The following is a 104,492-nucleotide window of genomic DNA, read 5'->3' as shown; positions in this document are numbered from 1 at the left end:
GCAAAGAGGATACACCTGTTCCCATTCCGAACACAGAAGTTAAGCTCTTTAGCGCCGATGGTACTTGGGGGGCAACCTCCTGGGAGAGTAGGACGTAGCCACGTAATCTTTTTTTATGATATGAAATATTTTAATGATAAAATCTATTTTAAAAATAATGAAATAAGACGCAAATAGAATAATTAAAATTAAAAGATAAAAATTTTAATCTGATTTTAATCTTTATCTAAGTTTATATTAAGGATAGATTCCTATAATAGAAGTATAAAATATTATTAGGAGGAATTGAAAATGAGTAAAATAACTATAGAACAAATAGACACTGTAAAAACAAGAGCTAATGTAGGGTATAAAGAAGCAAAGGAAATACTAGAGAAGTTTGATGGGGATGTAGTTCAATCTATATTATATTTAGAGGAAGAAAACAAGATTAAATCAGAAATTAAGATAGCGAATACAAGTTATTTTAAAAAGGCTAAAAACTTAGTATATAAGTTAAATAGAATAACTATCGAAATTTATAAAAAAGATAAGACTGTACTTAGAATACCGATGTCTTTAGCAATAGTGTTTTCCATAATAGGATTACCGGCTGTAATTGTAGGATTATTAATAGCTATATTTACAGGATATAAAATAAAAATAGAAAATAGCAACGGGGAAGGCTATGAAATAAATGAGAAATTAGATAAAGTATCTGACAAAGCAGTAGATTTAGCAAAGAAAGCTACAGATGAAATAAATAAATTATAAAAAATTAGGATAAGTAATATAAGTTTGAGTATCATGCATGGGTATTTGCATTAAATGACTATAAACTTATAACTTATCCTTTTTTACTTTTTGAGTAATTATTTGCTATAAATTAGTTAACAATTAGATATTATTATAGTTATAAAACAAATATGTTATAATTTAACTTATTAGGAATTAAAAAGAAATAAGCTTGCTGGTATCGTAAATTAAGGGAGGTATTATGGATAAGGTAAATATACTTGTTATAGAAGATGAAATAAAAATAGCTAGATTTATTCAATTAGAGCTTAAATATGAAGGATATAATGTAGATGTAAGCCATGATGGAAGAGAAGGCTTAAATTTGGCAGTACAAGGGGATTATGACCTTATAATACTAGATGTAATGTTACCTTCTTTAAATGGTATGGAAGTCTTAAGAAGGATAAGGCAAGTAAGTGATGTAACTGTAATAATGTTAACAGCTAAAGGTGATGTAATGGACAAGGTAATGGGGCTAGATATTGGAGCGGATGATTATATGACAAAGCCTTTTGCAATAGAAGAGTTATTAGCACGTATAAGAGTATCTCTAAAAAGAAGAAGAGTTAGTATATCAGCATCACAAAATAGTGAATTGACACAAGTTGGGAAGTTAGTAATAGATGATAAAAAGCATACAGTTATATATGATAGTGAAAGTATTGAATTAACAAAAAAAGAATATGATTTGCTTAAATACCTTATAGATAATAAAGGAATCGTAGTCACAAGAGATAACATTCTTCAAAATATTTGGGGATATGATTATATAGGCGATACAAATGTTGTTGATGTATATATTAGATACTTAAGAAGTAAAATAGATAACAGATTTGATATAAAGCTTATACATACTATAAGAGGAGTTGGATACCAAGTAAAAGATGAAAAAAACTAATTTTCTTAAAGAAAAAATAAAATACATTATAAATGAAAAAATAAGATTTTCAATGAAGAGCAGAATAACATTAAGCTATTCTTTTACTTATATATTTATATCTATATTAACTACTATGGCAGTTTTATTTTTACTAAATGAAAATGTTAAAAATTTGGATCCTAATATTTATATATCATTATTTACAATATTAGTATCAGTTAAAGTCTTTGAGGTTATTTTTGTTATCATATTTAGTTATAGAACTTCAAAAAAATCTCTTAAACCTGTAGATATAATGATTAATAATGTAAAAAAAATATCTATTAATGATTTGGATAAAAGATTAGATGTATCTGGTATTAAAAATGAATACAAAGACTTAGCTAAAACTTTTAATAAAATGTTAGATGAGATACAGTACTCTGTTGAAAAACAAAATCAATTTGTATCAGATGCATCCCATGAGCTTAGAACACCTATATCAGTAGTTCAAGGATATGCTAATTTATTAGACAGATGGGGCAAAGATGATAGAGAAGTATTAGAGGAGTCTATTATAGCGATAAAAGATGAATCAGAAAGTATGAAAAAGCTAATCGAAAGTTTATTATTTTTAGCTAGAGGAGACAGAAATAAGCAGTTAATAGAAAAGGAATATTTTGACTTAAAAGATTTAATAAATGAACTTGTTAAAGAGAGCATAATGATAGATGAAAAACATAATATTAAAAATGTGAATAATGAAGATGTAGTTATATATGGAGATAGAAATCTAATAAAAGAAGCAATGCGTATATTTATAGATAACAGTATGAAATATACTCAGGATGAAGGAACTATAAAAATAAATACTTTTCCAAGTAATAAAGGTGTATATATAGTTATTGAAGATAATGGTATTGGTATGAGTAAAGAAGACTTACCTAACATATTTAATAGATTTTATAGAAGTGATAAATCTAGAAATAAGGAAAGTGGAGGAACAGGGCTTGGTCTTTCCATTGCTAAGTTTATAATAGATAGTCATAATGGAGATATAAAAGTATATAGTAAACTAGACGAAGGAACTATAACATCAATATTAATCCCTATAGAAGGCAAAGAGTAGGACTCTAGTGATTTTACACAATCATTAGAGTCTTATTTTATATAGAAGGAAATTAAAATTTATCCGGTTTATGGATAAGTTATAGTTTCCCACCGCTAGGTATCAAAGCTATTAGTTATATAAATCATAAAATTTAATTATTAAAATTATAATGAAATAAAAAAATTATAACTTTTTATATACTTTACAAGTCTAATATATGAAAGGAGGTATAATTAATGGATATTAAGATAGTAAATAAAGCTATAAAGGGCAATTTTAACGCTTATAGTATGTTAGTTAATGAACTTAAGACTGATGGATATAAAATAGCATACACAATACTTAGAAACGAAGAAGATAGTATAGATGCATATCTACAAGCAGTAGAAAAAGGATTAAATAACATTACAACATTAAAAGAGGCAAAATATTTTAAAACTTGGTTCTTAAGAATAGTAATAAATGAAGCAAAAAATATTATTAATAAAAATAATAAAGTAGTAAGTATAGAAGATTACTCTACAAAGGAAGATATAGAAAATATAGATAAAGACACTAAACTAGACTTAGAAAAAGCACTAGAAAATATAAACCAAGAAGTTAGAGAGATGATAAGACTTAAGTACTATATGGGATATAGTCTTCAAGAAATAAGTGATATATTACAGATTCCAGTTGGTACGGTCAAAGGTAAGATGTATACCGCACTAAAAAGTATGAGAAAAGATTTGGAGGTGAGAGATTATGAAGAAAGATCAAAGTAATAGTAATAATTTAGAAATAGATAAAACAAAAAATATAGATTCTGATACTAATACTGAAAATATAATTTCTGATGCTAATATAGATTATGAATTTGATGAAATAGAGATAAACAAAATGTTAGATGATTTTGATAGCGAAGAAATAGATATACCAGAAAAGTTATCTGAAGAACTAGAAAATAAACTAAATAATATTAAACCAAAGAAAAATAAATATATACTAAAGGGATTAGTGGCTTGCTCCATTTTAATAGTAATCTCTTATACAGTATTACCTTCATTTAGAAGTTTTGCATCAGATATATTGAAACTATTATTTCCAGATGTAGGAGTTCAAAATGCTGTAGATAATGGGTATATAGAAATAGAAGGTACGACTTTAAAGGTGGATGATTTTACTCTAGAAGTTGATAATATTGTTTTAGATGAATTAAGGCTAACTTTTGATGTTACTATGACAAATACTAAACTGGATTTAAGTTCTGATACAAATCCACAGTATAGAGTAGAATGTAAAACAAAAGATAACTTAGGGGTAACTACTTTTTATTCAGATGGAGAGAAAAAAAATTCAACTAAATCTAGTATTACAATAATGGATGAAAGAATCGGAGATATATTTAAGGAGAAAAAAGAAAGTATAGAACTTGAGCTTGAAATACTCAAAGAATACTATAAAGAAGGGGAAACTATAGAAGGTGGAAATAAAATTGAAAACAGTATGTTAGTAGGAAAAGGTGAATTTAAAACAGAAGTAGTTGGAAGTGCTAAGCTTACTATAAACATACCGAAAGAAATATATAAAAATAAAAAAAATTATGAAATAAATAAGACTATAAAACATGATAAGGCAGAAATAATATTTGAAAATCTGGAAGTATCACCTACCATGATGTACTTAGATACCAAAATAAATTTTGAGGATGTAATGGGAACTTATGGCCTTTACAATATTTCTATGTTATCTGATAGTGGATACTCATATAGTGATAATTTAATTTTATCTGGTATGGGTAAGGGCGAAAGTTCATCATACAGGCAAACAATAGTGCCTTCTATTTATTATGACAAAGGTAAAGAAGTTACGTTAAAGGCAGATGGGATTATAGTTCAGCCTGAGGATTTAGAGATAGAGTTAAAGCTAGATGATAAGTATCCTAAAAAGGTAGAGTACTTTGGATCAGAAATGACTATAGAAAATATAGTTTATAAAGATGGTGAAATAGATGTATATGTAAAAGGAAATAAACAGATTTCTCATGCTGGATTTAGTAAGTTAGATGGAGAGGACTATATTGCAAGTGGCACGCATAGTGGTGAATCTGATGAAGATAGAGAATATATCTTTGCATTTAAAGGAGAGAAAAAAGATAGTTATATGTTTTCATTAAATATGATGATGAAATATGAAGCTCCTATAGAAGTAAAAATACCTATAAAATAATAAATTATAAAAAAGTCGGTTTAATAAATATATACTCAAGCATAAATCTTTTTAAGATTAATTGTAGAGATATATCTTTAGACCGACTTTTTATGTGCTAATATATAAATATATCATAATAACTACAAGGGGAGATAGCTATGGATATAATAGAGAATTTAAGAAATCAGGGGATACAAGAATCATTAATACAAGATATATATTACTTTAGGAATTATTATAAATTAAATGAGGATATAGAGCACAGAGTTAGTAAATCTAAAGTATTTTTTTATGGCAAAGATATTTTATCAATGTGTATATCAGCAATATTAGAAGATGAAAATATATTATTATCAGGACCAAAAGCAACAGGAAAAAACTTATTAGCAGACAACTTATCAGAAATATTCAATAGACCTCAATGGAACACATCTTTTCATATCAATACAGATAGTCAATCATTAATAGGAACAGATACATTTATAGATAATGAAGTAAAATTAAGAAGAGGATCGGTATATGAATGCGCCATAAATGGTGGATTTGGTGTATTTGATGAAATAAATATGGCAAAAAATGATGCTATAGTAGTGCTACATTCAGCACTAGATTATAGAAAAATAATTGACGTACCAGGCTATGAAAGAGTTAATTTACATCCAGCTACAAGATTTATTGGGACTATGAACTATGAATATGCAGGAACAAAAGAGTTAAATGAAGCGCTAGTATCTAGATTCATGGTTATAGATATACCCCAAGTAGAAGAGGACAAGCTTATGCTTATATTAAAAAATGAATTTAATGATGCAGACGAAGAAAAGTTAAAACAGTTTGTTGGTATATTTTTAGATTTACAATTAAAATCACAAAATGGTGAAATATCTAGTAAATCTGTAGACTTGAGAGGTCTAATAGCATCTTTAAAAACAATAAGAAGAGGTCTTAAGCCTGACTTAGCAATAAATATGGGGATGGTAGGGAAGACCTTTGATATATATGAAAAGGAAATAGTTGGAGATATTATCAAAACTAGAATACCTAACAAATGGGAAAGCAAAGATGTATTTCCTAGTGTTTGCTATTCTAAGTAGGTGAGAATATGAAATGGATATACAATGATTATGAATTCGATAACAGAGTAAATAATTTATCTTGGACAGTTTCTGGTACATATGATGAAGATATTGATACAACAGAAAAAGAATATTCATCTAAGGATGTTGCATTATATTTTGCTATAATTTCAGGAGCTAGAAGAAAGTATGTTAATTGGTATATAGTAAAAAAATACTTAATTAACCGAATGAAAAATGGATATGATAAAAACACTATCATGGGAATTACTCAGATTGTATTAAATAGAATTGTTGAAGCTAAAGTTATAGAGGAAAGACCAGGAGTAGAAGATATAAGACAAAAGGCTTATGGAGACATATTATCTGGATTTACAACAATATATAAAGAGGATGTACTACAGAAGCTAAAATATGCAGTAGTCCTTGAAAGTATGGGGAAACATCCGAACATGGATGGATTTAGCCGAAGAATAATGAATGATGTAAAAAATATTGATATAGATAAAGAAATTATAGAAGTATTAAAAAACATAGATGAAATATATCTTAAATATTTTGAGAGCATAATAAGTAATACACCAGAAGTGAATAAAGAAAATAATCATGAAAGACATTCAGAGATAGACTTTGATACATTTGCAGATTTTATGAATGAGGAGCTATATTCTGATGGAGAAAATATATTAGAAAATGAGATAGATATTATGACATCATCTATGTTAGTTGAAAATGTAGGAGAATCTATTAAAAATAATGATGCCAATAGTAGTAATAGAGTTATTTATATTGATGAAGAAACAAGTAATAAAATATATGAAAAAATAGAGTATTACTATGGTAAATCATATTTGAGTAAAAATGAAATCATAAAAATGGAAACTAAAAACTGTAGAAATATTCATGAAGGATGTAGAGTCCATTTTACAGATGGTGTATTAAGAAGTGAGTGTAAAAATGTATTTCAAATAAAATATGTTACAAGACAAAAAGAAAATAACCTGAGTAAATTTAGGGATAACATAAAAATTCATAAAAGGAATATAAATAAATTAAGAGAAAACATATCAAGAATTTTAATAGAAGAAAGTGAAACAACTAGAGTATATTCTGATTGTGGAATAGTGAATGCTAGTAGATGTTGGAGAGTAGGGAGAAGCAACAACAATAAAATATTCTATAAAGACATAAATAATGAAAAAGGAAAGTATGTAATAGATATTTTATTGGATGCAAGTGGATCTCAAAGCAGAAACCAAGGAAATGTAGCTACACAAGCCTACATATTATCTAAAGCATTAACTTCAGTTGGCATACCTAATAGGGTGCTGGGATTTTGTAGCTTTTTAGATTATACAATCTTAAGAAGATATAAAGACTATGATGACAAGGTAGAAAGTTGTGAAAATATATTTGAATATTTTTCAGCTGGGAATAATCGAGATGGATTAGCAATAAAGTGTGTATCTGAGGAGTTATTAAATAGGCATGAGGAAAATAAAATCTTAATTATTCTTAGTGATGGAAAGCCTAATGATATAAAAATAGGTAGTGATAGGCAGAGGACAATTAGAGGTGAGATGTCTTATAAGGGAATTGTAGCAGTAAAGGATGCTGCCAATGAAGTAAGGAAAGCTCGTCAAAAGGGAATACTAGTCCTTGGAGTATTTACAGGAAAAGAAAGTGAACTAGAAGCTGAAAAGTTAATATACGGTAAAGACTTTATCTATACAAAAGATATTTTACGCTTTTCAGATATAGTAACTATGTATCTTAAAAAAGTAATAAGAAACTAAAAAATAATAACTTTAGAAGGTATATTGATATATTTTATCGAATTAATAAGAGTTAGATTTGTTATAAAAGTAATAATGTTTTATAATTGTATAGTATCTAACTAAAAATTAAAAACTAAATATATATTATAGGTTCTTGAAAAAAGATTAATAGGGAAAGAGGTGTAATTCCTCTACAGCCCCCGCTACTGTAAGGCTGACGAAACTTAAATAACCACTATGATTATTTTATTATGGGAAGGTAAAGGAGTAGGATGAAGCTAAGTCAGGAGACCTGCCTAAAATATTAAATTAATTTCTTCGGGGTGGGAGAAAGTTTTTGAAAATAGTTATGTTTATAAATATTATTGAAAAATACCTAGCCCTTGTGGCTAGGATTTTTTTGTGTGAATAATTGAAAAAGGAGGCTTGGATACTATCTAGGATAGTAGAGAGAATATGATATTAATTGATAAATATGCGTACACCAACAACTTAAGACATATAAATCCTAAACTAAAAGCCATAATCGGGACATTATTTTTAATTTTATCAATGTTAATTAATTCTAAAGTTGTACTAGCGGGAATTATGGTTTTTATGAGTTTATTAATAGTTTGTGTAGCAAAAATAGATTTGAAAAATTATTTGAAATTATTGAAAATACCAGTTTATTTTTTGGTTATAGGTGTAGGACTAAATCTGATAAATATAGGATTTACATCTGAAAATATGGCTTATAGCTTTAATATATACAATTTATATATAGGCACATCTACAGAATCTATAAACACCTCGTTATATATTTTGATTAGATCAATGTCTTGTTTAAGCTGTGTATACTTTATAGTATTAACAACACCTTTTAATGATTTATTATTTTTATTAAAGAAAATGAGATTACCAGACACAGTAATAGAATTATCGATGCTAATATACAGGTTTATATTTATTTTTTTAGAAGAAGTAATTGATATAAGAAAATCTCAAGAATTAAGATTTGGTTATATAAACTTGAAAACATCATATAAGTCATTAGGTATGCTAGCAAGTATATTATTTAAAAGAATGATGATAAGATATGAAGAGTTATCCATATCATTAGATATAAAATTATACAATGGTGAATTTCATATAGTAGGAGAAGAACATGTTTAAAATAAATAATTTAACATATCAGTATGAGAAGAAAGAAAAAGCATTATCTAATATTAACATGGATTTTACAAATGGGGATATTATTGGGATAATAGGGTCAAATGGCTCAGGTAAGTCTACATTATTTATGAATTTAATGGGAATATTGAAGCCTACATATGGAGAAATTTTATTTGATGATAAGCCTCTTAAACATGATAAAAAAAGCTTATATAATCTTAGGAAAGATGTTGGGATAGTATTTCAAGACCCTGACAAACAAATTTTTTATTCTAGAGTATATGATGATATTGCATTTTCTCTTAGAAATATTGGCATTGATGAAAAAACCATTAATGCTAAGGTAAATAAGGCTTTAGAAGATGTTAATGGATTAGAATTTATTGATAAACCAGTTCATTTTTTAAGCTATGGACAAAAAAAGAGGGTGGCCATTGCATCTGTAATAGCTATGGAAAATAAGATTGTATTATTAGATGAGCCGACTGCTGGCTTAGATCCAGTAAGCACTAGAGCCATTGTAGATATAATAAAAAACTTAAGAGCAAATAATATTAAAGTAGTAATTTCTAGTCATGATATGAACTTAATATATGAACTTTGTGATTATGTTTATGTTTTAGATAGAGGTGAAATTACTGAAAAAGGAACTTGCGAAGATGTTTTCATTAATGAAGAAAGCATAGTTAAAGCAGGATTAGAATTACCATGGTTAGTAAAGTTATATAAAAATATGGGGTTACCTCTATTTAGAAGGGAAAAAGAACTTTATAACTACTGGCAAAAAGAACAGGAAAAAAATCTAAATCCAACTGTGTGATTGTAAAGTAAAAATTAAGGGTATATTTATAATATAATATTAAATTAATAACAATAAATAATAACAATGCATATAAATTGGAGGATAAAAAAATGGGAAATTGTAATTCATGTCCATCAAAAAATAATTGTAATAAACAAGCTACTTGTACAATAGAGAACAACCCTAATAATAAAATAAAAAATATAATCGGAGTAATGAGTGGCAAAGGTGGAGTTGGTAAATCTACCGTAACATCATTACTTGCGAAAAAATTAAATAAAATGGGATATAAGGTTGGAATATTAGATGCAGATATAACAGGACCAAGTATACCAAGACTTATGGGCTTACAAGAGGAGAGAGCAATGTCTCCAAATGGAAAAGATATATACCCTGTTATAACTAAAGATAATATAAAAACTATGTCTGTAAACTTTTTAGTTGATGATGAAAGTCAACCAGTAGTATGGAAAGGACCTATAATAAGTAATACTGTTAAGCAGTTCTACAAAGATGTAATGTGGGAAGAATTAGATTATTTATTAATAGATATGCCTCCAGGCACTGGCGATGTAGCATTAACTGTTATGCAATCTATACCTCTAAATGGTGTAGTTATGGTGTCTGTGCCACAAGATATGATATCTATGATAGTAGCAAAAGCAGTAAAAATGGCTAAAATGTTAAATGTTAAGGTATTAGGAGTAGTTGAAAATATGAGCTATATCCAATGCCCAGATTGTGACAAGAAAATAAAACTATTTGATGGTGACGAAACAGAGAAGTTTTTAAGTGAAATGGACTTACAGCTTTTAGGAGAGTTACCTATGACAAGGGAAGTAGTAGAAATAACTCATAAGGGTGTAGATGATATAAGTACAGAGCTAGACAGTATATTAAGTGGAATAGTAGACAAGATTAAATAATATTGATTAAAAGAAGAGAAGAGTATTATAAATACACTTCTCTTTTTTTACGTATAAGGAAATTATAATGGCTAATAATCTGTGTCTAACTTATGCAACCAAGTGATACCAACACACAAATAGTAAGTAAAAAAGCTTTTGAGCAACGGGCGAAGACGTTGGCGACATGAGCAAAGCGAATTTTTACGTATCAGGAAATTATGAATTGTTGGATTTGAAGTAGAATTAATATTGTACTATAGATCTTAGTCTAGTTAAGATGTTGAGAGCTTACACTTATGATACAATTAATTTATATGGGAATATAAGCAAGTATGGTGTTCTAGGTAATTTATGGGGGGATAAGATGGATAAAGAAAAAAGTGAGTATTCTTGGATTAAGAAATTTATATTATTATCGATATGTATTTTGGGTATATCAGGGGCTATGTTTTTAATGTTTAAAGGAAAAGACGTTGATAACGAATTTATTTCAGGGAGTAATATAAAAGTAGAAAAGTTAAATCAAAATCAAACTGAAAATCTAAAGAAATTATGCAAAGTTTGGGGGCTAGTAAAATATTACCATCCAGTAGTAGTTTCTGGTGATATAAACTGGGATTATGAACTTTTTAGAGTAATGCCAGACATACTAGAGGCAGAGAGCTCAAGTGATACGGATAAAATATTATATGATTGGATTGATAAACTAGGTGAAGTAGAAGAGAACCAGAAAACTGATAAAGATAAAAAGGTTATGCTAGAAAGAGATATAGATTGGATAAATGATGAGGAGTATATAGGAAGGGAATTAAGTGATTTATTAATAAAAATATCAAATACTAAAATATCAAATCGAGATAAAGCTTATGTTAATTATGCTAAAGACTCTCCTTTCTCAGAGTTTAAAAATGAAAGTGAGTATTGGAATATAAAGTATGATGATAGTGGTTATAAACTACTTAGTTTATTTAGGTATTGGAATATAATCCAGTATTATTATCCATATACAGATATTATAGAAGAAAATTGGGATAGTGTTTTAACTGAGTTTATACCTAAATTTATAGAAGCTAAAAATGCTTTAGAGTATCAATTAACAATATTAGAACTAACAACTAAAATACATGACCCACATGCAGGAGTTTACGACTATAATGGTACTTTAAATAAATATTGGGGAGATAAAATTGCGCCAGTAGAATTTGGATTAGTAGAAAATCAGATTGTTATAAAAAAAATATTACCTAAGTATAAAGATGAATGTAATCTTCAAGAGGGTGATATTGTTTTAAAAATAGATGATAGAGATGTTTTTGATGTAGTAGAAGAAAAGTCTAAATATATATCACTTTCAAAGAAAAGTGCAATAGTAAATGGATTAAAGCATTATTTATTTAGAACTCAAAATGATGATATGAATATAGCTATTAAAAGAGGCGATCAAGACCTAACAGAAGTTGTTAAATGTTATGCTGACATAGATATGTTTAACATAAAGGAAGGGTCACATAAACTATTAGATGGAAATATAGGTTATATTAATCCCGGTCAATTAAAAAAAGATGAAATCAATAAAATAATGAGAAAGTTTATGGATACAAAAGGTCTTATTGTAGACTTAAGATATTATCCTTCTGACTTTATCGTATACACTTTAGGTGAATACCTTATGAATAAAGAGGTTATTTTCTCAAAAGTATCAGTAGCTAATCAATCAGTTCCAGGAGAATTTATACTAGATGAAGATCTTAAGGTTGGATGTGATAACAAAGATTATTACAAAGGAAAAGTAATTATACTTATGGATGAGCGTACACAAAGTAATGGTGAGTTTACAGTTATGTCTTTAAGAAATGCACCTAATGCTACCGTTATAGGTAGCGACTCTATTGGTACAGATGGAAATATAACCGAATTTAGTCTTCCTGGTGGTGTAAGGACTATTATAACTGGAATTGGAATTTATAATCCTGATAATTCACAAACTCAAAGAGTAGGAATTAAACCAGATATTTATATAGAACCTACAATTCAAGGTATAAAAGAAGGTAGAGATGAACTTATTGAAAAGGCAATTGAGATTATCAATAATTAGTTAAAAAAATTTGAATTTAGATGCTATCTCATGAACAACTTTAAACTGCTATGAGATAGCATCTGTTTTATTTTTGAATAAAATATCAAGAACTATATAAATTTTATAAAGGATTTATTAAATATTTGGAGAGCTGTATATGGCTCGTTATTTAAAATAGCATTTATATTTTAAGACAAGTGATATAATTTAAATATATCAAAAATAGAAATGAGGAGAAACGTAATGAAATACAAAGTGATAAAAAAACAAAATAGTAGTAAATCATGTATAGTATGTGGAGTTGAAAACAACCTAGGATTAAAAACTTCTTTCTACGAGCTAGAAAATGGCGAGCTAGTAGCTATTTGTGATACTAAAGATTGGCATCAAAGTTACCCAGGAAGAGTTCATGGAGGTATATCAGCAGCTTTATTAGATGAAACAATAGGAAGAGCTGTAAGTATTAATGATGATACTATATGGGGTGTTACTGTAACGCTAGAAACTAAATATAGAAAGCCTGTACCAACTGATGCTCAGATAAAAATAGTTGGAAGAATTACTAAAGAAAATAGGAGAATGTTTGAAGGTACTGGAGAAATAATACTGCCAAATGGTGAAATAGCAGTAAGTGCTACAGGTAAATATATGAAGATGGGTGTTGAAGCTATTACTGATGGTGGTATGGATGAAGGTGAATGGTTCTTCGAAGATGATGAAGAAAAAATAGAGTACATAGAATTACCATATTAAATAATGTGTTTACAAGTGTAAAGACACCTGTTAAAATGATGATGTAGAATTTATTACACAATTATTAAACGAGGGGGATTTACCATGAAATTACTAAAAAAATCATTAGTGATATTATCTATGGCATTAATGGCGACTGTCGCAATGGTAGGATGTAGTTCTAGTGATGAAAAAGCAGAAGAAAAAATTTATAATGTAGGGATTGTATTAGGAGAAGGTGGAGCAAATGACCAATCTTTTAACCAATCTTCTATAGAGGGATTAGAAAAAGCAAAATCAGAGTTAGGTATAAATGGAACATATCTAGAAGCGACACAAGATGCTGATTATGTGCCAAATATAGATGTTTTTATAGATCAGAATGTGGATTTAATAATAGGGGTAGGATATACAACTGCAGATGCAATGTTAGATGCAGCTAAATCATATCCAGAAAGAAACTTTGTAATAATAGATCATAACTATGAAGAAGATGGGGTAGAAATACCTTCTAATATGATTTGTGTTACTTTTGATGAAAGAGAAGCTGCTTACTTAGTAGGTCTTATAGCTGCTCAGATGAGTGAAACTAATAAGGTAGGATTTATTGGTGGAATGGAAATACCTAATATAACTAGATTTGAAGAAGGGTTTGTAGCTGGTATTAAAGCAGGAAATCCAGATACTCAATATGTTTCTCAATATGCAAACTCGTTTGATGATGCAGGGTTAGGTAAATCTATAGCAAATCAAATGTATTCAAAAGGTGCAGATGTAATATTCTCTGCAGCTGGAGGTGTTGGAACTGGAGCTATAGAATCTGCTAAGGAAAATAATAAGTATGCTATAGGTGTTGATATGGACCAAAATAACTTGGCTCCAGATAATGTAATAACATCAGCTATGAAAAGAGTAGATATAGGAGTACTTGATATAATAGATAAAGCTAAGTCTGGAAGTTTTGAAGGTGGAAAAGCGGTAGTTTATGGATTAAAGGAAGAAGCTGTTGGAATTGCTCCAAGTAGTGATAAAAATGTACCTAAGGAAATATTAGACTTAGTAGAACAACAAAAACAACTTATAATAGATGGAAAACTTAATATAAAATAAAAATATATGCTATCTCATTATAGAATTTTGAGTGCAATCGCCGCTCGGTGATGATATATAATTTCCCTTCCATGCAGGCTAAGTTCGTGCCTGCAAATGTCAGTGGAACTTATATATCATCCCCTTCGCTGGATTAGCGTCAAAATTCTATAATACTTGAGATAGCTATTTTTATTTTTGTTAAGTTTAATAGGGGAGCGTAAAATGGAAAAATAAAATGATAAAAGATAAGGAATATAGAGATATAATTTGTTTTATATAAGTGAAAATATGTCAAAGATTATATTATGCGTGTTTAAAATATTACTAATGAGTTTGAACTATTAGATGATTTAGATTAAAATATATTTATATGACTGTAAATTAGGAGGATGAAGATGAATTTAGATACATTAAATCCTGCCCAGAGAGAAGCTGTTGTGAAGACGGAAGGACCTGTCCTTATACTTGCTGGTGCGGGGTCTGGTAAAACAAGAGTTTTAACAACTAGAATTGCTCATCTAATGGAAGATAAGGGCGTTCAAGCTGCTAATATATTAGCTATAACATTTACTAATAAAGCTGCTACTGAAATGCGTGAGAGGGTAGAAGAGACTATTCTTGGTTTAGATACAAAGGAAATGTGGATAAGTACTTTCCACTCTTGTTGTGTTCGTATACTTAGAAAAGACATAAATAAAATTGGTTATAATAGAAGTTTCGTTATATATGATAGTGCTGACCAGGTAACTTTAGTTAAGGACTGTTTAAAGGAGTTAAACTTAAGTGATAAGGTATTTGAGCCAAAGGTAATAATAAGTGCTATATCTGGTGCAAAGGACAAGCTACATAGTCCTAAAGAGTTTAAGGCTATGCACCAATCTGATAATAGAATGAGTAAGATAGCTGATGTTTATGCACTATATCAAGACCGTTTAAAGAGAAATAGTGCCCTAGACTTTGATGATTTAATATATAAGACTGTTGAATTATTTAAATCGGAACCAGAAGTACTAGATTATTATAGAAGTAGATTTAGATATATAATGGTTGATGAGTATCAAGATACAAGTAAGGCACAATATGAGTTTGTAAAACTATTAGCAAGACAACATCAAAATATATGCGTTGTTGGTGATGATGACCAAAGTATATATGGATGGAGAGGTGCTGATATAAGAAATATACTTGAGTTTGAAAGAGATTATGATGATGTTCATGTAGTAAAGCTAGAACAAAACTATAGATCAACTCAGGTAATACTTGATGCTGCAAATACTGTAATTTCTAATAATATAGAAAGAAAAAGAAAGAAGCTATGGAGTGAGAAAAAAGAAGGAGAGCTAATAAAGATACAAGTTTCGGATAATGAAGTAGATGAAGCTGATTTTATAGCTGACAAAATAGCTCAAATAGCAAGAAAAGAAAAAAGATCATATAAAGACTTTGCTGTTCTTTATAGAGCAAATGCACAAGCACGTTCTGTAGAAGATGCTTTAAATAGAAGTCAAATACCATATAACATATATGGAGGAACTAAGTTCTATGAAAGAAAAGAAATAAAGGACTTAGTAGCGTATTTAAGAGTTATTCAAAATCCACAGGATGATATATCTTTAAAGAGAATAATAAACGTTCCTAAAAGAGGGATCGGTCTTAGAACTATAGAAAAAATAGAAGATAGAGCTAGTTTAAAACAAGAAAGTATATACTCTGTATTAATAGATATAGAATCTAACTCAGACATATCAACAAAAGCAAGAGCAAGTATTAGTGGATTTGTGGATATAGTAGGTACTCTTAGAACTATAAAAGAAGTTTATCCTGTTAGTAAGTTAATAGAAAAAGTATTAGATGGAACAGGATACTTAGATGAATTAGAAAAAGACAAGAGTGAAGAGACTCAAGATAGAATAGATAACTTAAAAGAGTTTATATCTATAGCTATAGAGTTTGAGCAAAGTAGTGAAGAAAAGGACTTAGAAACATTCTTAACAAATGTGGCTCTTACTTCAGAGACTAATAATGACGAAGAAAATGATAGAGTATCTCTTATGACTATTCATACATCAAAGGGGCTAGAGTTCCCCGTAGTATTCTTAACAGGTATGGAAGAAGGATTATTCCCTATATCAAGAGCTGTAAGATCTATGAATGATTCAGATATAGAAGAAGAAAGAAGACTTTGTTATGTTGGTATAACAAGAGCAAAGGAAGAATTATTCATGACTCTAACTCAAAAAAGGACTTTATATGGAAAAACAAATCCTTCGGTAGAATCTAGATTTATGGAAGAATTACCAAAGGAATGTATAGAGAAGCTTAATAGCGTTGAAAACAAATTAACTTACTCAAAAGCAAACTACAATATTTTAGATAAGTATTCTAAGAAATATATGAATACTATTAAGAAATCTACAGTAGCATCTCAAGTAAATGCTACTATAAAAGATTCTTCTAAAGAAACTAACATAGATGATATAAAATTAGGAACTAAAATACATCATCCAAAGTTTGGTGTTGGAACTGTAGTTGCGATGGTAGGTTCAGACCTTACAATAGCATTTGACCAACAAGGTATAAAGAAAATAAATAAAGAATATACAACAATAGACATATTATAAGAAGTCATACAACTAAAGATTAAATAGCTATCTTAAGTGATAGTTTTATTACAAAATTTATAGGCTAAAGATTACCATATCTTTAGCCTTAGATATTATAAATTTACATATAAATAATAATTGGTATAAGGAGAGAGTAAAATGAAAACTAAAGAATTTGCACAAGACCTTATAGATTATATCTACAGCAGTCCAACTGCTTTTCATGCAGTAGATACATCTAAAAAGCTTTTAGAAAACAATGGATTTAAGAGATTAGAATTAAATAAGAAATGGTCACTAGAAGTAGGTGGAAAGTACTATATTACTAAAAATTCATCTGCTATAGTAGCTTTTGTTGTTAATTCAAATAATGTAGAAAGTGAAGGGTTTAGAATAATAGGTTCACATTCAGACTCTCCTACTTTTAGAGTAAAGCCAAATGCCGAAATGTCAGTAGAAGGTACATACTTAAAATTAAACACAGAGTGTTATGGTGGGCCAATATTAAGTACTTGGTTAGATAGACCGCTAGGTATAGCTGGTAGAGTAGTATTAAAAGGGGAAAATATACTAAGACCAGTAGAAAAAACTGTAAATTTAGAAAAGCCAATTTGTATAATACCTAATGTTGCAATACATCTAAATAGAAGTGTTAATGATGGATACGCTTTTAATAAGCAAAAAGACATGTTACCTCTAGTAGGATTATTAAATGATAGTCTTGAAAAAGAAAACTTCTTATTAAAAGAATTAGCTAAGAGTTTAAATGTGAACATGGAAGAAATAATAGACTTTGATTTATTCTTATATGAATTCGAAAAAGGAAGCTTAATAGGACCTAATGAGGAATTTATATCAACAGGAAGATTAGATAACTTATCTATGGCTCATGCAAGTTTACATGGATTAATAGATGCTAAAGGTATATCAGGAGTAAATGTAGTAGCGGTGTTTGATAATGAAGAAGTGGGAAGCTCAACTAAGCAAGGTGCAGATTCGAATATGTTATTAAATATTTTAGAAAGAATATGCTTATCATTAGGTAAAGATAGAGAGGAATTCTTCAATGCTCTTTACTCATCATTCATGATATCAGCTGACTTAGCTCATGCAATACATCCTAATATGGCTGAAAAACACGACCCAACAAATAAACCAGTGATGGGTAAAGGTCCAGTAATAAAAATAAATGCAAATCAATCTTATACAAGTGACTCATATTCAATCTCAATATATAAAAATATTTGTAAAGAAGCTAATGTAGAATATCAAGAATTTGTAAATAGATCAGATGAAAGAGGCGGAAGTACTATAGGACCAATATCATCAACTCATATTGATATACCATCTGTGGATATCGGAAGCCCTATACTTGCTATGCACTCAATAAGAGAATTAGGAAGTGTTATAGATCATTATAGCATCTACAAGACGTTTAATAAGTTTTATGAAATATAGAAAGGTGGTTTAAACCATGAAGATAGGATTATGTCTTTCTGGTGGAGGAGCAAAGGGTTCATATCAAGCTGGAGTAATAAAAGCACTATACGATAATGGTGTAAAAGAAATAACTTCTCTGTCAGGAACATCAATTGGTGCCATTAACGGTTACTACATATTCACAGAAAATGTTGAAAACTTAGAAAAAGTGTGGATAAATATTCAGAAAACTTCTGAAAACGATGTCAAAATAGTGGATAACACTGTGGACAACTCTCAAGTAATAGATGCATTAAAAGAACTTAATAACAACTCAGGCAGTAAAATGAACTTTTATGTGAACTATATAGATATAGAAGAACAACGTGTTTCTGAGAAGGTAGTGAACCTATCGTATATGGATAAGGATGAGGGCTTAGATAGTGTAAAATACAGCTCTTTATTACCATATAATCCCAACGGAAAACTTCCTTTAAGAGAACAATTTGTAAAGGATGTTCAAGAAGGATTATATGATGGAACTAAATTAGATGGTGGTTTAGTGAGGAATACTTTAATAAATCCCTTAATAGAGGATAATGTGGATAAGATTATAATAATATCCACAAGACATGACTATACTATACCTGAAGAAATAAAAAATGTGTATAAAGAAGAAGATATTATTGTAGTAAGACCTAAAACTATATTTGAAGCAAATGATACTCTTAGATTTGAAAATGAATTTTGCACAAAAATGTTCCAAGAAGGATACGAGGTAGGAAAAAGCTTAATATTATAAAATCTTATATTTAAAACATGAACAATTCCTTGTAAATAAATAGAATTGTCTTAAAAAGATTGAAGAAACTGCTAAATGTTAGTATAATATAAAAGTTCCTTTAAAATTAGAAAATAATATATGGAGTTGATTATAAATATGGCAACTAAAAGAATAGCAGTTTTAGGTGGCCCAAGATGTGGGAAAACTACACTAATACAACATTTATATGTTGAGATGAAAATAGCAGGATTAAATGCTGGATATGCTTTAGAATATTCTACTGAATATTTAAAGGATAAAGGTATGATAGAAACTATATCTGAACAATATGGAATCTATTTAGGTCAAAAGAAATTAGAAGACGAGTTATCTACGTTTGACTATGCTCTTACAGACTATGCTACTTTCGTACCTTACATATATGGAAGATTTATGTTAGGGTCAAGAGAAAGAAGTAAAAAAGAAATACAAATATTAAAAGACTTATATTGTTTAGCAATAGAAGACATCCAAAACTATGACATGATAGTATATGTTCCAAGAGAATTTGGATATGTACAAGATGGAGTAAGATGGCAAGCAGAAGATATAGCTCTTCAAATAGATGAGGCTATATTAAGTTTCTTAAAAGCAGAAAACGTAAACTTTATAGAAGTTAAAGGTTCTACAAAAGAAAGAGCTAAGCAAATATTAGACTTATTAGAAGTTGATTATACAGAAACTGTACAATTAAACGAAGAAAGTAAGTAATTGATATAGAAAAGGTATGAAAATTAAAATTAATTTTCATACCTTTTTTTACTATTTCCAAATTTACTATTTGCTAAAAATAAAATACTTCATGTGATACAATTCAATTAGGGGTGTTAATGATAGGGGGATTGTATGGAGTATTTGTATAGTTTTATAGAGTATGTCAACGAGTCAATTTTGTTTTCTATGGTGACTTTAGGCATAGTAGTATGTTTTTTAGTTATGTTCTATGTTAAAAAAGAAGAGGATGAAAGTTATCTAGGATTAAAAATACTTGGATATTATTTTTTAGGTAGTTTTAATTTTAACTTGAAGATTAACTGGATTGTAATAGCAGTTCCTTTAGGTTTTTGTATATATTACTTTGGGATGAGAAAAAAAGATAAGCTTAACTCTAAATCTAAAAGTAAGGCGGCAATTCTAGGTGTAGTGATGTTGTATGTTGGTACAATAAATGGAATGATTTACGAAAAAGTAGAATATAGAGATAGAACTGTTACTATTGAAGATACTAAATTACAAAATATAGGGATAGATTATAGAGATATAAAAGCGAAAATAGGTATAAACTATGGAGTAATAGAAAACTTAGATTTGTCTTATGATAGTAATGGTAAAATAAAATATTTACGCTATATAGTTAGAGATAACGATAAAAATTGTTATATATTTTATGAGGACAATGAATATAAAGTTAGTGTAAATAAAAATTATAATGATGGAGCATGGCATTATAATGATCAGACAGGGAATTATGAAGCAGAGTCTATTTTAGATATGATAAGCAGTGGTAAATTTAATAAATATGAAAATGCATATTCATCTATATCTAGAATAAATTATGAGGGCAATAGAAAGAATTATAAATTATCGGATGAAGGTTATAATATAAGATCATTTTATCGTGTAAATCCAATGGACCATACGATAAAACCAATAGATAAAATAGAAGGTGTAACCGATGCATTAGCCATAGAGTATAGAGGAATAGTAAAATCTTCAGATTCTAAAGATGAAGAATGTAGAGAAGACATTTATGTGTTGAGTTGTTTTGATATGGAATATTCATCTTCTTATGATAGCCTACAAATCGAAAAGGTTGATAGTAATGGAAGTATTATTATAGATAATCAAGATGATTTGAGAAAAATTTATAAGGCTACAAAAGAAGAACCTTATGGTTGGTCAGAGGTTCAAGATTTAAAGATAGACTTTGAGCCAGATATCTTTGTAAAATACAGTGATGGAAGTAAAATTGGTTTCTGTGAAGAACAACCATTTGCTAGAGTTGATAAAGATGGAACTAGTTTATGGTATATTGTAGGCTCGGATTTATATACTTTAGTCAATGGGCAATATATTGATGCAACTTATCGATCAAAAACAGAATAAAATATATAGTAGTCTATTAGTGAACATATAATACGGGAAAAGTACATTATATAAGCTAAAAGACTACTAATTTTTTGTTTCTTTTTGGACGAGTTAGTATATAATATATATGGATAATGCATAACAAAAACAAAGAAAGAGGCGATAAATATGGAAACTAAAAACCCAATAGTAACTATAGAAATGGAAAATGGAAAGAAAATAGTAGCAGAGTTATATCCTTATATAGCTCCTAACACAGTTAAAAACTTTGTAACATTAATAAACGAAGGATTCTACAATGGGGTAGGATTCCACAGAGTTATAGAAGGATTCATGATACAAGGTGGATGCCCTAATGGAAATGGAATGGGTGGACCAGGACATTCAATAAAGGGAGAATTCAGAGGAAATGGATTCACTAACAACTTAAAGCATGAGCCAGGAGTATTATCTATGGCTAGAACTATGGCTCCAAACTCAGCTGGTTCTCAATTCTTCATAATGCACAAAAACTCTCCACACTTAGATGGACAATATGCTGGATTTGGTAGAGTTACAGAAGGAATGGATGTAGTAAATGAAATAGCTACTACAAGAACTGATAGAGGAGATAGACCAGTGGAACCTCAAGTTATGAAAAACGTAACTGTAGAGACTTTTGGAGTAGATTATTCTGACGTAGAAAAAATGTAATTGTTTTCCTAGAAAATGGTAGTAACATACTATTTACAAGTTAATGATTTTGCTTTAAAATAGTATACATCCTAAAAACACAAAAACAATTTTTTTAAACCACTAAATTAATCTACATGATTGATTTGAAATGAGATTTAAAGTAATATAAAGAAAATACCCTTCAGTCTTGAAGGGTATTTTACTTTTAAATTTATATTTATATAAATTAAAATTTAATTAGTAATTAGAAATTACATATTTTTAACTGATGCAGTTAAGTTAGGCACTAATTGTTTCTTTCTAGAAACAACGCCTGGAGCAAATACTCCTTGTTCTGCGCTTACAGAGAAAGCTTCGGATACTAAATCATCATTTGCTTTGTATATCAGGTAAGAACCTTCTTTTATTATGTCAGTTATTGCAAGAACTAACATATCGTAATCAGTAGAGTTTATGTAAGATAAGAACTCATCTTTCTTAGCAAGTATTGAATCTATATCTAAAGTAAATACTTGTCCTATACCAACTCTATTTCCATCCATATCAAATTCTTTAAAGTCCATGTTTACTATTTCTTCTATACTATATTCATCTAAAGATGTTCCAACTTTGAACATTTCCATAGCATAGCTTTCCATATCAACATTAGCTATTTTGCTTAATTCTTCGCAAGCTTTCTTATCCATCTCAGTAGTTGTTGGAGATTTGAATAATAATGTATCTGATAATATAGCAGATAATAAAAGTCCAGCTATATGTTGTGGTATTTCAACATTGTTTTCCTTATACATTTGATATACTACTGTACAAGTACATCCAACAGGCATAACTCTGAAAGATATAGGTACATCAGTACATATTCCACCTATTTTGTGGTGATCTATTATTTCTACTATATTTGCTTCTTTTATACCGTCAGCACTTTGTGCGTATTCATTGTGGTCAACTAAAACTACATCTTTTCCAGCTGCATTATCTAATATTTGAGGTGCTTCTACTTTGAAGTAGTCAAGAGCGTATTTTGCTTCCTTTCTAACTTCTCCTAAAACGTAAGGCGTAGCCTCTATACCTAATTGATTTTTTAAGTAAGATAATGATATTGAAGAGCATACTGAATCTGTATCTGGATTCTTGTGCCCGAAAACTAATAATGTCATATTAAATTCTCCTTTCAAGAAATAACTATATTTAATTTTAATAACATTAAAAAATTATTAATAAGAATAACAAAAATATTATATTCTCAATTTATTATGTAATATTTTAACAGTTGATATAAATATATTTGTTAATAACAGAAATATTATATCAAAAGGAGGAAAGCATGTGTTGAGAAAAGTGAAAAAAATTAAGAAACTGATTATATTATTACCCATTTTACTTGTGGTGATAACAGGTTCATATTTTGTATGTAAGATAAAATTTAATCAGAATGTATATAAAGATAATACAAGGGTATTAAATACTATAAGTCAGGTTCTTGATTTAAACACAGTTAAATACAACTATAGTAATGTTATAACTATAAAAAAGGATAAAAGTATAAATGATGTTAAGCTGCCCTTTACTGAAAAGTCGTTTATTATTAAATACAATGGCATTATTAATGGAGGAGTAAGGCCAGAGGATATTAGGGTGGTTAAAAATACAGGGAGAGAAATATATATAGAAGTTAAGCAGTGTAGGATATTAGATCATTATATAGATAGCGAAAATGTATATGTATACGATATTAAAAATTCTTTATTTAATAAATTAGAAGTTCAGGAGGTACTAGAGGATATAAATACATACAAGGAAGAATATGAAAAAAAGGCAATAGAAGAAGGATTATTAAAAGAAATACAAATTAGCACAAAAGAAAGTCTAGAAAACTTAATGGAGAATTTGGGATATAAAGAAGTAGTAGTTGAGTTTAAATAAGATTTTTTATTGATTGATGAAGAGATAATGTTATCTCTTTGTCAATTATTAAGAAATCTTATTTTTATTTTGGTTAAAATTCGAACTTGAATTGTACTTATAGCATGAAAATGGTAATGATTGATTAAAAATTAACTAACTATAAAAACGTATTATAGCCAAAAAGAAAGTAAAATTATAAAAAAGATTGGATATACTGTATACAAGACACAAAACCAATGAGAAAATGGAAAACGATTGCAATAAAAAGTTGATAAAAATATAACAAAAAGTATTGACACTTAAATCTAAATATAATATTATCTAAATATAGTCAAGTTTGTTAATTAACTAACGTAGTTTTAGATAAATATATCATTATATCTTGGGAGGAAATTATTATGAGTAAAGAAGCAAAGAAAGTTGTAAAGGCAGTAGAGCCAAAGCAAGAATTCAGTGTTGAGAATATGATAAATGACTTAGTAGCAAAAGCTACAGTAGCTAAGGATGCTATGTTAAGTTTAGACCAAGAAGCAGTAGATAAAATAGTAGCTGCTATGGCTAAAGCAGGTTTAGATAAGCATATAGAGCTTGCGAAGTTCGCTGTAGAAGAAACTCAAAGAGGAATATTCGAAGATAAAGTAACTAAAAATATATTCGCTACAGAGTATATATATAATAGTATAAAATATACAAAAACAGTTGGGATAATAGAGGAAAATGAAGAAGAAAGCTACATGATGGTTGCAGAACCAATAGGGGTTGTAGCAGGGGTTACTCCAGTAACAAATCCAACTTCAACAACAATGTTTAAATCATTAATATCAATGAAGGGTAGAAATCCAATAATATTCAGTTTCCACCCATCAGCTCAAAAATGTTCTTCTGAAGCAGCTAGAATATTAAGAGATGCAGCTATAGAAGCAGGAGCTCCAGAAAACTGTATTCAATGGATAGAAGTGCCTTCATTAGAGGCTTCAAGTGCACTTATGAACAATAAAGGTGTAGCTTTAATACTAGCAACAGGTGGACCAGGAATGGTTAAGTCTGCTTACTCAGCAGGAAAGCCAGCTTTAGGGGTTGGAGCAGGGAACGTACCATGTTTCATAGATAAGACTGCAGATGTGAAGCAAGCAGTTAACGATTTAATATTATCTAAGTCATTTGACAACGGAATGATATGTGCTTCTGAGCAAGCAGTAATAATAGAAAAAGATATATATGAAGAAGTAGTAGGATTAATGAAAGGATATAACTGTTACTTTGTAAATGCAAAGGAAAAAGAATTATTAGAAAAAACAGTTATAAACCCAGAAACAAAAACATTAAATCCAAATATAGTAGGTAAGAGCCCATACACAATAGCTCAAATGGCAGGGTTTGAAATACCTCAAGATGTAAAAATAATAGTAGCTGAAATAGAAGGTGTAGGATATGACTACCCATTATCTAAAGAAAAGTTAAGTCCAGTACTTGCTTGTATAAAAGTTAATAACGCTGAAGAAGGAATACAAAGAGCTGTTGAAATGACAGAATTCGGAGGACTTGGACATTCAGCTGTTATACACTCAAATGATGATGCTACAATAATGGAATTCTCTAAGAGAGTAAGAACAGGTAGATTATTAGTAAACTCTCCATCTACTCACGGTGCAATAGGAGATTTATATAACGTAAATACTCCATCATTAACATTAGGATGTGGTTCAATGGGTAACAACTCAACTACAGATAACGTATCTGCTGTTAACCTAATAAACGTTAAGAAAGTTACTAAGAGGAGAGTAAATATGCAATGGTTTAAAGTGCCTGAAAGAGTATACCATGAAATGGGAGCGATTCAATATTTAGAAAAATTACCAGAAGTTGAAAGAGTAATGATAGTTACTGATAGAATGATGGTTGAATTAGGATATGTTGAAAAGTTAGAGTATCACTTAAGAAAAAGAAGAAACCCAGTAATGATAGATGTATTCTCTGATGTAGAACCAGATCCATCTGTAGATACAGTATTAAATGGTGCTGAAGCTATGAGAAAATTCAAGCCAGACACTATAATAGCTTTAGGTGGAGGATCTGCAATGGATGCTGCTAAAGGTATGTGGTTATTCTATGAAAACCCACAAGCAGACTTTGAAGATTTAAGACTTAAGTTTATGGATATAAGAAAGAGAGTATTCAAGTTCCCTAAATTAGGAAGACAAGCGAAGATGGTAGCTGTACCAACTACTTCAGGAACAGGTTCTGAGGTTACATCTTTCGCAGTTATAACTGATAAAGTAAACAATGTTAAGTATCCTTTAGCTGATTACGAGTTAACTCCAGATGTTGCTATAATAGACCCAAGTTTCGTAATGTCTGTACCAGCTGCTGTAACTGCAGATACAGGATTAGATGTATTAACTCATGCTATAGAAGCTTATGTTTCTGTAATGGCTACTGATTACACAGATGGTTTAGCTATGAAAGCTATCCAAATGGTATTTGAATATTTACCAAAATCATATAGAGGAGCTCAAACAGCAGAAGGTAAAGAAGCTAGAGAAAAAATGCACAATGCTTCTTGTATAGCTGGTATGGCGTTTGCAAATGCATTCTTAGGTATAAACCACTCATTAGCTCATAAGTTAGGTTCTGAGTTCCATATACCGCACGGAAGAGCAAATGCAATATTATTACCTCACGTAATAGAATACAATGCAACTATGCCAACTAAGTTCACTGCATTCCCAAGATACAAGTCTTATGTAGCTGATAAGAAGTATGCAGAAATAGCTAAGGCTCTTGGATTAAAAGCTAACACTACTGAAGAAGGAGTTAAGAACTTAGTAGAAGCAATAAGAAACTTAATGAAAGAATTAAATATGCCAATGACTATTAAAGACTGTGGTATAAATGAAGAGACTTACTTCGCAGCATTAGATAAATTAGCTTTAGATGCTTTTGATGATCAATGTACAGGTGCAAACCCAAGATCTCCATTAGTACCTGAGTTAAAAGGAATATATGAAACTATATATGGTGCTAAAAAAGTAGAAAAGAAAGATAAGAAGGCTGTATTAGTAGAAGCATAAAAAATAAAAAAATAATTGATTAAATATTCAGAAAATTACATTGACAATACAATATAAAGTGAATATAATCTAAGTATAAAGAGATAAGTAAAGGGGCCTATTAAGGCCCCCTTATTTTTTATAGAGAGGATTTACGCATATAAACCTTCTCTAACTCATTTTTTATTTTTATTACTGAATTAGTATAATCTACCTCAAAATTAGCAAATGCAGAAAATAAATCTATATCTCTCATCAAATGAACAGTCATAACTTGAGAAGTTTTGCTTATTCTAAGTATTAATGATCTAACAAAAGGAAATTGAATTCTAGAACTAAAAAAATCTGAGCCATTTACATCTATATCAAGGCTACGATAATTAACATCTATAAAAATATCCATATCATTTTCATCTTCTCTAATAATTCGGTACTCAAAATCTGTATCCAATGTTAAATTACCTATATTTATCATAGTACACCTCTTTTATTTATAATCTTATTAATTATAACTTAAATATAAAGTATTAACTACAATAATTATCTGCATAAATACAATTATTATGTTATGTATGATAAGGTGATTTATATTGTTTTAGAAGGAAAATAAAAAGAGCCTTCATTGGGGGAATGAAAGCTCTATATTGGGGGAGATTGAGTTAAATATTTAATTTTCATTTGATATTATATCCACCTAAAGTAAATTTATACAAAAAAATAAAAATTACTGAAAAATTTTTCGAAAACTTTTTTCAGTAATTTTTAATTAATAGTACTATCTCTTCTTATTTATAAATTTAGCACCTAAATATTTTTTTATATCTTCATCAGATGAAAAATCGTCGATAAGTATTTCTCTACCGCTATCTTCTAAGATAACTAGTACTTCGCAATCGCCTTGTAGGAAAAACTTTCTTACAGTTTCTTCTCTTAGTTCACGAACTTTAGTTATTCCTTTCTTATGCTTTTCATAGTCTTTAGTAAAGTAGCTATCCATCATACCTATTACTTTTGTATATCTAGTCATAAATTACCTCCTACAATTTATATTAAATTATGTGTTATAATAATTTTTTGTATTAACCTAATAATTATAACAAGGAGTAATAATAATGACTAGTATAAAAAAAGTGGATATTTTAAAATGTATAGATTATGTTAATGAAAATAGTATTTTAGATAAATTAAATAAAGTATATAAATCTCTACCAAGTGGAGATTGTGCAGGTTGTGGAAATTGCTGTATGGAATCTGTAGGAATAAATTTAGTAGAATTTATAAATATATATAACTATCTTATGGATAAAGATGATTTAAGAAAACTATCTTTAAACAAAATTTTAGATTATTATTTTTTAGAATATACAAAGAAAAGTCCTTGTCCTTTTAAGGATAAAGATAATAGATGTATGATTTATGAGGTGAGACCACTTAATTGTAGATTATTTGGACACTGGAGAAAAGAAGATTATAACCGTAATTTAAGTAATGTAACTAATAGAAATGTAGAATATAGGGATTTAATAAAAACTAAATATGGATTTGAAATTAATGATGGAGTAGTTAATTATAAGATAAAGTATTGTGATGAATTTATTCCTCAAAATGATTACCTAGATAAAGCTACAAGGCTAGGCTTTGCAGATGAATTAATGATATTAGATTCAAATATATATTCAAAGGGAATTATAGATATTGATTTTAAAGATAGAGGAATTGTAGAGTATTTCGTGGAATATTTATTAGACGAAGATTTAGCTTATAAAATAAAAATAAAAATATCTAAGGATGATAGTATAAGAGATACTGCAATAGATAGATTAAAAAAATTATTAGCGAGATAGTGGTGGAACATGGAGATAACTAAAATTAAAGGTAATACTTATTATATAAAGGGCGGAACTAATACAGGTTTATACTTGTTTGAAGATAATAGTGCATTAATAATAGATCCGGGTTTAAGTGGTACTAGACCTAAGAGGATTATAGAGGAACTAGAAAAGAATAATATGGACTTAAGCTACATTATTAATACTCATGAACATAATGATCACTACGGAGCCTGCAATAGCTTTAAAAACCATTTTAAAGGCTTAGAGATGCTATCTTCTTCGCAAGCTAAAATGTATATAGAAAATCCAGAGTTATTTTCAAAGTATATAGTTGGTGGAAGAAGCAATGTATTTTTAGATAATCATTTAAGAGGAAAAGAACATGATTGTATATTTATAGATAAAGTTTTAGAGCAAGGTAGAGTTAGTATTAATAACGTAGAGTTTGAAATTGTAGATTTACCAGGACATACACCTGGAAGTATAGGTATAATTACAAAAGATAAAGTGATATTTGTAGGAGATGTTTTAGTAAGTGGCAAAATACTGCTAAAATATGATTTTTTGTTTATATATGATATAGAAAAATATTTAAATTCATTAGAAATACTAAAAAAAATAGAATTTGATTATTTAATACTTGGACATGGAAAAGAAATAATATCTAAGGAAGAAAGTTATATATTAATAGCAAAACATGAGCAAGCTATAGAAAAATATTTAAATCAAACTAAAGTATTATTAGAAAATCCTATGACATTAGAAAGTGTGCTTAGAGAACTTATAAAAAACAACAATCTAAGCTATAACTATAAAGAATATCATTATTTAAAGTCTTCATTAGTTTCTTTAATAAGTTATTTATCTGATAGGGATGAAATATCATACTTGCTAGAAGATGGACTATTGCTTTATTATACCAAAAAAAAATAAATTATGATAAAATAGAAATGACTGTAAAAATAGAATAAAGGGTGAGCAATATGGAATACGAAAAATGGGATGAAGTACTAGCGCCTTATGAACATGCTGTTGAAGAATTAAAGGTAAAATTTAAGAATATAAGAAAAGAATTTTTAGCAAAGGGAGAATATTCTCCTATAGAATTTGTAACAGGAAGAACTAAAAAAATTGCATCTATAATATCTAAGGCTAAAAGACTAGATATAGTTGATATAGAACAAGAAATGGAAGATATAGCTGGTATAAGAATAATGTGCCAGTTTGTTGAAGATATATTTACAATAGTGGAGCTTATAAAATCTAGAACAGATATGGATATAGTCTATGAGAAAGACTATATTGAAAACTTTAAAGATAGTGGATATAGAAGTTATCATGTAATAATAAAATATCCAATAAATTCTATAGCAGGTTCAAAAGAAATCTTATGCGAAATACAAATAAGAACTCTTGCAATGAACTTCTGGGCAACTATAGAGCACTCTTTAAAGTATAAATATGAGCACTATATACCAGAAAATTTAGCTATTAGACTTAGAAGGGCAGCAGATGCGGCGTTTTTACTAGACCAAGAGATGAGCGAAATAAGAGAAGATATTATGAAGGCTCAGGTTATGTACCAAGTTAAATCTATAACTGTTAGAGATGTATTAAATAGGATACAAGAATTATATAATGTAGGCGATACTCATAAGGCTATTTTATTCCAAAGAAGGCTTGATAAAATAGATAATGAAAAAGATATTACAGAAATCATACATCTAAAGAAAGAAATAGATGACTTGTTACAAGAATATAAAAAAACAACAAGAAAAGATTAGTTTGAGGCTTTATTAAGGCATAAATAGGGGATATCTCGTTTGATGATTTTTTATCACTAGAGACATCCCTTTCTATTTTTTAAATGAAAATATATGAATTTTACATAGATAATAATTTAAATTACTAAAATAAGAAATGTAGTACAGAAAGGAAAAGAATATGAGTTTATATGCAATAGGAGATCTACATTTTTCAAAGGCTGTAAATAAGCCCATGGATATATTCGGTGGTAACTGGGAAAATCATGAAGAAAAGATAATAAATAATTGGAAAGAAAATGTTAAAGAAGAAGATACGGTTTTAGTACTGGGAGATACTTCTTGGGGTATAAATTTAGAACAAGCTAAAGAAGATTTAGATGCTATAAATAGTCTTCCAGGAAAAAAAATATTCATAAAAGGTAACCATGATTATTGGTGGACAACTGTTACAGGTCTGAATAAATTATATGAAAATATGAATTTTTTACAAACTAATTTTTATGAATATGAAGATTATGCTGTTTGTGGTGGTAGAGGTTGGATGTGTCCTAATGATGTAAAATTTGATGAAAATGATGCAAAAATCTATAAAAGAGAAGAAAATAGATTAAGACTATCGTTACAATCAGCTCGTAAGAAAGGTTATGATAAGCTAATAGTTATAACTCACTATCCACCAACTAATGATAAACTTGAAGAATCACTATTTACAGAACTATTTGAAGAGTATAATGTAGAAAAAGTTATATATGGTCACTTACATGGAAAAGAATCATTTAAAATGGGTCTTAAAGGTGTAAGAAATGGAGTGGAGTATATACTGGCTTCTTGTGATTATATTGACTTTAAATTAATGAAAATATTAGATTAATAAATCAAAAATTGGTAAATACTATTATGTATAATGTCTGAAAAGAAAAATATGGGACAAAAATATATAAAATATCAAAAGGAGATGTTAATTAATGAGATGGATATTGGTATTTATATTTTTATATCTTATTCCCTTAATAATAGTATTTAAAAATTACAATAATTTTAAAAGGTCTTGTATATATAGTAGTATATACGTAGTTTTGGCAACTTCAATAGTTATAACAAACATATACATGAGCGGGTTAAATAAGATAGAAGAGGCGATGTACTACCAACGCTATGTAAGTGAATATATAGACAAACCTAAAGAAGATTATGATTCTAATAAAATAGAAGTTAGTGAGGATAAAGATAAAGTAAGCCAGGATACGAATAAATTAGATGAAGATGTGGTAAGCGACAATCAGAATGATAAAGTTGGTAATAAAAATGAAGAAATTACTAACAAAGAAAACATAAAAGAAACTATGTCAAACAAAACTGATATTAAAATAATAGATAGCTTTAAGGAAGATATCTATGAAATCGAAAAAATTGCATTAATGCCTATGAGAGATTGTATGCCATATACTAAAAATATAGCTGAAAATCTTAAAAAATTAGGATCTATAAGAAAAGATATAGAGTATGCGAGACAAAAGTGTAGTGAAGCTATATCGGAATATGAAAATATGGAAATACCTAAGCTTTCTACAGAAGAGTATACATATGTTTTAGATAGTGCGAGAAATGATTTAGTAAAAACCTATGAACTAAGAGAAAAGGCTATGGAAAATGCACTTAATCTTGTAGATACAAAAAATCCAAAATATATAGGTAGGGTAACAGAGTATCTAAACTTATCTGATGATCATATATCTAGCTTCAAAGATAGAATAACTGATTTAAAAGAAAACGTAACTAATAATGTTAAAAATAATGACTAATAGTATAAATTTTATTAAAGCTTGCCTTTTAGGGCAAGCTTTTTGGTATTATATACATATACTGATAGTATGAGTTTTGATTTATAATTGAACTTATGATATAATTTGTTACTATTAAGTTCAAATGGTATTATGGAGGTAGGAATGAGTAAATTAAATATTTGTATTGATATAGATGGAACAATAACAGACCCATATCATTTTGTTCCATATTTAAATGAGATATATAATAAAAATATAACACCTGAAGAATGTATAACATATTCTTGGGAAGAGTTATATGAGACAGATATGGATGATACTTTACAAAAGCTTCATGGAAGCTATATGTATTGTTATAAAGAAGCAGATGTTGTAGATGGAGCTAAAGATATAATTGGGGAATTATATGAAAGCCACAACTTATACTTTGTAACAGCAAGAAGTGAAATATTAACAGAAATAACTCGTGAATGGTTAAATGAAAAAGGATTTTCTAATATAGATGTTCACTTATTAGGAAGTGACTACAAGATAGATAAAGCTAGAGAACTAGAGTGTAATATTTTCATAGAAGATAACCCAAAGAACGCTATAGGTTTAGCAGAAGCTGGGATGATGGTTTTATTGGTAGATACTTACTACAATAAAAATATAGAGCATGAAAATATAACTAGAGTAAAAGATTGGTCACAGATAAAAAGTATTATAAAAAAATGTAGTTAACTCAGTAATTGGGGGAGGCGATCTTGTGATAGAAATAAAATTAAAAAATGGAAAAGATAAATTCCAAGTAAATAGCAAAGATATTAAGGCTATTTTAGGATTGCGTCCAGATTTTGCGTATGTACAAGATATATCTAACAGTATAAATCAAAAGGACATTATGGTATTTGATTGTCAATTATCTGATGAGGTATTTGATTTACAAGATATAGAAGAAATTTTAGAAGATGTTGATCAAGAGATAGATGAATCTTATTTTAATGTTTTGTTTGAAGATGTAAGAGCATATTTAAAAGATGCAACAGATGAAATTGAAGCTGAGATTCAAGAAGAATATAAATTTGATAATGTAAGATGCTACTTTGATGTATATAATATAGATGATAGTTTTACAGATTTTAAGTTTGTATTTGTTATTAGTTTTAAAGATATAAAGATAGCATCTCTTAAAAACTTGGCAACAATAGTTTCGAAAAGGCAATTAGTTGGCGCATCAAAATTTTATAGTTAAAAAAAGAGTCCTTAGTATTATAAAATACTAAGGACTTTTTCTTGTAAATTCAAAACGATTATAAACTTATACTATTGATTAAGCTTTGTTTATAGAACCGAATAATTCCATTTTTTCTTTAACAGTAGCTTTTATAGCTTCGAAACCTGGAGCTAAAACTTTACGAGGATCGAATCCTTTACCTTGTAAGTCTTTACCTGATTCTATATATTCACGAGTAGCTTTAGCGAATGCTAATTGACACTCAGTGTTAACATTTATCTTAGAAACACCTAAAGATATAGCTTTTTGTATCATTTCAGCTGGGATTCCAGTTCCACCGTGTAATACTAATGGCATTTCACCAGTTGTATTGTTTATAGCAGCAAGAGCATCGAAGTTTAATCCTGCCCAGTTTGCTGGATATTGACCATGTATGTTACCTATACCAGCAGCTAACATATCAACACCTAAATCAGCTATTAACTTACATTCAGCTGGATCTGCAACTTCACCAGTACCAACAACACCATCTTCTTCTCCACCTATAGAACCAACTTCAGCTTCTACAGATATTCCCTTAGCGTTTGCTATTTCAACTATTTCTTTAGTCTTAGCTATGTTTTCTTCTATAGCATAGTGAGAACCATCAAACATAACAGAAGAGAATCCTGCTTCTATTACTTTTAAAGCTCCATCATAACTACCGTGGTCTAAGTGTAGAGCAACTGGAACAGTTATTTTTAACTCTTCTATCATTCCGTTAACCATACCTACTATAGTCTTATAACCACCCATGTATTTACCAGCACCTTCAGATACCCCTAAGATAACTGGAGAATTGTTTTCTTGAGCTGTTAATAATACAGCCTTAGTCCATTCTAAGTTATTGATATTGAATTGCCCTACTGCGTATTTTCCTTCTCTAGCTTTAACTAACATCTCTTTAGCAGAAACTAACATAGTATAACCTCCATAAGTTACATTTTAAAATTTACCCATCACTTAATATTATAACTATAAAATAAAAAATGTATAGAGTAAATTGTAATAACTCTAAATTAAAAGTATAATAATATCTATAAAAGTATACGTAAACTAGAATTAGTGTTAATAATGGAAATAGTTACATAAAAATATAAAGAACAAATAGGAAGGAAGAAGAATATGCCACAAATTAAAATCAGAGGAATTCATGAAAATGAAATATGTAAAATAAGTGAAAAAATGATAGATGATTTAGTTAATGCAGTAAAATGCCCAAGAGATTATTTTGAAATAGAGTGTATAAAGTCTGTTGCCATAAGAGATGGTAAAATAGGAGACGTATATCCTTTTGTTGAAGTAGCTTGGTTTGATAGAGGACAAGAAGTACAAGATACTGTTGCTAAAATAATAACTGATAGCATAAGAAACAACTTAGATGTAGAAAGTATGGACTTAGCATTTACAGTATTTGAAAAGGAAAAATACTATGAAAATGGAGAACATTTTTAATGGCTAAAAAATTAAGAGTTGACAAACTACTTTCTAATATAGGATGTGGAAGTAGAGCAGAAATAAAAATATACTGTAAGCGTGGTATGATAACTGTAAATGGCCAAATTGTAAACAATCCAGGTCTCCAAGTTGATCCAGAAAATGATGAAGTGAAATTTGATGGAGAAGTTGTGAGATATAGGGAGTTTATATATATAATGTTAAACAAGCCAGATGGATATATATCAGCTACTTTTGATAAGCATGATCCAATAGTACTTGATTTAATAGATGATCCATCATATCTTGCTTTTGAGCCTTTCCCTGTAGGAAGACTAGATAAAGATACTGAAGGTTTATTAGTACTTACTAATGATGGTAAGCTAGCTCACAGAGTGTTATCACCAAAAAAACATGTTCCTAAAACTTATTATGCTAAAGTTGAAGGAGTAGTTACTGAAGAAGATATAGTTGCTTTTGAAAATGGTGTTACACTTGATGATGGATACGAAACAATGCCAGCACAACTTAAAATATTAAAAAGTGATGAATTATCAGAAATAGAGCTTACTATACATGAAGGTAAATTCCACCAAGTAAAAAGAATGTTTGAGAGTGTTGGAAAAAAAGTAGTATACTTAAAAAGATTGTCTATGGGTAATCTAAAATTAGATGAAACTTTAGAGTTAGGTCAATATAGAGAGCTTACAGAAGAAGAAGTTAAGCAAATAGAAGAAAGATAGAAAATTTATCTTAAATATCGAGCGGAGGAAATATTAGTGAAGAAAAAAGATATAATAGAATTTGAAATCGATAAAATGGAGTTTGGTGGAACTACTGTTAGTATGTATGGAAACCGAGAAATCCATATGAAGGGCGGAATAACTGGGCAAAAAGTAAAAGCTGCAGTTAAAAGAACAAGAAGCGGTAAAGCAGATGTAAAAATGATAGAATTACTAGAAAATTCTCCTATAGAAACACAAACACCATGTAAGCACTTTAATCAATGTGGTGGATGCAGTATGCTATCAGTACCATACGAAAAACAATTAGAAATAAAAGAAAAGCAAGTAATGGATTTATTCTTAAATCAAGATATATTTGGATTTACTTTTGAAGGAATAGAAGGAAGTCCTCAAGATACATTATACAGAAATAAAATGGAGTATACTTTCGGAGACGAAATGAAAGATGGTCCTTTAACATTAGGTCTTCATAAAAAAGGAAGACATATAGATATATTAACAGTTGATGGCTGTTTCTTAGTAGACCAAGACTTTATAAAAGTATTAACTTCAACTGTTGAATACTTCAATGAAAAAGAATTACCTTACTATAGAACAGTTAACCACAAAGGATACTTAAGAAACTTAGTAGTTAGAAAAGGTATAAACACTAAAGAACTTATGGTTAACATAGTTACTTCTTCTCAAGTTGATTTTGACATGACTGAGTACAAAGAGATGTTATTAAATCTTGGTACAGAAGCAGAAGTAGTAAGTATATTACACACTATAAATGATGGTCTTGCAGATGCTGTAAACTGTGATGAACTTAGAGTATTACATGGAAGAGATTATATAAATGAAGAGTTATTAGGACTTAAGTTTACTATATCTCCATTCTCATTCTTCCAAACTAACACTAAGGGTGCAGAAAAACTTTACTCTATAGCAAGAGAGTTTGTAGGGGAACATAGTGGTAAAGTAGTATTTGACTTATATAGTGGAACAGGAACTATAGGTCAAGTAATGGCTGGTGCTGCTAAAAAAGTATATGGTATAGAACTAATAGAAGAAGCTGTTGTGGCTGCAAACAACAACGCAAAACTAAATGGATTAACTAACTGTGAATTTATAGCTGGTGACGTTTCTAAGACGGTTAAGGATTTAAAAGAAAAGCCAGATTTAATAATAGTAGACCCGCCAAGACCAGGAGTTCATAAGGATGCTATAAGAGATATATCTAATTTTGGATCTAAAGAAATAATATATATATCTTGTAATCCTAAGACTTTAGTTCTAGACTTAGTAGAATTTAAAAAGTATGGTTATGAAGTGGAAAAAGTTAAGTGTATGGATATGTTCCCTAATACACCTCATGTTGAAACTATAGTAAAAATAGTAAAAAAATAGTAAATTAATATAAAGATTTTATATTATAGCTAACTTCGGTAATTTTACTATTTAGCTAAAAAGAAAAATACAAAAAGTAACTAATTTTAAAATTGAGAATAATATGTAGCATGTAGTAATAATTAATCATATGAGTATTTTAATAAATATACTTTTAACTATTGGATTTTAAGTTAAATCAAAAAAGACAAGATTTGAAAAAATCTTGTCTTTTATAAATGTATAGAAAAATATAAAGTTAAAAAAATAACGATAATTATTAGTAATCAACCGATTAATAACAATTATAACTAAAACTTAAAAGCATTATTTCTTTATTATGAGTATTAAAAAGCATTTCTTCGATTTCTTTGCAAGACATTTCTCTTTCTAATTCTAAAGATTCTTCAACATTGTAATTACAAGTGTCACCTAATATTTTATATTTTAGGTATATATTATTCTGATTCATTTGACTGCCCCCTTGTGATTGTTTTTATTGCCGGTTAACTTACTTGTTATTATTATAACATAAAACACTAAGTTGTGATATTTTTTTAACAATGTTTATTGTATACTTTTGCATAAAAATAAATAAAACTCAAAAAATATAAGATGAACTATATTTAGGAGGAAATTCATATGAACTCTATGAAAAAATTAATTAAGCCAATAGCGTTCTTTATTATATTATTATTTTTAATATCAATTGGAAAACAAGATAGTTTTATAAAAATAGGAGATTTTTTACAAGCTAACTTATACCAAGGTTTAAGGACAGTAAAAATAACTGAAGATAAATATAAAATTAAAGATAAAAATGTATCAATATCTGTTAAAATGCCTGAAATACATTATGATAACAGAGAAGTAGAGAGATATATTAATACATATATTAGAACTAACATTAATAAATTTATTAACAATCAAAGACAATTGGGTGATATATCCACTGATGAGGAAAAATATGATGTATCGATAAATTACCATGTAGCATTTGAAAATACGGATGTAATAAATATTGTTATATATAAAAATATTAGCCAAGGAAAAAGTAATATGAAGTTTGAGAAAGAAAGCTATGTTTTTGATTTGAAAACAGGTCAAAGAATATATTTAGATAATTTTTTAAAGGATAATGATGATTATCAAGCTGTTATCAAAGAATATATAGAGAAATACATCGTAAAAAATAAATTAAATATTGATAAAAGTAAAATTATTATAAATAAGTACACACATTACATAATAACGGATGGAGGGATGAATATATATTTTAATCCATACAAACAAAGTGGAGATAATATAAATTATGAATTTAAAATACCTTATAACGTTTTTAAAAATAAAATAAGAATAATTGAGACAAATGATATAGTAGCTAATGTTGATACTCAAACCATAACTGAAAATAGTAAGTATATTAATAGCATTATAAATATACCTATTATAATTACACAAAATAAGGATATAGAAAAATCTATTAACGATAAGATTAGAAATGACATAATGGATTTTTATCATAATTCTCAAAAAGAAGCAGAAGATTATTTTCATTCAGATCCTGAAAGTCAAAATAAATTTGTAATAAATGCAGATTTTGAAGTTAAAAAAAATAGTGATCATATGCTTAGTATAATGGTTGAATATTATAAATACAGTGGAGGAGCACACGGTTATTATGAAGATATATCTTATAATATAGATATGAACAATGGAGAAAATCTGAAGCTTCAAGATTTATTTAAAGAAAATATTGATTATAAGTCCGTAATAGACAGAGAAATAAGACATCAAATAGAAGAAATTGCAAAAAAAGATCCACAATATGAGGGAATATATGAATTTAATGGAATTCAAGATAATCCAAAATTTTATATTCAGGATGATAATTTAGTTATTTATTTTGACTTATATGAAATAGCCCCTTATCCAGCGGGGATACCTGAGTTTCCAATAAATATTAAAATAATAAATCACATACTAAAAGATAAGTATTTGGAAATATTTAAATAAATTAAAAGAGTATGGCATCTATTAATACCATACTCTTTTATATATTTGATCTAAACAATACTTATATAATTGGATTTAGTGATGCTATTTTAGTAACGGCAACATAGACTCTAGAGATTTCGTACCAAGTTTTAAAATCTACTACACCAGATTTAGGTAAACCAAAGATACCTTGGAAAGTTTTAACGGATTCTGCAGTACTATCACCGTATATACCATCTTCTTTAACTTTAGGGATAGCAGGATAAGATCTAGCTATTGCATTAAGCTGATTTTGTATTGTTTTAACATACTTTCCAGATGAACCAACTTGTAAAGAATCTCCAGGATAAGATACAGGAACACCGCTAACTACAGGAGCTTTTTCAAATATTATTTCGCTTCCGTAGAAGTATTTAAGTATTTGTTCAAAATCTTTTCCTTGATCTCCTAAATCTTTGCTACCCCATTGAGTCATTTGATTAGGGCACTGAGATTTTTTACCGTCGCAATATTGTGCCAATAATGGCTGTCTTGATGTAGGAGGTCTTTTTATAAATGTATTAAAAATATCATCTACGATAACACTTATTGTATCGAAAAAATTTCTGTTTTTAATAAATTTATGATCATAGTTTGTAGTAGATGTAATAGTGAAATTATAGCCTTTATTTCTATACCATTCTGTAAACACTCTGTTTAAAGTAAAAGAAATAATAGCTATTACATTAGCGTAGATAGTCTGAGTCGGCCAAGTTGAATATATTTCTGATGAGGCTACATTTTTAATATAGTCTTTAAATGGTATCCAGTAATTTGCTGCGCTAGTGTTTTCAGGAAGGCCATCATGGACTACTATAAATTCTGGAACAACAGGATTATCTAATACAACAAATCCTGTTGGTGGTGGTAATGGCTTTAAATCGCTTTCTGGTATTTTAGGTGGATATGTTCCGTAAAGTGTGTTATCCCCAATATCAAATACTTCCTCATTTTGTCTAGAATACGAGTTTCTACTTCTCGTCTTAGGAGCTAGAGGAACACCTTGTCTAGACTCAATAGTAGGGAATAATTGAGTACCATTGATAACCATTGTTTCATAGCCGTCAATTATTGCTTCTACAGTGTATTGACTATAAGGTCTTACATCGGATGGTTGTTGTGAAAAAATAATATCTGGAGCTGGCAAAGTTAACCCAACTACTTGACCGGACTCATTAGACGTTAAGTTTTGATATAACGCGGCAGAGCTTTTACCAGGTTCGGCAGTAGAATATACATTTATAGTTGCTCCTTTTAAAGGCCTATTTGTTGTAGCATCAGTTACACTAACTGTTAAGAAACCATCTTGCATACAATCACCCTTTCTTTGGCTAATTTAAGGCAGAGCTATACAATATACTATGAATATACGTCTTATTTTGTGAAGGTAAATGGAAATAATATATATTGAAAATATTTAGAAGGGAATTTGAATTTATGAAATATCACTTATTAATATTAGCAATAGCTCCTTCTGTAGCATTCATTCTGTGGATATATCTAAAAGATAGATACGAAAGAGAACCAATGATTGTATTAGCAAAGTTTTTCTTTTTAGGTGTAGCAACTAGTATAATTGGTATTTTAGTTGAAAGCGTTTTAATAAAGGTAAATATTTGGAGTGGATACTCATACTTGATATATATATCTTTTGTAGTTGCAGCGCTAACTGAAGAAGGATTGAAAGCTATTGTTTTAATACCGTTTTTATTAAGAGAAAAAAACTTTAATGAAAAGTTAGATGGAATAATATATTCAATATTTTTATCATTAGGTTTTGCAACTGTAGAAAATATCATATACGTAATATATGATAATACACCTCAAGCTTTTGAAATAGGTTTAACACGAGGAATTATATCTATACCTGCACATATTATGTTTGCTATTACAATGGGATATTATATATCTAAATATAAATTTAGCACTGAGAAAATCAAAAAAAGAGAATATTTAATTATGTCTGTTTTAGTGCCTATAATTTTACATGGAATATTTGACTTTATTTTGATGATAAAATATAAATGGACTATTTATATATTTATTATATATATAATTTTTTTGTGGAAAATAAACTTAGACAAATTAGATTATTATATAGCTAATTCTAAAATGTGGTTTATAAAAAGAAACAGAAACAAGCGTCACAAATAACAATATATTGCAAGGAGACTAGTTATGAGTACTTTAAATAAAAATCAGGAATATGTAATATACAGATTTTTACAAAGATATGATTATGATGCCGTAATAGAAATATTAAAAGAAGCTGGTATAGAAGATGGGGATTTATACTTACTAATGGAATCATGCAAGTATGCAATAAACTTTGATTTTAAAAAATCACTAGGTATGATTGAAAAAATGAGCAGCCAGATGTTAACAAGAAGAGAAATTCAAAAATTAATGACTAATTTAAATCATATGATAGAAGGAGAACCGGAAGACGTATTATCTGAGTTAATTGAAAATATGAAAATACAAATTGTTAATGAAGAGTATATAGATTTTCTAGGTAGACTATATAGATTGAAAGAAGCATTATTTAAATATATATTTGTAAATACAAAAGAATCAAAAAACTATAAGGTATCAATGCATGGTCATATGGTATCTAAGAAAAATATTTTATATACATTGAAAAAGAAGTATAATATATATAATGGTAATTTAATCCACGGGGTAACTCAATATATTAATAGACATGTAAAAAAGACTAAGAGAATGGAAAAAGTTATGGAGATTCTAAATGGAGAGAAATTAGAGAATCTAATAAAACTTAGAAATGATAGTCCTGTAGGTCATGGATTTAAAGGTGTAAGTAAAGAGGATATTGAAGATATATATGGAAATCCTATGGAGGTAACAAAAGACTTAGTAAAAGTATGTGAGTTACTAGATTTAGGAATTAATATGAATAAATATGACCATATAAATGAAATCGCTATACAATTAATCGGAAGTTACACGAATTACTAAATAATATATTATTAAATATATTGGAGAAGGAGATATAGGGTGAGCAATAAATTGAAGAAAGAATTAATTGAGTGGGTTAAGATTATAGCGACAGCCTTAATATTTGCATTTATAATAACTCAGTTTATTAAACCTACCTTAGTAAGAGGGGAATCGATGTATCCAACATTAGAAGAAAATGACTACTTAATAGTAAATAGAATGTCTTATAAAGTTGGGGAACCAAAGTTAGGTGATATAATAGTATTTAAGACTAACTTAAAGCAAGATAATGGTGAGAAAAAAGATTTAGTTAAAAGGGTAATAGCAGTAGAAGGTGATAAGATTAAAATAGAAAATTCAAATGTATATCTTAATGAGGAACTTTTAGATGAGTCATATATACATGATGAATACACAGAGGGGTATATTGATATGACTATCCCTGAAAATAAAGTTTTCGCAATGGGAGATAATAGGGAAGAAAGTTTGGATAGTAGGTATGAAGAAGTAGGTTTGGTGGATGAAAAAGATATTATGGGAAGAGTTATTATAAGGTTATTCCCTTTTAATGAAATAGGAAAAATAGACTAATTATATGGATAGCAAAAGGAGAGAAATTAAGTGAGTAATAAGTGGAAAAGTGAAATATTAGAATGGGTTAAAACTATCGCAGTTGCAATTGTTCTTGCATTTGTAATAACTCAGTTTATAAGACCTACTATAGTAAATGGTCAATCTATGTATCCAACATTAGATCATAATGATTATTTAATAATAAATAGGATGGCATATAAATTTGGGGAACCGAGTAAAGGGGACATCATTGTATTTAGCACAAATCTAAAACAAGAAAATGGCGAAAATAAAGATTTAGTTAAGAGAGTAATAGCAGTAGAAGGTGATCACCTTAAAATAGAAAATTCGAATGTATATATAAATGGTGAATTAATAGATGAACCATATATACATGAGAATTATACAGAAGGATTTGTAGATATGACAATACCTGAAGATATGATCTTTGCTATGGGTGACAATAGAGAAAATAGTAAAGATAGTAGAATGTCAGATGTAGGATTAGTACCAGAAGACCATGTTATGGGAAAAGTAATGGTTAGATTATTCCCATTCAATAAAATAGGTACTGTAAAATAGGTGATACTATGAATATAGGTATTCCTACCTTATTATTTAATATAGAAGAAGCCCTAAAGCTTTGTAAAAAAATAGATTGTATAAATCATTTAGAAATAGGAATAGATAATATTGATGACTGTAATAAACTATATAAATATAAAGAAGAAATATGCAATTTAAATTTAAGCATTGGTATCCATTTGCCATTAGAACTTAATAGTTGCGAAAATGTAGAATACATAAGGAAATCATGGATTTCTTTCATTAAAGAAGTAAATAATGAATTAAAAGAATTTAATATTAAATACTATAATATGCATTTAGGTTATATTATGACCAATAGATTGAATTCTAATAGACAAAAGTACTTAAAAAATAGTATTAAATTTTTTGATGATATAAAAATTGATACAGATATATTTATAGAAAATGTATATTGCAAAAAAGGTAATTTTTCTAATATAGGAAATAAATCTTCAGATTTTGAGTATATATTTAATGAGAGTCAAAAAAATAATTTATATTTTTGCTATGATAGTGGGCATAATTTAATTGATAAGGATGATTATTTATCAAAACTAAAAGAAAAAATAAGTTTAGTTCACTTAAGTGATAACGATGGAATAGAAGATATACATATAGGAATTGGAAAAGGTATATTATCTAATTTCCATATAGAAGAAATACTGAGATTGAATCCAAAGTATTTAGTTTTGGAAATTTGTTATGAACATATTGAAGACAGCATAAAAACAATAAAACAGATAGTAGGAGAGGTATAAATACCTCTTTTTCCTATATCTAGGGGAAGGAGAGCAATATGAAAGTTTTAAATTTAAACGTTAATAATCAAATAAAACAATTTAATATTCAAGATGATTCTGTAGGTATAAAACTTAATGATATAGCAAAAGAAGTTGAAAATAACTATAAAGGTTATATAACTCTTGGAGTTATAGATAATAAACTGAGAGAACTAAGCTATAGTGTGAATAAAGATTGCGAAATAAAGTTTTTAGATACAAATAATGCAGATGGTTCAAGAGTTTATTTTAGAACTATGTCTTTTGTATTTATAATATCTTGTAAGGAGTTATTTAATAATTGTAGAGTAACAATAGAGCACTCTTTATCTAATGGTATGTACTGTGAGGTTCACAAAGAAACACCTTTAAGTGAAAAAGATATTGAAGATATAAAAGAAAAAATGACTGAAATTATTAATAGTAACCATGAAATTGAAAAAATAACTACAACTAGAGATGAAGCAATAAAGATATTTGAGAGTTACAAAATGGTTGAAAAAGCAGAGTTACTTAAATACAAAGAATATGAAGATGTTAAAATATACAAATGTAGAGGATTTATAGATCATTTCTATGGATATATGTTACCTTTTACAGGAAATATAAAAACATTTGATGTGAAGCTATATAATAAAGGTGTTATTGTTTTAGGTCCTAGTGAAGAAAATAAAAATATACCAACAAAGTTAACTCCTCAACCTAAACTATCTAGTATATATCATGAAGCAGAGCAATGGTCAAAACTTTTAGGTGTAGACAAAGTAATTACGCTTAATAAAATTATAGAAGATAATGAATATCCAGATGTAATAAGAACAGTAGAAGCACTTCATGAGAAGAAGCTTTCTCAAATAGCGGATATAGTAAAAGAAAAAGGAAAAAGAGTTATATTGATAGCAGCTCCATCTTCATCTGGAAAAACAAGTTTTGCACATAGATTATCTATACATCTTCGTGTAAATAATTTAAAACCAGTATCAATATCACTAGATGACTACTTCGTAAACAGAGAAGACACTCCCTTAGATGAATCCGGAAACTATGACTTTGAATCTATTTATGCAATAGATTTAGATAGATTTAATAGCGACTTAAAGAGATTATTAAATGGAGAAGAAATAAGTCTGCCGAAGTTTAACTTTAAGACTGGTAAAAGAGAAGAAACTAATAAAAAGTTAAAAATTAGTGATAATCAACCTATAATTTTAGAAGGTATACATGGATTAAACCCAATGTTAACTTCATCAATACCTGATGAAGATAAGTTTAAAATATATATAAGTGCTTTAACTCAGATAAACCTTGATGATCATAATAGAATACCAACTACAGATTTAAGATTAATAAGAAGAATGGTAAGAGATTATAACTTTAGAGGATATAGTGCTCAAAAAACCATATCTCAGTGGAATTCAGTACGAAGAGGAGAAAAGAAAAATATATTCCCATATCAGGAAGAAGCAGATATTATATTTAACTCTGCGTGTGTTTATGAATTATCTGTATTAAAAACATATGCAAAGCCACTTCTAGAGGCTATAACAAAAGAAGATCCGACTTATATAGAAGCTAATAGATTATTAAAGTTCTTACAGTATTTTGTTGAATTAGAGGATGTTTCTGATATACCTTCAATATCAATACTTAGAGAATTTATAGGTGGGAGTAGAATAGTAGATTAAAAGCAATCAAGTCCTGGTATTATTTTGATAACAGGACTTTTTATGTTATTATATAAACTTAAGATTAAAAAAGAAGTTTAGGAGGTACATATGGAAAAAATATTAGATGAAATGTTAGATGAAATATTATTAGCCAATAGAAAATACACTAATTACGGACAGGTTGCTAGTTATATACCGGAACTTAAGAATGCATCTAGAAGTGATTTAGGATTATGTATAATAGATAAAGATAATAATGTATATAAAGCTGGAGATTGCGATAAGAAGTTTACTATACAAAGTATTTCTAAGGTAGTAACTCTTGCTATGGCATTAATGGATAATGACTTAGGATATGTGTTTTCAAAAGTAGGAATGGAGCCTAGTGGTGATCCATTTAACTCAATAATGAAGTTAGAGACTAATGATACAAAAAGACCATCTAATCCAATGATTAATGCTGGAGCTATTGTTACTACATCTTTAATAAAAGGAAATAGCTTAGAAGAAAAAGAAGAAAGAATGTTAAAGTTCTTTAGAAGATTAGCTAAAAATGATAACCTAGGATTTAACTATGATGTATATAAATCAGAAAAATTAACTGGTGATAGAAATAGAGCTATGGCTTATTTATTAAAGAATGATGGATTTATAGATGGGAACGTTGAAGAGGTTTTAGATTTATACTTTAAACAATGTTCTATAGAGGTAGATGCTGTTGATTTAGCAAGAATGGGAATAAATCTTGCAACTTATGGGGTTGATATAGAAAACGGAGAAAGATTAATAGATGAAAGAGTAACTAGAATTATTAAGACATTTATGATAACTTGTGGTATGTATGATGCTTCTGGAGAATTTGCTATAAAAGTTGGAATACCAGCTAAATCAGGGGTTGGAGGAGGTATAATGGCCTCTGTTCCTAATAAAATGGGAATAGGTCTTTATGGTCCTGCTCTAGATAAAAAAGGTAACAGTATAGCTGGTCTTAAGATTCTAGAAGACCTATCAAATAAATTTGAACTGAATATTTTCTAAAGATGTGTTAAATTTATTTTAAATTATAGAATTTTTTGACAATTAAACATACTTCATATATAATTGAATTATAATAAATTAAATTTTTTTTAGGGGTTGAGGGAATGAAAGAAGTACTTGTACTAAGAGATTTAGAATGTATTAAAGCTATAGCGCACCCTCGAAGAATAGATATTTTAAAGACATTTGACAAATTACCATTGTCAGCAAAACAATTGTCTCAATTATTAGATGAACCACATGCAAAAATTAACTATCACATTAAAACTTTATATAAAGTGGGGATTTTAGAATTAGTTGAGGAAAAAATCAAATCTGGAATTGTTGAAAAGTATTATTATCCAAGTGCTAAGAATATAGTGATTGGAAAAAAAGTGCTTAATTTTTCATTAGACAATGAAGGAGAAAAAGAAGAGTTATGTATATCTAAATTTGAGGATATGAGTGAGTTATTTTATAAGGCTGCTGAAGACGAAATATTAGATAGTGAGAATATTATAGAATATCATAATATTTGCTTTAGTCATGATGAGATTAAAGAATTAAATGATACTATAAAATCTAAAATCGACCAGCTTTTAAATAACCGAGATCGTGAAGAAGATAGAAAATACAATATTAATATTGTTGCTATTCCGCTAGCAGAGGGTGAATGCTTAGAGGAGTATACAGTATAATAAGTATCAACATTGTTGATACTTATTTTTTTTGGGTATAATTAAATTATAAGATATTAATAGGACATTATTAGGAGGAAAGTTTATGTTAGTTATAGGACCGCATATATCAATAGCAAAAGGATTTACAAAGGCTGCAGAAACAGCAGTAGAGATTGGAGCAAATACGTTTCAATTTTTTAGCAGAAACCCAAGAGGTGGAAGTGCAAAAGCCTTTGATGAGAAAGATTTAAATAGATTTCAACAAATAAGAAAAGAAAATAACTTTGGACCACTTTTAGCACATGCACCATACACTATGAATCTAGGTGGGGCAAAAGAAGAAGTGTATGAATTTGCTAAAATGGTAATAAAAGAAGATATAGAAAGAATGAATTATTTAGGTGTAGAGTATATATGTTTCCATCCAGGAAGTCATGTAGGTGGAGGAATAGAAGCTGGAATTGAAAAAATAATTCAAGGATTAAATGAAGCTATAAAAGGTGATGAAAATATAACTGTACTTTTAGAAACTATGTCAGGGAAAGGTACAGAAATAGGATTTGATTTTGAGCATATAAAGAAGATAATTGATGGAGTTAATCATAAAGAAAAAATGGGTGTTTGTTTAGATACTTGTCACGTATTTTCTGCTGGATATGATATAGTTAATGATTTAGACGGAGTACTAGAGGAATTTGATAGAATAGTTGGATTAGATAAATTAAAAGCTGTTCATTTAAATGATAGTATGATGGACTTTGGTCAAAAAAAGGACAGACACGAAGTAATAGGTGACGGTAAAATTGGATTAGAGGCAATAATTAACTTTATAACTCATCCGAAATTAAAGCATCTTCCATTTTATTTAGAGACACCTCTTGAAGATGAAGGTCATAAAAGAGAAATTCAAATGATAAAAGATATACTGACTTCTAAGTAAAACTTATACTATAATATAGGTATAAAAGATACCGTAGATAGGGGTGTATTATGGATTACTTAGGAAATACTGATATGAAAATAAAAAGAGTAGGGTTTGGGGGTATTCCGATTCAAAGAATAACTCAAGAAGATACAAATGAGGTTATTAATGAATTAGAGGCTCAGGGCATAAATTTTATAGATACAGCTAGAGGGTATACAATAAGTGAAGAATATATAGGAAACGCAATTGAAGGTAAAAGAGAAAAGTTTTTTATAGCTACTAAAAGTATGTCTAGAGATTATGAAAATATGAAAAAAGATATTGAAATAAGTCTTAAAAATCTTAAAACAGATTATATAGATTTATATCAATTACACAATGTGAAGCCAGAAGAATATGATAATATATTTGAATATGATATGGCATATAGAGCCTTATTAGAAGCGAAAGAAGAAGGTAAAATAAAGTATATAGGAATCACTAGTCATGCTTTAGAAACAATAGAAAAGGTAGTAGAAACTGATAAATTCTCTACTATTCAATTTCCATACAATATAGTAGAAGATCAAGCTGATGAGGTTTTTAGAAAAGCTTATGAAAAAGGTATTGGAACTATTGTTATGAAGCCTTTAGCAGGAGGAGCTTTAGATGATGCAACTTTAGCAATAAAGTACATATTATCTAAAGAATATATAAGTGTGGCTATACCAGGAATGGATAGTGTAGAACAAGTTAAACAAAATATATCTGTAATAGGGAATACTAAATTAACTGAAGAAGATAATGAAAAGATTGAAAAAATAAGAAATACTTTAGGTAAAAGGTTCTGCAGAAGATGTGAGTACTGTATGCCATGTCCAGTTAACATAAATATACCTACGAACTTCTTATTAGAAGGATATTACACAAGGTACAACTTAAAAGACTGGGCAAAAGAAAGATATGCAGCTCTTGATGTTAAAGCCAGTGATTGTATAGAATGTGGTAAGTGTGAGACTAAATGTCCTTATGAGTTACCAATAAGAGAAATGTTAAAAGACGTAGTATCAAAACTAGGATAAAATATTTAGAAGGTTGTATCAAAGTGAAATTCTACTATATGATACAACCTTTTTTAATGCTCTAATGGATAAAAATATTATTTGGGATTTATAATATAAGAAACATCAAACTTAGACACGGGATAAAGTTCTATTTCTACTCGTGGATTTTCTTTGTCTATGAAGTCGAATAACAGAACTGGTTTAAGTTGTTTGTCGTTTTTTATTATTCCGCTTTTTTCTATACCATCGCAGATACTTTTTGGGTAGTTGTGCAGGTCACCCATCTTTTTGTTTGGGAAGTATAACTTAAGTATAGTTATTAAATCTTCTTCAATTGTTTCGCCCTGGTACTGTTGATTAATGAATCCTGCAATCATGTTTTCGTAAGCTAAATATTTGGAATGTTTACCTGTTGATGGCATCCATGCTTGACCGTGAACATTATGAAGTTTAAAATTTGATTTACTAATAGGTCTACCTGGTATTGTTAATTTAATCAAATTATCACCATCCTTATGTTTAGTTATTATAAAACTAATATACCATTATTGAAAGGAAATTTTATGGATAAAAATAAATTAAAAGAATTTTGTAAAAGTATAGGACTAAAATGTGTAGGTATAGCAGGTGTTGGTCCTTATAATAATTTAGAGAGAATTATAAAACATAAATTAGCGAATGGATACTTTACTGGTATGGAAGAAGCTATTATTGAAAATAGAATTAATCCTAAAAACACAATGGAGGATGCGGAGTCAATTATTGTATGCGCTTTTCCTTATTATATTGGAGAAAAGGAAGATTCAAATATCTCAAAGTACTGCTATGGAAAAGACTATCATATTGTTGCTAAAGAGATGTTACAAAAAATATGTGATTATTTAGAGCAGGAAATAAAGGGATTTGAATATAAGATTTTTGCAGATAATGGACCGTTGGTGGACAGGCATTTGGCTTATTTATCTGGAATAGGTTATTTTGGAATAAATAATAACATTATAACAGATGAATATGGATCTTATGTTTTTATAGGATATATAATAAATAATTATCAATTTTCCCCAGATGAGCCTTTGCCGAAAACCTGTATTAAGTGCAATAAATGTGTAAAATATTGTCCGGGAAATGCTATATTGGGAAATTTTGAGTTGAATCCTAAGAGATGCTTGTCTTATATTACCCAGAAAAAAGGAGAATTATCTGAGGAAGAAATATCGGTGCTAAAAGAAAGTGGTAAAGTATTTGGATGTGATATTTGTCAAGATGTATGTCCTCATAACAATAAAGTACCTATAACTGAAATTGAGGAGTTTAAGGATAACATAATAACCAAACTTAATTATGATGAAATTAATGAAATATCAAATAAAGAATTTAAAAGAAGATATGGAGATAAAGCATTTAGCTGGAGAGGCAAAGGTATCATTAAGAGGAATTTAGAGGTTGTTCAAGAAATTCAAAAATAAATAGAGTAAAATTATCCAAACTTCAATCATATACTTTAATAAATATCTAACTTAACATTGATATCTATATTTATGGTTAAGAAGGGAGGATGGTTTATGCTAAGTTATAATAATACATCAGAAATAGAGGAATTACAAAGCATATTGGGTCAAGAAAGAGCAATAGAGGCTATGGAAATTGGGTTAAGAATAGATAATCCTGCCTATAACATATACTTAGCTGGAGACTCAGGGACTGGAAAAAGCACATATGCTTTAAAAGCTTTAAACAAATATGCAAGCAATAAGAATACCCATAAAGATTGGTGCTATGTATATAATTTTGAGCAAACAAGAGAACCAGTAATTATTGGTCTCGAAAAAGGCTTAGGTAAAGTATTTAAGAAAGACATGGAAAAGTTAATTGAAACTTTACTAGATGAATTAAGAGATGCTTTTGAAAGTGAAGATTTTGAAATCGGAAAAAATCAACTTATTGAAGAGTTTGAGATAGAAAAAGAAGCTTTACTAAAAAAAATAAAGAAATATGGTGAAGAAAGAGGCTTTAAATTAAAAAATAGTAAAGTAGGAATGGTATTTATACCAATTAAAGAAGAAGAAGGAGAAGAAGACGCAGACGATGACGAATTCTACAAAGTAAAAAGAGATTTAGAGAATATGGCAATTCAAGTTGTATATAAAATAAGAGATTTAGAAGATGCAGCTAAAGAAGCCATATTAGAACTAGAAGAAGAAGTAGGAAAGTTTGTAGTTGATCCTCATATAAATTCTTTAAGAGAAAAATATAAGGAATATGACAAGGTATTAGTATACCTAAAAAATATTAGAAAAGATATTTTAGAGTATGTATATTTATTCTATATGGACGAAGAAGAATTAAAAGATAAATATGATAAAGATCATTTTACGAGATATAAGGTTAATTTATTTGTAGATAATGGTGGAGATAAAAATATAAACTCTGCGCCGGTAATAGTAGAAATAAATCCTAGTCCAGCTAATTTATTTGGAAAGGCTGAATATGATTATTACAATGGTAATATTAAAACAGATTTTACAAAAATATTGCCTGGAGCTGTTCATAAGGCAAATGGCGGTTATTTAGTTTTATATGCAGATCAACTTTTAAGATACTCACTATCTTGGGATATGTTAAAAAGAACTATTCAATCTAGAAAAATAAGTGTAGACACACAAACCGCAATTAAGCCGGAAAGTATGCCTATAGATATGAAGGTAATCTTAATTGGCAGTAATTATATTTATAATGTACTATACAATTATGATAGTGAGTTTAGTAAGTATTTTAAAATACTTGTAGATTTTGACAATGAAATGGATAAGAGTGGAAATAATGAAGAGGGTATTGCTAGATTTATAGCGCTTCAATGTAATAAAAATAAATTAAAGCATTTTACTTATGAAGCAGTTCAAGAAATTATAAAATATAGTACTAAAATAACTGGTGATGAAGAGAAACTATCAACTCAATTTAACAAAATAATGGAGATAATAGTTGAGGGTAATGCTTATTCTAATATGAAAGATACTGAGTTTGTAGATAAAGAAGATGTTATAAAAGCTATTTATGAAAGAAGAAATAGATTATCAAGAATTGAAAATAAGATTGATGAATCTATGGAAAAAGGATTTACATTAATAGAAACAGAAGGTGAAAGGGTAGGCGTAATCAATGGATTGTCTGTTCTTAATATGGGTGAATACTCTTTTGGAAGACCATCTAGAATAACTGTAACTACTAGCCCAGGCAATAAGGGTATTGTAAATATTGAAAGAGAAGTCGATATGAGTGGGCCTATACACAGTAAAGGGGTATTAATATTAGGTGGGTATTTGGCTGAAAACTTTGCTCAGGAATTCCCTATATCACTAAATTCATATATATGTTTTGAACAAAACTATGGTGGTGTAGATGGAGATAGTGCAACTGGTGCAGAACTATACGCACTATTATCTTCTTTATCAGGGCTTCCAATAAAACAAAGTATTGCGGCTACAGGATCTATGAATCAAAAAGGTGAGATTCAAGTTGTAGGAGGAGTTACTGAAAAAATAGAAGGATTCTACTATGCTTGCAAGCAAAAAGGACTTACAGGAGACCAAGGAGCTATAATTCCTAAAAATAATATTAGAAACTTAATATTAGATGATGAGGTTAGTAATGCAATTAAGGAAGGTAAATTTAAGATATATCCAGTTGAAAGAGTAGAAGAAGCTGTTGAAATAATAACTGGCGTAGAATTTGAAAAAGTAAAAGAACTAGTAGTAGCTAAGTTGCGTAAGTTTTATGAAATTCAAATGCCAGCAAAAAAACAAGTTTAGTATATAAAAAAACTGGGTAAATATAGAAAAAAAGCAAAAGCAATTAAGTTTTTGCTTTTTTTGTTTATTGTAGAAATAATTCCATAAATAATATGAAAGTAAGTTATAATATATTATTTAATTATGATAGATACTATAATTATTAAAACAAAAGAGGGAGATTAAAGTGAAAAACGTTAACAAAATTTTAGATGTTTTAGAAGAAACTTATCCAGATGCAAAGTGTGAGCTAAATTATACTACAGCATTTGAATTGTTAATTGCAACTATTTTATCAGCTCAATGTACTGATGTAAGAGTTAACATAGTTACAGAGGCAATGTTTAAAAAATATAATACACCACAAGATTTTGCAAAACTAAGTATAAGTGACATCGAAAAAGAAATAAAAACTTGTGGACTATACAAAAGTAAGGCTCAAAAGATAAAAGAAACATCGCAAACTATATGTGAAGATTATGATGGACAAGTACCAGATTCATTAGAGGAGCTTGTAAAACTACCAGGTGTGGGAAGAAAGACAGCAGGAGTAGTACTTAGTAATGCTTTTAAACAACCTGCAATAGCTGTAGATACTCATGTTTTTAGAGTATCCAATAGGATAGGTATAGTTAATACATCTACACCTGAAAAAACTGAGTTTGCATTAATGAATGTTATACCAAGGGATAGATGGTCTCATTCTCATCATGTTTTAATCTTCCATGGAAGGAGGATGTGTAAAGCAAGAAAGCCAGAATGTGAAATTTGCCCTATAAAAAGTGATTGTAATTACTATCAAGAAGGGACTGACAGAGTTGAAAAAGCTTAGTGTGGTAGTAGTATTATCAATGGTAATCTTTTTTTTAGGAAATACAATATGTGTAGAAACACTAGAACTAGAAGGCAAAATCCACAAAAATGTTTATATCGAGAATATAGACTTTTCGGGATTAACAAAAAGTGAAGCGGAAATTAAATTAAAAGAGATAATAAAAAATAATGACGAGCTTAATCTACACTGTGGGGAAAAAAACTATCAAATAAAGTTAAGTGAACTAAATATAAACTATAAAATTAAAGAAGCAATAGAAGATGCGTACTCTATTGGTAGAGGGGAAGGTTTTATCTCTAATATAAAAACTAAAGTAAAGCTTGATATGGGAGAGACTTGTAAAATAGACCTAAAATACATTTATGATGATAAAAGTATAGAAAACTATATTAGTTATATAAAAAAGGAAATTGATAAAGAACCTATAAATGCTACTATAAAAATAGAAAATGATTCTATTGCTTTAGAAAAAGAAACCTATGGTGTGAAAGTTGATACTTCTAAATTGAAGGATATTCTCATAAGTAAGGCAGATAAAATAATTTTAAATGAAGAACAAATGCCTATAGGATCTATTAAGCCAATACATGTTGAAGAAGAGTTGAAAAAGATAGATACAGTGCTGGGAACTTTTGAAACTCGTTTTAATAAAAATACAGTGGGTAGAGTTAATAATATATATGCAGCGGCAGGAGTGACAAGTAATATACTAATAAATCCATATGAAGAGTTTTCGTTCAATAATTATACTAGCAGTAAAGAATTTATATCAAAGCTTCAAAAGGCACCAGTCATAAGAAATGGTAAGTTGGAAGATGGACTAGGTGGTGGTATATGCCAAGTTTCAACTACAATATACAATGCAGCGCTATATGCTGGACTAGAAATTACTAATGTTAGAAATCATTCAATACCAAGTTCTTATATTGAAAAAGGAAGAGATGCTACTGTTTCTTCTGGGAGTTTAGACTTAAAATTTAAAAATAATTTTGACACGCCTGTATTGATTTATAATAAAGTTTTTGAAGATAAAATAATTACTACAATATATGGAAATAGTGGTAATAAGAAAGACATTGAAATAGTTACTGAAACTATAAAGACTATACCAAAGAAAATAAAATATATAGATAGTGATAAATTATATATAGGTCAAAGAGAAATAAAGAAAAAAGGCAGAGAAGGTTATAAAGTAAATACATTTAGAGTATATAATAGCCAAGAAGAGCAAGTTAAAGAATTAATATGTGAATGTTATTATCCTCCTATGGAAGAAGAAATTTTACAAGGAACTAAGAGGAAAGAAATTATACCTAAAGAAAATGTAGTACCGAAAGAAGAAGCTCAACCAAAAGAAGATACTAAACCGAAAGAAGAACCAAAGGAAAATATTAAACATGATTTGAATACAGAAATTATTTAAAAATAAAATCTCCTATTTACGTAAAACTAAATAGGAGACTTTAATTTATTATAAAGTAAAGTACTTACAAAACAACTTTTCTGTTATAATTATAAAATATTAAAATAACAAGGAGGATGAACATGGGATTAAATGTAGTTTTAGTAGAACCAGAAATACCACAAAACACTGGTAATATCATAAGAACATGTGCTGCAACAGGAACAACACTACACCTAGTAAGACCACTAGGATTTTCATTAGAAGACAAATACTTAAAGAGAAGTGGGCTTGATTATTGGGATATAGCTAATATTCAATACTACGATAGCTTTGAAGAAGTTGTAGAAAAAAACCCAAACGGAAAGTTTTTCTTCTCTACAACTAAAGTGAATCAATCTCATTCAGATGTTGAGTTTGTAGATAATTCTTTTATTGTTTTCGGAAAAGAGACAAAAGGATTACCAGAAGACTTAATTAAAGCAAATTTAGAAACAGGTATAAGAATTCCTATGGTTAATAATGAGAAGGCTAGATCACTAAATCTATCTAATTCAGTAGCTATAGTTGTTTTTGAAGCCTTAAGACAATTAGGTTACCCTAATTTACGATAAAATATATATAGAGCACTATACGAATAATGTGATATACTATTAATAGGATATGCAATTGAATAATATGAGCTATATAATTAAAAGACTAATATTAGTATGTTTTTTATTATATAGCTTTCAATTTGTCGAAAAATAAAAAATAAAGTAAAAATTGTATAAAATAGATATAGAAATATAAAAAGAAATAGTGTAAAATTAAATTAATATTACATACAGATAATAATTTGGGAGGGTATTTATGAAACTTAAAAAGTTATTAGCTTTAGGTTTAGCTACAGTTATGACTACAGGAATGTTAGTTGGATGTAGTTCAAAGCCTGATTCTGATTCATCAGACAAAGATGGTGCAGGATCAAAGGATAAGGTTTACAAAATAGGAATGGTTACTGACGTTGGAGGAGTAAATGACGAATCATTCAACCAATCAGCTTGGGAAGGTTTACAAAAACTTCAAGAAGAGCTTGGTAAAGATAAGGTAGTTGTAAACTACAAAGAGTCTAAGCAAGCTACAGACTATGTTTCGAACTTAGATGGATTTGTTGATGATGATTATGATTTAATAGTAGGTGTTGGTTTCTTAATGCAAGATGCTGTAAAAGAAGCAGCTGAGAATTATCCAGAGCAAGAGTTTGCTTTAGTAGATGGATTCTATGATGGAGGAAACTTACCAAATGTAACAACTTTAGGATTTGAAGATAACGTTTCTGCATATATGACTGGTTTAATAGCTGGTAGGATGACTGAAACAAACAAAGTAGGATTTATAGGTGGTATAGAAGGTGTAGTTATAGACAGATTCCACTTTGGATTCATGGCTGGTGTTAAAGATTCTAACCCAGATGCTGAAATAAAAGTTCAATATGCAAACAGCTTTGATGATGTTGCTAAAGGTAGAGCTATAGCTAGTCAAATGCACAAAGACGGAGTTGATATAATATTCACTGCTGCTGGTGCTGTTGGAAATGGTGCTATAGAAGTTGCTAAAGAAAACGGTAAAAAAGCTATAGGTGTTGATAAAGACCAAAATAGCTTAGGACCAGACAACGTTATAACTTCAGCTATGAAGAGAGTTGATAGTGCTGTTTACTTAATAGGTAAGCAATTAGTTGAAGGTAGCTTCAAAGGTGGAGAGCATATAGTAAATACTTTAGCTATGGAAGGTGTTGGTATAGCGCCTACTAGTGACAAGAATGTTCCACCAGATGTATTAGAATATGTTGATGCACAAGCTAAGAAGATAATGGATGGAGAAGTAAAAGTTCCTGAAAATAAAGAACAATACGAAGCTTCTTACAAATAAGAATAAATTATGATTATAGGAGATGTAATTAAAGTAGGTTGATTCTACTTTGTTACATCTCTTTTTTACGTGTAAGGGACTATGATACCTCATGATCTGAGCATAACTCATGCAACCAAGTGATACGAATACAACAATAGTAAGTAAAATGGAAATCACAGACGTGGTCGCTTAGAAAAGCTTTTGAGCAGCATTAATATAATGGGGTAGATGAAGTTAAAGAGAATTTTTTATGGATAAAAAGTAAGAAATTGAGAAATATATTCCTATACATAATTATTAGTGTAGGAGGTAATATGATGAATTTTAAAAAAATACTAGCATTTACAACATCATTAGCACTTGCAACTACAATGTTAGTTGGGTGTAGTAAAAAGACAGAGGAAACGCCAAATGAAGTTCCATCAGGAGGCAAAAAGATAAAAGTCGCTATGGTAACAGATACAGGTGGAGTAAATGACCAATCTTTTAACCAATCAGCATGGGAAGGACTTCAAAAAATACAAAAAGAATATGGTAAAGAAAAAATAGAAATTAAATACTTAGAGTCTAAACAAGACGCAGATTATGTGACAAACCTTGAAACTTTATATGATGAAGGCCAAGATTTAATTATAGGTACAGGATTTAACTTAGCTGATGCTATAAAAAATGCATCAGAACATTATCCTGATCAAAAGTTTGCTATTGTAGATTATTCTTATGGTGATAAGCAACCTGAAAATGTTAAGTCAATATTATTTAATGACCAAGAAGCTTCTTATTTAGTTGGTGTAATAGCAGCTAATATGACTAAAACTGACAAAATAGGATTTATTGGTGGAAAAAAAGGTGATGTAATAGGTAGATTTGAATATGGATATAAAGCAGGATTTAAATCTATAAAGCCTAATGGAGAAGTGTTAGCTCAATATGCGGACTCATTTACTGATTCAGCAAAAGGTAAGGCTATAGCTAATCAAATGCACAAGGATGGTGCAGATGTTATATTTACAGCAGGTGGAGATGTTGGTACTGGTGCTATAGAAGCAGCAAAAGAAGCTAATAAATATGCTATCGGTGTTGATAGAGACCAAAATGACCTTGCTCCTAATAATGTTATAACATCTTCAATGAAGAGAGTGGACAACGCAGTTTATAATATAGTTAAAGAATTAGAGGAAGGTAAATTTAAATCAGGAGATACAGTAGTTTATGGTTTAAAAGATGATGGTGTTGGAATAGCACCGACTACAGATAAGCTAGTAGATGCTAAAATAATAGAAGAAGTAAACTCAATAAAAGATAAAATAGTTAAAGGTGAAATAAAAGTACCTAGTAATGAAGCTGAATATAATGAAATGTTTAAATAAAATATAACATTCGATTGTTAAATATTAAAATAGTCAGAAAATGAACGTTAAAAAGAAGAACTGTTATTTAAGTTCTTCTTTTTTTTAAGACAAATAATATATAATAAATCTAAAAAATACTATTAATATATTAATTTAAATACGTTAAATACAATATTTCCATAAGAATTGGAAATAATAATATGTAAGTGAATTAAAAGTGACAAAAACTTTATGAAATACACTTAATCTACTTATAAAAACAATAAGTATATATTATAATTAAACTGTTGATATATTTGAATATACTAAAAGCAAAAAAAAATCAATCATAATGCAAAAATTGTCGAAAAAGCATTTGTTATACTTAAGATATTTTAGTATAATTAAAATACTGACTATTAAAATAAGGAGGGAAATAAGGAGCGATGAATAATAGAAATGTCGACTACAGTCAAAAAGTTGTAGAGATGAAAAATATAACTAAAAAGTTCGGAAATTTCGTTGCCAATGACAGTATTAATTTAACTGTACATAAAGGTGAAGTACATGCTCTTTTAGGAGAGAATGGAGCTGGTAAGTCTACACTAATGAACATTTTATATGGTTTATATCAGCAAACATCAGGCGAGATACATATAAATAGCAAATTAGTAAAGATGGACAATCCTAATGTTGCTATAGAAAACGGAATAGGGATGGTTCATCAGCATTTCATGCTTGTGCAACCTTTCACTGTAGCTCAAAATATAATACTAGGTACAGAACCTACAAAAGGTGCTGGAGCCGTAGATATGAAAAAAGCTATAGAGGATGTTAAAAAGCTTTCAGAACAATATGGTTTATATGTTGATCCTATGGCTAAAATTGAAGATATTACTGTAGGTATGCAACAAAGAGTAGAAATATTAAAGGCTCTATATAGAGGGGCAGAAATATTAATACTAGATGAGCCTACTGCAGTACTTACACCACAAGAAATAAATGAACTTATACAAATCATAAGAAATTTAACAAAAGAAGGAAAATCAGTAATTATAATAACTCATAAGTTAAAAGAAATAAAAGCAGCTGCTGATAACTGTACAATCATAAGAAGAGGTAAGTACATAGATACTGTTGATGTTTCAAAAACAACAGAAGATGATTTAGCTGCAATGATGGTAGGTAGAGAAGTTAGCTTTAAAGTTGATAAAGACGAAGCAAAGCCTAAGGAAAATGTTTTAAAAATAGATAACTTAGTTGTTAGAGACAATAGAAAGATAGCTGCGGTAAATGGTTTAACTTTAGAAGTTAAAGCAGGAGAAATATTAGGTATAGCAGGTATAGATGGTAACGGACAATCAGAATTAGTTGAAGCTTTAACAGGACTTAGAAAAGCTGAGTCTGGAAGCATAAAAATAAATAATCATGAAGTATTAAACAATAGGCCTAAAGAAATCTTCAACAAAGGTATAAAAAATATACCAGAAGATAGACAAAAAAGAGGTCTTATACTTGATTTCAGTGTTGCAGAAAATACAGTATTACAAAACTACAAGGATCCTAGATTCTCGAAAAATGGAATACTAAATCATGCAGCAATAGAAGAACATGCAAAGAAAATAGTAGAGAGATTTGATGTAAGACCAACAGATTATACTACTAAGGCAAGAGCTTTATCTGGAGGTAACCAACAAAAGGTTATAATCGGTAGAGAGGTAGATAATATAGAGGTATCAAGAAATGCTACAAATGAACCTCAATTATTTATAGCAACTCAGCCTACAAGAGGTCTGGATGTAGGAGCTATAGAGTTCGTTCATAAATCACTAGTAAAACAAAGAGATGAAGGAAATGCTGTTTTACTTGTTTCTCTAGAACTAGATGAAGTAATGAATGTATCAGATAGAATAGCTGTTATATATGAAGGTAAAATAGTAGGAATATTAGATGCTAAAGAAGCAGATGAAAATACATTAGGATTTATGATGGCAGGAGGTGCAGAAGATGAGCAATAAGACTAAATCTAAGAAGAAGATAGATATTGCGGATAATATGATTGTATTCTCTATAATATCTATATTACTAGGATTATTAGTTGGAGCAATTGCACTAACAATAGCTGGATTTAATCCATTAGAAGCTTATGGAGCTATGATAGAAGGTATATTTGGAAAGCCTAAATTTATAGCATGGACAATAATAAGATCAACACCACTTATATTAACAGGTCTTTCAGTTGCATTTGCATTTAAGACAGGTTTATTCAACATAGGGGCTGAAGGTCAATTTATTATAGGTGCATTAGTTGCAACTATGGTAGGAGCAGGTTTAAACTTACCTCCTATAATACACGTACCATTAACACTTTTATTAGCAGCAATTGGTGGTGCTGTTTGGGGTGGATTTGCTGGATGGTTAAAATCTAAGTTTGGTATAAATGAGGTTATAGCAACAATAATGCTTAACTGGATAGCGTTCTATTTCAGTAACTTCATGATTAAGAGTACTTGGTTAGCTAGACCAAACAGTGAAGCGTCAGTTAGTATAAATGAATCAGCAAGTATAGGTATAGATTGGTTAACTGACTTAGTAGGACCAGCTACAAAGGTTAACTGGGGTATCGCAATATCTATAGTACTTGTTTTAATAATAGCATTCATATTATTTAAAACTACTCTAGGATTTGAGTTAAGAGGAGTTGGACACAATAAGTTTGGTGCTGAATATGGTGGAATAAACGTTAATCGTTCTATATTACAATCTATGGCTATCGCAGGTTTACTTGCAGGTGTAGCTGGTGCGATACAAGTAATGGGGGTATCTCATAATATTACTGTTCTTGCAGCACAAGAAGGATATGGATTTGATGGTATAGCTGTTGCACTTATTGCAAACAGTCACCCAATAGGAGTAATATTCTCAGGATTATTATTCGGTGCATTTAAATATGGTGGAACTAAGATGCAAGCTATAGGAGCACCATCAGAAGTAATCAATATAGTGATCGGATCTATAGTTTACTTTATAGCATTAAGTAGTGTATTAAGATCTTTATATATAAAGATGAGAGATAAAAGAAATAAAGGGGGTAATATATAATGCAAGATTTAGCTTTAATTATTAGTACAACATTAATGTACTCTACTCCCCTAATATTTGGAGCATTAGCAGGAGTATTCTCTGAAAACTCAGGTGTAGTAAACCTTGGAATAGAGGGTATGATGACTATAGGTGCTTTTGCAGGAGCAGCGGCAGGTGTATTAGTTGGAGACCCATGGATAGCTTTCATAATAGCTGGTTTAGCAGGTGGAGTATTTGCTTTAATACATGCAATATCTACAGTAACATTTAATGCAGACCACACAATATCAGGTGTTGCTATAAACTTATTAGCGCCAGGTGTTGCATTATTTATATCTAAAATAATATTTGATGGAGCAACAATGACTCCTACAATACCTATGGAAAACAAAATACCTAGACCATTAAATGGAGTATTTGAGTCAGGGAGTATATTAGATACTATATTTAACTCATATGCGACTGTGTATTTAGCTTTCATATTAGTATTTGTTGTTTGGTATGTACTTTATAAAACTAAGTTTGGTCTTAGAGTAAGAGCGGTTGGAGAACATCCAGGAGCTGCAGATACATTAGGAATAAACGTTGCTCGTACAAGATACATGGCAGTTATTATTTCTGGTATATTAGCTGGGTTTGGTGGAGCTTCAATGAGTTTAGCTGTTGTTTCTTCATTCAGACCAACACTTATATCAGGACATGGATACATAGCTATAGCAGCTGTTATATTTGGTAAGTGGAGACCTCAATGGGCTACTGCTGCTTGTTTATTATTTGGATTCTCTACTGCATTATCAGTATATCTTGGTAACCCAGAATTACCGTTCCATATAAATGAAAACTTATTATCAATGATACCTTATATATTAACATTAATAGTACTTGTATTATTCGTTAAGAGTTCTAAGGCTCCGTCAGCACTTGGTAACCCATATAGAAAAGGTGAAAGATAACATAAATAAGATGCATTCTAGTGATTTATATCACATAGGATGCATTTTTTTTTTGAGCAACGGACGAAGTCGTTTGAGTAACGGGACATGAATTGCTTCACCAACGTAGTTGCTCAAGCAAAGCGAATTTTTTATAAATTTTAGGGTAATTTAATTAGGATCTGAATAAAAGGTTTCTATCCTTATAAAATTAAAAATATATTATAATTTAATTATGTTCAATGATGAATACTTAAATAATATTAATACTAGAATATAATAAGGAGCATAATCAGATGAAATTTAATAACCATCCATTTATAGCCAATGGTGATTTATGTCTAGTTTTGGTAGATGAAAGAATTAGTTGGCAGATGGAAAATGAATTAAAAAAAAGAAATATAGAAATACTAAAAAGTATAGAATGTAAGACTACATATGATAGTATTAGATATCATCCGGACATATGCGTATTTTATTTAGGTGATGGACGCATAATAGTAGAGCCTAAGGTTTATGAAGAATATAAATCTATGTTAAAAGGTTATGGATTTGAGGTAGTAAAGGGAGAAAGAGAGGTGAAAAAAAAATATCCTTATAACGTGCACTATAATGTAGCTATAGTAGGAGAATATGCAATACATAATTTTAAATATACAGATCCGACTATATTAAGGTATATAGAAGAAAATAATCTTAAAAAGATTAATATAAAGCAAGGTTACGCAAAATGCTCAATATGTATAGTAGATGATAAATCTATAATTACTTCTGATGAAGGGATTTATAATAGTCTAAAGGAAACGGATATAGACTGTTTATTAATTCAAAGTGGGCATATAAAATTAGAAAATATGGATTATGGATTTATTGGAGGATGTACTGGTTTAATTTCAAAAAATGAAATTGCTTTTTGTGGAGACGCAACCAATCACCCAGACTACGAATCTATAAAAAAATTTTTAGAAAGTAAAAGTAAAGAAATTGTGATTCTAAGCAAAGAAAAATTATTAGACTTGGGCTCAATAATACCTCTTATGATTAGAAAGGGGCGATAAAATTGCCAAGGAAAAATATATGCTTAAGTTTATTAAAACAATATAGAATGCCAGCAATGAGCTTCTTTAAAAATAATAAACTAGACAAGCAGTTGATATATAATAATGAGGAAATAGAAGTATTAATAAATGTAGAAGAAGACGATGTATTAGACATAGAAAAAGTAAGTGAAGAAATTACAAGTTTAATAGTTAGCATAATGGAAAATACTTTGCTTAAAGAATATGTATTAAAACACTATAGTGATGTTTCTTATGAAGATAGAGAGAGTATATATATATATGCACTGGATTTATTTAGAGAAAAAGAAGGTCTAATAAGAGATGCAGTACACACTAAGGTTCATAATTACATAACTAATAATGACTATATAAACATAGATGGATTTTTAAAATTTAGAATTAAAGAATTTGTAAAATATATCCCTACAATAAGTGATAGAGCACTTGAAGAATTTCTTATAAGAAAAGATCAAGATGAGTTTGTAAATGTGCTAAAATACTTTATAAATATGCAGGAAGAAAAAATAGATTATTTGAGAATACATATAATTGATCAAAACTGTATAATGCTTTATGATAAAAATGGAAACAGAATAGAAAGTATTGAAGATGAAGAAATATTAAATATGGTAATACAAGAAAACCTAAACTATGAGGATTTTTTAATAAGCACATTGCTTACGCTATGCCCTAAAAAAATAGAAATATTAGACTCTTTAAGAAATAATAGCTCAAAAGAAATTATAGAAACTATAGATTCTATATTTGATGATAGAGTAACAATTTTACAAATGAACTAATACTATACTAGTACTACAGTAAAAGTATAAGAGTTCATAAAAACTAATAAAATTACTTTTTAAATTAATTAGTAGGGTTTATAATTAAATGTAAGCTTTATCTAAGTAATAATTAAAATTAAGAAGTAAGGAGATTAGGATATGAACGATATAATGAGAATACTTATACTAGCGAGTATTGGTGGATTAATAGGATATGTTACTAATGTAGTTGCTATAAAACTAATATTTAGACCTATAGTACCATATAAAATTCCTATATTAAATATAGAAATAATAGGTCTTATACCAAAAAGGAAAGCAGAAATAGCTAAAAATATAGGAGAAATAATTCAAAATGAATTTGTTTCTATGGATGAAATTTTATCAAATGTAATAACTGAAGAAGATAAAGATAACGTAGTCCAATATATGAAGGCTAAAGTAAAATTATTAATTAATGAAAAAATGTCTTTTGTTCCTAGTGCCATAAAAAACATTATACAAGGATATATTGAAGATGCTATAGAAGAAGAAGTAAAGCATAGTATTGACGATTTAAGTGAAGATATAATAAAAAAAGCAAGTTCACGTATAAATATACAAGAAATGGTAGAGAATAAAGTAAATGACTTAGATTTATATGAATTAGAAGAGATAATATTAAAAGTATCTAAGACAGAGTTAAAGCATATAGAACAGTTAGGTTTAGTACTAGGATTTGCTATTGGAATAATTCAAGGTATTATAACTATGTTTATCTAAAATATTATTGTTGATAGAGATAAAACTATCTGATATAATGGTACTAATAAATTAATATTACTAGCTATGAAGAGGACGAGTAAAATAGAAACAATTTTCAGAGAATATGGGTCGCCGGCTGTAAGCCCATTAAATATGACTATTTGAAAACTACCTTGGAGCAGAACTTACTAGCATTAATAATATGTGAAAGTGTTCGGTTGATTACCTTATAATCATCAAGAGGGTTGTATATTTATATACGCCAACTTGGGTGGAACCGCGAATTAATACTCGTCCCAAATATTTATTTTGGGACGGGTTTTTTTATTTATAAAAAATCAAAATAAGGAGGACAAGATAGTGATTAAAGTTACTTTAAAAGATGGATCAGTAAGAGAATTTGAAGAAGAAAAATCTGTTATGGACATAGCTAAGTCTATAAGTGAAGGACTAGCTAGAGCGATAGTAGCAGCATCTGTAAACGGGGAAGTAGTAGGTCTTGATTACACAGTTAAGAATGATTGTGAATTAAACTTATTTAAGTTTGAAGATGTAGAGGGGAAAGAGGTATTTAGACATACTTCAGCACATATGCTTGCTCAAGCAATAAAGAGATTATACCCAGAAGCTAAATTTGCTATAGGGCCAGCAATAGAAAATGGATTCTACTATGATATAGATTTAGAACAAAGATTAACTGCTGAGGACTTAGAAAAGTTAGAAAAAGAAATGAAAAAAATAGCTAAAGAAGATATGGCTGTTGAAAGATACGAATTACCGAAAGAAGAAGCTTTAGCATGGGCTAAAGAAAATGAAGAAATATATAAAGTTGAACTTATAGAAGCTTTACCAGAAGGGGAGATAATATCTTTCTACAAGCAAGGTGACTTCGCAGATTTATGTAGAGGACCACATTTACCTTCAACTAAAAAGGTTAAAGCAGTTAAGCTATTAAGTGTTGCAGGAGCTTACTGGCGTGGAGATGAAAAGAATAAAATGCTTCAAAGAATATATGGTATATCATTCGAAAAGAACAAAGATCTAGAAGAATACCTACACATGTTAGAAGAAGCTAAAAAGAGAGACCATAGAAAATTAGGTAAAGAATTAGATTTATTCTTTATACCTGAAGAAGGTCCAGGATTCCCACTATTCTTACCTAAAGGTATGGAACTTAAAAATGAATTATTAAAGTTCTGGAGAGAAATACACAGAGAAGATGGATATCAAGAAATAGAAACTCCAATAATATTAAACCAAAAATTATGGGAGACTTCAGGACACTGGTTTAACTACAAAGAAAATATGTATACTGTAGATATAGATGAGCAACAGTTTGCTATAAAACCAATGAACTGTCCAGGTTCTTTAATATACTACAATGCTAAGCCACACTCATACAAAGAGTTCCCAATGAAGGTTGCAGAGCTTGGTAGAGTTCACAGACATGAGTTATCTGGAGCATTACATGGACTTATGAGAGTTAGAGCATTTACTCAAGATGATGCACATATATTCATGTTACCAGAACAAATAAAAGATCAAATAAAAGGTGTTGTAGACTTAATAGATAGAGTTTATAAGACTTTCGGATTTGAGTATCACTTAGAATTATCTACTAGACCAGAAAATTCAATAGGAAGTGATGAAGATTGGGAAGCAGCTGAAAATGGTTTAAGAGAAGCTTTAGAAGAATTAAACTTACCTTATATATTAAACGAAGGTGATGGAGCATTCTACGGACCAAAGATAGACTTCCACTTAAGAGATTGTTTAGGAAGAACTTGGCAATGTGGTACTATACAATTAGATATGCAACTTCCACAAAGATTTGATATAACTTATATAGGTCAAGATGGAGAAAAGCATAGACCAGTAATGATACACAGAGTTGCTTTCGGAAGTATAGAAAGATTTATAGGAATATTAATAGAGCATTATGCAGGTAAATTCCCTGTATGGCTAGCTCCTACTCAAGTTAGAATACTTCCTATATCAGATAAGTATAATGATTATGCTAACCAAGTTAAAGATGCTTTATTTGCTAAAGGAATAAGAGTTGAAATAGATGATAGAGCAGAAAAGACAGGATTTAAGATAAGAGAAGCTCAACTTCAAAAAATACCATACATGATAATAGTTGGTGAAAAAGAAGAAGCTGAAAATAAAGTATCTGTAAGATCAAGAGATAATGGTGAAGTAGGAAGCCTTGACTTAAATGAATTTATAAGTACTTTAGCTAAAGAAGTAGAAGAAAGAGTTAATGTAATCCAAAACTAAATTAACTTATGAAATAAAAAGAGGATGTCATCTGACATCCTCTTTTACTTTTTAGTTAACCATTTCTTTTCTAATTAATGATTTTAACTCTTCATGAGTCATAGTTTCGTTTTCGAATAGATGCTTAGAAACCACATGTAAATCATTTATATTAGTTTGTAAAAGCTCTAAAACTTCTTTATAACAATTTTCTACTATACTGTTAGCTTCTATCTGAACTTTCTCAGATAAGAATGTTTTTTCTTTGCTGTCTATTGTCATAAATCCTAAGTTACTCATACCGTATTCGCATACCATTTGATTAGCTAGCTCAGTCACTTTCTTTAAGTCATCTTTTGCACCAGTTGATTTGTGGTTAAAAATTATTTCCTCAGAAGCTTTTCCTGCAAGAAGTATTTTGATTCTACCTATTAACTCATCTCTAGTATAGATATATCTATCTTCATCTGGCAATTGTAGCACATATCCCAAGGCTTGTCCTCTAGGTATAATTGATATTTTTTGTATTGGGTTAATACCTAAAATATCACTTGCAAGAGCATGACCAGCTTCATGATAAGCTACAATATTTTTCTCTTTTTCTATTAGAGTAGAATTCTTAGATTCTAGCCCAGCAATAACTCTTTCTAATGCCTTGTCAAAATGCTCAGAAGTAATGACTTCACTGTTTTCTCTTACAGCAAATATAGCAGCTTCGTTAGCAATATTTGAAAGATGAGCTCCATTAAATCCATGTGTCTTTTTAGCTAGCAAATCAATGTCTACAGATTTATCTATAGGCTTATTGCTAGTATGTACCTTAAGGATTTGTTGTCTAGTGTGGAAATTCGGAGAGCCTATATGAATATGTCTATCAAATCTACCTGGTCTAAGCAAAGCCTCATCAAGTAAGTCTAATCTATTAGTAGCACCGACTATTATTACATTTGAGTCTTTGTTAAAGCCATCCATTTCAACTAAAAGTTGATTAAGAGTTTGATCTTTTTCGTTATTACTCTCTAGGTGTCTTTTTGCTCCTATTGCATCAATTTCGTCAATAAAGATTATACTTGGAGCTTCTTTTCTAGCTTTTTCAAATAATGTTCTTACACGCTTAGCACCAACACCAACGTATTTTTCAACAAATTCTGAACCTGTTACATTAAAGAATGAAGCGTTTGTTTCACCAGCAACAGCAGATGCAAGAAGAGTTTTACCTGTACCAGGAGGGCCATAGAATAAAACACCTTTTGGTATTTTAGCACCCATTTTTTGATACTTTTGAGGGGATTTCATAAAATCTACTATCTCAAAAAGTTCTTCCTTTATCTCCTCAAGACCTGCTACATCTTCAAATGTAGTCTTAGGTTTAGTATAACTAGAATCATCATTTGGATTTTCCTTTTCCATTTTAGTTTGAGCAAATACTGGAACTGGTTTGTTTAATTTTTTAAAGAAATTATCTAACATTTTCATAGCTACACACCTCAGATAATAAAAGATTATTCATTTGCTTTATATTTTCCATCTTTGCTATTATTTATTACATTAAAATGTGATATAAATAAAAGGAAACATAAATTTGTAATATTTTAAGTATAACCAAACATTGAAAATATCATGACTTATATAGTAAAAAATAAAATTAAAATTATTTATTAAATTAAATGAAAACAAAAATTACAAAAAAAACCAGATAAAAAAATAAAAAAATAGTTGCACAATGTAGATTAAAGTGATATATTATATAGAGTAATAACTAATAAAAACGAAGAAGAAGTCCGCTTCTCACCTTACGATTAAGATATCAGTAAGGTAAATATAAGTTAAGCTAGTGTACAAGTTGTATACAGGCTTTTGAATTTGTTAACTTATATGGCGGATGATTATAAATCATTCGCCTTTTATTTTATATAAAAATTTTGGAGGTGTTCTACCATTAGCAAAGAACAAGCAATGAATGAACAAATAAGAGATAAAGAATTAAGAGTTATCTCAGAAACAGGTGAGCAGCTTGGAATAATGTCTTCTAAAGAAGCACAAGCGATAGCAAACAGTAAAAACCTAGATCTAGTTAAAATATCACCAAATGCTAATCCACCAGTTTGTAAAATAATGGATTTCGGAAAGCATAAATATGAACAAGCTAGAAAAGAAAAAGAAGCTAGAAAAAATCAAAAAACTATAACTATTAAAGAAATAAGACTTAGACCAGGTATTGAGGCTAATGACTTAAATACTAAAGCTAATAATGCAATAAAATTCCTTAAAAAGGGAGACAAAGTTAAAGTTGAACTTAGATTTAGAGGAAGAGAGCTTGGTCATAAGGACATCGGTAAAGAAGTTATGCTTAAGTTTATAGATATAATAAAAGAGTTTGGAGAACCAACAAAAGCCCCAGGATTTGAGGGTAATAGCATGGTTGTAATCATAGATCCAAAAAAATAGATGATTAACTGAGAGGAGGAATTTATTATGCCTAAAATGAAAACTCATAGAGGAGCTGCTAAAAGATTCAAGAAGACTGGAACTGGAAAGTTAAAGAGAGCTAAAGCTTTCAGAAGACATATATTAACTAAGAAAGCTGCTAAAACTAAGATGCAATTAAGAAAAGCTGGTATAGTTACAGCTGGAGATGCTAGAAGAATAGCTCAATTATTACCATACTAAGAAACAAACGGAAAAAATATAGATAAACATTAAAGAGGAAAACAAAGGAGGTCATAACGATGGCAAGAGTTAAAAAAGCTATGAACGCTCGTAAGAAACACAAGAAAGTGTTAAAACTTGCAAAAGGATATATAGGATCAAGAAGTAAATTATACAGACCAGCAAATACATTCGTAATGAAGGCGTTAAAGAACGCTTATATAGGTAGAAAGTTAAAGAAGAGAGACTTCAGAAAACTTTGGATACAAAGAATAAATGCTGCTACTAGAATGAATGGAATGTCTTACTCAAGATTCATGAACGGATTAAAGTTAGCAGGAATAGAAGTAAACAGAAAAATGTTAGCTGAAATGGCTATACAAGATCCTCAAGGATTCGCTAAGTTAGTAGAAGTTGCTAAGTCAAAATTAGCTTAATATAAATTTAATTTATATAGATGAAGAGTTGTCTTTTTAAGACAGCTCTTTTTTTATATATAAAGAACATAAATGGAACTATAATATACGGAAAACCTTATTTTGAAAGCAATCAACAGATGGCTTTTTTCATTTGGAAATACTATATTTTATTTGAGTAATGAGTATACTATTTGTATTACTGAGTTCTTATAATGATCTAAAGAATACAATATCTAAATGATTGTTTTTAGATACAAATTGGAATATAATAGAGTAATGGCTAAATAGAAAATATAGACAGTTTAAAATTATGGTTATAATCATGATTTATAAAGGAGGTCTTAAACAAGGTGAATACGATGCTAAAAAAGCTTGGTACACGTATAAATAAGATGCAGCCTACCCAGATAATGGTATCTGGATTTGCCCTTGTAATATTAGTAGGAGCACTCTTATTAAATTTACCAATAGCTACTCAAAATAATGAAAGTATAGGTTTTTTAGATGCATTATTTACATCTACATCTGCAGTGTGTGTTACGGGACTTATAGTAGTAGATACAGCTACATATTGGAGCACATTTGGTCAATTTGTAATAATAATGTTAATACAAACTGGTGGCCTAGGATTTATGACCGTTACAACTCTATTTGCGTTGATAACTAAGAAGAAGATTAACTTAAGAGAAAGACTTTTAATACAAGAGTCGCTAAATCAAATAGATTTATCGGGCTTAGTAAAGCTTACTAGATACGTATTGTTAATAACAATAACAATTGAAGGTATAGGAGCATTATTATTAGCCACTACTTTTATACCTCAATTAGGCTTAGCAAAGGGAATATGGTATAGTATTTTCCACGCTATATCAGCATTTTGTAATGCAGGATTTGACTTGATGGGAACTGTAAGTGGTCCGTTTTCGTCTTTAATGTCTTACGTTAATAACTTTACAATAACAATGACAATATCAATGTTAATAATACTTGGAGGTTTAGGATTCCCAGTAATATTAGATATTATAAGAAGTAAAAAAGTTTCAAAGTTAATGCTGCATTCAAAAGTAGTAATAATAACTTCTGCAATATTAATTGTATTAGGAACAGTATTTGTATTTTGTGTTGAATACAATAATCCAGATACTTTAGGAGGATTGTCTTTAGGAGGGAAGTTATTAGCATCTTTATTGCAATCTGTTACAGTTAGAACGGCAGGATTTAATAGTATAGATTTAGGAATCATGCATCAAGGAACAATATTTGTAATGATAATATTAATGTTTATAGGTGCATCTCCAGCCTCTACAGGAGGTGGGATAAAGACCACTACATTAGCGACATTAATACTTACAGTCAGAAGTTTTATATTTGGAAAAACAGATATAGAAGTTTATGAAAGAAGAATAGAGTCAGTAACAGTAAGAAAAGCAGTAGGTATATTCTTTATAGCTACATCTATGGTTATTATTGGGACTTTACTAATATCTCTTACAGAGCCTTCATTTACATTAGTCGAAGCAGGTTTTGAAGTAGTATCAGCAATTGCTACAGTAGGTTTAAGTATTGGAGGAAGTCCAAATTTAAGTGTAGTAGGGAAAATAATTATAATGACATATATGTTTATGGGAAGAGTTGGATCTCTTACAATATTTATGGCATTACTATCTAAAGGAAACAAGAAGAATCAACTAATAAAATATCCAGAAGGAAAGATAATAGTAGGATAAAATACTTTGGAGGAAAGTTTTATGAAGCAATATATAGTTATAGGGTGTGGAAGATTTGGTGCATCAGTTGCTACAACAATGCATCTTTTAGGTCATCAAGTTATGGCTATTGATAAAGGAGAAGAAGTAATTCAAAATATAGCTGATAAGGTAACGCATGCAGCTATAGTAGATGTTACAGATGAATTAGCACTAAGATCTTTAGGTTTAGGAAATTTTGATGTGGCAATAATAGCAATAGGATCTGATATAAGAGCATCTATAATGGCTACTCTAATAGCTAAAGAAATGGGAGTAGGTCAAATAGTATGCAAAGCTAAAGATGAATTACAAGCTAAAGTCTTATACAAAATAGGTGCTGATAGAGTAGTATTCCCAGAGCGTGATATGGGAGTTAGGGTTGCACATAATCTAGTTTCGGATAACATACTAGATCACATAGAATTAGATCCAGAGTACTCTATTGTTGAAATAGTTACTCCTTCTAGTTGGGTTGGTAAGACCCTAATAGAACTTGAATTAAGAGCTAGATATGAGATAACTGTTCTTGCTATTAAGACAGGAAAAAGTATAAATGTAACGCCTTCTCCGGATGAAGAGCTTAAAACAGGTAGTATTTTAGTAGTAATTGGACAAAATAGTAAAATAAGTAGTATAGCATCAGAAAATAAAGAAGTAATTAGGAGAAAATAGCAATGGCTATAATGATAACTAGTAAGGATAATGAAAAAATAAAATATACTAAGTCATTACTAAAAACAAAAGTAAGAAATAAAGATTTAAAGTTTATTATAGAAGGATATAGAATCTTAACTCTAGCTATAGAATGTAGAGCTGATATAGATTATGTATTCATAAATGAAAATTTTGAAAGCAAAGAAGAGCATGCTGAATTCTTAAAGGTATTAGAAAATAAAAATATCAAAGTATTTAAAACTAACAATAAAATATTTGATGAGTTAATTGATACAGAAAATACTCAAGGTATTTTAGCGGTAGTAAAATATAAGAAAAGAACTTTAGAAGAAAATTTAAGTGATGATAGCAGATTTGTATTAATATTAGATAGGATACAAGACCCTGGAAATATGGGAACAATAATTAGAACAGCAGATGCAGCAGGAGTAGATACAATTATTTCTCTAAAAGGAAGTGTAGATATATATAATCCAAAAGTTATTAGGTCTACTATGGGTTCTATATTTGATATGAATATAATAAGTGCTACTCAAGAAGAAGCATTAAGGTTACTTAAATTAAAGAACTTTGATATAGTATCTAGCTATTTAGATACAAACAATTTCTATGATCAAGTAGAATACAACTATAAGACAGCTTTAGTTATAGGTAATGAAGCGAATGGTGTAAATGATGAGTTAATAGAAAAGTCAGATGTGTTAGTTAAAATACCTATATATGGTAAAGCGGAGTCTCTAAATGCAGCAATAAGCTCAGCTATATTAATGTATGAAATAAAGAAATACTTAGTGTAGTATATTGTAAGAGATTTTTAGGTATGATATAATAGAATATAAAATTTTATATAATACATACAATGAAAGAGAAAAGTATTTTGATTATACTTAGTTCAGAGATAAGTACCTAGGCTGAAAGTACTTTCTAAGGATTCAAAAGAAGTTCACTCTGGAGTTTTAAAGCTGAAATTAATAGTAGGCTTTAACGTTTAAACGCGTTAAGTTTTTCGAGGTGGTTTAATAATTAATAATTATTAAGCTACTAGGGTGGTACCGCGAAACTATAGTCTTTCGTCCCTAGATAGGGATGAAGGGCTTTTTTTAATACTCAAAAACAAAAGTGGAAAGGAATGATAAAGGTGCAAGAAAAATTACTTAATTTACAAGAAGCAGCTTTAAATGAAATAAAAGAAGCTTCGAGCATAGAAAGCTTAGAGAGTTTAAGAGTTAAGTACTTAGGTAAAAAAGGTGAGATAACTGCTATCCGTAAAGAAATGGGTAAATTGTCTCAAGAAGAAAGACCTGTAGTAGGTAAAGTAGCTAATGAGGTAGCTCAAGCTATAGAAGGAAGTATAAACACTAAAAAAGAAGAAATAAAGCAAGTTGAAAAGCAAAAACAATTATTAGAAGAGGTTATAGACGTTACTATGCCAGGTAAAGTATTTACTGTAGGTAAGAAACATCCTATAACTAAAATAATAGATGATGTTACTGAAATATTCATGGGAATAGGATTCAGTATAGCAGAGGGGCCAGAAGTTGAAACAATAGAAAACAACTTCGATGCATTAAATGCACCTAAAGACCATCCATCAAGAGATATGAGTGATACATTCTACATAAATGATGATTTATTATTAAGAACTCAAACATCACCAGTTCAAGTTAGAACTATGAAAAATGAAGAATTACCTATAAAAGTTATATCTCCAGGTAGATGTTTCAGATATGATTCTCCAGATGCAACACATTCTCCAATGTTCCATCAAATAGAAGGACTTGTAGTTGGAAAAGATGTTACAATGGCTCAACTTAAAGGAACGCTAGATACATTTGTTAAGAAGTTATTCGGTCCAGAAACTAAAACTAAGTTTAGACCACACAACTTCCCATTTACAGAACCAAGTGTAGAGATAGATGTTACTTGCTTTAAGTGTCAAGGTGAAGGATGTCCAATGTGTAAGCAAGAAGGATGGATAGAAATATTAGGAGCAGGTATGGTTCATCCGAATGTACTTAGAAACTGTGGAATAGACCCAGAAGTTTATAGTGGATTTGCTTTCGGTATGGGAGTTGAAAGACTTGGAATGCTTAAGTATGAAATAGACGATATAAGATTATTATTTGAAAATGATATGAGATTCTTAAATCAATTTTAATTAGGAGGAATGTAAATGTTAGTATCTTTAAAATGGCTTAGAGATTATGTTGATATAGATATGGATACACAAGAGTTCGCTGACAAAATGACAATGACAGGAACTAAAGTTGAAAAAGTAGATTTCTACGGAACAGAAATAGAAAAAGTTGTAGTTGGTAAAATAGTAGAGATAACACCACATCCAGATGCAGATAAGTTAATAGTAACGAAAGTTGATGTTGGAAGTGAAGTTATACAAGTTGTTACAGGAGCTAAAAATGTATCTGAAGGAGATTACATACCAGTAGCAAGAGTAGGAGCTAAGTTACCAGGCGGAATAAAGATCAAAAAAGGTAAATTAAGAGGAGAGACTTCAGAAGGTATGATGTGTTCTTCTGAAGAATTAGGAATAGATTCTCAATATGTAGCTGAGCATAAGAAAGACGGAATATACATACTTGATCATGAAGCAACTTTTGAATTAGGTAAAGATGTAAGAGAAGTATTAGGTTTAAATGATGCTTTAATAGAATTCGAATTAACATCAAATAGACCTGATTGTAGATCTATGGTAGGTATAGCAAGAGAAGCTGCTGTTACAATAGGACAAAAATTAAAGTACCCAGAAATAACTGTAGCTGAAAGTGATGAAGAAATAAACTTTGACATAGAAATAGAAAATAGTGATCTTTGTAAGAGATATGCTGCTAGAATAGTTAAAGATGTTAAGATAGCGGAGTCTCCATACTGGATGCAAAGAAAGCTTATAGAAGCTGGTGTAAGACCAATAAACAACATAGTAGATATAACAAACTATGTAATGTTAGAGCTTGGACAACCACTTCATGCATTTGATTTAAATCAAGTTGCTACAGGAAAGATAGTAGTAAAAAATGCATCTGAAGGAGAAAAATTCACTACTTTAGATGAAAAAGAAAGAACATTAGATAAAGATATGTTAGTTATAACAAATGGAGAAAGATCACTTGCACTTGCTGGTGTAATGGGTGGTGCTAACTCTGAAATAACTGATACTACTACATCTATATTAATAGAAAGTGCAAACTTTAAATCAGAAAACATAAGAGCTACATCTAAGAAATTAGGTCTTAGAACAGAAGCTTCTGCAAGATACGAAAAAGGAATAGATCCAAACTTAGTAGAAGATGCTGTAAACAGGGCAGCTCAATTAATAGAAATGTTAGGAGCAGGTACTGTACTTAAAGGTGTGGTTGATGAATATCCATCAAAGCCTGAAGCTACAAAGTTAGTTGTAGATCCTCAAAGAGTAAATAAATTATTAGGTGTAGATGTTCCTATGAACCAATTCGTAGAAATATTAGAAAGCCTAGAATTTAAGTGCAATTTAAAATCTAGCAATGAATTAGAAATAGAAGTACCAAGTTTCAGATTAGATATGGAACAAGAAGCTGATGTTTTAGAAGAAATAGCTAGAATATATGGATTCGAAAACATACCAGCTGCAGAATTAGAAGGAAACTTTACTGCAGGTGTTAAAACTAAAAAGCAAAAATTCATGGATACAGTTAAAAATACTGCTTGCTCTATAGGATTAAATGAAATATTAACATATTCATTTGTAAGTCCTAAAGGAGTAGATAGAATAAATCTTCCTCAAGATGATAAGAAAAGAGAATTTGTAAGACTTCTTAACCCATTAGGAGAAGAAACTTCAGTAATGAGAACTAGTATGATGCCTAATATGTTAGGAGTAATATCTACCAACGTATCTCATAAAGTAGAATCAGTGTCTGCTTTTGAATGTGGTCATACATTTACACCGCAAAATGGTCTTCCAGTTGAAAGTAAGCATATGTGCATAGGTATGTATGGTAGGGAAGTTGATTTCTTCACATTAAAAGGAGCGGTAGAAGCTATACTTGAAAGAGTAGGATTAGAAGGATATCAAATAGTTCCAGAAACTAGTAATTCTACATTCCATCCTGGAAGATGCGCTAATTTAGTGTATAATAATATGTATATAGGTACTTTTGGAGAATTACATCCAGATGTAATAGAAAACTACAACTTAGGACAAAGAGTATATATTTGTGAAATGGATTTAGACTTAATATTCGAAAATGCAGATGATACTATAATATATTCTCCATTACCAAAATACCCATCTACATCTAGAGATATAGCTTTAATAGTTAAAGATGAAGTATTTGTTGGACAAATAGAAGATATAATAAAAGCTAATGGTGGTGACATTTTAGAAAGTTACAAATTATTTGATGTATATAAAGGTGCTCAAATAGAGGAAGGTCATAAGTCAATAGCGTATTCTATAACATATAGAAGTAAAGACAAAACTTTAACTGATGAAGATGTAGCAAAAGTACATGATAAGATATTAAGTGAGTTAAGCGAAAAGCTAAATGCAAACTTAAGATCAAACTAACTAACGTAAGGGGTGTTAGTAATGAATAAGGTTATGGTAAAAATCCATGGGGCTGAATACCCAATGGTGGGTGAAAAATCAGAGCAACATATGTTAAGTGTAGCTAAGTATGTTGATGAAGAAATGACAAAAGTAACTCAGACTAATCCAAGACTAAGCTTATCAGTAGCAGCAATAGTTACTGCTGTAAACATTACAGATTTTTTATTTGAGTGCTCTGAAGACTTTGAAAAAGCTTCAAAAGAAAATGAAGAATTAAAAAAGAAATTAGAATCACCAAATGAAGAATTAGAAGTAGAGCTTGAAGAGTTAAAATTAGAACTTGAAATTAAAGAACAAGAAGCTCAAGAAAGTATTGCTAAAATAGAAGAATTAAATAACACTATACAAGTTCAAAAAAGTGAAATAGAAAGTTTAAGTAACTGTACACAAGGTTCGAGATCAGAATTAGAAGGCTATAAAAGTGAAATAGAAGAATTAAAACTTCAACTAGAAGAAGCTAATGAAAGAGCTAAAATAGCTGAAAGTTTATCTTCTGAGTTCCAAAATAAAGCTTATCAAGTACAACTTAAATATACAGAACTTGAAAATGAACTAAAGTATATTAGAGCAACAACATAGTAATTAAAATTAAGCCTTCAGGAATTAACCTGAAGGTTTTAATTTTGACGTATAAGGGTATCCTAGAGATAGGATAAATATTCCTTTAAGGAGGCAGAACATGAAAGACATAGAATTATTAGCTCCCGTAGGATCCTTTGAAGCATTAAAGGCAGCTGTACAAAACGGAGCAAACGCAGTATACCTAGGAGGTAAAGAATTTAGTGCAAGGGCTTCAGCTAACAATTTTGATAAAAATGAATTAAGAGAAGCTGTTAAATATGCTCATATAAGAAATGTACAAGTTTTTGTAACTGCAAATACACTTATAAAGCAAAATGAAATAGAAGATTTTATAAAATATGTAAAATTTTTATATGATATAGATATAGATGCCATAATACTTCAAGATATAGGAATGGCTAAATTAATAAAACAATTACTACCAGACTTTGAATTACATGCAAGTACTCAAATGGTAGCACATTCTTTAGAAGATGTTAAATACCTAGAAGGTGTTGGATTTGACAGAGTAGTATTAGCAAGAGAGCTAAATGTAGATGAAATAAAGTACATATGTGATAACACTAAGGTAGACATCGAGATATTTGTTCATGGAGCGTTATGTGTCTGTTATTCTGGACAATGTTTAATGAGTAGTATGATAGGTAATAGATCTGGAAACAGAGGTAGATGTGCTCAACCATGTAGACAAAAATATGAACTTATTGATATTGCTACTGGTGAAGTTATGGATAAGAATGGAGATTATCTATTAAGTCCAAGAGATTTAAGCACGATAGAAGAAATAGATAAGATTATTGATGCTGGAGTTCATTCTTTAAAAATAGAAGGAAGAATGAAAAGACCAGAATATGTAGCTACAGTAGTGGGAAGCTACAGAGATGCAGTTGATGAGTACTTAATGAACAATAGCCATAAAGTAAGTGATGAAACTATTAGTGATTTATATACTATATTTAATAGAAAGTTTACTAAAGGATACTTATTAGGTGAAGTAGGTAAAGATATTATGAACTCTGAAATACCTAATAATCAAGGTTTATATATAGGTAGAGTTCTAGACTATAACAGAAAAGCTAAGAGGCTTAAGTTAAGATTAGAGAACACTCTTAAAAAAGGTGACGGAATAAACTTAGGTGGAGGAACTATAGGTAGAATCATTAAAAATGGTGAGATAACAACTATAGGCCATAAAGGTGAAATAATAGAGTTAGACTTTGTTGGAGAAGCAAAAAGAAATCAAATAGTATTCAAAACTTCAGATAGTGAATTAATGGATAGGGTACAAGCTACATTCCAACAAGAAAAAGAATTAGTTAAATCAAATATAGATGCATATATAAAAATAAAATTAGGGCAAAAACCAGTACTTGTATTAACTGATGAAAAGGGAAATAAATCTACTGTAGAGGGCGATAAAGTAGTAGAAGAAGCTATGAAAGTAGCTTTAGGAAAAGATAAGATAGAAGCTCAAATTCAAAAATTAGGGAATACTCCTTACATATTAAAAGATATTAATATTGATTTAGATGATAATGTAAGTCTTCCAATAAGTATATTAAATCAAATGAGAAGAGATGCTATAGACTTATTAAGTGAAGAAAGAATAAAAATAAAAAATAGAAGCCATAAAAATAAACTTGTTTCTTATAATCCTTCAAAGGTAACAAGAAGCAAAGAAAGCAAGCTAAGAGCTAAGGCTAAGGATTTAAGCCAGCTAGAAGCTGTCTTATCATGCGATATAGATTTAGTTTACTATGAAGATATAAACACTTTAGATAAAGCATTAGAAATGGCTAGTAAATATAGCAAAAGAGTAATGTACTCATCACCTAGAATAGTGAGAAATAGAGAATATCATCAATTAGAAAAAGCTAAAGAAATAGGAATAAATAGTGTTCAAGTAGGAAGTTTAGGAGCTATTAATTACTTTAAGGACAAACACTTAAGTATAGATTACTATCTAAATGTTTTTAACAGTGAATCAATAAATCACTACAAGAATGAAGGTGCAAGAGCAGTATGTATTTCACAAGAGCTTAACCTAAATGAGATAAGAGAAACTATAAAGTACACTGATGTAGAAATAGAAGCAGTAGTATATGGATATGTACCGATGATGGTTACAGAATACTGTCCTATGGGTGTAGTTGTAAGGGATTGTAAGAAAGATAAGAGAGTTGCAAAATGTAAAGAGGTTACATATGCACTAAGAGATTTAAAAGGTGAACAATACAAAATATCACAAGATAATTTCTGTAGAAGTACAATTTATAATTCAAAAGTAACATGTATGCTAGATAATCTTTATGAGCTAAATGAAATAGGAATAGATGTCTTAAGGTTAGATTTTACTACAGAAAATAGTGAAGAAATAAAGACAGTTTTAGAGGCTTATACTGAAGTTATTCAAAATAACTACAAATTAGGAAGAAAATCAACAAAATTATACGATGAATTAGACAAAATTGGAGTAACAGCAGGACATTATTATAAAGGTGTAGAATAGGAATATTATAAAAATGTAATATTTAAGGAGGTATTGGGAAATGAGAGAACAAGCAGTAGAAATACTTAATAAGTACTTAGTAAGCGAGCATTTGATAAAGCATTCTTATGCCCTAGAAGCTGTAATGAGGGAGCTAGGCAAGAAGTTAGAACTAGGAAAAGAAGAAGAGTGGGCTATAGCAGGATTATTACACGATTTAGATGCAGATATGTTAGATTATAAGGAAGACCCTGAGGAATCTAAGAAACATGGACTTAAAGCTGTAGAAATCTTACAGAAGGAAAACTTCGGAAATGAATTTATATATCAAGCTATAAAGGCTCATAATGAAGATAATGGTACTCCTAGAATATCAACAGTTGATAAGGTAATATATGCAGCAGACCCTATAACTGGATTTATAACAGCAATAACTCTTGTATATCCAGATAAAAAGCTAGCTAGTGTAAAAACGAAATCAATAACTAAAAGAATGAAAGAGTTGAGATTTGCTGCTGGTGCAAATAGAGAAGCAATGAAAAGTATAGAGGAAATAGGGATTCCTTTTGCAGAATTTGCTGAGATTTCTTTAAATGCAATGAAAAATATTTCAGATGAATTAGGATTATAATTTTACAAATATACTAAAGTAAAATAAGTCGAGGGGATTGGGTATGAAACTTACAACTATTTGTTATATAGAGGATAATAACAAAACTTTATTAGTACACAGAAATAAAAGTGAAGACGATGTACATGAAGGCAAGTATGTAGGTATATGTGGAGAAGTTGTTAATGGAGAAACTCCTGAAGAATGCGTATTGAGAGAAGTATTTAATCAAACTAATTTAAATCTAAAGTCAATTTATTACAGAGGAGTAATTACTCTACCGAAATTTATTGATAATGAAGATGTATATATGATGCTTTTTACAAGTGATGATTTTGAAGGTAGACTAGATAATTCATGCAAATATGGAGATTTGATTTGGATAGATACTGATAAAATATTTGATTTGGATATGTGGGAAGGGGATAGACTATACCTAAGATGGTCAAATACTGATGAAATATTTAGTGCTAAAATAATTTATGAAAATGGAAAACTCAAAGACTATAATGTAGTCTTCCAAGCAGAATAAGTAATCAAAATTATAAGTACTTAAAAATAAAAGGCAATTGTATAACTAATAAATTAGTTATACAATTGCCTTTTTATATTGACTAGGAGTAATAAATCCTAGTATTGATTCATTGATTTAAGTATTGCAAGTAAGTATTCCCAAGTATTTTTAGTAGAAGATATACTTAAATGCTCATTAGGAGTATGAACCTCAAACATATTAGGTCCAAGAGAAATTGCCTCAGCATTTGGAATTTTTTCTAATAATAAACCACACTCAAGGCCAGCATGTAGAGCCATTATAGTAGGTTTTTTACCAGTTAATTTTTCATATGTCTCAACACCTATTTGTTCTAATTTAGAGTCTTTAACATATTCCCAAGCTGGATAATCACTTCTAGTTTCAAACTTAGAATCTAAAGCATCACATAATAGATTCATTCTGTTAGTAATTTCTTTCTTTAATGTTCCTACAGAACTTCTAACAGCACTTTCAAAAGATACTTCTGAATCAGTAGTTGTAACTACACCTAAGTTAGTAGAACTTTCAACTAATCCTTCTATATCCATGCTCATACTTTGAATTCCGTTTGGCATTATGTTTAACATTTTTATTACTTTATTTTTACAATCACAATCGAATACCTTATCAGCAGTTGTTTCAGAGCATTCTATAGTAAGTCCAGGATCTGATGTTCTAAATTCATGCTTAAATACATCAGCTATTTTAGAAATAGATTCTTTAGTTTTTGCAACATCATCTTTATTTACTAATATTACACATTCAGCCTCACGAGGGATAGCATTGTTTTTAGACCCCCCAGAAACGTGAGCTAAATCAAAGTCTACATCTAACATATTTAATAATCTACCCATTAACTTGTTAGAGTTAGCTCTTTGCTTTATAATGTCCATTCCAGAGTGCCCACCAAGTAAACCTTTAACGTCTACTATAAGTGCTTGTTTATTGCTATCAGCATTAGTGTATTTAGTAGGTAATTTTGCTAATGCAGTAGTACCACCAGCACAGCTTACTAATATAAATCCTTCTTCTTCAGAATCTAGATTTAGTATGTATTTACCTTTTAGAAGACTTCCATCTAAGTTCATAGCTCCTGTCATACCAGCTTCTTCATCTGAAGTTACTAATAGCTCTATAGCAGGATGTTCAATATCATTAGAAGCTAGTACTGCCATTCCCATAGCAACAGCTATACCATTGTCTGCACCAAGTGTAGTACCTGTAGCATAAATCATGTCATCTTCTATTCTTAATTTAATAGGATCTTTAGTGAAGTCATGGTTAGTATCTTTATTTTTTTCGCAAACCATGTCCATATGACCTTGAAGTATTACACCAGGACAATTTTCATATCCTTTTGTAGCAGGTTTTCTTATTATTATATTTAGGTGATCATCTTGTATAGTTTCAAAGCCAAGATTCTTACCAAAATCATTCAAGAAATCGCTTATTGCTTTTTCATTTCCAGAGCCTCTAGGAATTTGTGAGATTTGCTCAAAATAATTAAAAACTAGTTCTGGATTAAGACCTTTTAGGATATTTTCCATTAATACCAACTCCTTTTACCAATAGGTTAAGTTAAAATAGCTATTTTAGGTTAATAATAATAAAAAAATCTCTTTTAAAGTATTAAAAATGCCGATTTTTTTATTACAAATAAACTGTGATTATGTATAATATATAAATAGCTATATAAATAGTATAATACAAAAATACATAAAATAAACTAAATAATTACATATTGTAGGAGGAAGCATGAATAAGAAATCATTAAGAGTTTTAGAATTTAATAAAATCATAGATTTATTAAAGAAAAAAGCTTCATCTTCTTTAGGTTTGAGATATATAGAAAAATTAACTCCAAGCTCTGATTTTGAAGAGGTTAAATATATGCTAGAGGAAACGAGTGAAGCTCAAGCTATATTTATTAAAAGGGGGACTATAGGTTTAACAGGTATACACGATATAGAAGATAAAGCAAAGAGAGCAGATATAGGAGCATCTTTAGATCCGGGAAGTTTAATACTTATAGCAGATACTTTGAGAGCTGCAAGAATAGTAAAAAATAACTTAGCGGGAAGCGAAGAAGAAGATTTCAATTATCCTATAATTCAAGGATTATCAAATTCATTATATACGTATAGAGATATAGAAGACAAAATATATAATGCAATAGTAAGTGAAATAGAGATATCAGACAATGCATCATCTACACTTAGAGATATAAGAAGAAGAATAGTACAAAAAAATCAATCTATTAGATCTAAATTAAACTCAATAATAACATCAACGACATATCAAAAATATTTACAAGATGCCATAATCTCTGTAAGAGGAGATAGATTTGTAGTGCCTGTAAAAGCGGAATATAGATCTCAAGTTTCTGGTATAGTACATGACCAGTCTTCATCAGGAGCTACACTATTTATAGAGCCTATGAGTATAGTAGATATGAATAATGAGTTAAGACAGCTTAGACTTGCTGAAAAAGAAGAAATAGAAAGAATATTAGCAGAGCTATCATCTTTAGTAGGAGAAGTAAGTCATGAGCTAATATCTAACCAAGAGATTTTAGGTAAGTTAGATTTTGCATTTGCAAAAGGTAAATTATCTGTTGATATGAGAGCTGTAGAGCCAGAATTAAATACTGATAAGTATATTAATATTAAAAAAGGTAGGCATCCATTATTAGATAGAGATAAGGTAGTGCCTAATACAGTTTATTTAGGTAGAGATTTCCATACACTTGTTATAACAGGTCCAAATACAGGTGGTAAGACAGTAACAATTAAAACAGTAGGTCTATTTGCACTTATGACGCAAAGTGGACTTCATATACCAGCTGATTTTGGAAGTAGCATGTGTGTATATGATAATGTATTTGCGGATATTGGAGATGAACAAAGTATAGAACAAAGTTTATCTACTTTCTCTTCACACATGACAAATATTGTATCTATATTAAAAGATGTAACACAAGATTCATTAGTTATATTTGATGAATTAGGTGCTGGTACAGACCCTATAGAAGGGGCAGCACTAGCTATAGCAATATTAGAAGATGTACAGATGGCAGGAGCTAAATGTATAGCCACGACTCACTATAGTGAAATTAAAAACTATGCATTAACTAAAGACGGTGTAGAAAATGCCGCGGTAGAATTTGACTTAGAAACTTTAAGCCCAACATACAGATTACTTATAGGTGTTCCAGGGAAATCAAATGCCTTTGAAATATCTAGAAAATTAGGATTAAACGACTATGTAATCACTAGAGCTAAAGAATTTATAGATACTGAAAATATAGCTCTTGAGGATGTTCTTCAAAATGTTGAGAAGAACAGAATCAAAGCAGAAGAAGAAAGACGAGAAGCGGAAAAGCTAAAACTTCAAATAGAAAAATTAAAACTTGAATATGATGAGAAGCTAGAAAAGATGGTGGCTCAAAAAGAAAAAATGATAGAAAAAGCTAAATCTGAGGCATTTAGCATAACTAGACAAGCTAAAGAAGAAGTAGATCAAATAATAAAAGAGTTAAGACGTTTAGAAGAAGAAAGAGCTTCTAAAGAAAAGAATCAAAAAATAGAAGAGCTTAGAAAAGAATTAACTAATTCTATGGGAAGCTTACAACCAACAGTTAAGAGTATGATAGTTCCTAAGGTATCTGGAAAAGAAATAAAGAACTTAAATGCTGGAGATGAAGTAAAAGTAATAACATTAAATCAACAAGGTACAGTAGTATCAGTTGATGAGAGAAAGAAAGAAGCTGTAGTTCAACTTGGTATAATGAAAATGACACTACCATTTAAATCATTAGAAAGAGCTAAGAAAGATCCGAAAACTACAGTTACAAAAACTACTAGAAAGATTATAAAATCTAAATCAGGAAATGTAAAAAGTGAAGTTGACTTAAGAGGACTTAACTTAGAAGAAGCAATAATGGAAGTAGAAAAATATTTAGATGATGCTTGTGTAGCAGGTCTTGAGTTTGCTACAATAATACACGGTATAGGAACTGGAGTATTAAAAAATGGACTTCAAGAAGTTCTTAGAAAAAATAAGCATGTAAAAAGTCAAAGACCTGGCCAGTACGGTGAGGGCGGCGCAGGAGTTACAGTAGTAACATTTAAGTAATAAAGAAAAGTAAATTTTTACTTAAGAAGGTGGAAGTTTTATGATATTAGTTTCTGCATGTTTACTTGGAATAAATTGTAAGTATACTGGTGATAATAATAAAAATACTAATGTAATAGAATATTTAAAAGATAAAGAGTTCACACTAATATGCCCTGAACAGTTAGGTGGACTATCTACACCTAGAGATCCAGCTGAAATAATTTCATTAGATGGATATGCAGTATTAAAAGGTGGAAGCTCTGTGGTAGACAATAAAAGACAAAATGTAACTGATTGCTTTTTAAAAGGAGCTCAAGAAAGTCTAAAAATAGCTCAGATATATAATTGTAAAGAAGCTATATTAAAAGAAGGAAGTCCTTCTTGTGGAGCAAACTTTATATATGATGGTACCTTTAGTGGAATTAAGAAAAAAGGTGCTGGAGTTACAACAGCTCTTTTAAGAAGTAATGGAATAAATGTAATAAGTGAAAAAGAACTATAGATGTCGACATATGTAAATATGGCAAACATCTTGAAAAAACTTAGGAATTGATTTACCATAAGGTAATAAGAGATAATGAGAGGAGCAATACAATGCAAGATTTTAAGGTATATATAGCCAATTGTCTTAAAGAAAAGATAGAAGACTTATCAATAGAAGAAATAGAACAACTTTTAGAAACACCACCTAATAAAGAAATGGGAGATTATGCGTTCCCATGTTTTAAATTAGCAAAAGTATTTAGAAAAGCACCAAACATGATAGCTGCTGATTTAGCTGAAAGTATAGAAGCTAAAGGGGCAGTGTCTAAAGTAATGCCTTTAGGCGGATATGTTAACTTCTTCGTTAACAAATCTCAGTTAGCAGATACTGTTATAAAGGATGTTTTAACACAAAAAGAAAAATACGGACACAGTGATTTAGGGAAAGATAAAGCAGTAGTAATAGATTTCTCTTCTCCTAACATAGCTAAGCCTTTCCACATAGGACATATAAGAACAACTGTTATAGGAAATGCATTATATAAGATATATGATTCTCAAGGCTATGATACAGTAAGAATAAACCATTTAGGAGATTATGGTACACAATTTGGTAAGTTAATAGTAGCTTTCAAATTATGGGGGAGCAAAGAAGAAGTAGAAGCTAATCCAATACCAGAATTATTAAAATTATACATAAGATTCCATGACGAAGCGGAAAGTAAGCCAGAAATGGAAGATGAAGCAAGAGCTTGGTTTACTAAGTTAGAAAACGGAGATCAAGAAGCAAAAGAACTATGGCAATGGTTCAGAGATGAAAGTTTAAAGGAATTTGCAAGAGTTTATGATTTACTAGATATAGAATTTGACTCTTATGCAGGTGAAAGTTTCTACTCTGACAAAATGGATGATGTTATAAAAATAATACAAGATAAAGGATTATTAAAAGAATCTCAAGGAACAAATGTTGTTGATTTAGAAGAATATAACATGCCACCAGCTCTTATAACAAAGAATGATGGATCTACTTTATATATGACAAGAGATTTAGCAGCAGCTGTATACAGAAAGAATAACTACAACTTTGATAAGTGTATATATGTTGTTGGTTCTCAACAAAGCTTACATTTCCAACAATTATTTAAAGTTTTAGAACTTGTTGGATTTGAGTGGGCAAAAGATATGGTACACGTACCATTTGGTATGGTTGCACTAGAAGAAGGAACTATGTCTACAAGAAAAGGTAGAGTAGTATTCTTAGAAGACGTTTTAAAACAAGCTATAGAAAAAACTAAGGAAACAATGCTAGCTAAAAATCCTGACGCTAAAAATGTTGATGAAATAGCTAAACAAGTTGGGGTTGGAGCTGTAGTATTCCAAGAATTATCTAACAGTAGAATAAAAGACTATACTTTCTCTTGGGAAAGAACATTAAGCTTTGAAGGAGAAACTGGACCATATGTTCAATATACACATGCTAGATGTTGTGCAGTTTTAAGAAAAGCTAATGAAGAAGTTAGTACAGATATAAACTATGAACTATTAACTAATGAAGATAGTGCAGAAGTATTAAAATTAATAGGAGCATTCAATAAGAGCATAGTTGCTTCTTTAAGAAAGAATGAGCCTCATATAATAACAAGATTTGTTCTAGATTTAGCTCAGGCATTCAATAAATTCTACCATGATAACCCAATAGTAGTTGAAGATGTAGAATTAAGAAAAGCTAGACTTGCTTTAGTTGAAGCTACTAGACAAACAATAGAAAACGGACTTAAGTTATTAGGAATGCATGCTCCAGAGAGGATGTAATTAAAAAAGATACAGGGATGTCGAAAAGTGATACTTTACACCTAAAAATGTAATATATTATAATTAAAGTAAGATAGTAGATATGAATAGATTTCGGAAACTACTATTCCCCTGTTATGACAGCTAACTAAAGCTGTCTCTTTTTTTTTAAAACACTCAGATTAGTGTAAGTATATTAAATATTATACTTGATAAAAATAATAATTGTAGAGTATTACATGAGGAAGGTAATATTTATGAAGGATGATATAATAAAGAAATCTTATATTGCTTCTTTTGACATAGAAGACAAGAGTCTAAAGGATTTAATAATAATAAATACAAAATGTTTGGTGGATGATAATACACAGAGGTATGTATTTGTAGATAATAACAGATTAAAAGATGAATTAATTTATTATAGATTTTATAGTGAAAAACCTGGGTACAACAATATAATGAGTCTCTTATTACCATTAGTATTATCTAATACTAATATTCAAAAAAGTGAAGAGGAAGCTATTAGTTTAATACAAAAATATGTAAAGTATTTTAAAAAAGAACAATATTTATCAGAATACTTGTTAGGCTCAGTGTTATATAATGCTATGATGCATAAGTTATTAGAAAATAAAGATATAGAATATGAAGAGCTATTACAAAGCATAAAAGAAAGAATAATTGGTTTTTCAATAGAACTAGACAAAGTAGCTATGATCAAGTTCCAGATGGCTAGAATAAATGCTATACAACAAATAGATAAGTATATAGAACACAAAGTAGAAGATTATGATGACGATAAAATAATAATTAGTATATTAAATGTGCTATATGATATTTACATAGAAGATAGAGAAGTAGGAAATTCAGGAATTATTAGCATGAAAAAATCTATACTATCTATACTAGGTGAGGAAACCAATTTAGGTATAGACAATATAGATTTTATTTCATCAATGTCCCAATACATTACAAAATTAAGGAAGTATAAAATTAATAAAAAAATATACAACCAAAAAGTAGACCCAAGAAACATAATAGGCCTTAACGAAGGCGATACTACTATAGACCCAATACTAAATCAAATAACAGTTATATCAAAAACTTTTAGTAATAATATTCTTCAGGTTAAGGTTAAATCAAAATCTGGAGAATATGAACTTAAGTTTAAAAAATCTTAGTTATTAAGCTTTTAGTTTGAAGATTCTAGATAAGAAATAAAATCTTCTTCTGTAGTACTAGTTAAAAAGCATAATTCTTTTACTATATTATTTCTAAGGTCAATAAAATCTTGTAGATTTGTATTTTCTGTAGTGTACTCTAATGCTTTTACAATAAGCAGTAGATCTCTTTTAGATAGAGCGTTGATAGACACTTGGTCAATTAATTCCATAAATAACTTCCTTTCTACTCATAGTACTTATCTTTTACATTTCTACAAAAACTAATAAAAAACCTTCTTTTTTTGTAGAAAATGATAAATTTTAAAATATAAGAATTTTATATACATATTATTTTAACCTATAAATAGCAGTAATAGATATAACAATCTTAAGAAAGAGGTGAAATATTTGAAAATTTTACTAACGACATTGAATTCTAAATTTATACATACAAATCTAGCTATAAGATATCTTAAAGAGTTTGTAAAAGATTTAGTAGATGCAGATATTAAAGAATACACAATTAACAATGATTTAGATTATATATTAAAAGATATATACAAAAACGATTATGACATAATACTATTCTCTACATATATATGGAATGTATACGATATAGTAAAGCTTTGTGATAACATAAAGAAAGTAAAACCGAATACAAAAATAGCTTTAGGCGGACCGGAAGTTAGCTATGATAGTAAAGAAGCAATGAAAAAATATTCATTTGTTGATTATATATTATATGGAGAAGGTGAACTTGTATTTAGAGACTTGGTTATGCACTTACAAGGTGATAAGCCAATAGAAGAAGTAGAAGGTGTTGTATATAGAAATAATGATGAAATAGTAGTGAACAAACCTAAGGAACTATTACAAAACTTAGATGAGATACCTAGTCCTTATGAAAACTTAGATCCCAAAGAATATGAAAATAGAATTGTTTATTATGAAACATCAAGAGGATGTCCTTTTAACTGCCAATATTGTTTATCTTCAACAATACAAGGATTAAGATATTTTGGTATTGATAGAGTTAAAAAAGATTTAAAAGCCTTAATAGATGCTAGAGTGTCTCAAATTAAATTTATAGATAGAACTTTTAATGCAAATAAAAAGTTTGCAATGGAAATAATGAATTTCTTAATGGAAAATGACAATGATTATACTACTTACCATTTTGAAGTTACAGCTCATTTATTAGATGATGATATGTTAGACTTCTTGAAAGATTGTAAGGAAGGTTTATTCCAATTTGAGATAGGTGTCCAATCTACAAATGAAAAAACTCTTGAAGCTGTTGGAAGAAGAGATAATTTCAAAAAATTATCATATGTAGTTCAAAAAGTAGCTTCATATAGAAATATACATCAACATTTAGATTTAATAGCTGGATTACCATATGAAGATTATGCTAGCTTTGAAAATTCATTCAATGATGTATTTAATCTAGGAATAGAGCATCTTCAATTAGGATTTTTAAAAATGATAAAAGGTACAGGTGTTAGAAATACTGCTAATGAACATGGATATAGATACAAAGACTATGCACCTTATGAGATATTGTTTAATGATTATATAACGTATTCTCAAATTTTAAAGCTTAAAGATATTGAAGAGATACTTGAAAAATATTATAACTCTAAAAATTATGTTTTATCAATGAGATATATAATTCATAATTTCTATAAAGAAAGTCCGTTCAAATTCTTCGAAGATTTTGCGACATACTTTGATGAAAATGGATATTTTGATATGGCCCAAGGTAAAAATCAATTATACAAAATCTTATTAGATTTCTATAATGAAAAAATAAATGTAAATAATGAAATATTTAATGATATACTTAAGTACGATTATATATCACTAGGTAAAACTTCAAACGTACCTCAGTTCTTCAATAAACTAGAAGTAGATGAGTTAAAAAATAGAAGTCACATGTTCTTACAAAATGAAAGTAATTTAGAAGAATATTTACCTAGATTTGTAAATACTCCAGCTAAGCATATTATAAAATATGTACACTTTGAGCCTTTTAAATATAATGTGTTAGAATTAAAAAATGATATACATTCAACATTAGAAAAATGTGATAATGTTATTTTATTTGTATATGATGATAAAAAGATATTTGAAAAATCAAAGGCCTACAGCGTGGAAATATAGGAGGTTAGTATGAATTTTAAAATAGAAAAATACTTATTAAAAAAAGCAGAAGAATTAGCTTTTATTACGATAAAGCACGATGGCGAATTTAAACTAGAAGGTTATGAAATACCTAAAACAGGATTAGATGTACCTATAAAAAATGAAGTATTAGTAAAAGGGATAAAAGAAAAAGTAGCTCAAGAGAGATTAAACTCTATGTCTATTGCAGATGCAATGATATACATAATAGGTATAGATAGTAAATTTAAGTATAATGATGAATATAAAAAATTCTTAGAAGCACTTGAAAAAAAGATAGATTTAGATATTAGATCTTATATGGGATATATGTCTAGAAAATACTTTGAAATAGGGGAATGTACAGATTCTTTAATATATCTTAAAGCATTAATTACATTATATCCAGATGATTTAGATGGAATGTATCACTATGCTATAGTTTGCCAAGAAGTTGCTAAGCAATACCAAAAAGATTCAGATGATGAAGCTATGAATAAATTCTTATTAGAAGCTCTTTCTAAATTAGAAAAAGTAATTCAAATAGATGAAAACTTCTCATTAGGATATTATCATTTAGGATACCATTATTATAACCAGGGACAATATGTTAAAGCTAAAGTTATATGGGAAGAAGCTTTAAAATTAGGACTAGATGCAGATTTAGTTGCTGAATTACAAGAAAATATAGGAAAGATGGACTTTAAAGTTCAATATGAAGAAGGATATAGCTTAGTATTCCAAGGAAAAAGTGAAGAAGGCTTAGAAAAGTTATTACCTTTAGAGCAAGATCATTCTGATTGGTGGAATCTATTATTTATGATAGGACTAGCATATAAGAACATGAATGAAATAGAGCAAGCTAAAAAATACTTCGAAAAAATATTAATAATGAAGCCTCATCAAGTTGATACAATGGTAGAATTAGCGTTATGTGAAGCTGAAGCTTACAATATAGAAAAAGCTATTGAACTATTTGAAACAGCAGCTAAAATAAAAGAAGATCCAGAAATACTATGCAACTTAGGTATGGCATACTTAAACAATGGAGATTTAGATGATGCTATCTATTATATAGAGAGAGCATATGAATTAGATCCTCAAGATGAAATAACAGTAGCATGTTTAAGAGAACTTGATAGATATAGATAAATATTAAACACAAAAACTCCTTAATTATAGGGAGTTTTTTTTATTTCTATATGCTATCATATAATTACATAATAATAATAAGGGGGCATTAAGGTGATACAAAAGTTAAATGAGATTTTAGATCAACTTAAAGGTGACAATAAGGTTGTACTATCTGTTGCATCAGCACAAGATAAAGAAGTTTTACTGGCAGTAAAAGATGCTTGTGAAAAAGAAATAATAGTACCAATATTAGTAGGGGATTCGAAAAAGATTAATAATATAGCTAAGGAAATCGGTTTCGAATTAGGAGATATTAAAATAATACATAGTGAAACTATTGAGGAAGATGCAGAGATAGCTGTAAAACTAGTATCTAATAAAGAAGCAAACTTTGTAATGAAAGGATTATTAGATACATCAGTATTATTAAAAGCTGTATTAAATAAAGAATATGGATTAAGAACTGATAGTCTGTTAAGTCATGTTATGATATATCAACTTAACAATTATGATAAGTTGCTTTTATTGACAGATGGTGGTATGAATATATATCCAGATTATGATCAAAAAGAAAAAATAGTTAAAAATGCAGTACAAGCAGCCAAATCTTTAGGCATAGAAGATGTAAAGGTTGCTTGTTTAGCAGCAAAAGAAAAAGTTAACCCTAAAATGCAAGCAACTGTAGATGCAGATTTACTATCTAAGGCATGTGAAGAAGGAAAGTTTGGTGAAGGGGTTATAGTAGAAGGTCCTTTAGCATTTGATTTAGCTGTTTCTAAAGAAGCTTGTGAAATTAAAGGGTTTAAAAGTAAGATACAAGGAGATGCTGATGTTTTATTAGTACCTACAATTGAGATGGGTAATGGAATAGGTAAAGCATTTACTTATATGGCAGATGCAAAATCAGCAGGTGTAGTAATGGGAGCTAAAGCACCTATAGTTTTAGTTTCTAGAGCAGATTCACATGAATCAAAGTTATATTCTATAGCATATGGAGCTTTAATAGCAAAAAACAATATATAAATTTAAAGTAAAATCTACTACTACCGCTATATAGGTATGATATATAGTGGTAGCAAAATAAAATTGGATAAAAAATTATCATTATTTAAAACTATTTTCTAAGATTATTTACAAAAAATAATAAAATAGTACAAAAAATAACTAAATATTATTATAAAATTATAAAAAAACATTAAAAAACACCTATTTTGCATATAAAAATAGAACAAAATGTAGCTTTTTTATTGTAAATAAAATTGTGAAAAAAATATTTAAATTTTAGCCCAAATTACCAAAAATTAGTATATAATCTAAGTAGATGACTTATGTTTGTATACATTATAATAAGTCTTACGATTTGGACATAATTTTTTTATCACCTAATGGATTTAAAAAAATCAGAAAAAGGGGATAGGAATATGGATAAAAAATTAATGACTATCGATTTAAATAGCCATGTATTATTAGATAAGGCTGAAAAAGATGGCGTAGAAACAATGTACGATAGAAAACTAGGTTTTAAAGCTCAGTGTGGATTTGGTCTTCAAGGAAACTGTTGTAGAATATGTGGTATGGGTCCTTGTAGAATAACTCCAAAAACTCCAAGGGGGCTATGTGGAGCAGATGAACACACTATAGTAGGTAGAAACTTTGCAAGAATGGTTGCAGCAGGGACAGCAGCTCACTCAGACCATGCTAGAGATTTAGCACATACTATGGCACTAGCTAGTCCAGATGGTAACTATAAAATAAGAGATGAAAGAAAATTAATAGCTTTAGCAAATGAATGGGATATAGAAACTGAAGGAAAAGATATTTATGATATAGCTCACGAAGTTGCTGAAGTAGGATTAATGGAATTCGGTAAACCATATGGTGTATCTAAATTCTTAAAAAATGCTCCAGCCCAAAGACAACAAATATGGAAAGACTATGCTATAGAGCCAAGAGCTATAGATAGAGAAATAGCTACAATAATGCATTCTACACATATAGGGTGTACTTCTGATATAGATAGTTTAATACATATGTCATTAAGAACTAGTATGGCAGATGGTTGGGGCGGATCTATGATAGGTACTAGATTTAGTGATATATTATTTGGTACTCCTACAGTAAGATCAACTGAAGCCAACCTAGGTGTATTAGAAGAAAACAAAGTAAATATAATATTACATGGACATGAGCCGACATTATCTGAAATGATAGTTTTAGCTTCAGAGGACCCTGAACTAGTAGCATTAGCTAAGGAAATGGGAGCTGAAGGCATAAACTTAGCTGGTATGTGCTGTACTGGTAATGAGGTTACAATGAGACATGGTGTAAGAATCGCGGGAGACTTCCATCAACAAGAGCTTGCATTAGTAACAGGTGCAGTAGAAGCTATGGTAGTTGACGTTCAATGTATATTCCCAGCTTTATCATATGTAGCAGATTGCTACCATACAAAATTCATAACAACTTCTCCAAAAGCAAAAATCACAGGATCGACATATATAGAATTTAAAGAAGAGCAAGCATTTGAAGATGCTAAGAAGATAGTAAGAGAAGCAGTACTAAACTTCAAGAACAGAGACAAAGAAAAAGTATTAATCCCAGAATTAAAATCAAGTGCAACAGTTGGATATAGTGTAGAGGCTATAATACCTCAACTAGATAGAGTTGTAAACTCTTATATAGACCCAACAGGGACAGTTAAACCTTTAGTAGACTGCTTAAAATCAGGAGTATTAAGAGGGGCAGCTGGAGTTGTTGGATGTAATAATGCAAAAGGAGTTTCAAATGAAGCTCATATAACAATAATAAAAGAATTAATTAAAAATGATATATTAGTAGTTACTACAGGATGTGGTGCTCAAGCAGCAGCTAAATTTGGTTTAATGGATAAGAGTGCAGCTAAGAAGTATGCAGGTAAAGGTCTTGCTACAGTTTGCGAACTTGTAGATATACCACCAGTACTTCATATGGGATCTTGTGTTGATATAAGCCGTATATTAGATGTAGTAGGTGCTTGTGCTAACTATTTAGATATGGATATGTGTGATATACCAGCTGTAGGTATAGCTCCAGAGTGGATGTCTGAAAAGGCAGTTGCAATAGGATGCTATGTTGTAGCAAGTGGTATAGATACTTATTTAGGTATTGCACCTCCAATAACTGGCTCTTCTAGAACAGTAGAAATATTAACAGAAGGACTACAAGATAAAGTTGGAGCTACATTTACAGTAAATACTAACTGTCATGAGTTAGCAGCAACAATAATAGCAGATATAGAAAAGAAACGTATTCATTTTGAAAAATTAGTTGAAGAAAAGATGAATGCTGAAGTAGTAGCAGAAGCTTAATAATTATATATATTACTAAAACTATGCATGCAACTTTGAAAAGATTGTATGGAAGGTAGTTCATGAAAGAGCTAGCTGTAGTTTATTTTTAATGTCTAAATTTATATTATAGCTAGTTCTTAAAAAACTAACTATTTTCGATAAAAACAAATAAATAAACCGATAATATACGAACAAAATCTTCGTAAAAATATAAAAAATCTACAAAATAACTTAAAAATTTGAGTTAAGTATGGCAAAAGGTGGTATAATATGAAAATAGCAATAACAGGTAAAGGTGGAGTAGGTAAAACGACTTTTTCTTCTATGTTATCTAGAATGTTTGCTGAAGATGGATATAGAGTAGTAGCTGTAGATGCAGATCCAGATGCTAATTTAGCATTGGCACTAGGATTTCCAAGGGATGTATATGATTCTATAGTTCCTATATCAGAAATGAAAAAGTTAGTTTCAGAAAGAACAGCAGCTGAAACAGGTACTTTTAATAAAATGTTTAAGTTGAATCCTAAAGTAGATGATATTCCTGAAAACTTCTGTAAAGAGCATAATGGAGTTAGATTACTTACATTAGGAACAGTAGATTCTGGTGGATCTGGATGTGTTTGTCCTGAGCATGTATTGTTAAAAAGATTATGCTCGCATTTAATACTACAAAATAAAGATGTAGTAGTAATGGATATGGAAGCTGGCATAGAACACTTAGGAAGAGGGACTGCTAGTGGTGTAGATGCCTTTGTAGTAGTTGTTGAACCTGGTGAAAGAAGCTTACAAACATACAGAAAAGTTAAGAAACTAAGTAGTGACATTGGTGTAGAAAAAGTATTTGTAGTAGGAAACAAAGTTAGAAATAAAGAAGATGAAGAATTTATTATAAGTAATTTAGAAGATGGTGAATCTTTAGGTTTCATTTATTATAATCAAGATGTAATAAATTCGGATAGATCAAACCAATCTCCATACGACACAAGTAATGAAACTAAAAATCAGGTTAAAGTTATAAAAGACAGATTAATGTCATTACAAAACCTGTAATAAAGACTGGTGTTAGGATATCCTAATTGCTAGAATTTAACGCTATTACATATTAGTAGTGTTATAAAAATAAATAAAATTGTGGGAGGAGATTCAGTTATGGAATTCAAATCTGATATTCAAATAGCTCAAGAGGCGACACCTCAAGATATAAGAGAAATAGCAAAAAAGTTAGGGTTAACAGAGGACGATTTAGATTTATATGGAAAATATAAAGCTAAGGTAGACTATAATTTATTAAAAAAAGACAACAGTGGCAAAAAAGCTAAGGTTATATTAACTACAGCTATAAACCCTACTCCAGCTGGAGAAGGTAAAACAACAACAACTATAGGTGTTGCTGATGGTTTAGCTAAATTAGGAAAAAACGTATTAGTTGCATTAAGAGAGCCATCTTTAGGTCCAGTATTTGGAATAAAAGGTGGAGCAGCTGGTGGAGGATATGCTCAAGTTTTACCTATGGAAGATATAAACCTACACTTCACAGGAGATTTCCATGCTATAGGAGCAGCTAACAACTTATTAGCTGCAATGCTTGATAACCACATTCACCAAGGTAATGAACTTCAAATAGATACTAGAAGAATAACTTGGAGAAGATGTGTAGACATGAACGACAGACAATTAAGAAATGTTGTTGATGGATTAGGTTCTAGAGCTGATGGTGTTGCTAGAGAAGATGGATTTGACATAACTGTGGCATCTGAGGTAATGGCAGCTTTCTGTTTAGCAGATGATATAGTTGATTTAAAGATAAGATTAGGAAGAATAATAGTAGGATATAACTTTGCTGGAGAGCCTGTAACAGCAGCTCAGTTAAAAGCAAATGGTGCTATGGCAGCTTTACTTAAAGATGCTCTAAAACCAAACTTAGTTCAAACATTAGAAGGAACACCTGCATTTGTTCATGGTGGACCGTTTGCTAATATAGCTCATGGATGTAACTCTGTTATTGCTACAAGAATGGCTATGCATTTTGCTGACTACGTTGTAACTGAAGGAGGATTTGGTGCTGACCTTGGTGCTGAAAAATTCTTAGATATCAAATGTAGAATGGCTAACATAAAACCATCTGCAGTTATAATAGTTGCTACAGTTAGAGCATTAAAATACAATGGTGGAGTTCCTAAAACTGAGTTAAATAACGAAAACTTAGAAGCTTTAGAAAAAGGACTTCCAAACTTATTAAAACATGTTGAAAATATAACTCAAGTATTTAAATTACCAGCAGTAGTAGCTATAAACGAATTCCCAACAGATACTCAAGCTGAAGTGGATTTAGTAAAAGCTAAATGTAAGGAACTAGGAGTAAATGTTGCTTTATCTCAAGTTTGGGCTAAAGGTGGAGAAGGTGGAGTTGAAGTAGCTCAAGAAGTAATTAGATTAATAGAAGAAGAAGAAAATAACTTTAAGTTCTGTTATGAAGATGATTTAAGTATAGAGGAAAAAATAAATGCTATAGCTACTAAGATATATGGAGCAGATGGTGTAAACTTTACTCCAGCTGCAAGAAAAGAATTAGCTAACTTAGAAGCTTTAGGATTTGGAAAAATGCCAATATGTATGGCAAAAACTCAATATTCTTTAACTGATGACCTTAATGTATTAGGAAGACCTACTGGATTTAAGATTACTGTAAGACAGTTAACAGTTTCAGCAGGAGCTGGATTTATAGTTGCTCTTACAGGAGATATAATGAAGATGCCAGGACTTCCAAAGGTTCCAGCAGCAGAAAAGATAGATGTTGATGAAAATGGAGTAATCGCTGGATTATTCTAATAAAAATATAAGAAAAAATAGTGTGTGGCATTTTGCCACACACTATAAAATAAACCAATAGAAAACCTTTTTATAATTATTAGGGGGAAAATTAATGAGTATATCAGAAAAAAGTTGTGTAGAGTTTGTAGAAGTATTAGCTTCTAAAGCTGCAGTGCCAGGTGGCGGTGGAGCAGCGGCTTTAGTAGGTGCAATAGGAATGGCTTTAGGCAGTATGGTATGCAATTTAACAATAGGAAAGAAAAAGTACGCAGAGTACGAAGACAGTGTAAAATCAATTCTAGAAAAAGCAGGAAAGCTTGAAAAAGATTTATTATCTATGATAGATCAAGATGCTGAATGCTTCTTGCCTTTATCTAAGGCATATGGACTTCCAACAAATACAGATGAAGAAAAACAATTTAAAGCGAAGACTATGGAAAGAGCACTCAAAGTAGCTTGTGAGGTTCCAATAAATATAGTAAGAGCTAGTTATGAAGCAATAAAATTACACGAAGATCTTGTTGATAAAGGATCAAGACTTGCAATAAGTGATGTAGGTGTAGGTGTACAGTGTTTAAGAGCAGCAATACTTAGTGGTCAATTAAATGTTGTAATAAACATTAATTCTATAAAAGACCAAGAATATGTAGAAAAAGTAAGAGAAGAAGTAAACCAGTTAGTTGAGGATGGAGTAAGAATTTGTGATGAAGTTTACTCAAAGGTTGAGATAGCTTTAGGTAAATAATAATTTTGAAAAATCAGTAGAATGATACTTTAATTATAGATTTAAAAAGACCCAAAATATATTACATAAAAATAATAAATATAGGGGGCAAGGGATATGGAAGTTGCATCAGCGAAAGGACAAATAATAAAAGGTAAACCAGTAGCGGATAAAATTAGTGAAAATTTAATAAAAGAAGTTAATGAACTAGTAAAAGAGGGTATAAGTCCTAAGTTAACTATTGTTAGGGTTGGAGCTAGAGGCGATGATTTAGCATATGAGAGAGGCGCTTTAAAAAGATGCGAAAATATAGGAATAGTAACTGAGGTAATAGAATTACCAGAAGATGTGACTCAAGATCAATATATAGAAGAATTAGAAAAAATAAATAACGATAATGATGTTCATGGTATCTTATGCTTTAGGCCATTACCTAAGCAACTAGATGAAGAATCTATAAAGTATGTTATAAAACCAGAAAAAGATGTAGATTGCTTTAGTCCAGTAAATGCTGCTAAGGTTATGGAAGGCGACAAGAGTGGGTTCCCACCATGTACTCCTACTGCAGTAGTAGAGATATTAAAACATTATGAGGTTGATCTAAGGGGAGCTAAAGTAGCTGTTTTAGGAAGATCGATGGTAGTTGGTAAACCGGCTGCAATGTTATTATTAAATGAAAATGCTACAGTAACAATTTGCCATTCTAAAACAAAAGATTTATCAGATGTAACGTCAGAAGCTGATGTTTTAGTAGCTGCTGTTGGTAGAGCAAAAATGGTAAATGAAAGCTTTGTAAAAGAAGGTGCAGTAGTTATAGATGTAGGTATAAATGTTGATGAAGAAGGAAATTTATGTGGAGATGTAGATACTAATTCTGTTTTAGATAAAGCATCAATGGTGACTCCAGTTCCTGCAGGTGTTGGTTCGGTAACTACTTCAATATTAGCCAAACATGTAGTTAAAGCATGTAAATTACAAAATAATAAATAAAGAATTACAACTGCTTAAATATAAGCGAATTTAGGGGGAATAGATATGGTAATTTCTGAAAAGAAACCATTGGAAGAAGTATTAGGATTTGTTAAAGATGCTAAGAAAATAATTCTAGTTGGTTGTAATCAATGTGCAGCTACTTGTAAAACAGGTGGAGAACAAGAACTAATAGATTTTAAAGCTGAGTTAGAAGCTGAAGGCAAAGAGGTATTAGGGCATGTTTTATTAGATCCAGCATGTAATTTCCTAAAATGTAAGAAAGACATTAAAGCTTTAAAAGAAGAATTAAAGGATGTAGATGCAATATTATCTTTAGCTTGTGGGGACGGAACACAAACTATAGTTAAAAATACAAAAAATATTCCTGTATATCCAGTTAATAACACATTATTTATAGGTGAGGTTGAAAGAGTTGGAGAATTTTCAGAAGCTTGTAAAGCATGTGGAGAATGTGAACTTGGATGGACAGGAGGGATATGTCCAGTAACAATGTGTGCTAAAGGACTATTAAACGGTGCTTGTGGTGGTGCTAAAAATGGTAAGTGTGAAGTAAATAGTGAAAATGATTGCGCTTGGATAAAAATATATGACAGATTAAACAGTATAAACCAGTTAGATAATCTGTTAGAAATAAGACCACCTAAAGATTACTCTAAACAAAATAATCCAAGACACCTAAATATAAAGAAAAAAGAAGCAAGCGCTAACGCTTAAAAGCTTTGATAAGGTTAAAAAGGGGGATTTTAGATGAGCTTATTAAAAGAAACATTAGAAAGTGGTAAGTTTGCTGTAACTACTGAGATGGCACCTCCAAAAGGAACAGACCTTTCTCACTTACTAGAATGTGCAAAAGCTGTTGTAGGAAGAGTACATGCGGCAAATGTAACGGATTTCCAATCTGCTGTCATGAGAACTACTTCACTAGCTACTTGCAAACTGTTAAAAGATGTAGGACTTGAGCCAGTACTTCAAGTAACTGGAAGAGATAGAAATAGAATAGCAATACAAGGTGAAATGTTATCAGCAGGTGTATTTGGAATTAATAATATGCTAGCTCTAACAGGAGACCATACAGTTGTTGGAGATCACCCTCAAGCTAAAGGTGTATTTGATTTAGATTGTGTAGGTATACTTCAAACTGCAAGAACTTTAATGTCAGGTAAAGATATGGTTGGAAATGAGCTAAAAGGTTCGCCGGAGTTTTACTTAGGGGCATCTGTAACGCCAGAGTATGCACCAATAGAAATTCAACTACTAAAGATGCAAAAGAAAATAAACGCTGGAGCTAAGTTCTTCCAAACTCAAGCAGTATACGATATTGAGACTATGAGAGAATTTAGAAGACTTACAAAAGATATGGATTGTAAGTTATTAGCTGGAATAGTGCCACTAAAGTCTCCAGGAATGGCTAAGTTTATGACTGCAAATGTACCAGGTATATTTGTTCCAGATGATCAAATAGAAAGATTAAGAGCTGCAGGTAAAGAGAATTGGGTATCTGAAGGAATTAAGATGGCAGGAGAATTTATTAGACAGTTACAAGAGGAAGATTTATGTGATGGAGTTCACATAATGGCAATCGGAGCAGAAGAAAATATTCCAGCCATATTAGATGAAGCAGGACTATAGGAGGATTTTAATATGAAAATAGCTGTTATAGGGGGAGGTCCAGGAGGTTATGTTGCTGCATTAAAAGCAGCTATGCTTGGAGCTGAAGTTACAGTAATAGAAAAAAGAAGAGTTGGAGGAACTTGCTTAAATGTAGGATGTATACCAACTAAAGCATTATTAGCATCTTCTTCAATGTTAATGTCTATAAAAGAAGCAAAGGATTTTGGTATTAATATAGAAGGTGAAGTTAATGCTGATTTCCTATCAATTATGACAAGAAAAGACAAAATTGTTAATCAATTAATTAGCGGAATCGAGTTTTTATTCCAAAAAAGAGGAGTAGAACTTGTAAATGGTTTTGGAAAATTAGTTGATAAAAATACTGTTGAAGTAACTAAAGAAGATGGAAGTGTAGAAATAGTAAAAGCTGATAAAATTATATTGGCAAATGGATCAGTTCCAATAGTACCACCAATGTTCCCTTACGACGGAAAGGTTGTAATAACTAGTGATGAGGCACTAGGTCTTGAAGAAGTACCAGAGTCTTTATTAATAGTTGGTGGTGGTGTTATAGGTTGCGAAATTGGTCAGTTTTTCAGGACTTTAGGCACTGAAGTAACTATAGTAGAGATGTTTGACCAAATATTGCCAAATGAAGATAAAGATGTGGCAAAACAGTTGCAGAGACAGTTTAAAAAGGATAAAATTAAAGTAATAACAGGCATAGGAGTGCAGACTTGTGAAATTATTGACGGGAAAGCAGTATCGACACTTCAGAATGGAAAACAAATCATTTCTCAGTACGCATTAGTTGCTGTTGGAAGAAAACCAAATATAGCAAACTGTGGGATAGAAGAATTAGGAATAGAGATGGAAAGAGGTAAAATAGTAGTAGATGAACATCTTGAAACTAATATAGAAGGTATATATGCAATAGGAGATATTATAAATACTCCTTTCTTGGCACATGTTGCCTCAAAAGAAGGTATTGTAGCTGTAGAAAATGCTTTAGGCAAGTCTAAAACAGTAAATTATACAGCTGTACCAAGATGTGTATATACAGAGCCTGAAGTTGCTGGAGTTGGAAAAACAGAAAAAGAACTTCAAGCACAAGGTGAAGAGTATCATGTAGGTCAATTCGATTTTAGAGCTTTAGGAAAAGCTCAAGCCATAGGACATTTCCAAGGATTCATTAAAATTTTAGCAGACAATAACGACAAAATAATAGGGGCTTCGATAGTAGGACCTCATGCAACAGATTTATTAACAGAATTATCTTTAGCTGTTCATCTAGGATTAACAGTAGAGCAAGTTGGTGATTGCATACATGCTCATCCAAGTTTATCTGAAGGACTAATGGAAGCTCTTCATGATGTTCATGGAGAATGTGTTCATGCAGCTCCAAAACTAGCAAAAGCATAAGCTTGACAGAGAGAAATTAGATTATAGCTCTGTCTTGACAAAATAAGGGGGAAATCTTATGGGATATACTATAGCTGTAGCAGGAAAAGGTGGAACTGGTAAAACAAGTCTAACAGGGCTTATAATTAATCAATTAGTTCAAGATGACAAAGGTCCAGTATTAGTTGTAGATGCAGATGCAAATGCAAATATAAATGAAGTACTAGGAGCAGAGGTAGAAGCTACTATAGGGGAAATTAGAGAAGAAGTAAATCAAAGAGAAAAACAAGGAAATTCATTCCCAGGTGGGATGACAAAAGCTCAATACTTACAATATAGATTGAATTCTATAATTGAAGAAGGAGATGGATATGATTTATTAGTAATGGGAAGATCTGAAGGTGAAGGTTGCTATTGTTTCGTTAACGGAATAATGAGAGAACAAGTAAATAAAATTTCAGGTCAATACAATTACTTAGTAATAGATAATGAAGCAGGAATGGAACATTTAAGTAGAAAGACTACTAAACATGTTGATTCACTATTATTAGTTAGTGACTGCTCAAGACGTAGTATTCAAGCAGTTGCAAGAATAAGAGATTTAGCATTAGAACTTAATTTAAATGTAGGGAAGACGTTCCTTATAGTAAATAAGGTTCCAAATGGAGTATTAAATGATGGAGTTAAGGAAGAAATAGCTAAACATAATTTAGATCTTTTAGGTGTTGTGCCTTTAGATGAATTGATATATGAATATGATTCTTCAGGA

At 29.6% G+C, this 104,492-nt stretch carries 94 protein-coding genes, 1 rRNA gene, 1 riboswitch and 2 other annotated features (1 of these 98 cut by a window edge); of the genes, 85 read left to right on the top strand and 10 right to left on the bottom strand.

Annotated features, from left to right (window positions below):
- The 20 genes from rrf to ACI48P_RS18030 all read left to right on the top strand — a co-directional run.
- A 5S ribosomal RNA gene (gene rrf / locus ACI48P_RS18125) occupies positions 1-104 on the top strand; the annotation flags it as partial.
- Between the two features lie 187 nt (positions 105-291).
- Positions 292-753 carry a DUF4342 domain-containing protein gene (locus ACI48P_RS18120; RefSeq protein WP_475218341.1) on the top strand — a complete coding sequence of 154 codons (462 nt, stop codon included), beginning with the start codon at positions 292-294 and terminating at the stop codon, positions 751-753.
- A 223-nt stretch (positions 754-976) separates the two neighbouring features.
- The gene (locus ACI48P_RS18115) at positions 977-1,675 is read left to right on the top strand and encodes a response regulator transcription factor (RefSeq protein WP_475218339.1); all 699 of its coding nucleotides are present in this window, start codon (positions 977-979) and stop codon (positions 1,673-1,675) included.
- Positions 1,662-2,765 carry a sensor histidine kinase gene (locus tag ACI48P_RS18110; protein ID WP_475218337.1) on the top strand — a complete coding sequence of 368 codons (1,104 nt, stop codon included), beginning with the start codon at positions 1,662-1,664 and terminating at the stop codon, positions 2,763-2,765. Before ACI48P_RS18115 ends, ACI48P_RS18110 begins: the two co-directional genes overlap by 14 nt.
- 218 nt (positions 2,766-2,983) lie before the next feature.
- Positions 2,984-3,511: a sigma-70 family RNA polymerase sigma factor gene (locus ACI48P_RS18105; protein ID WP_475218336.1), complete on the top strand. Its 528-nt coding sequence runs from the start codon at positions 2,984-2,986 to the stop codon at positions 3,509-3,511.
- On the top strand, positions 3,492-4,955 hold the full coding sequence (locus ACI48P_RS18100) for a hypothetical protein (protein WP_475218335.1): 1,464 nt from the start codon (positions 3,492-3,494) through the stop codon (positions 4,953-4,955). Before ACI48P_RS18105 ends, ACI48P_RS18100 begins: the two co-directional genes overlap by 20 nt.
- A gap of 140 nt (positions 4,956-5,095) precedes the next feature.
- Positions 5,096-6,031, top strand: a complete 936-nt coding sequence (locus ACI48P_RS18095) for an AAA family ATPase (RefSeq protein ID WP_475218333.1) — start codon at positions 5,096-5,098, stop codon at positions 6,029-6,031.
- Positions 6,032-6,039: 8 nt separating this feature from the next.
- Positions 6,040-7,809 carry a vWA domain-containing protein gene (locus tag ACI48P_RS18090; RefSeq protein WP_475218332.1) on the top strand — a complete coding sequence of 590 codons (1,770 nt, stop codon included), beginning with the start codon at positions 6,040-6,042 and terminating at the stop codon, positions 7,807-7,809.
- Positions 7,810-7,922: 113 nt separating this feature from the next.
- Positions 7,923-8,105: riboswitch (cobalamin riboswitch) on the top strand.
- Between the two features lie 142 nt (positions 8,106-8,247).
- Entirely contained in the window at positions 8,248-8,946 is a 699-nt protein-coding gene (cbiQ, locus tag ACI48P_RS18085) for a cobalt ECF transporter T component CbiQ (RefSeq protein WP_475218330.1), read from the top strand.
- The gene (locus tag ACI48P_RS18080; protein WP_475218328.1) at positions 8,939-9,766 is read left to right on the top strand and encodes an energy-coupling factor ABC transporter ATP-binding protein; all 828 of its coding nucleotides are present in this window, start codon (positions 8,939-8,941) and stop codon (positions 9,764-9,766) included. The genes cbiQ and ACI48P_RS18080 overlap by 8 nt, the downstream gene beginning before the upstream one ends.
- 92 nt (positions 9,767-9,858) lie before the next feature.
- Positions 9,859-10,674 carry an Mrp/NBP35 family ATP-binding protein gene (locus ACI48P_RS18075; RefSeq protein WP_475218326.1) on the top strand — a complete coding sequence of 272 codons (816 nt, stop codon included), beginning with the start codon at positions 9,859-9,861 and terminating at the stop codon, positions 10,672-10,674.
- A gap of 346 nt (positions 10,675-11,020) precedes the next feature.
- Positions 11,021-12,751 (top strand): S41 family peptidase, encoded by a 1,731-nt coding sequence (locus tag ACI48P_RS18070; protein WP_475218324.1) that lies wholly within the window; start codon positions 11,021-11,023, stop codon positions 12,749-12,751.
- A 225-nt stretch (positions 12,752-12,976) separates the two neighbouring features.
- Positions 12,977-13,486, top strand: coding sequence for a PaaI family thioesterase (locus ACI48P_RS18065; protein ID WP_475218323.1), 510 nt, complete (start codon positions 12,977-12,979; stop codon positions 13,484-13,486).
- 84 nt (positions 13,487-13,570) lie between these two features.
- A complete protein-coding gene (locus tag ACI48P_RS18060; RefSeq protein WP_475218322.1) occupies positions 13,571-14,575 on the top strand; it encodes a BMP family lipoprotein in 1,005 nt (334 codons plus the stop codon).
- Positions 14,576-14,952: 377 nt separating this feature from the next.
- Positions 14,953-17,178 carry a DNA helicase PcrA gene (gene pcrA, locus ACI48P_RS18055; protein WP_475218321.1) on the top strand — a complete coding sequence of 742 codons (2,226 nt, stop codon included), beginning with the start codon at positions 14,953-14,955 and terminating at the stop codon, positions 17,176-17,178.
- Between the two features lie 141 nt (positions 17,179-17,319).
- Positions 17,320-18,618, top strand: coding sequence for a M18 family aminopeptidase (locus ACI48P_RS18050; RefSeq protein WP_475218319.1), 1,299 nt, complete (start codon positions 17,320-17,322; stop codon positions 18,616-18,618).
- A 16-nt stretch (positions 18,619-18,634) separates the two neighbouring features.
- The gene (locus ACI48P_RS18045; protein WP_475218317.1) at positions 18,635-19,381 is read left to right on the top strand and encodes a patatin-like phospholipase family protein; all 747 of its coding nucleotides are present in this window, start codon (positions 18,635-18,637) and stop codon (positions 19,379-19,381) included.
- Positions 19,382-19,519: 138 nt separating this feature from the next.
- Positions 19,520-20,113: an AAA family ATPase gene (locus ACI48P_RS18040; protein ID WP_475218315.1), complete on the top strand. Its 594-nt coding sequence runs from the start codon at positions 19,520-19,522 to the stop codon at positions 20,111-20,113.
- A 135-nt stretch (positions 20,114-20,248) separates the two neighbouring features.
- On the top strand, positions 20,249-21,508 hold the full coding sequence (locus ACI48P_RS18035; protein ID WP_475218314.1) for a hypothetical protein: 1,260 nt from the start codon (positions 20,249-20,251) through the stop codon (positions 21,506-21,508).
- 150 nt (positions 21,509-21,658) lie between these two features.
- The gene (locus tag ACI48P_RS18030; protein ID WP_475218313.1) at positions 21,659-22,183 is read left to right on the top strand and encodes a peptidylprolyl isomerase; all 525 of its coding nucleotides are present in this window, start codon (positions 21,659-21,661) and stop codon (positions 22,181-22,183) included.
- 233 nt (positions 22,184-22,416) lie between these two features.
- On the opposite strand, the gene ACI48P_RS18025 is transcribed toward ACI48P_RS18030, so the two are convergent.
- Positions 22,417-23,322, bottom strand: coding sequence for a manganese-dependent inorganic pyrophosphatase (locus ACI48P_RS18025; protein WP_475218312.1), 906 nt, complete (start codon positions 23,320-23,322; stop codon positions 22,417-22,419).
- A gap of 169 nt (positions 23,323-23,491) precedes the next feature.
- Between ACI48P_RS18025 and ACI48P_RS18020 the strand changes: the two genes are divergently transcribed.
- The gene (locus tag ACI48P_RS18020) at positions 23,492-24,088 is read left to right on the top strand and encodes a DUF4230 domain-containing protein (protein ID WP_475218311.1); all 597 of its coding nucleotides are present in this window, start codon (positions 23,492-23,494) and stop codon (positions 24,086-24,088) included.
- Positions 24,089-24,468: 380 nt separating this feature from the next.
- Positions 24,469-27,141 carry a bifunctional acetaldehyde-CoA/alcohol dehydrogenase gene (gene adhE / locus ACI48P_RS18015; RefSeq protein ID WP_475218309.1) on the top strand — a complete coding sequence of 891 codons (2,673 nt, stop codon included), beginning with the start codon at positions 24,469-24,471 and terminating at the stop codon, positions 27,139-27,141.
- Positions 27,142-27,259: 118 nt separating this feature from the next.
- Here adhE and ACI48P_RS18010 read toward each other — a convergent pair whose 3' ends face one another.
- Both ACI48P_RS18010 and ACI48P_RS18005 read right to left on the bottom strand, forming a co-directional pair.
- On the bottom strand, positions 27,260-27,595 hold the full coding sequence (locus tag ACI48P_RS18010; RefSeq protein ID WP_475218308.1) for a hypothetical protein: 336 nt from the start codon (positions 27,593-27,595) through the stop codon (positions 27,260-27,262).
- 300 nt (positions 27,596-27,895) lie between these two features.
- The gene (locus ACI48P_RS18005) at positions 27,896-28,147 is read right to left on the bottom strand and encodes a hypothetical protein (protein WP_475218306.1); all 252 of its coding nucleotides are present in this window, start codon (positions 28,145-28,147) and stop codon (positions 27,896-27,898) included.
- 85 nt (positions 28,148-28,232) lie between these two features.
- On the opposite strand from ACI48P_RS18005, the gene ACI48P_RS18000 reads away from it, so the two are divergent.
- From ACI48P_RS18000 to ACI48P_RS17970, 7 genes are all read left to right on the top strand, one after another.
- Positions 28,233-28,964, top strand: a complete 732-nt coding sequence (locus ACI48P_RS18000) for a YkgJ family cysteine cluster protein (protein ID WP_475218304.1) — start codon at positions 28,233-28,235, stop codon at positions 28,962-28,964.
- 9 nt (positions 28,965-28,973) lie between these two features.
- A complete protein-coding gene (locus tag ACI48P_RS17995) occupies positions 28,974-29,885 on the top strand; it encodes an MBL fold metallo-hydrolase (RefSeq protein WP_475218302.1) in 912 nt (303 codons plus the stop codon).
- Positions 29,886-29,935: 50 nt separating this feature from the next.
- Complete coding sequence (locus ACI48P_RS17990) at positions 29,936-30,736, top strand: GTP pyrophosphokinase (protein ID WP_475218301.1); 801 nt, start codon at positions 29,936-29,938, stop codon at positions 30,734-30,736.
- A gap of 160 nt (positions 30,737-30,896) precedes the next feature.
- Positions 30,897-31,589 (top strand): metallophosphoesterase, encoded by a 693-nt coding sequence (locus ACI48P_RS17985; RefSeq protein ID WP_475218300.1) that lies wholly within the window; start codon positions 30,897-30,899, stop codon positions 31,587-31,589.
- 94 nt (positions 31,590-31,683) lie between these two features.
- Positions 31,684-32,520, top strand: a complete 837-nt coding sequence (locus ACI48P_RS17980) for a hypothetical protein (RefSeq protein WP_475218298.1) — start codon at positions 31,684-31,686, stop codon at positions 32,518-32,520.
- Between the two features lie 144 nt (positions 32,521-32,664).
- The gene (locus ACI48P_RS17975) at positions 32,665-33,225 is read left to right on the top strand and encodes a 5' nucleotidase, NT5C type (RefSeq protein ID WP_475218296.1); all 561 of its coding nucleotides are present in this window, start codon (positions 32,665-32,667) and stop codon (positions 33,223-33,225) included.
- Between the two features lie 25 nt (positions 33,226-33,250).
- The gene (locus tag ACI48P_RS17970; RefSeq protein ID WP_475218294.1) at positions 33,251-33,736 is read left to right on the top strand and encodes a hypothetical protein; all 486 of its coding nucleotides are present in this window, start codon (positions 33,251-33,253) and stop codon (positions 33,734-33,736) included.
- A gap of 78 nt (positions 33,737-33,814) precedes the next feature.
- On the opposite strand, the gene fba is transcribed toward ACI48P_RS17970, so the two are convergent.
- Positions 33,815-34,678, bottom strand: coding sequence for a class II fructose-1,6-bisphosphate aldolase (gene fba, locus ACI48P_RS17965; RefSeq protein ID WP_475218292.1), 864 nt, complete (start codon positions 34,676-34,678; stop codon positions 33,815-33,817).
- Between the two features lie 204 nt (positions 34,679-34,882).
- Here fba and ACI48P_RS17960 point away from each other — a divergent pair, with 204 nt between their 5' ends.
- From ACI48P_RS17960 to rlmD, 3 genes are read left to right on the top strand one after another with little or no spacing between them, the layout of a single operon-like run.
- A complete protein-coding gene (locus tag ACI48P_RS17960) occupies positions 34,883-35,212 on the top strand; it encodes a DUF1904 domain-containing protein (RefSeq protein WP_475218290.1) in 330 nt (109 codons plus the stop codon).
- The gene (locus ACI48P_RS17955; protein ID WP_475218288.1) at positions 35,212-35,937 is read left to right on the top strand and encodes a pseudouridine synthase; all 726 of its coding nucleotides are present in this window, start codon (positions 35,212-35,214) and stop codon (positions 35,935-35,937) included. Before ACI48P_RS17960 ends, ACI48P_RS17955 begins: the two co-directional genes overlap by 1 nt.
- 36 nt (positions 35,938-35,973) lie before the next feature.
- Entirely contained in the window at positions 35,974-37,329 is a 1,356-nt protein-coding gene (gene rlmD, locus ACI48P_RS17950) for a 23S rRNA (uracil(1939)-C(5))-methyltransferase RlmD (RefSeq protein WP_475218286.1), read from the top strand.
- A gap of 274 nt (positions 37,330-37,603) precedes the next feature.
- Here rlmD and ACI48P_RS17945 read toward each other — a convergent pair whose 3' ends face one another.
- The gene (locus ACI48P_RS17945) at positions 37,604-37,780 is read right to left on the bottom strand and encodes a hypothetical protein (RefSeq protein ID WP_475218284.1); all 177 of its coding nucleotides are present in this window, start codon (positions 37,778-37,780) and stop codon (positions 37,604-37,606) included.
- A 170-nt stretch (positions 37,781-37,950) separates the two neighbouring features.
- Here ACI48P_RS17945 and ACI48P_RS17940 point away from each other — a divergent pair, with 170 nt between their 5' ends.
- Positions 37,951-39,324, top strand: a complete 1,374-nt coding sequence (locus ACI48P_RS17940; protein ID WP_475218282.1) for a PdaC/SigV domain-containing protein — start codon at positions 37,951-37,953, stop codon at positions 39,322-39,324.
- 61 nt (positions 39,325-39,385) lie between these two features.
- On the opposite strand, the gene sleC is transcribed toward ACI48P_RS17940, so the two are convergent.
- Entirely contained in the window at positions 39,386-40,657 is a 1,272-nt protein-coding gene (gene sleC, locus ACI48P_RS17935) for a spore cortex-lytic germination protein SleC (RefSeq protein WP_475218280.1), read from the bottom strand.
- A gap of 125 nt (positions 40,658-40,782) precedes the next feature.
- Between sleC and ACI48P_RS17930 the strand changes: the two genes are divergently transcribed.
- The 10 genes from ACI48P_RS17930 to ACI48P_RS17885 all read left to right on the top strand — a co-directional run bounded on the left by ACI48P_RS17930 (position 40,783) and on the right by ACI48P_RS17885 (position 49,596).
- A complete protein-coding gene (locus ACI48P_RS17930) occupies positions 40,783-41,499 on the top strand; it encodes a PrsW family intramembrane metalloprotease (RefSeq protein WP_475218278.1) in 717 nt (238 codons plus the stop codon).
- Positions 41,500-41,523: 24 nt separating this feature from the next.
- Positions 41,524-42,324, top strand: coding sequence for a hypothetical protein (locus tag ACI48P_RS17925; RefSeq protein ID WP_475218276.1), 801 nt, complete (start codon positions 41,524-41,526; stop codon positions 42,322-42,324).
- Positions 42,325-42,363: 39 nt separating this feature from the next.
- Positions 42,364-42,897 (top strand): signal peptidase I, encoded by a 534-nt coding sequence (gene lepB, locus ACI48P_RS17920; protein WP_475218274.1) that lies wholly within the window; start codon positions 42,364-42,366, stop codon positions 42,895-42,897.
- Positions 42,898-42,927: 30 nt separating this feature from the next.
- Positions 42,928-43,461 (top strand): signal peptidase I, encoded by a 534-nt coding sequence (gene lepB, locus ACI48P_RS17915; protein WP_475218273.1) that lies wholly within the window; start codon positions 42,928-42,930, stop codon positions 43,459-43,461.
- An 8-nt stretch (positions 43,462-43,469) separates the two neighbouring features.
- On the top strand, positions 43,470-44,225 hold the full coding sequence (locus ACI48P_RS17910) for a sugar phosphate isomerase/epimerase family protein (RefSeq protein WP_475218271.1): 756 nt from the start codon (positions 43,470-43,472) through the stop codon (positions 44,223-44,225).
- A gap of 38 nt (positions 44,226-44,263) precedes the next feature.
- The gene (locus ACI48P_RS17905) at positions 44,264-45,931 is read left to right on the top strand and encodes a uridine kinase family protein (RefSeq protein ID WP_475218269.1); all 1,668 of its coding nucleotides are present in this window, start codon (positions 44,264-44,266) and stop codon (positions 45,929-45,931) included.
- Between the two features lie 90 nt (positions 45,932-46,021).
- On the top strand, positions 46,022-46,951 hold the full coding sequence (glsA, locus tag ACI48P_RS17900; RefSeq protein ID WP_475218267.1) for a glutaminase A: 930 nt from the start codon (positions 46,022-46,024) through the stop codon (positions 46,949-46,951).
- 104 nt (positions 46,952-47,055) lie between these two features.
- On the top strand, positions 47,056-47,628 hold the full coding sequence (locus ACI48P_RS17895) for an ArsR/SmtB family transcription factor (protein ID WP_475218265.1): 573 nt from the start codon (positions 47,056-47,058) through the stop codon (positions 47,626-47,628).
- A gap of 85 nt (positions 47,629-47,713) precedes the next feature.
- A complete protein-coding gene (locus tag ACI48P_RS17890; RefSeq protein WP_475218263.1) occupies positions 47,714-48,550 on the top strand; it encodes a deoxyribonuclease IV in 837 nt (278 codons plus the stop codon).
- A 50-nt stretch (positions 48,551-48,600) separates the two neighbouring features.
- A complete protein-coding gene (locus tag ACI48P_RS17885; protein WP_475218262.1) occupies positions 48,601-49,596 on the top strand; it encodes an aldo/keto reductase in 996 nt (331 codons plus the stop codon).
- Positions 49,597-49,673: 77 nt separating this feature from the next.
- Here ACI48P_RS17885 and ACI48P_RS17880 read toward each other — a convergent pair whose 3' ends face one another.
- A complete protein-coding gene (locus tag ACI48P_RS17880; protein ID WP_475218260.1) occupies positions 49,674-50,078 on the bottom strand; it encodes a RusA family crossover junction endodeoxyribonuclease in 405 nt (134 codons plus the stop codon).
- A gap of 63 nt (positions 50,079-50,141) precedes the next feature.
- Between ACI48P_RS17880 and queG the strand changes: the two genes are divergently transcribed.
- From queG to thrS, 14 genes are all read left to right on the top strand, one after another.
- Entirely contained in the window at positions 50,142-51,044 is a 903-nt protein-coding gene (gene queG, locus ACI48P_RS17875) for a tRNA epoxyqueuosine(34) reductase QueG (protein WP_475218258.1), read from the top strand.
- Between the two features lie 96 nt (positions 51,045-51,140).
- Positions 51,141-53,387 carry an AAA family ATPase gene (locus tag ACI48P_RS17870; protein WP_475218257.1) on the top strand — a complete coding sequence of 749 codons (2,247 nt, stop codon included), beginning with the start codon at positions 51,141-51,143 and terminating at the stop codon, positions 53,385-53,387.
- Between the two features lie 166 nt (positions 53,388-53,553).
- On the top strand, positions 53,554-54,198 hold the full coding sequence (gene nth / locus ACI48P_RS17865; protein WP_475218255.1) for an endonuclease III: 645 nt from the start codon (positions 53,554-53,556) through the stop codon (positions 54,196-54,198).
- On the top strand, positions 54,185-55,624 hold the full coding sequence (locus tag ACI48P_RS17860; RefSeq protein WP_475218253.1) for a VanW family protein: 1,440 nt from the start codon (positions 54,185-54,187) through the stop codon (positions 55,622-55,624). The genes nth and ACI48P_RS17860 overlap by 14 nt, the downstream gene beginning before the upstream one ends.
- Positions 55,625-55,746: 122 nt before the next feature.
- Positions 55,747-56,217 (top strand): tRNA (uridine(34)/cytosine(34)/5-carboxymethylaminomethyluridine(34)-2'-O)-methyltransferase TrmL, encoded by a 471-nt coding sequence (gene trmL / locus ACI48P_RS17855; RefSeq protein WP_475218251.1) that lies wholly within the window; start codon positions 55,747-55,749, stop codon positions 56,215-56,217.
- A gap of 238 nt (positions 56,218-56,455) precedes the next feature.
- Complete coding sequence (locus ACI48P_RS17850; RefSeq protein WP_475218249.1) at positions 56,456-57,517, top strand: BMP family lipoprotein; 1,062 nt, start codon at positions 56,456-56,458, stop codon at positions 57,515-57,517.
- 299 nt (positions 57,518-57,816) lie between these two features.
- Positions 57,817-58,869, top strand: coding sequence for a BMP family lipoprotein (locus tag ACI48P_RS17845; protein ID WP_475218247.1), 1,053 nt, complete (start codon positions 57,817-57,819; stop codon positions 58,867-58,869).
- Between the two features lie 407 nt (positions 58,870-59,276).
- Positions 59,277-60,848, top strand: coding sequence for an ABC transporter ATP-binding protein (locus ACI48P_RS17840; protein ID WP_475218245.1), 1,572 nt, complete (start codon positions 59,277-59,279; stop codon positions 60,846-60,848).
- The gene (locus ACI48P_RS17835) at positions 60,838-61,932 is read left to right on the top strand and encodes an ABC transporter permease (protein ID WP_475218243.1); all 1,095 of its coding nucleotides are present in this window, start codon (positions 60,838-60,840) and stop codon (positions 61,930-61,932) included. Before ACI48P_RS17840 ends, ACI48P_RS17835 begins: the two co-directional genes overlap by 11 nt.
- Positions 61,932-62,867, top strand: a complete 936-nt coding sequence (locus ACI48P_RS17830; protein ID WP_475218241.1) for an ABC transporter permease — start codon at positions 61,932-61,934, stop codon at positions 62,865-62,867. The genes ACI48P_RS17835 and ACI48P_RS17830 overlap by 1 nt, the downstream gene beginning before the upstream one ends.
- Positions 62,868-63,142: 275 nt before the next feature.
- Positions 63,143-63,904: a DUF6873 family GME fold protein gene (locus ACI48P_RS17825; protein ID WP_475218239.1), complete on the top strand. Its 762-nt coding sequence runs from the start codon at positions 63,143-63,145 to the stop codon at positions 63,902-63,904.
- Positions 63,905-63,906: 2 nt separating this feature from the next.
- Positions 63,907-64,707 (top strand): putative sporulation protein YtxC, encoded by an 801-nt coding sequence (locus ACI48P_RS17820; RefSeq protein WP_475218237.1) that lies wholly within the window; start codon positions 63,907-63,909, stop codon positions 64,705-64,707.
- A 141-nt stretch (positions 64,708-64,848) separates the two neighbouring features.
- Positions 64,849-65,451: a DUF445 domain-containing protein gene (locus tag ACI48P_RS17815; protein ID WP_475218235.1), complete on the top strand. Its 603-nt coding sequence runs from the start codon at positions 64,849-64,851 to the stop codon at positions 65,449-65,451.
- A gap of 57 nt (positions 65,452-65,508) precedes the next feature.
- Positions 65,509-65,735, top strand: a binding site (T-box leader).
- A 58-nt stretch (positions 65,736-65,793) separates the two neighbouring features.
- The gene (gene thrS, locus ACI48P_RS17810) at positions 65,794-67,713 is read left to right on the top strand and encodes a threonine--tRNA ligase (protein ID WP_475218233.1); all 1,920 of its coding nucleotides are present in this window, start codon (positions 65,794-65,796) and stop codon (positions 67,711-67,713) included.
- 51 nt (positions 67,714-67,764) lie between these two features.
- Here thrS and ACI48P_RS17805 read toward each other — a convergent pair whose 3' ends face one another.
- Positions 67,765-69,168 (bottom strand): ATP-dependent metallopeptidase FtsH/Yme1/Tma family protein, encoded by a 1,404-nt coding sequence (locus ACI48P_RS17805; RefSeq protein ID WP_475218231.1) that lies wholly within the window; start codon positions 69,166-69,168, stop codon positions 67,765-67,767.
- Positions 69,169-69,648: 480 nt separating this feature from the next.
- On the opposite strand from ACI48P_RS17805, the gene infC reads away from it, so the two are divergent.
- The 12 genes from infC (at position 69,649) to ACI48P_RS17745 (ending at position 82,001) form a co-directional block, all read left to right on the top strand.
- Positions 69,649-70,140, top strand: coding sequence for a translation initiation factor IF-3 (gene infC / locus ACI48P_RS17800; RefSeq protein ID WP_475218229.1), 492 nt, complete (start codon positions 69,649-69,651; stop codon positions 70,138-70,140).
- Positions 70,141-70,167: 27 nt separating this feature from the next.
- Positions 70,168-70,362, top strand: a complete 195-nt coding sequence (gene rpmI, locus ACI48P_RS17795; RefSeq protein WP_475218228.1) for a 50S ribosomal protein L35 — start codon at positions 70,168-70,170, stop codon at positions 70,360-70,362.
- 59 nt (positions 70,363-70,421) lie between these two features.
- Positions 70,422-70,778: a 50S ribosomal protein L20 gene (rplT, locus tag ACI48P_RS17790; protein ID WP_475218226.1), complete on the top strand. Its 357-nt coding sequence runs from the start codon at positions 70,422-70,424 to the stop codon at positions 70,776-70,778.
- 341 nt (positions 70,779-71,119) lie between these two features.
- On the top strand, positions 71,120-72,487 hold the full coding sequence (locus tag ACI48P_RS17785) for a TrkH family potassium uptake protein (RefSeq protein WP_475218345.1): 1,368 nt from the start codon (positions 71,120-71,122) through the stop codon (positions 72,485-72,487).
- A gap of 21 nt (positions 72,488-72,508) precedes the next feature.
- Positions 72,509-73,180 carry a potassium channel family protein gene (locus ACI48P_RS17780; RefSeq protein WP_475218224.1) on the top strand — a complete coding sequence of 224 codons (672 nt, stop codon included), beginning with the start codon at positions 72,509-72,511 and terminating at the stop codon, positions 73,178-73,180.
- Positions 73,181-73,182: 2 nt separating this feature from the next.
- A complete protein-coding gene (locus ACI48P_RS17775; RefSeq protein WP_475218222.1) occupies positions 73,183-73,980 on the top strand; it encodes a TrmH family RNA methyltransferase in 798 nt (265 codons plus the stop codon).
- Between the two features lie 53 nt (positions 73,981-74,033).
- Positions 74,034-74,264: a binding site (T-box leader), on the top strand.
- Between the two features lie 57 nt (positions 74,265-74,321).
- Positions 74,322-75,341 (top strand): phenylalanine--tRNA ligase subunit alpha, encoded by a 1,020-nt coding sequence (gene pheS / locus ACI48P_RS17770; RefSeq protein ID WP_475218343.1) that lies wholly within the window; start codon positions 74,322-74,324, stop codon positions 75,339-75,341.
- A gap of 15 nt (positions 75,342-75,356) precedes the next feature.
- On the top strand, positions 75,357-77,747 hold the full coding sequence (pheT, locus tag ACI48P_RS17765) for a phenylalanine--tRNA ligase subunit beta (RefSeq protein WP_475218220.1): 2,391 nt from the start codon (positions 75,357-75,359) through the stop codon (positions 77,745-77,747).
- Between the two features lie 21 nt (positions 77,748-77,768).
- On the top strand, positions 77,769-78,368 hold the full coding sequence (locus ACI48P_RS17760; protein WP_475218218.1) for a cell division protein ZapA: 600 nt from the start codon (positions 77,769-77,771) through the stop codon (positions 78,366-78,368).
- Between the two features lie 100 nt (positions 78,369-78,468).
- A complete protein-coding gene (locus ACI48P_RS17755; RefSeq protein WP_475218216.1) occupies positions 78,469-80,880 on the top strand; it encodes a U32 family peptidase in 2,412 nt (803 codons plus the stop codon).
- Between the two features lie 40 nt (positions 80,881-80,920).
- Positions 80,921-81,490 (top strand): HD domain-containing protein, encoded by a 570-nt coding sequence (locus tag ACI48P_RS17750; protein ID WP_475218214.1) that lies wholly within the window; start codon positions 80,921-80,923, stop codon positions 81,488-81,490.
- Positions 81,491-81,533: 43 nt separating this feature from the next.
- Positions 81,534-82,001: an NUDIX hydrolase gene (locus ACI48P_RS17745; RefSeq protein ID WP_475218212.1), complete on the top strand. Its 468-nt coding sequence runs from the start codon at positions 81,534-81,536 to the stop codon at positions 81,999-82,001.
- Between the two features lie 98 nt (positions 82,002-82,099).
- Here ACI48P_RS17745 and ACI48P_RS17740 read toward each other — a convergent pair whose 3' ends face one another.
- On the bottom strand, positions 82,100-83,551 hold the full coding sequence (locus ACI48P_RS17740; protein WP_475218210.1) for an aminoacyl-histidine dipeptidase: 1,452 nt from the start codon (positions 83,549-83,551) through the stop codon (positions 82,100-82,102).
- Positions 83,552-83,759: 208 nt separating this feature from the next.
- Between ACI48P_RS17740 and ACI48P_RS17735 the strand changes: the two genes are divergently transcribed.
- The 4 genes from ACI48P_RS17735 (at position 83,760) to ACI48P_RS17720 (ending at position 89,575) form a co-directional block, all read left to right on the top strand.
- A complete protein-coding gene (locus tag ACI48P_RS17735; RefSeq protein WP_475218208.1) occupies positions 83,760-86,138 on the top strand; it encodes an endonuclease MutS2 in 2,379 nt (792 codons plus the stop codon).
- Between the two features lie 40 nt (positions 86,139-86,178).
- Positions 86,179-86,622, top strand: coding sequence for a 2-thiouracil desulfurase family protein (locus ACI48P_RS17730; RefSeq protein WP_475218206.1), 444 nt, complete (start codon positions 86,179-86,181; stop codon positions 86,620-86,622).
- 92 nt (positions 86,623-86,714) lie between these two features.
- Positions 86,715-88,415, top strand: a complete 1,701-nt coding sequence (argS, locus tag ACI48P_RS17725; RefSeq protein ID WP_475218205.1) for an arginine--tRNA ligase — start codon at positions 86,715-86,717, stop codon at positions 88,413-88,415.
- A gap of 236 nt (positions 88,416-88,651) precedes the next feature.
- Positions 88,652-89,575 (top strand): hypothetical protein, encoded by a 924-nt coding sequence (locus tag ACI48P_RS17720; RefSeq protein ID WP_475218203.1) that lies wholly within the window; start codon positions 88,652-88,654, stop codon positions 89,573-89,575.
- 11 nt (positions 89,576-89,586) lie between these two features.
- Here the strand turns inward: ACI48P_RS17720 and ACI48P_RS17715 are convergent, their stop codons facing one another.
- Positions 89,587-89,787 (bottom strand): hypothetical protein, encoded by a 201-nt coding sequence (locus ACI48P_RS17715; RefSeq protein WP_475218201.1) that lies wholly within the window; start codon positions 89,785-89,787, stop codon positions 89,587-89,589.
- Positions 89,788-89,965: 178 nt separating this feature from the next.
- Between ACI48P_RS17715 and ACI48P_RS17710 the strand changes: the two genes are divergently transcribed.
- From ACI48P_RS17710 to ACI48P_RS17655, 12 genes are all read left to right on the top strand, one after another.
- Positions 89,966-91,720, top strand: coding sequence for a B12-binding domain-containing radical SAM protein (locus ACI48P_RS17710; RefSeq protein ID WP_475218199.1), 1,755 nt, complete (start codon positions 89,966-89,968; stop codon positions 91,718-91,720).
- Positions 91,721-91,729: 9 nt separating this feature from the next.
- Positions 91,730-92,872: a tetratricopeptide repeat protein gene (locus tag ACI48P_RS17705; RefSeq protein ID WP_475218197.1), complete on the top strand. Its 1,143-nt coding sequence runs from the start codon at positions 91,730-91,732 to the stop codon at positions 92,870-92,872.
- 93 nt (positions 92,873-92,965) lie between these two features.
- Positions 92,966-93,877 (top strand): bifunctional enoyl-CoA hydratase/phosphate acetyltransferase, encoded by a 912-nt coding sequence (locus tag ACI48P_RS17700; RefSeq protein WP_475218195.1) that lies wholly within the window; start codon positions 92,966-92,968, stop codon positions 93,875-93,877.
- Positions 93,878-94,275: 398 nt separating this feature from the next.
- Complete coding sequence (gene cooS / locus ACI48P_RS17695) at positions 94,276-96,201, top strand: anaerobic carbon-monoxide dehydrogenase catalytic subunit (RefSeq protein WP_475218193.1); 1,926 nt, start codon at positions 94,276-94,278, stop codon at positions 96,199-96,201.
- A 252-nt stretch (positions 96,202-96,453) separates the two neighbouring features.
- Positions 96,454-97,233: an ATP-binding protein gene (locus ACI48P_RS17690; RefSeq protein ID WP_475218191.1), complete on the top strand. Its 780-nt coding sequence runs from the start codon at positions 96,454-96,456 to the stop codon at positions 97,231-97,233.
- 99 nt (positions 97,234-97,332) lie between these two features.
- A complete protein-coding gene (locus ACI48P_RS17685) occupies positions 97,333-99,012 on the top strand; it encodes a formate--tetrahydrofolate ligase (protein ID WP_475218189.1) in 1,680 nt (559 codons plus the stop codon).
- A gap of 94 nt (positions 99,013-99,106) precedes the next feature.
- Positions 99,107-99,739, top strand: coding sequence for a cyclodeaminase/cyclohydrolase family protein (locus ACI48P_RS17680; protein WP_475218187.1), 633 nt, complete (start codon positions 99,107-99,109; stop codon positions 99,737-99,739).
- Between the two features lie 96 nt (positions 99,740-99,835).
- Positions 99,836-100,708 (top strand): bifunctional 5,10-methylenetetrahydrofolate dehydrogenase/5,10-methenyltetrahydrofolate cyclohydrolase, encoded by an 873-nt coding sequence (locus ACI48P_RS17675; RefSeq protein WP_475218185.1) that lies wholly within the window; start codon positions 99,836-99,838, stop codon positions 100,706-100,708.
- A gap of 45 nt (positions 100,709-100,753) precedes the next feature.
- Positions 100,754-101,425 (top strand): methylenetetrahydrofolate reductase C-terminal domain-containing protein, encoded by a 672-nt coding sequence (locus tag ACI48P_RS17670; protein WP_475218183.1) that lies wholly within the window; start codon positions 100,754-100,756, stop codon positions 101,423-101,425.
- Positions 101,426-101,458: 33 nt separating this feature from the next.
- Entirely contained in the window at positions 101,459-102,340 is an 882-nt protein-coding gene (locus tag ACI48P_RS17665; RefSeq protein WP_475218181.1) for a methylenetetrahydrofolate reductase, read from the top strand.
- A 12-nt stretch (positions 102,341-102,352) separates the two neighbouring features.
- Complete coding sequence (lpdA, locus tag ACI48P_RS17660) at positions 102,353-103,744, top strand: dihydrolipoyl dehydrogenase (protein ID WP_475218179.1); 1,392 nt, start codon at positions 102,353-102,355, stop codon at positions 103,742-103,744.
- Positions 103,745-103,802: 58 nt separating this feature from the next.
- On the top strand, positions 103,803-104,492 hold the 5' portion of the coding sequence (locus ACI48P_RS17655; RefSeq protein ID WP_475218177.1) for an ATP-binding protein. It continues 81 nt past the right edge of the window; only the first 690 of its 771 coding nucleotides appear in the window; the start codon lies at positions 103,803-103,805; the stop codon falls past the right edge of the window.

It is taken from the genome of Romboutsia sp. LXY-2, assembly GCF_056171995.1.
This window is presented reverse-complemented; position numbering and strand designations above follow the sequence as displayed.

Excerpts from the sequence above, each read along its gene's own strand:
- ACI48P_RS17980 (WP_475218298.1), top strand. The coding sequence starts at position 31,684 with ATGAGATGGATATTGGTATTTATATTTTTATATCTTATTCCCTTAATA.
- ACI48P_RS17665 (WP_475218181.1), top strand. The coding sequence starts at position 101,459 with ATGAGCTTATTAAAAGAAACATTAGAAAGTGGTAAGTTTGCTGTAACT.
- ACI48P_RS17690 (WP_475218191.1), top strand. The coding sequence starts at position 96,454 with ATGAAAATAGCAATAACAGGTAAAGGTGGAGTAGGTAAAACGACTTTT.
- ACI48P_RS17985 (WP_475218300.1), top strand. The coding sequence starts at position 30,897 with ATGAGTTTATATGCAATAGGAGATCTACATTTTTCAAAGGCTGTAAAT.
- ACI48P_RS17720 (WP_475218203.1), top strand. The coding sequence starts at position 88,652 with ATGAAGGATGATATAATAAAGAAATCTTATATTGCTTCTTTTGACATA.
- ACI48P_RS18065 (WP_475218323.1), top strand. The coding sequence starts at position 12,977 with ATGAAATACAAAGTGATAAAAAAACAAAATAGTAGTAAATCATGTATA.
- ACI48P_RS17940 (WP_475218282.1), top strand. The coding sequence starts at position 37,951 with ATGAACTCTATGAAAAAATTAATTAAGCCAATAGCGTTCTTTATTATA.
- ACI48P_RS17845 (WP_475218247.1), top strand. The coding sequence starts at position 57,817 with ATGAATTTTAAAAAAATACTAGCATTTACAACATCATTAGCACTTGCA.
- ACI48P_RS17975 (WP_475218296.1), top strand. The coding sequence starts at position 32,665 with ATGAGTAAATTAAATATTTGTATTGATATAGATGGAACAATAACAGAC.
- ACI48P_RS17735 (WP_475218208.1), top strand. The coding sequence starts at position 83,760 with ATGAATAAGAAATCATTAAGAGTTTTAGAATTTAATAAAATCATAGAT.
- ACI48P_RS18030 (WP_475218313.1), top strand. The coding sequence starts at position 21,659 with ATGGAAACTAAAAACCCAATAGTAACTATAGAAATGGAAAATGGAAAG.
- ACI48P_RS18000 (WP_475218304.1), top strand. The coding sequence starts at position 28,233 with ATGACTAGTATAAAAAAAGTGGATATTTTAAAATGTATAGATTATGTT.
- ACI48P_RS18025 (WP_475218312.1), bottom strand. The coding sequence starts at position 23,322 with ATGACATTATTAGTTTTCGGGCACAAGAATCCAGATACAGATTCAGTA.
- trmL (WP_475218251.1), top strand. The coding sequence starts at position 55,747 with ATGGGATTAAATGTAGTTTTAGTAGAACCAGAAATACCACAAAACACT.
- ACI48P_RS17990 (WP_475218301.1), top strand. The coding sequence starts at position 29,936 with ATGGAATACGAAAAATGGGATGAAGTACTAGCGCCTTATGAACATGCT.
- ACI48P_RS17835 (WP_475218243.1), top strand. The coding sequence starts at position 60,838 with ATGAGCAATAAGACTAAATCTAAGAAGAAGATAGATATTGCGGATAAT.
- ACI48P_RS18060 (WP_475218322.1), top strand. The coding sequence starts at position 13,571 with ATGAAATTACTAAAAAAATCATTAGTGATATTATCTATGGCATTAATG.
- sleC (WP_475218280.1), bottom strand. The coding sequence starts at position 40,657 with ATGCAAGATGGTTTCTTAACAGTTAGTGTAACTGATGCTACAACAAAT.
- ACI48P_RS18050 (WP_475218319.1), top strand. The coding sequence starts at position 17,320 with ATGAAAACTAAAGAATTTGCACAAGACCTTATAGATTATATCTACAGC.
- ACI48P_RS17930 (WP_475218278.1), top strand. The coding sequence starts at position 40,783 with ATGAAATATCACTTATTAATATTAGCAATAGCTCCTTCTGTAGCATTC.
- pheT (WP_475218220.1), top strand. The coding sequence starts at position 75,357 with ATGTTAGTATCTTTAAAATGGCTTAGAGATTATGTTGATATAGATATG.
- glsA (WP_475218267.1), top strand. The coding sequence starts at position 46,022 with ATGGAAAAAATATTAGATGAAATGTTAGATGAAATATTATTAGCCAAT.
- ACI48P_RS18035 (WP_475218314.1), top strand. The coding sequence starts at position 20,249 with ATGGAGTATTTGTATAGTTTTATAGAGTATGTCAACGAGTCAATTTTG.
- ACI48P_RS18045 (WP_475218317.1), top strand. The coding sequence starts at position 18,635 with ATGAAGATAGGATTATGTCTTTCTGGTGGAGGAGCAAAGGGTTCATAT.
- lpdA (WP_475218179.1), top strand. The coding sequence starts at position 102,353 with ATGAAAATAGCTGTTATAGGGGGAGGTCCAGGAGGTTATGTTGCTGCA.
- rplT (WP_475218226.1), top strand. The coding sequence starts at position 70,422 with ATGGCAAGAGTTAAAAAAGCTATGAACGCTCGTAAGAAACACAAGAAA.
- ACI48P_RS17850 (WP_475218249.1), top strand. The coding sequence starts at position 56,456 with ATGAAACTTAAAAAGTTATTAGCTTTAGGTTTAGCTACAGTTATGACT.
- ACI48P_RS17905 (WP_475218269.1), top strand. The coding sequence starts at position 44,264 with ATGAAAGTTTTAAATTTAAACGTTAATAATCAAATAAAACAATTTAAT.
- ACI48P_RS17890 (WP_475218263.1), top strand. The coding sequence starts at position 47,714 with ATGTTAGTTATAGGACCGCATATATCAATAGCAAAAGGATTTACAAAG.
- ACI48P_RS17760 (WP_475218218.1), top strand. The coding sequence starts at position 77,769 with ATGAATAAGGTTATGGTAAAAATCCATGGGGCTGAATACCCAATGGTG.
- ACI48P_RS17785 (WP_475218345.1), top strand. The coding sequence starts at position 71,120 with ATGCTAAAAAAGCTTGGTACACGTATAAATAAGATGCAGCCTACCCAG.
- ACI48P_RS18040 (WP_475218315.1), top strand. The coding sequence starts at position 19,520 with ATGGCAACTAAAAGAATAGCAGTTTTAGGTGGCCCAAGATGTGGGAAA.
- ACI48P_RS17885 (WP_475218262.1), top strand. The coding sequence starts at position 48,601 with ATGGATTACTTAGGAAATACTGATATGAAAATAAAAAGAGTAGGGTTT.
- pcrA (WP_475218321.1), top strand. The coding sequence starts at position 14,953 with ATGAATTTAGATACATTAAATCCTGCCCAGAGAGAAGCTGTTGTGAAG.
- ACI48P_RS18005 (WP_475218306.1), bottom strand. The coding sequence starts at position 28,147 with ATGACTAGATATACAAAAGTAATAGGTATGATGGATAGCTACTTTACT.
- ACI48P_RS17675 (WP_475218185.1), top strand. The coding sequence starts at position 99,836 with ATGGAAGTTGCATCAGCGAAAGGACAAATAATAAAAGGTAAACCAGTA.
- ACI48P_RS18095 (WP_475218333.1), top strand. The coding sequence starts at position 5,096 with ATGGATATAATAGAGAATTTAAGAAATCAGGGGATACAAGAATCATTA.
- argS (WP_475218205.1), top strand. The coding sequence starts at position 86,715 with ATGCAAGATTTTAAGGTATATATAGCCAATTGTCTTAAAGAAAAGATA.
- ACI48P_RS17780 (WP_475218224.1), top strand. The coding sequence starts at position 72,509 with ATGAAGCAATATATAGTTATAGGGTGTGGAAGATTTGGTGCATCAGTT.
- ACI48P_RS17825 (WP_475218239.1), top strand. The coding sequence starts at position 63,143 with ATGAAATTTAATAACCATCCATTTATAGCCAATGGTGATTTATGTCTA.
- ACI48P_RS17680 (WP_475218187.1), top strand. The coding sequence starts at position 99,107 with ATGAGTATATCAGAAAAAAGTTGTGTAGAGTTTGTAGAAGTATTAGCT.
- infC (WP_475218229.1), top strand. The coding sequence starts at position 69,649 with ATGAATGAACAAATAAGAGATAAAGAATTAAGAGTTATCTCAGAAACA.
- ACI48P_RS18115 (WP_475218339.1), top strand. The coding sequence starts at position 977 with ATGGATAAGGTAAATATACTTGTTATAGAAGATGAAATAAAAATAGCT.
- ACI48P_RS17730 (WP_475218206.1), top strand. The coding sequence starts at position 86,179 with ATGATATTAGTTTCTGCATGTTTACTTGGAATAAATTGTAAGTATACT.
- cooS (WP_475218193.1), top strand. The coding sequence starts at position 94,276 with ATGGATAAAAAATTAATGACTATCGATTTAAATAGCCATGTATTATTA.
- ACI48P_RS17705 (WP_475218197.1), top strand. The coding sequence starts at position 91,730 with ATGAATTTTAAAATAGAAAAATACTTATTAAAAAAAGCAGAAGAATTA.
- adhE (WP_475218309.1), top strand. The coding sequence starts at position 24,469 with ATGAGTAAAGAAGCAAAGAAAGTTGTAAAGGCAGTAGAGCCAAAGCAA.
- ACI48P_RS17670 (WP_475218183.1), top strand. The coding sequence starts at position 100,754 with ATGGTAATTTCTGAAAAGAAACCATTGGAAGAAGTATTAGGATTTGTT.
- ACI48P_RS17870 (WP_475218257.1), top strand. The coding sequence starts at position 51,141 with ATGCTAAGTTATAATAATACATCAGAAATAGAGGAATTACAAAGCATA.
- ACI48P_RS17775 (WP_475218222.1), top strand. The coding sequence starts at position 73,183 with ATGGCTATAATGATAACTAGTAAGGATAATGAAAAAATAAAATATACT.
- ACI48P_RS17715 (WP_475218201.1), bottom strand. The coding sequence starts at position 89,787 with ATGGAATTAATTGACCAAGTGTCTATCAACGCTCTATCTAAAAGAGAT.
- ACI48P_RS18070 (WP_475218324.1), top strand. The coding sequence starts at position 11,021 with ATGGATAAAGAAAAAAGTGAGTATTCTTGGATTAAGAAATTTATATTA.
- ACI48P_RS17945 (WP_475218284.1), bottom strand. The coding sequence starts at position 37,780 with ATGAATCAGAATAATATATACCTAAAATATAAAATATTAGGTGACACT.
- ACI48P_RS17995 (WP_475218302.1), top strand. The coding sequence starts at position 28,974 with ATGGAGATAACTAAAATTAAAGGTAATACTTATTATATAAAGGGCGGA.
- fba (WP_475218292.1), bottom strand. The coding sequence starts at position 34,678 with ATGTTAGTTTCTGCTAAAGAGATGTTAGTTAAAGCTAGAGAAGGAAAA.
- ACI48P_RS18075 (WP_475218326.1), top strand. The coding sequence starts at position 9,859 with ATGGGAAATTGTAATTCATGTCCATCAAAAAATAATTGTAATAAACAA.
- ACI48P_RS17745 (WP_475218212.1), top strand. The coding sequence starts at position 81,534 with ATGAAACTTACAACTATTTGTTATATAGAGGATAATAACAAAACTTTA.
- ACI48P_RS17755 (WP_475218216.1), top strand. The coding sequence starts at position 78,469 with ATGAAAGACATAGAATTATTAGCTCCCGTAGGATCCTTTGAAGCATTA.
- ACI48P_RS17750 (WP_475218214.1), top strand. The coding sequence starts at position 80,921 with ATGAGAGAACAAGCAGTAGAAATACTTAATAAGTACTTAGTAAGCGAG.
- ACI48P_RS17910 (WP_475218271.1), top strand. The coding sequence starts at position 43,470 with ATGAATATAGGTATTCCTACCTTATTATTTAATATAGAAGAAGCCCTA.
- ACI48P_RS18100 (WP_475218335.1), top strand. The coding sequence starts at position 3,492 with ATGAAGAAAGATCAAAGTAATAGTAATAATTTAGAAATAGATAAAACA.
- queG (WP_475218258.1), top strand. The coding sequence starts at position 50,142 with ATGGATAAAAATAAATTAAAAGAATTTTGTAAAAGTATAGGACTAAAA.
- ACI48P_RS18110 (WP_475218337.1), top strand. The coding sequence starts at position 1,662 with ATGAAAAAAACTAATTTTCTTAAAGAAAAAATAAAATACATTATAAAT.
- ACI48P_RS17805 (WP_475218231.1), bottom strand. The coding sequence starts at position 69,168 with ATGAAAATGTTAGATAATTTCTTTAAAAAATTAAACAAACCAGTTCCA.
- ACI48P_RS17685 (WP_475218189.1), top strand. The coding sequence starts at position 97,333 with ATGGAATTCAAATCTGATATTCAAATAGCTCAAGAGGCGACACCTCAA.
- ACI48P_RS17740 (WP_475218210.1), bottom strand. The coding sequence starts at position 83,551 with ATGGAAAATATCCTAAAAGGTCTTAATCCAGAACTAGTTTTTAATTAT.
- ACI48P_RS17840 (WP_475218245.1), top strand. The coding sequence starts at position 59,277 with ATGAATAATAGAAATGTCGACTACAGTCAAAAAGTTGTAGAGATGAAA.
- ACI48P_RS18120 (WP_475218341.1), top strand. The coding sequence starts at position 292 with ATGAGTAAAATAACTATAGAACAAATAGACACTGTAAAAACAAGAGCT.
- cbiQ (WP_475218330.1), top strand. The coding sequence starts at position 8,248 with ATGATATTAATTGATAAATATGCGTACACCAACAACTTAAGACATATA.
- rpmI (WP_475218228.1), top strand. The coding sequence starts at position 70,168 with ATGCCTAAAATGAAAACTCATAGAGGAGCTGCTAAAAGATTCAAGAAG.
- ACI48P_RS17925 (WP_475218276.1), top strand. The coding sequence starts at position 41,524 with ATGAGTACTTTAAATAAAAATCAGGAATATGTAATATACAGATTTTTA.
- ACI48P_RS18090 (WP_475218332.1), top strand. The coding sequence starts at position 6,040 with ATGAAATGGATATACAATGATTATGAATTCGATAACAGAGTAAATAAT.
- ACI48P_RS18105 (WP_475218336.1), top strand. The coding sequence starts at position 2,984 with ATGGATATTAAGATAGTAAATAAAGCTATAAAGGGCAATTTTAACGCT.
- ACI48P_RS18010 (WP_475218308.1), bottom strand. The coding sequence starts at position 27,595 with ATGATAAATATAGGTAATTTAACATTGGATACAGATTTTGAGTACCGA.
- ACI48P_RS18080 (WP_475218328.1), top strand. The coding sequence starts at position 8,939 with ATGTTTAAAATAAATAATTTAACATATCAGTATGAGAAGAAAGAAAAA.
- ACI48P_RS17955 (WP_475218288.1), top strand. The coding sequence starts at position 35,212 with ATGGCTAAAAAATTAAGAGTTGACAAACTACTTTCTAATATAGGATGT.
- ACI48P_RS17830 (WP_475218241.1), top strand. The coding sequence starts at position 61,932 with ATGCAAGATTTAGCTTTAATTATTAGTACAACATTAATGTACTCTACT.
- ACI48P_RS17895 (WP_475218265.1), top strand. The coding sequence starts at position 47,056 with ATGAAAGAAGTACTTGTACTAAGAGATTTAGAATGTATTAAAGCTATA.
- ACI48P_RS17815 (WP_475218235.1), top strand. The coding sequence starts at position 64,849 with ATGAACGATATAATGAGAATACTTATACTAGCGAGTATTGGTGGATTA.
- ACI48P_RS17960 (WP_475218290.1), top strand. The coding sequence starts at position 34,883 with ATGCCACAAATTAAAATCAGAGGAATTCATGAAAATGAAATATGTAAA.